This window comes from Pseudomonas sp. A-RE-19 (assembly GCF_019956555.1).
Lineage (GTDB): Bacteria > Pseudomonadota > Gammaproteobacteria > Pseudomonadales > Pseudomonadaceae > Aquipseudomonas.
The window spans coordinates 1-113666 of the sequence record NZ_JAHBDQ010000004.1 but is presented as its reverse complement, the minus strand read 5'-3'; the positions used below and the strand labels follow the sequence as shown (position 1 = coordinate 113666).

The window sequence follows — 113666 nt, the reverse complement described above, 5'->3', positions numbered from 1 at the left end:
GCGCATCGACGGGATAATGCAGAAGCTGCAGCTGTGGTTGCAGCCTTCGGAAATCTTCAGGTACGCGTAGTGGCGCGGGGTCAGCTTGATCCCTTGCGGCGGCACCAGATCGATCAGCGGGTTGTGATCCTGACGCGGCGGCACGACGTCGTGCACGGCGTTGACCACTTGCTCGTACTGCTGCGGGCCGGTGACGGCCAATACGCTTGGGTGCACGTTGCGGATATTGCCTTCTTCCACGCCCATGCAGCCGGTCACGATGACCTTGCCGTTTTCCTTGATGGCTTCGCCGATCACTTCCAGGGATTCAGCCTTGGCTGAGTCGATGAAGCCGCAGGTGTTGACCACCACGACGTCGGCGTCCTGATAGGTGGACACAACGTCATAGCCTTCCATGCGCAGTTGGGTAAGGATGCGCTCGGAGTCGACCAGTGCTTTGGGGCAACCCAGGGAAACGAAGCCAACTTTTGGATTGGCCGGCGCAGGAGTGGTGGACATGTCTAACCTCGGTGTTTTGGGACGCCTCCAGCCGAAGGCGGCAAGGCGACAGACGGGCGTTTGGAACGCCTCTGATCAAAAAGTGCGCAATTCTAGCGATGGGCGGCGCACTTGACCAGCTTTATGCAGGGAAATACGACGAGTGCTGCGCTATGCTTCGCGCCGTTACGCTTTACCGAATTTTTACAGTCAACAAATCGTCTGTAACCTTAAGTAAAACAGCGCATGCTGCACGGCAAAGCATAGTGCTTCTTATAAGAAGTCCGGGTCTGAGTAGTAGGAGTTTTGGATGGGGCAGGCAAGTAATCAGGCGGTCGCGAACGGGCATTCGGCGGCGAAGCCGATCAGTATGCTGGTGGCGGCGGCGGGGGTGGTTTACGGCGACATCGGCACCAGCCCGTTGTACACCATGAAAGAAGTGTTCTCCGGGCAATACGGCGTGCAAGTCAATCATGACGGTGTCCTCGGTATTCTGGCGTTGATTTTCTGGTCGCTGATCTGGGTGGTCTCGATCAAGTACGTATTGTTCATCCTGCGTGCCGACAACCAGGGCGAAGGCGGCATCATGTCGCTGACCGCGCTGGCTCGTCGGGCTGCGACGCCCTATCCAAAATTGCGTTCCATATTGGTGATTCTCGGGCTGATCGGTGCCTCGCTGTTTTATGGCGACAGCATGATTACCCCGGCGATTTCGGTTCTATCGGCAGTGGAAGGTCTGGAAGTCGCCTTCGATGGCCTTGAGCGCTGGGTTGTGCCCATGTCGTTGGTGATATTGGTGGCCCTGTTCCTGATCCAGAAACATGGCACCGACCGGATCGGCAAACTGTTCGGGCCGGTGATGGTGCTGTGGTTCGTGGTCCTTGGGGGCTTGGGCATTCAAGGCATTGCTCAGCACCCGGAAGTGCTCAACGCCTTGAACCCGGCCTGGGGTGTGCGCTTTTTCGTCGTTCACCCGGGCATGGGCGTGGCGATCCTCGGCGCCGTGGTGTTGGCCTTGACGGGCGCCGAAGCGTTGTACGCCGATATGGGCCATTTCGGCCGCAAGCCGATTGCCCGTGCCTGGTTCGCCTTGGTGCTGCCGGGTCTGGTACTCAATTACTTCGGTCAGGGGGCTTTGCTGCTGGAAAATCCAGAGGCGGCGCGCAACCCGTTTTACCTGCTGGCCCCGAGCTGGGCCCTGGTGCCACTGGTGGTGCTGTCGACCCTGGCCACGGTGATCGCTTCCCAAGCGGTGATCTCTGGCGCATTTTCGCTGACCCGCCAGGCCATCCAGCTGGGTTACATCCCGCGCATGCGTATTCAGCACACCTCCAGTGCCGAACAGGGGCAGATCTACATCGGGGCGGTGAACTGGGCGCTGATGGTCGGCGTGATCCTGCTGGTGCTGGGCTTTGAATCGTCGGGTGCCCTGGCGTCGGCTTATGGCGTGGCCGTGACCGGAACCATGTTGATCACCAGCATCCTGGTGTCGGCAGTGGCGTTGCTGTTGTGGAAATGGCCACCGCTACTGACCGTTCCGCTGCTGATCGGCTTCTTACTGGTGGACGGGCTGTACTTCGCCGCCAACGTGCCGAAGATCATCCAGGGCGGTGCGTTTCCGGTGCTGGCGGGGATTGTGTTGTTTGTCCTGATGACCACCTGGAAGCGCGGCAAGGAGTTGCTGGTCGGGCGCATCGATGAGGGCGGGTTGCCGCTGCCGGTCTTTATCGGCAGCATCCGAGTGCAACCGCCCCACCGGGTTCAGGGCACGGCGGTCTTCCTCACCGCCCGCGCGGACGCGGTGCCCCACGCCTTGTTGCACAATCTGCTGCATAACCAGGTGCTGCACGAGCAGGTGGTGCTGTTGACTGTGATGTACGAAGACATCCCGCGCGTACCTGCGCAGCGGCGCTTCGAGGTCGATTCCTATGGCGAGGGATTCTTCCGGGTGATCCTGCACTTTGGCTTCATCGATGAGCCTGACGTGCCCGAGGCCTTGAAACTGTGCCATCTCGATGAGCTGGATTTCTCTCCGATGCGTACCACTTACTTCCTCAGTCGCGAAACGATCGTCGCTTCCAAACTCGAAGGCATGGCCCGCTGGCGCGAGGCGTTGTTCGCCTTCATGTTGAAGAATGCCAACGGCAACCTGCGGTTCTTCAATTTGCCGCTGAACCGGGTGATTGAGCTGGGTACGCAAGTCGAGATGTAAGCCACATGAAAAAGCCCCCGTTGCCATGAAGGTTGCGGGGGCTTTTTTTTGTCCGATGACTTGAATCCACTGACAATCCCCTGTGGGAGCGAGCCTGCTCGCGATGAGGATCTGTCAGCCAACGCAGATGTTGAATGTAATGGCCTCATCGCGAGCAGGCTCGCTCCCACAAGGGATCTGCGGTGTTGGCATCTTTACTTGCGTTCAGGCAGCTCTTCTTCAGATTCGGTCTTTGTCCGAGCAGGTCGAGGTGTCAGCACCTTCACCACATCATCAATCACTGCCTTGGACATAACCGTCAAATAATGCGCGGCCCAGGCGTGACGGTCGGTGTCTTTTACGTAGGCTGCATCCTCGGTGAATGATTTGGCGAGGAACAGCAGGTCGGAGGCTTGTGACAATGCATCAACGATGGGGACGCCGGCGCGGACGTTGAATAAGGCCTGATCCGAGCAGTAGATGAGCGGGGTGAAGCCGAGGGTTTTTAGGTCTGAAATCGCGGATGAATCTGTTTTCGTCATTGTGTTACTCCAAGGTTCGAGGAGCCGACACTTTCGTTTCCAAGCGAATAGGTGGCGGCTGTACGCAGGTTGGAAAACCGGGAACCAAGGAACCGGCACGCCCAAAGGCGTCCCACGCACAGCCGCCAGAACTCAGGATTGCAGTCGTAAAAACGTCTGCAGTCTTGATCGGGCGCTGGTGCGCTTTGGTTCGACGGGTTTCCAAGCCCGATCACTGAATGGTCAGCGACGTCCTGAGAGTATCCCGTCGAAGAAAAGCCCAACAAGGCAGCAAAGTGCCCAAACGCGAGATTCGGAGTTTGCCTACAAGGTCTGCGGGCGTCATCCGATATTGCGACACCTTAAGTAAACAAAACTAAACGTGGCGTAAGCATTCACAAGACGTTCGGCTCATTTTTTGTAGGCATCTGGCAGGCTGTAGAAGGATCCGGACTGGCGATACGCGTATTGTTTGTCGAGTCGACGGGAAGGCGATTCAGGTTTTGATTGTCGCCGTCGGTGCACGACAGGACGAAGAGGTCTACGACGCAGCAGAGCGGCGTCTCTAAATAAAAAGTCCTCGTTGCCTTGTGGCAGCGGGGCTTCTTTGTAGCCATTTATCTGAGTGCAGCGCGGATCCTGTGGGAGCGGGCTTGCCCGCGATGACGGCGGCAGATCCGACATTGATGTGTCAGACATACCGCCATCGCGGGCAAGCCCGCTCCCACAGGGATCTGCGGTGCATGGTTAATTGCGTACCTATGAAAAAGCCCCCGTAACCATAAGGCTGCGGGGGCTTTTTGTTCGGCGCGGCTCAGCTCACTCCTGCGCCGCCGTCTCCTTCGCTTGACGTTTCTCGATGGCATCCACCAAACGCTGGGCCAGCGCCGGGTAGTTCTCGTCGAAGTGATGGCCGCCAGGCAGTTTCATCGCTTCGCCCACGGCGGTCTTGTCGGTGCAGCCGCTCTCGTCGACTTCTTCCTCACCGTAGATGCACACCACTTTTGCAGGCGGCAGCTTGGCCATTTCCGGGCCGGTGGCGGCTTCTTTGCCGGCGTTGCCGAGCCAGCCTTCGACTTCGATCTCGAAGCTGCCGGTGCGGGCGAAGGCCAGCAGGATGATTGCATCGATCCGCTGTTGTTCGGCTTCCGGCAGGCGGTTGTAGATGGCGGGCAGGACGTCCGCGCCGAATGAGTAACCGGTCAGGACGAAGCGCTTGGTGCCCCATTTCTGCCGGTAGTGCTGCATCAGTTCGGTCAGGTCCAGAGCGCTTTGTTCCGGGCTCTTGTGCTGCCAGTAGTAGCGCAGGGTGTCGATGCCGACCACCGGGTAGCCGATCTTGGCCATTTCGCCCGCCACGTCGCGGTCCAGGTCGCGCCAGCCGCCATCGCCGGAGAGGAACAGGGTGACGGTGTCCTTGGCCTGACCGGCCGGCACTTCGACCACCGGGATCTGCAAGCCGCCGGCGGCTTTATCGCCACCGACGAGGAGCTTGCGCAGTTCGTTGTTCAGCACTTGCGGCAGGTTGATGTCGTAGTCGCTGATGCTGGTTTCGGCATTGGGCTGGTCACGCACGAAGCCAGCGCTGGTGTCGTCCGGGTTGTCGTTCCAGGCCACCAGCCAGTGGCCGTGGGCGGCGCTTTTTGGTAGCAGGTGAGTGCAGCCATCGGGTTTTTCCATGGCCAGGTCAACTGAAATGGCCTGGGCCTTGTCGTCCTTCTGCTCGGCCAGCCAGCGCCATGCCAGCACGGCGCCAGGGCCGATGCCGCTGACCAGGGTCGCCGGGCCTTTGAGTTGATTGAGGCCTGCTTGCAGGGCAAGGCTTTGCTGAGTGCAGTCCTTGGGCAGGATCACCTGGACGATCTGCGCCGAGCCGCTGCGGCTCAGGGTCAGCAATTGTTTGTCGCTGAGCCTCTGGTCTTCATTGACCGCCACCAGCACCTGGGCGCGCGGCGTGGTGCCGGGGGTGACACGGGTCATCGCGGCGCCATCGGCCGGCGTCAGCAGTTCGAGGGTTGGTTCTGGCGCCGGGCGTTTGAGGTACCAGTAACCGCCACCAGCTATCAGGGCCAGCACTACCAGTGTGGCCAGTACGTACCGCAGGGAGCGTTGAATCATCAGCGTTTCACCAATCCAGTCAAGCCGCCCGCAATCAGGGCGGCAGTGTCGGCCAGGGCAACCAGCGGATCGAGTCCGGCGGGCACGGCCATATAACGGGGTTCCCAGTCGGGCTGGAATTTGTCTTTGAAGCGGCGCAAACCTTGGAAGTTGTACAGCTGCTCACCACGGCGGAACACCATCGAGCCCAAGCGCTGGGTCAGGGGCGCGCCGCGGCGGGGTTGCAACCCCGACAACGGCACCATGCCCAGGCTGAAGCGCGCGTATCCATGGTTTTTATAATGTTGAATCAGGCCGACCATCATGAACTCCATGGTCAACTTGGGAGCGTCGGGGTGTGCGCGCATCAGGTCGAGGCTGGCCAGATCATGGCCGTAGGTCTCGAGCAAGTTGGCGAACGCCACCGGGCGCCCTTCGAAACGAATCACCGCGACCCGGAAGTGCTTGAGGTAGTCATCACTGAAACGCCCGAGCGAGAAGCCTTTCTCGCGCACATTCTTGCCGGTCAGCCAGGCATCGGAAATCACCTTGAGCTCGTCCATCGGCGCTTGCCCCGGCTCATGGATCTCCAGCGACAGGCCGTCACGGGTGCCGCGATTCCAGGTGTAGCGCAGGTCCTTCATCTCTTTGCCTTTGGCCTCGAGATCGAAACGCTTGAGATCGACCCGGGCTTCTTCGCCGAGCTTGATCGCGCTCAGGCCGATGTCCATGTAGTACGGCAGGTTCTCGGCGCGCACTTGATAGAACACGGGGCGGGCGTGGTGGAGATCGCACAGGTCACGGAACTGCCAGATCATTTCCGCCCGTTGCTGGGTCGGGCCGATCGGGTCATACAGCGCCACCAGGCTGCGGCCACGGCGAGCGTACATCAGAAACGCCTCGTCGTTGGGGTGAAACAGTAGCGCCTTGTCACCGGTCAGGGCCAGACCTCCGTCGGGCTGCGACGAGGCCATGAGGATTTTTACCGCACGCTCCAGTTCATCGGGCGTTGGCAAGTGGATTATCGGACGCGCGGTACGCAGCAGCCAGGTCAGGGATACCACCATCAGCAGCACCGCGGCACCGAGCAACGAGCGCAAGCCTCGCGGGGCGTCGGCGTCGAGGGTGAACTGCCACCAGAGTTGATGGCTGTAGGGGACGTCCTGATAGGCAAACAGCAGCAACCAGATCGATGCGCCGAGGACACAGAGGCTGGCCACCAGATACAGCGGCGAAAACGGCACTTCGGTCAGGCGACTGGGGCGATAGAACGAACGCCGGAAAACCCCCAGCAGGCTTGCCGTCAGGGTCATCAGGCAAGCTTCTTCCCAGTCGAACCCTTTGAGCAGGGAGAGCACGGCACCGACCAGCAACAAAATGGTGGTCAGCATCCACGCGGCCGACAGACGTCGACGCAAGCCCTGAGCCAGTAGCAGGCAGAGCACGCCCACCAGGCTGGCGCCCAGGTGCGAGGCGTCGACCAAGCGATGCGGGATCAGAAAACCGATGTGTTCAAGGCGTGTATCGATCTCTGGCGTCACGCCGGAAAACAGCAGCACCACGCCGGACAGGAACACCAGCACCGCCAGAATCGGCGCGGCCAGGCCTGATGCGGCACGCAGGGATTGGCGTGTCTGAAACAGGCGCTGGCCTTCGTTGACCAGCAGCAATACGCAAGCCACCAGCAGCGGCAACACCACGTAGATCAGACGGTAGAGCAGCAGGGCGGCAGCCAGTGGCGCGGCGCCGAGCTTGTCGGCGAAGGCTGCCAGCAAAATCGCTTCGAATACCCCGACACCGCCCGGCACATGGCTGAGCACGCCAGCGGCCAGAGCCAATAGATAGACCAGCAGGAACGCACCGAAGGGCGGCGCTTCCGGCAGCAACAGATAGAGCACCGTCGCGGCGGCGGCCACGTCCAGGGCAGTGATGACCAGTTGCAGGAACGTCAGGCGACGACCTGGCAGGCGCAAGGTGCGGCGACCGACCTTGACCAGCAGATTGTCCGGGTAAGGCTGTTCCGGCAGGCGACGGCGATAGATACCGATGGCCAATACCGTGGCGAGCAGCAGCACGGCCACTGCAATCGCGCCCAGCAACGTTTCGGAGAAGCCCAGGGCCACGGAGGCGGCAGGCAGGTTGCTGAGCGTGGCGAGGGCGGCCAGGGGCGGCAGGGCGCAACCGAGCGAGAGGCTGGCAAACAGCGTCATGTGCGCGACTTCCGAAGCGCCCACACCATGACGTGCATATAAGCGGTAGCGAACCGAGCCGCCCGACAGCAGCGAAAGGCCGATGGCATTGCCGATGGCGAAGGCGGTAAAACCGCCCAGTGCCAGTATTCGCGGCGCCAGCGTCGCGCCGGCATAACGGCTGGCCGACCATTCATAACCCAGCAGAATGATGAAGCCGATGACGGTCGCGCCGAACGCGCCCAGCAAGGCCGGTTTAGGCACTTCCAGGATCGAGTCGTGCAGCGCGTACAGATCGAGTTCGCTCAGCAGATGACGACAGGCAATCAGCGCGATAGCGAACAACAGCAGAGTGACGGCCAGCCCGATGGGCTGACGGTATTTGCTGATTCGATCCAGCAAGCGCAGGCGCTCGGCTTTGATCGGTTGTGTCGCTGTGACGGTGTCTTGTGGATCAGACGAGTTGGCGCGCATCAATCACCTCTTGGATTGTGCGCGACAGGATGGGGGTATCCAGCCAAGTTACCAATCCCTGTAGAAAAAAATAATCACAAATATTAACGCGTCTCACCGGGTAGCGGTGATGGCACGTCACCAGTCATAGAGGGTTTTGCTCTGCGGTTCAGCCAGTCTGAACTCACAGTCTGGCGATCCCGAACGGCTCACTACACAGTGACAGATCATTGTTGCGAAAGGACTTTTTCAACAGATACAAAAAAGGCCACTCTTTCGAGTAGCCTTTTTTGATGTTTGGTTGCGGGAGCCGGATTTGAACCGACGACCTTCGGGTTATGAGCCCGACGAGCTACCAGACTGCTCCATCCCGCGTCTGTGTGGCGGCATTCTACAGGCGAACGCCGGAGTGTCAACCGTTAATCCAAGGATAGATCAAATAAGCGTGAATCAGCGGCGAACGGTCGCGGGGGAGACCTAAGTTTCGGAATCAGAACGATTTCTTATTTCTATGCCGTGAGGCATCGACCGCTGTTTTTTTATAAAACAGGCGCGCACAAAAAAGGCCACTCTTTCGAGTAGCCTTTTTTGATGTTTGGTTGCGGGAGCCGGATTTGAACCGACGACCTTCGGGTTATGAGCCCGACGAGCTACCAGACTGCTCCATCCCGCGTCTGTGTGTCGGCATTCTACAGAGGATCGCCGGGCTGTCAACCTTAAATCCTGAAAAACCTGTTCCTGTTCAAGTGCTTAGGTGCGTTAAGAGACGTGGTGGATGGCCTGAAACGCAGGCGGGGCAAGGCCTGCAGCTCTATCGGTAGAGCGGTTTCGATTGAGAAAACAAATTCCTGGTACATTTCCTACAACTGGAAAAGAACATTCAGAGTACTGGTGCTATATACAGGTGTCAGTGAGATACTGCCGCTACGATTCGCCAATACTTCGTTTCTTCGCCATGAATATCGCTTTTATATGACTCAGCGAAAAATCATCCACGTCGATTGTGACTGTTTCTACGCCGCCATCGAGATGCGTGACGATCCGCGCCTGGCCGGTAAGCCATTGGCGGTGGGCGGCTCGGCGGATCGGCGTGGAGTGATTGCCACCTGCAACTATGAGGCACGGGCGTATGGCGTACGTTCGGCCATGTCTTCCGGGCATGCCTTGAAGCTGTGCCCGGACCTGACCATCGTCAAGCCGCGCATGGATGCCTATAGAGAAGCGTCGAAGGAAATTCATACGATCTTTCGCGATTACACCGACCTGATTGAACCGCTTTCCCTGGATGAGGCCTACCTCGACGTGTCGGACAGCGCGCATTTTGGTGGCAGTGCCACGCGAATCGCCCAGGACATTCGCCGCCGGGTCTCCAATCAGTTGCACATCACGGTGTCGGCCGGCGTGGCGCCGAACAAGTTTCTCGCCAAGATCGCCAGTGACTGGAAAAAGCCTAACGGCTTGTTCGTGATCACGCCGGATCAAGTGGAGGATTTTGTCAGCGGTTTGCCGGTGAGCAAGCTGCACGGTGTAGGCAAAGTGACCGCCGATAAACTGGGCAAGCTCGGGATCGTCGATTGCTCGCAATTACGCGAGTGGAGCAAATTGGCGTTGGTGCGCGAATTCGGCAGCTTTGGCGAGCGACTCTGGAGTCTGGCCCGTGGGATCGATGAGCGGTTGGTGCACAACGACAGTCGTCGGCAATCGATCAGCGTCGAAAATACCTACGATGTGGACCTGCCGGATCTGGTGAGCTGTCTGGATAAATTGCCCGAGTTGCTGGAGTCCCTGAAAGGCCGCATGGCACGGATCGATAGCAGCTATCGACCGGGCAAGCCGTTCGTCAAAGTGAAATTCCATGATTTTACCCAGACGACTTTGGAGCAGGCCGGGGCAGGGCGGGATCTGGGGAGTTATCAGTTGTTGCTGACCCAGGCTTTCAATCGCGGCGGGAAACCGGTGCGGTTGTTGGGGGTTGGGGTGAGGCTGGAGGATTTGCGGGGCGGGTTTGAGCAGATGGAGTTGTTTGAGCGGTAGTTCAGCGTTGAATGTCCGGGCCTCTTCGCGGGCAAGCCTCGCTCCTACAGGGAACATGCCATATCTGTAGGAGCGAGGCTTGCCCGCGAAGCTTTTGACTTTAATTCGGTCCCGGATCCGCCACCAGTCGCCCGGCATCCTTGGTCAGTGACTTGAGGAATTCGGTTTGCAACTCAGGATCGTTGCGGGTCAGTTCGATCAGGCTCTGTTCCAGCTCGCTGGCCTCTTCTTCCAGACCCAATTCCGACAGACGTTTGACCCGGTGCACCCACTGGCTCACTTCGTCGTCTTCGAGGTCGTCGTAAATCAGCCCATGCGCTTCGAGTAGCTTGCCGCGCAAGTTGCTGCTGATTGCCAGGGATGAGTCGGTGTGCACATCGTCCTTGCTGTCCTCGACACTGATCTGCAGCTTACCCAGATGGTTGAGATCATTTTCGGCGAACGGGCTGTCCAGCAGGTTCAGGCGCAACACGCCGTTACGGTCGGTGCTCAGTTCGAAGGTGTTCTTGCCGGCCTTGACCTGCACCGGGCGCTCGCTCCACGGCAGGCTCGAGTATTCCGTGCGCTTGTCGCGCTGGACTTCGTCGATGCCCGCCAGGTTCTGTTGCGCCCGGCCATGGGATTGCACGTTCATGAACGGGTTGAGCCCGGCGAAACCGTAGCTGAGCCAGTCCTTCGTCACGCTGTCGGGCAGATTGCCGAGGGCGAACACGTTGACCACGTTCGCACCGACACCGGCCACCACCGCCACCGCGCCCAGCGGGATCTCATAGATCTCCCGCCAGGGTTGGTAAGGCGTATAGCGATCATAGTGACGCGTGACCTCGAACTCGGTGACTTCGAAGGTTTTCTGCTCGTGGATTTTCACCCGACGTTGCGGCAGCTCAAGCACCTTGGGCTCGCCGACATCGATCTGCAGGCTGTGATCGAGCAATTTGCGCTCGACCCGCTCCTCGTTCTCGCTGCGTTGTGACATGTGATTGGCACAGCCGCTGACCAGCAGGGTGCCGCACAGGGCGGCACCACCGAGGCCTAAGGTGTTTCGCTTGAACATGACGTCTCTATCTGGTGTCAGCGGCGGATACGGGCCTGGAGGAAGGACAGCACGTCAGCGACCGGCAGCGCTTGCGCCTCGGCCTCGGTGCGGCTCTTGTATTCCAGATTACCGTCGGCGAGGCCGCGGTCACTGACCACGATCCGGTGTGGAATGCCGATCAGCTCCATGTCCGCGAACTTGATGCCCGGGCTGGTTTTCTTGTCGCGGTCGTCCAGCAGTACTTCGAAACCGGCGGCGGTCAACTCTGCGTAGAGCTTGTCGGTGGCTTCGCGAACCTGTTCGGTTTCGTAGCGCAGCGGAACCAGAGCAACCTGGAACGGAGCCAGAGCGTCGCTCCAGATGATTCCGTTGTCGTCATTGTTCTGTTCGATGGCGGCAGCCACCACGCGGGATACGCCAATGCCGTAGCAGCCCATTTCCAGGGTGACCGGCTTGCCGTTCTCGCCCAGCACTTCGCACTTCATCGCTTTGCTGTACTTGTTGCCCAGCTGGAAGATGTGCCCGACTTCGATGCCGCGCTTGATTTCCAGGGTGCCTTTGCCGTCAGGGCTCGGGTCACCGGCCACGACGTTGCGCAGGTCGGCGACGGTTGGAACCGGCAGATCGCGCTCCCAGTTCACGCCGAAGTAGTGCTTGTCGTCGATGTTGGCACCGATGCCGAAGTCGCTCATCAGCTCGACGGAGCGGTCGATGATGATTGGCAGTGGCAGGTTCAACGGACCGAGGGAACCAGCGCCGGCGCCAATGGCGTCACGCAGTTCAGCTTCGGAAGCCATGACCAGCGGGCTGGCTACGCCAGGCTGGTTAGCGGCCTTGATTTCGTTCAGCTCGTGATCGCCACGGATGATCAGGGCAATCAGCTTGCCTTGCTCTTCGGCGTGCACCACCAGGGTCTTGATGGTCTTTTCGATCGGCAGGTTGAAGCCTTCGACTAGTTGCGCAATGGTCTTGGCGTTCGGCGTGTCAACCAGGCGCAGCGCTTCGGTCGGTGCGGCGCGAGAGGTTTCCCGCGGCACGGCTTCGGCTTTCTCGATGTTCGCGGCGTAGTCGGAACCGTTGCTGAAGACGATGTCGTCTTCGCCGGATTCGGCCAGCACGTGGAATTCGTGGGAGCCGGCACCACCGATCGAGCCGTTGTCGGCTTCGACAGCACGGAATTTCAGGCCCAGACGGGTGAACACATTGCAGTACGCCTGGTGCATGCGATCGTAGGTGACCTGCAGCGAAGGCTGATCAGCGTGGAACGAATAGGCGTCCTTCATGATGAATTCGCGGCCGCGCATCAAGCCGAAGCGTGGGCGAATTTCGTCACGGAATTTGGTCTGGATCTGATACAGGTTGATCGGCAGCTGTTTGTAGCTGCTCAATTCGTTACGCATCAGGTCGGTGATGACTTCTTCGTGAGTGGGACCTGCGCAGAAGTCACGACCATGGCGATCCTTGAAACGCAGCAATTCAGGGCCGTATTCTTCCCAGCGACCCGATTCCTGCCACAACTCAGCCGGTTGGGTGCTCGGCATCAACACTTCGAGAGAGCCGGCGGCGTTCATTTCTTCACGCACGATGGCTTCGACCTTGCGCATCACTCGCAAGCCCATGGGCAGCCAGGTGTACAGGCCCGAGGCGAGTTTGCGGATCATGCCGGCGCGCAGCATCAGCTGATGGCTGATGACGACCGCATCGGAAGGCGTTTCTTTCTGTGTGGCGAGCAAAAATTGACTGGTGCGCATGGTTGGCCGTTGTCGGTTGCTGATAACGAGAAATGACGGAGCATTGTACGGGCGAGATCCGCTGGCGTACAGGAGTGCGGCTGGCTGTGTGGCAGGCGGGCGAGAATCTGCTCGCCCTCTGCGATGCTTGCGGCTTGAAGAACCTACGATTCTTCCGTGACCGGGGTCTGAACCGGTTCCGGCGTCGGCGTCGGCCCTGCGCGGCGGTTTTCCTGAAACCAATGCAAGGCGATCAACAGCAAGGTCGGAACGCCCAGCAGGGCGGTGATCAGGAAGAAGTTGTGATAGCCGAATTTTTCCACCATGACCCCAGAGTAGCCGCCGATCAGGCGTGGCAGCAAGAGCATGATCGAGCTGAGCAGGGCGTATTGGGTGGCGGAGAACTTGAGGTTGGTCAGGCTCGACAGATAAGCAACGAACGCCGACGTCGCCAGGCCCGAGCTGAAGTTATCCAGCGAAATGGTGACGATCAGCATCTGCAGATTGGCGCCCATGTCTGTCAGCATCAGGAACAGCAGGTTAGTGCCGGCCGACGCAACGCCGCCAATGAACAGGATGGGCAGAATGCCGAAGCGCACGATCAGCAGTCCGCCCATGCCGGCGCCGACCAGCGTCATGATCAGGCCGAAAATCTTGCTGACGCTGGCAATCTGATCCTTGGTGAATCCCTGGTCGATGTAAAACACGTTCGCCATTACGCCCATGACCGTATCGGACATCCGATAGGTGGCGATCAGCCCGAGCAACAACAGGGCTTGCCAGCGGTAACGCAGAATGAAGTCGTTGACCGGTGTCAGCACCGGCGCCAGGCCACGGCGGCCCATGGTCGACAAGCACAGGGCGGTGAGCGTGGTATAGAGGATCGCCCGCAGGAAGGCGCGGTCTTCGAGCAGCAGGTCGAGCAGGCTCACGCCGTTGAACAGCACGCTGGCGAAGTCGGTGTAGTAGAACTGGGTGAACATGGCCGGCACCGAAACCAGCAGCACGATCAACACGAACACCGACGCCAATTGGTGCACGAAGCTGTAACGTCCGGCCTGAAGTTGCGTTCGCAGCGGCACTGGTGGTTCGCGCATGAAGATGGAGGTCAGCAGTGCCGGGACCATCAGCGCGCCGAACAGCAGATAAGTGCCGGCCCATGCCGAATGCTTGTAGTTGAAACCGGTGGAGCCGAAGCCTTCAGCGAAGAACAGGGCACCGGCGGTGGCCAACAGTGCTGCGACCCGATAGCCGGACATGTAGCTGGCCGCGAGCGCTGCTTGACGGCTGTCTTCAGCAATTTCCAGGCGATAGGCGTCGATTGCAATGTCTTGTGTTGCCGAGGCGAAAGCGACGACCACGGCTATGGCGATCAGCCAGGACAAGTGCTTTTGTGGGTCGCAGAAACCCATGCCGACCAGGCCGATGATCACCAGCGCCTGGGACAGCACCAGCCACGAGCGTCGTCGACCGAGCTTGCCCAGGAATGGCAGGCGCCATTGGTCGAGGAGCGGGGACCAGACCCATTTAAAGGCATAGGCCAAGCCGATCAGGCTTGCATAGCCGATGGTTTCGCGGGCAACACCGGCCTCGCGCAGCCACACTGAAAGCGTCGAAAACACCAGCATGTAGGGCAAGCCGGCGGCGAAACCAAGCAGCAACAGCACGAGCGTTGAGGGGCTGGCATAGGCGGCGAGCGCGGCGCGCCAGGTTTTACGGGGCATGGGCTGGAGTCTGCCTCAAGAATTACGGAAACAAAGCGCGCACTCTAACCGCTGTGCTCTACCGGGCGCCAGCCATGGCGCTGAATATCAACACGATTGTTCAGGACACTAACGCCTTCCGTGCGCAATCGGGCCCGTTGTTCATCCCCTGACGGGCTGCCCGCGGGCAGGCTGATCCGACCGCCGGCACCCAGCACGCGATGCCAGGGCAATTTGGTGTCACCGGGCAATTGGCTCAGCGTTCGCCCGACCCAGCGGGCAGCGCGACCCAGTCCAGCCAACTCTGCGAGCTGGCCATAACTCACGACTTTGCCCTCAGGCACTTGCGCCAGCGTCAGGTAGAGCGCCGTGCGTCGGATTTGCGCTGCGCTTTCGGTTTCAGCGGTTGAGTCGGTCACATCCCGGGCTTCCTGAAAAAATGCGCATTACCGTCTGTAGAGTAAATCCTGGATCGCCAATTGAGAAATGAACTCAATAGAAATAGTCGGGTCAGTGCTTGCTAGGGCTTTATTCCTACGGATAATGCCGACTTTTTTTCGCAAAGTTGAGCTTTTGATTCGCTTATGTTGTCCAGAACCTTGCTGTGTCTCGCTGTCGTCAGTGCTTCCACTCCCTTGCTCGCCGATACCGTCTGGTTGAAGAACGGTGACAAATTGAGTGGCAAAATCACGCTCTTCGACGGTGGCAAGCTGTTGATCCAGACGCAGTATGCCGGGGCGGTTCCGATTGACTGGAAAGAGGTCAAAACCCTGGAAAGCGATCAGCAAATGCTGGTCAAGCAGGATGCCTACACCGGCGAGAAGGCCAAGTCGCTGCACGCGGCAGAAGATGGCAAGGTCACCCTGGCCAACGGCGATGGCCCCAAGACTGTGGAGCTGGCCAGTATTCAGCAGATGCTCAAGCCCAAGCCGGTGGTCGAGGATTTGGTGTGGAAAGGTAATGTCGATATGGCACTGGATTATCGACGGGCCGAAAAAGATACCGATGATTATGACGTCGGCTTCAAAACCAGCGCGCGTCATGGTCGGTGGCGTCATACGGCGGAAGGTGAGTACAACCGCGAGTTCCAGGATGACGTCGTCACCACTGATAACTGGCGTGCCGAATATTCTCTGGACCGATTCCTCACCGAGAAGTGGTTCTGGCAAGGGCGTTTGAACTACAAGCGTGACAAGGTCGAAGAGCTCTCCCGTCAACGCACCATCGGCACCGGCCCCGGTTATCAATTCTGGGATAACGAGCTGGGCGCCTTCTCCCTGGGGTCGCTCCTGAATAACACGGATTACGAGTATTCCAATGGCCGTAAGGAAAACTTCTATTCCTTGGCAATGAAGTGGGATTACAACCGCTACCTGATCGGCAAGAAGGTCGAGTTCTTCACCAAGGGTGAGGTCGGAAAACCGTTGTCGGACGTGGCGGATTACGCTCTCGATGCCGAGGTCGGCCTGCGCTATAAAGTCACCGACTGGGCGTCGCTGAACCTGAAGGCCGAGAGAGACATCATCAGCGGTAGCGATGAGGCTGATCTGAGCAAGACCCGATACACCGCAGGGTTTGGCGTGGCCTGGTAACGCGCTGAAAGATCAAAAGATCGCAGCCTTCGGCAGCTCCTACCGGGTATACGTCAATCCTGTGCAGGAGCTGCCGAAGGCTGCGATCTTTTTTGGCCATGCGAAACACGCAGGCACAAAAAAGCCCCGCTTTTAAGGGCGGGGCTTTTTACTAAAGCAGTTACAAGTTAGATAACTTGAACTTCTTCAGCTTGCATGCCTTTCTGACCGCGGGTAGCGATGAAAGAGACCTGTTGGCCTTCTTTCAGGCTTTTGAAGCCGTCGGATTGGATAGCTTTGAAGTGAACGAACAGGTCGTCACCGGATTGTGGAGTGATGAAGCCGAAGCCTTTTTCATCGTTGAACCACTTAACGGTACCGGTTTGGCGATTAGACATGGTGTAACTCCTTGAACAAAGATAACTGCGACGCAGGAAGAACCCTGGCCGAGACTGAGTGCAAAGAGCAGGAAAAATTCTTGTAGATGGTTGGATCGAAATTCAACATATCGTGTAGAGATTCTCAGTGACACAAGCAGCACAGTGGCGCCACCTTAACCCTTTTTCCGGAACGTGCCAATGGTTCTTGCGAAGGTTTCTCTGTTTTCATGACCTACGGTGCATCGAATGGCGGTGAAGGCCCGGAATTTATGGGGATCGGCGAGAATTCTCTTCCGGACTTTGAACCCGAAGCGCCTGCCCGGTAAGATGCCGGACAGAATTTTTCCACCTCGCTATTCAGGACACCCCGCCATGAGCATCAAATCGGACAAGTGGATTCGCCGCATGGCGCAAGAGCACGGCATGATCGAGCCTTTCGTCGAGCGCCAGGTGCGCGGCAGCGACGATAGCCGTGTGATCTCCTACGGCGTGTCCAGCTACGGCTACGATGTGCGTTGCACCAATCACTTCAAGGTGTTTACCAACATCAATTCGGCGATCGTCGACCCGAAAAACTTCGATGCTGGCAGCTTCGTCGACATCCACAGCGACGTGTGCATCATTCCGCCGAACTCCTTCGCTCTGGCCAGCACCGTCGAATACTTCCGCATCCCGCGTAACGTATTGACCATTTGCCTGGGTAAAAGCACCTACGCGCGTTGCGGCATCATCGTCAACGTCACGCCGCTCGAGCCTGAGTGGGAAGGTCACGTGACCCTGGAGTTCTCCAACACCACCAATCTGCCGGCGAAAATCTACGCGAACGAAGGCGTGGCGCAGATGTTGTTCCTTGAGTCGGACGAAGAGTGCGAGGTCTCCTACAAGGATCGTGGCGGCAAGTACCAGGGCCAGCGTGGCGTGACCCTGCCGCGTACCTGAGTCAGCCGTCTGACAAACCGTTGGAATTCCTGAGCGGGCGTACACTCTATGGAATGTACTGCTCCGATTCGCGCAATGCGTATCGGGCCATCGCTCAGGAGTGCTTCATGAAGATCGATCCGCGAATAAGTGCCGAACTGGCAAGGCTTGAGCCCAATCAGGTTGGCATGCTGGCCTGGTCCTTGTTGGCACATCCGCCTGTCAGCATGGCGGGGGGCATCCCCCATCAGCCTGATCCCGACACCCCCAACGAAGATCCGACAGAACCCGGCGAACCCACGCTGCCGGATGAGCCGCCTCCCGCGCCTGTGGTCTGATACCCATAGGAGCTGCCGAAGGCTCTTAAAAAAAACAACGTCAAAAGATCGCAGGCTTCGCAAGCTCCTACGGTAATCCGTAGCAGTAGGCGAAACCTGTGATTTCTTACTTGAGGTTGCCGCTGAGAAACTGCTTCAACCGCTCACTCTTCGGATTGCCCAGCACATCTTCCGGCGCACCTTCTTCTTCCACCAGGCCCTGATGCAGAAACAGCACCTGGCTCGACACTTTGCGCGCAAAGCTCATTTCGTGGGTGACCATGATCATGGTCCGGCCTTCTTCGGCCAGGCCCTGGATCACTTTGAGCACTTCGCCCACCAGTTCCGGGTCCAGCGCGGAGGTCGGTTCGTCGAACAGCATGACTTCCGGTTCCATGGCCAGCGCGCGGGCAATGGCTACCCGTTGTTGCTGGCCGCCTGAAAGGAACGCCGGGTACTGGTCCGCCACGCGTGCCGCCAGGCCAACCTTGTCGAGGTAACGTCGGGCACGGTCTTCGGCCTCTTTCTTGCTGCAACCGAGCGCCCGGCGCGGCGCCATGGTGATGTTTTCCAGCACTGTCATGTGGCTCCACAGGTTGAAGTGCTGGAACACCATGGCCAGGCGGGTGCGGATCCGCTGCAGTTCATCTGCATCGGCGACGTGCATGCCGTGGCGATCCTTGACCATGCGGATCGTCTGGCCGTCCAGGCTCATGGCGCCGTCGTTGGGTTGTTCGAGAAAATTGATGCAGCGCAAGAAGGTACTTTTGCCCGAGCCGCTGGCGCCGATCAGACTGATGACGTCGCCGGTTTTGGCCTTGAGCGAAACGCCTTTGAGCACCTGATGATCGCCATAGCTTTTATGCAGGCCTTCGATGGTCAGTTTGTACATGGGGCATGCATCCTCAAGGCGAAAGTAGGTAGCCGCTGCGATAGGCTTCGGTGCCCGCGACGTGGGCGATCACCATGCCAGCAGTGGCCATGCGCCGCAGGGAGCGGGCGTACATCAGCCCGGCAGCGGTGCAATGAACAGGGGTGACGCGATCATTGATCGGGTCGATGACTTCGGCGATCAGTTGTCCGGCCTCCAGGTACTCACCAGGCAGGGCCGTGAACACCAGCAGTCCGCCCACAGGCGTTGCCACGGGTTCGACACCGGCCAGCGGTGTAGCCGGGTAGGGCAATTCGGGTAGTGGCGCCGGCTCACCGGCAATCGCGCCAAAATGAATCAGATAATCGATCAGCGCCTGGCAATCGAGGCTGGCCAGCGGGTGATTGACGTCGCCCTGGCCGCGTAATTCGACGGTGACCGAGAAACTGCCCAGCGGAATATCGAAGTGTTCGCCGAAGCGCTCCTTCAATTGCCACCAGAGCAGGGTGAAGCATTCGTCGAACGACTGGCCACCCGAATCGGTGGCCAGCAGGCTGGCTTCGGCACCGATGTACCGCGCCAGCGGCTCGACCTGAGGCCAGGCCTCGGGCGTGGTGTAGAGGTGCGCCACGGCTTCGAAATCGCAATGCAGGTCCAGCACCATGTCCGCATCGCAGGCCAGCCGTTGCAGGGTCAGGCGTTGGGATTGCAGTTGAGTGCCTGCGGTTTGCCGTGCCAAAGCCTTGCGCAGGCTGTCGCGGATCAATTCGAGGTTGCGTTGCGGATCGTCGCCGAGCCGGCCTTCGATCTCGTTGCCGACTTCTTCGCTCAAGTCGACGAACCAGCGATTGAAGTTCTGCCCGCTTTCCAGCTCGTAGCGGCCCAGTGGAACGTCCATCAACACTTGTTCCAGGCCGGCCGGGTTGGCCACGGGCACCAACACGATTTCACTGCGCAGCCGACCGGCGGCTTCCAGCTCCGCCAGACGTTGCTTGAGGTGCCAGGCCACCAACATGCCAGGCAGTTCGTCGGCATGCAGGGAGGACTGGATGTAAATCTTGCCTTTGGCCGATTCCGGGCCGAAGTGGAAGCTGTGAATCTGTCGCGCGGTCCCCGGCAGCGGGGCCAGCAGGTCATGAATCTGATGGCGCATTTACGAGTTGTCCTAGTGAGTCGGCCCGAGGAAGGCCAGCCATCGGCGTTCGGCAAGACGGAACAGGCCGACCAGCGCAAAGGTAACTGTCAGATAGATCAGCGCGGCGATGCCGAACGACTGAAAGGTCAGAAAGGTCGCAGAGTTGGCATCACGAGCGACTTTCAGGACATCCGGGATGGTCGCAGTGAACGCCACGGTGGTCGAGTGCAGCATCAGAATCACTTCGTTGCTGTAATAAGGCAACGAACGACGCAGGGCCGACGGCATGATGATGTAGGCATAGAGCTTCCAACCCGACAGACCGTAGGCCTTGGCCGCCTCGACTTCACCGTGCGCCATGCTGCGAATCGCCCCGGCGAAGATCTCCGTGGTGTAGGCGCAGGTGTTGAGGGCGAAGGCCAGGATGGTGCAGTTCATCGCATCGCGAAAGAACGCATCCAGTACCGGTTGGGCGCGCACGGCCGCCAGGCTGTAGATGCCGGTGTAGCAAATCAGCAACTGGATATACAGCGGCGTCCCGCGAAACAGATAGGTGTAGAACTGCACTGGCCAACGGACGTAGACCTTGGGCGAAACCCTGGCGATGGACAGCGGGATCGACACCAGAAAACCGATGAAGATCGACGCGCTGAGCAACCACATGGTCATGGCCAGGCCGGTAATGTGGTAACCGTCGGTATAAAGGAAGGGTTTCCAGTAATCCTGCAAGAGTTCGATCATCGTACGGCCTCCCGGGAGCCGGCGGCGTAGCGGCGTTCAAGCTTGCGCAGGACGACATTGGAGGCGCTGGTGATCAGCAGGTAAATCACCGCGGCCAACACCAGGAAGTAGAACAGTTGATAGGTGCTTTTGCCGGCGTCCTGAGCGGCTTTGACCAGGTCGGCGAGGCCGATGATGGACACCAGCGCAGTGGCCTTGAGCATCACCATCCAGTTATTGCCTATACCTGGCAGGGCAAAACGCATCATTTGCGGGAACACCACGATCCAGAAACGCTGGCCACGCTTGAGGCCATAAGCGGTTGCGGCTTCGACCTGACCCCGTGGCACGGCAAGGATCGCCCCGCGAAAGGTTTCGGTGAAGTACGCGCCATAGATAAAGCCCAGGGTAATGACCCCGGCGCTGAACGGGTTGATCTCGATGTATTCCCATTCCATGAAGTCGGTTAACGACGTCAGCCAGGTTTGCAGGCTGTAGAAAATCAACAGCATCAGCACCAGATCCGGCACGCCGCGAATCAGCGTGGTGTAGACCTGCGCCGGCACGCGCACCAGTTTGACTTTGGACAGTTTGGCACTGGCGCCCAGCAAGCCGAGCAAGACGGCTACCAAGAGCGACAACACCGATAATTTGATGGTCATCCAGGTGCCTTCCATCAACAACGGACCGAAGCCCTTGAGGCTGAAGGCGGAGAGCCCCAGATTTTGTAATAGGTTTTCGAACATAAATCAGCAACCTGATCGGATAAAAAAAACGCCCATCGCGAGATGGGCGCCGGGCATTACTTGCCGCTGTACAGATTCAGATCGCCAAAGTGTTTCTTCTGAATGGTGGCGTAGGTGCCATCGTCGTGTAACGCTTTGATACCTTTATCCAAAAGTGCCTTGAGCTCTTTGTTACCTTTCGAGATACCGACAGCCGTTTTGGCTGGCAGCAGAGGATCATCGACTGGCTTGCTGACTTCGTAATCAGCACCTTGTGGCGACTTCAAAAAGCCCAGTTCGGCTTGCAGCATGTCTTGAATGGAGGCATCCAGACGGCCGGAGGTCAGGTCAGCATAGACCTGGTCCTGGTTGGCGTAGGCCTGAGTAGTCACGCCGGCCTTGTCCAGCACCGCTTTGGCGTAGGCTTCCTGGATGGTGCCTTGCTCGTAGCCGACCTTTTTACCCTTCAAAGACGCGGTATCGGCGGTGATACCTGAACCCTTTTTGAAGACGAAGGACGTCGGGCCGGAGAACAGCTCGCTGGAGAAGTCGATGACTTTTTCGCGGGCCGGCGTGACGGTCATCGAAGAGATCACACCGTCGAATTTATTGGCCTTGAGGCCCGGAATCATGCCGTCGAAATCGCTTTCGACCCATTTGCACTTGACCTTCAGCTCGGCGCAGATCGCATTGCCCAGGTCGATGTCGAAGCCTACCAGGCTACCGTCGGCCGCTTTGGATTCGAACGGCGCATAGGAAGGGTCGACGCCGAAACGCAATTCTTTGTATTCCTTGGCCAGCGCGGAGCCGGCAGCCATGCACAACGCCAGTGCAGAAAGGGTTAGCAATGCTTTTTTCATTATTCAATCCCTAAGACCAATATGAGCGCTTGTGGCGCAGAAGTATTGTTACTGGAAAGCGTAAGACTTATTGAAAGTAGCAATTTCCGAACCAGAGTGCCGAACAAGCGTTTTAAAAGGTGATGCAAGATGCGGCAGAAAGGGAATTGTGCACGAAAACGGGCGTCATTAGATCATTGCACTTGAATGGTGCGCTTAAGCATCACAAAGATCGGGTCAGCCCAACAAATTCTGCAATGTCGCCAGGCTGTCAGCCTCTTCGACCGACTTGTCCTGCCGCCAGCGCAACATCCTCGGAAACCGCACCGCAACCCCGCTCTTGTGCCGTTTCGACAGGGCAATGCCTTCGAACCCCAGCTCGAACACCAGGCTTGGCTTCACGCTGCTTACCGGTCCGAATGTTTCCACCGTGGTCTTGCGCACAATACTGTCGACCTGGCGTATTTCTTCATCGGTCAGGCCGGAATAGGCCTTGGCGAAAGGCACCAGGGTTCGTTCGCTGGCATCGGGCGGGCCGTCCCAGACGGCGAATGTGTAATCGGTGTAGAGACTGGCCCGGCGACCATGGCCTAGTTGGGCATGGATCAGCACCGCATCGACACTGAACGGGTCGACTTTCCATTTCCACCACACGCCCATGCCCTTGGTCCGTCCGACACCATACAGCGCATCCCGGGCCTTGAGCATCATGCCTTCGACCCCCAGGCTGCGGGAGGCCTCCCGTTGGCGGGCGAGGTCGAACCAGTCTTCGCCGGTCAGCACGGGCGAGGCAAGTAACACCGGGTTTGCACTGGTGGCGACGATAAGGTCCAACTGAGCGCGGCGCGTGGCTTGAGTCCGGTTGCGCCAATCCTCACCCTGCCATTCCAGCAGGTCATACGCGAGGATGACCACGGGCACCTCATCGAGGATTTTCTTGCTCAGTGTTTTACGGCCGATCCGCTGTTGCAACAGGGCGAAAGGCTGCACCGCCGGCGACATCGGCGATTGCGGGTCAGAGGCATTCCCGGTGCCCGGGGGCATGGCTTTCCAGGCGACAATTTCACCGTCGATCACCGTGCCTTCGGGCAAGTCATGAACCAGGCTGTCCAGCTCGGGAAAATGTTCGGATACCAGCTCCTCGCCTCGCGACCAGATCCACAAGCGCCCATCGCGCTTGACCACTTGGGCGCGGATGCCGTCCCACTTCCATTCCACTTGCCAGTTGCTGGCCGGTCCGAGCAGGGGTTCGAAATGCTCGACCGGTTGCGCCAACGCATGGGCGAGAAAAAACGGGTAGGGCTGGCCGCCCCGTTGGGCATGCTCATGGGGTGATTCGGCGGCGATCAGCTTCAGGTAACTGGCGGCGCTCGGGTGGTTGGACAGATCGGTATAACCTACCAGGCGCTGGGCCACGCGTTTGCTGTCGAGCCCGGCCATGGCCGCCAGGGCGCGGGTGACCAGCAATCTGGAAACACCGACCCGGAAGCTGCCAGTGATCAATTTGATGCAGAGCATCAGGCTCTGGCGATCCAGTTGCGCCCACAGGGCAGGCAAGCGTTCGACGAGGACCGACGCAGGTGCATTGCGCAGCGGCAGCAGTTTGTCTTCAATCCACACGGCCAGCCCGTCGGTGGAGGTGTGGCGCATTTCGGGCAGCACCAACGAAATGGTTTCCGCCAGATCACCGACTGCCTGGTAACTTTCCTCGAACAGCCAGGGCGAGAGCCCGGAAAACGCTATCGCCATTTCCCGCAGCATGCGAACCGGCACCCATTGCCGAGGTCGTCCGCCGGACAGAAAATACACCGCCCAGGCGGCATCTTCGGGCGCGGCCTGGGTGAAGTAGTGCTGCATCGCCGCCAGTTTGGCGTTGCTTGAGGTGGTGGTATCGAGTTCGGCATACAAGTCGGCGAAGGCTTTCATGCCAGCACCTCAACGCTCTCCGGTTCGAGGGCTGTGTTGTCCTCATCGTCGCCGTATTCGGTGCTGAACCCCATGGCATCAAGACCCTGCTCGCGCAGATGACGCACCAACACCCCGACCGAGCCATGGGTGACCATCACCCGCTCGGCGCCGGTCTGTTCGATGGCCCAGAGCAGACCGGGCCAGTCGGCATGATCGGACAACACGAAGCCGCGATCCACGCCGCGCCGCCGCCGCGTACCGCGCAAACGCATCCAGCCGCTGGCGAAGCCATCGCTATAGTCGCCGAAACGCCGCACCCAAGGGCTGGCGCCAGCCGAAGGAGGGGCGAGGACCAGGGCCTTGCGCATCATCGGATCATGCTTTTTCACTTCGCCGGCATAGATCGTGGGCGGTAAATAAATACCGCTCTGGCGATAAACCTGATTGATCGGCTCAACCGCGCCATGCACCAGAATGGGGCCGAGGTTGGCATCGATGCCGTGGAGAATCCGTTGAGCCTTGCCCAAGGAATAGCAAAACAGCACGCTGGTTTTGTCGACGGCGGCATTGGCCTGCCACCACTGATTGATCTCGGCAAAGATCTGCGCCTGGGGTTGCCACCGGTAAATCGGCAGACCGAACGTCGATTCTGTGATGAATGCATGGCAGCGCACCGGTTCGAACGGCGTACAGGTGCCGTCGGGCTCGGTCTTGTAATCCCCCGAGGCGACCCAGACTTCCCCCCCGTATTCCAAACGCACCTGGGCCGAGCCGAGTACATGGCCCGCGGGGTGAAAACTCAGTTTTACGCCGTGGTGCAGCAACTGCTCGCCATAGGGCAGGGTTTGCAGGTTGATGCCCGGGCCCAGGCGTGCGCGCAGAATGCCTGCACCCGGTGCTGCTGCCAGATAGTGTTGATTGCCACGGCGAGCATGATCGCCGTGGACGTGGGTGATCACCGACCGTTCGACCGGCCGCCATGGGTCGATGTAGAAATCCCCGGGCGGGCAGTACAAACCTTCAGGGCGTGCGATAACAAGATCCATATTGTTACCAGAGTGAATTGGCCTGTTAGCTAGGAGATTAGCGCGAAGCGAGAAGTTCTATTTATTTTTCAAGGAAGGATGGAGGCGTTCATCAGGCCGCTTTCGCGAGCAGGCTCGCTCCCACATTTAATCGAGTTCCGTCAGAAAGAATGCAATCAAATGTGGGAGCGAGCCTGCTCGCGATAGCGATGGTGCATCCACATCAATGGGACCGGCAGAATGCCTTCTCGAGCAAGCCCGGTCCCACTCGAGGTTACTTGCCAGGCGTCAGCGTCAACCGCGTCTTGCCATATACCTTGTCAAAGTTCTGCGGCTGCATCGGCAGGCTCAGGTATTGCCCCTTGAGCCATGGATCGACGCTGTCGAGATAGTGCGGGCTGGCCGGGTTACCGGACTGGCCGGTACCGTTCTGACCCATCAGCGGTTCGGCCTGACCGAAATCGACGATAAAGCGCATGGCCGGTGCCAGCGTGGTGTTGAAGTCCTGACCCCAGCTGAACGCGGCGGTGTTGAGTGTGGTGTGGTCGCCACCGGCCGCCAGCGGACCGCGCACGGTCTGGCCGCTGGCGTTCTTCCACTCGTAGCGGTGCAGTTTGCCCCACTGCCAGGCTTTGTGATCGCCACCCAACTGGCTGTCACCCGCGCTGATCGCCGACGCCAGGCTACGGGCGAGAATCGCCGGTTTGTCTTCTTTCTGCGGGGTGCGCAAGTCATCCCAGAATGGGCTGTCCTCGCGGCCCAGCAGGTGATCGGCCTGCGCCGCGTAGGACAATTTGCCGTTGGCGATAAAGGCTTTCCATGCCGGGCTGCTTTCCGGACCCAGTTCGTCGAGGAAGATCTGTTGAGTGCTTTCCTGCAAAAACAGCTCATAAATTGCCGCGTCGGCGGAGGTCGGGCTGAGTTTGCCGTCGAAGGCCATCAAGCGCGTGTAGGCCTCGCGAGCTTTGCCGCGATCGGCCACCGGCAGCGCTTCGATGGCTTGCTTGAGTGGCTGGGACATGCCCGGGGCTTCAAACATTTTCTTCAGCTTGGCAGCGAAGGTGGTGGTCTGGTCGTATTGCATCGCGATCAGGCTGCGTGTGTCGTGTTTGCCCACGCCCGCCAGTTCGGCCATGCGTTCGCCACGCTCCGGCGCCGACCAGGAGTTGGACAGCTGCATGCCGTAGCCATGGGGAATGACCCGCTGGTTGGCAGTGCCGAGCCAGCCTTGAGCCGGGTCCTGGTCATACGGATGGAGCATCGGATCGGCGTAACCGTCCCAGTCGTAGCGACCTTCCCAGCCCGGCGACGGCAGCAAGCCTTCGCCTTCACGACGGTTCGGGTAACGCCCGGTCACTTGCCAGCCGATATTGCTGGCATCGGCAAACACCAGATTCAGGGCGATTGCGCGTATTTCACGGCTGGCGTCCGAGGCTTTCTCGACACTCTGCGCTCGGGACAGGTCGAAAAAGGCGTCCAGGGTTTTGTCGTCGGTGAAGTTCGGCGTTTGCAAGGCCAGGCCGAAACCGTTCGCCAGCGCGGTGCCTTGAGCACTGTTGAGCAGCGGCCCGTGACGGGTTTCGTACACGGCTTCGCGAATCGACCGCTGGCCTTTGACGAAGTAGGTTTCGTTACGCACGATCGCCGGCTGCCATTTGCCGTCCACTTCGTAGGAAAGGCCATTGCCCTGGCGTTTGATTTTTTCCAGGAACAGGTCCTGGTTGTCGCCCATGACCGTGGTCATGCTCCACGCCACTTTGCCGTTGAAACCACCGAGCACCATCGGTAACCCGGCAATGGTCACGCCGGAGGCCTGGTATTTCGGCGCGCGAATCTGCACGTAACTAAACAACGACGGTACGCCCAGCGGCCCATGGCTGTCGCTGGCCAACAGGCTTTTACCGCTGCGGCTGCGTTGCGGGGCGATCGCCCAGTTGTTCGAAGAGGTGGCGCCCAGCAAGTTCAGATCGGACAGTTGGCCCGTGGCCTTGCTGATTTCGCTCAGCCCCGGAATTTGCCCGTTGAGTTTGATGCCCTGGAGTTTTTCCGCTTCTGCAACCGGCAGTTTTTCGTCGGGAGCGGAAGGCGTCAGCCACGCGAGTTTGTCGGTACTGACCGTCTGAGCCAGCATCAGCGAGGAAATTTCTTCCGGCAGGTTCGCCGATTGACTGAAGTTCAGCAGGCAGAAAATCAGCGCCGAATCTTCCGGTTTCCAGTATTCCGGTTTGTATCCGGTGGCCGCGAGGTCCGCTGGCAGTTTGTCGCGGTAGCGGAACAGGTAGGCGTTGACCCCACGGGCATAGACTTCGAAGAAGCGCTTGAGGCGCGGCGAAGAGGCTTTGTACAGCTCACCCGCGCTTTTCTTCAGATTGACCGCACGCATATAGCGGTCGGCGTCGAGCAGGTCCGAACCGGACATTTCCGCCAGACGGCCCTCGGCCAGCAAGCGCAGAGTGACCATTTGCGTGATGCGGTCGCTGGCATGCACGTAGCCGAGGGTGAACAGCGCATCGTGGAAGCTGTTGCTCTCGATCAGCGGCATGCCCATGGCATTGCGTCGAACCGAAACGTTCTGCGCCAACCCCTTGAGCGGTTGCACGCCGGAGGTGGGTGGGAGGGTGTCCTGGGTGTTCCAGGTCTGACAACCGGTCAGGCTCAAAACACCGGCCACTGCTGCGGCAACGCCGAACCGGGGAAGAAAAAGTGTGAGGGCTGGCGAGGCCATGGCAAAGCTCCTGCGGGGGTAGTGGTGCCCCGCCTCGAAAGTCGCTGTTCAGTGTTGACGGCGTCTAATGTCGTCAGACTGCGTTGCCGCTCCTCGCCATAGCGGGCTATGACTCGTCGCGGCGCCTTGTCTGACAACATTAGCCACTCGTCAAAACTGAACGGACTTCCGAGGCGGGGCACAATAAAGGCGCTACGTTAGTGAGCAGGAGGTGGCCGCGCAAGCGGGGTACAGATCTTATTTCGGGATTTAATTGTTAAACCCAAAAGATCGCAGCCTTCGGCAGCTCCTGCAGGGGATCGGTGTACACCCGTAGGAGCTGCCGAAGGCTGCGATCTTTTGATCTTCCTCTATCAGGATTCAGGCGGATTGACCTTGGCCACCAGCGCATACGCCTTCACTGTCGCCGGGCGGTTCTGGGTCGATCATGAAGTACTCCAAATCAAGAGACATCGTCAGGTACGGACAGCGACCGTCTGCATCAGGTCATCCTGTTTGCGTTTGATGGCTTGCCAGCAGGAAGAGGTGATGCTCAAGTGCGGGGAATTCAATGACCTGAGCAAGAGAAAAGTCGGCATGGAGCTCAAGACAAATGCGGCGCTGATCATCATCGATCAACAAAAAGGCATCCTGCACCCCAAACTGGGTCGTCGAAACAACCCCCATGCCGAACAGCGCATGCTGGAGTTGCTGGGGCATTGGCGCCGAATCGGGAGGCCGGTGATTCATGTGCAGCACTTGTCCCGTTCAGCGGATTCGGTGTTCTGGCCGCAGCAATCGGGGGTGGAGTTTCAGGAACGGTTTCAGCCCTTGACCGGCGAGCAAGTGATTCAGAAACAAGTGCCGGATGCGTTTTGTGCGACGGGGCTGGAGGCGCGTTTGCGCGAGGCGGGGATCGATCAGTTGATCATCGTAGGCGTGGCGACCCACAACTCGGTGGAGTCCACGGCGCGAACGGCCGGGAACCTGGGGTTTGAAACCTGGGTTGCGCAGGATGCGTGCTTCACCTTCGACAAGGCCGATTTTTTCGGTAACGCCCGTTCAGCCGACGACGTGCATGCGATGTCGCTGGGTAATTTGCAGGGTGAGTATGCGACGGTTGTAGGCACAGCAGAAATATTGGCGGCTGGCTGAAAACCTGTGGGAGCGAGCCTGCTCGCGATAGCGGTCTAACTGCCAAATGGGTAGCGCATGTGCCGCCGTCATCGCGAGCAGGCTCGCTCCCACAGTTGATCGGCGGTGCTCACAATTTTGTGTGTTCACAAAAGATCTGTGGGAGCGGGCTTGCCCGCGATAGCGATTCAACAGGCGAAAAAGATATCCGCCCGAAGCCTCAAGCGCCGTGGCACTTCTTGAATTTCTTGCCGTTGCCGCAGGGGCAAGGATCGTTGCGGCCGACGTCTTTCAGGGCGTTGCGCACCGGTTCCTGGTGGGCGTGGCCGCAGTTCGGGCCGTGGACATGGCCATGGTCGTGATCATGGTGGTCGTGATGGTCATGATCGTGGTTGCAGTCAGGGCCATGGACATGGGGTTGCTGGGTCATTGGGGTCGCTCCGGAATTAAATCGGCGGCGATTATCACGCCATTACGCGCCAGGTGCACGTCGTGTGCGATGAATAAACCGGTTTCAAGTGTGCCTTCCAGGCGATAGGGAATGGGTTGGTCGGGTTTTTTCAGCAGTTTCACCAGATCCCGAACCTTGGGCCACAGGTTGGTGCGGATCGGCACTTTAAAATAGGCGCTGCGCTTGGGGCCGACCGTGAACCAGTGTTCGTGCTCACCTTCGGTCAGCAGTATGTCCCCGAGGTGAATGCGATATTCCAGGGCGCGCACCGTCAGATCCTGGTCATTGGGATTGTCGACGCGAAAATGCAGCAGGAACTTCTGCTCCAGCAGTTTGGCCCGGACCACCTCGACCTTGACCAGATGCACCTGCGGATCGGGCAGGTCGTCGCCGAACCACGACGCGCAGCCGCCGAGTCCCAGAAACAGGAGCAGGGTGAACAGCTGTAATGTGCGCCGTTGACGGGTCATGGTGAGGTATCTCCCTTGAGACCCAGTCTAGCCTTAAAAAGATCGGTGACCTCAGGCGGCTCCTACGCGCCTGTGGGCGCTGCCGAAGGCTGCGATCTTTTTGCGGTTGGTCAACTCAAGCGCCAAAGTAACTCGCGCAACACTTCTTGAACTTCTGCCCGCTGGCGCATGGGCACGCATCGTTGCGTCCGGCCTTGAGGGGCACTGTGGGGTCGATGAAATACCAGTGGCCGGCGTTCTGCACGAATGACGAACGTTCGCGGTGGCTGTGTTCGCCGGTGCTGTCGTGCCAGCGAGCGGTGAAGGTGACGAAGGCGTGCTCCGGCTGACCGCCGAAGACCTCGGCGCTCTCCACCTCAAGGCCCAGCCAGGTGCTTTGGGCGCTCCAGTCGCTGATTGACTGGCGATCCAGGCCGGTTTGTTGCGCGGGCAGGGTGGTCGCCACCAGATAATCGATCAACCCCAGCACATAGGCGCTGTAGCGCGAACGCATCAAGACTTCGGCGCTAGGGGCCGGATGGCCGGCATGGTAATGGCCGCAGCAGGCATCGAGCAGCGTGCCGCTGCCGCAAGGGCAAATGGATGTACTCATTGCGTTACCACCAATATTTCCCGAAGTTTTCCGGATTGGCCCAGAAGCGTGAATTGAGCCAGTCGGGTACCTGTTTGTAGTCAAGCAGATCATAAGTAAACAGCGTCAGCACTTGATCGTCGCGCTGGAAGCGTTCGCTGGCTTGCAGCGCCAGTGAAAAAAAGTCCGTCTCCTGCCAACCGCTGGCCGGCAAGTCGGCCAGTACCGCAATGCGGCTGGCATTGAGGTTGCGTATCCCGCCGAGCAGATTCAGGCCGTCGCGCTTGGGCAAGTGTTCCAGGCAATCGACCACCAGCGCCAAGTCAAACCGCTGCGCTGCCAGTTCGGCCGGCAGTGCTCCAGGCGCTGCAAAAGCGACGATGCTGTCCGGGTGCGCGAGTTTGAACGCCTCGAGCGCGGGGAATTCGCTGGCGCCAATCAGCAACAGACGCGTCGGAGCGTAACGATCAAGCAAAGCGGCCAGCGCTTGCTGGGGCGTACGCGAAGAAATACCTGCAATCATCGAAGATCCTCAATCAGAACGCCAAGACTAGCTTGTAGAGCGGGTTTAACCAAAAAGTGGCGATCTTCCCTGAACAGGGAGCAAAACAGCAATGGACTATTGCTGGCGGAGATTAAAAGTCCGGTCTTTACTCCCTAGAATCGGTTATTAGCCGATCCCTCAGGAGAAACTAGATGAGCATAGTCAGGACAGCATTACCCTTGGTTCTGCTAACCAGTGTGTTGACTGGTTGCGCAGGTTTGCAGAAAACCGACTGGCCGACCTGTGCGGCGGTCGGTGGTGTCGTCGGTGCGGGGCTCGGCGCGACCGAGAGTTCGGCATGGGCGGGGTATGGCGCGCTGCTGGTCGGCGGCACGGCAGCAGCCTACTGCTGGGTGCATGGCGATGGCGATGAAGACGGCGATGGTGTGCCGGACAGTCGCGACAAGTGCCCGCACACACCTAAAGGCGTGCGGGTCGATGCCGACGGCTGCCCTCCACCCGCGCCTGCGCCGGTGGTCGAAGAGACGGCGGTGGTCAAGGAAGAAGTCATCGTCATCCGCGATGTCCACTTCCAGTTCGACTCGGCCAAACTCACCCCTTCCGATAAAGAGGTACTCAATACCGTTGCCACGCGCTTGAAACAGGAATCCGCCAGCGCCAGGCTGACCGTCACCGGTCATACCGACAGCGTCGGCAGCGATAAATACAACCAGAAACTGTCGGATAGACGCGCCCATTCGGTGGTGGAATACCTCATCTCCCAAGGCGTGCCACGCAGCAGTTTCGTGTCTGTGACCGGTGCCGGTGAAAGCCAGCCGGTGGCTGATAACAAAACCGCTGACGGCCGTGCGTTGAACCGTCGCACGGAAATCAAAATCGATCGCTAGGCCCCGGACGTTTCGCGGCTTGTACAGTCGCGGATGCGGGTCTTTACTCCTGTGTGACCGGTATGGGCCGGTGACACAGGAGCATTCATAATGAGCGTTCTTACAAGGACCGTCTTGCCGGCTCTGCTGCTTGGCAGTCTGTTGACCGGTTGCGCGACTCACAGCGATGGCACTGCCCCCCTGAATCAGCGAACCTGGCCGATCTGTAGCGTTATTGGCGGACTGGTCGGCGGCGGTTTGGGCGCGATCGAAAGTGGCGGTTGGGCAGCGGGTGGAGCGGCGCTCGGTATCTTGACCGGTGGCTTGATCTGTTACGCCCAGGATGGTGATGAAGACCATGATGGCGTCTTCGATCGACGTGATCGCTGCCCCGATACGCCCGCCAATACGCCTGTCGAACATCACGGTTGCCCGCTGCCGCAATACCCGGTCAACGTGAAACCTGTTGAACCACCGGTCTCCGAAGTCATCACCCTGAACGGTAACGTGCTGTTCGCTTACAACCAATCGACCCTGACGCTCGAAGCGCGCAGTGAGCTGGATTCGCTGATGGCCAAGTTGCAGAGCACCGATGTGGTGAGCGTCAAAGTCGTCGGCCATACCGACAGCCAGGGTTCGGATGCCTATAACCAGAAACTGTCGGAACGGCGTGCCAGCAGCGTGGCGGCCTATCTGTTGAGCCAGGGGCTGGCGCCGGACAAACTCACCAGCGAAGGCCGAGGCGAAAGCCAGCCGGTGGCTGATAACGCCACGGAAGAAGGGCGGGCACAAAACCGTCGTGTGGAGTTGCATATCAATCGCTAAGCCCCGTCATAGAGCCGTCGGATAACGATTCAGGCTGATCCGGCGGCCAAGCCGCGACCTTCTGGAAGAATTTTCTGTTGCCCTCTGGCTTATCCGGCGTGGAAGCCGTTACTGTGCGCGCAAAGAATAATTCTCAACGGAGGAGCGTATGAAGGTGTTTTGGGGGCTGGGGAAGTTATTGACCCTGCTGTTCTGGCTGGTGGTGCTGGTCAATCTGCTCATGCCGTTTGTTCATCCGCTGCATTTGCTGGTCAATCTGGCGGGCAGCGTGCTGGCAGGGCTCCATCTTCTGGAGCTGGTTTTCTGCAACCGCAGCCTCAAAGGTCGAGCCCACCCTTGGCGCGATCGCCTGAAGATTGTCTTTTTCGGTGTTTTTCACCTGCAAACCATTCCGGCCCCGGCCGCTTCGAAGGCCTCCCATGCGTAAACTCTGTCTGCTCGCCGCATTCATCAGCCCATTGGCCTGCGCGCAGGTCGTGAGTGTCGAAACCAACTCGCTGATGCGCTTGCCCAACACCACCAGCTCCTTGCAACTGGAGCGGCTGGAGGTCGCCGATTACGGCACTTTGCTGATTCCCTCGAACGTGACCGAAGTGACGGTCGGTGAATTACACCTGGGGCGTGACGCCCGGATTGCCATTGTGCCGAGCGAACAGGCGCTGGCGTTGAAGGTCAGCCGTGCCGAGTTGGCTGAAGGTAGCCAGATCACCGCACGGGGCGCGCCGGGGACTTACCTCAAGGCTGCCCGTTCGGGGCGCAACCTGAATGTGCAGATCAAGGCGCTGAAGGCGCCGCAATTGTTGGTAGACGCTCGCGGTGGCGCAGGCGCTCCGGGCTTTGTCGGCCTCGACGGCGCCAACGGCCAGGCGCCGGGTTGCACCTGGGGCCAGGCAGGACGCGGCGCCGATGGCAGTGATGGCAGCGACGGCCAGCCCGGTGCGCCAGGGGCTCTGGTTCGTCTGGAGCTACCACGCGATTATCCGGCTGAGCAGATCAAGGTCGAGGTTGCGGGCGGGGAAGGTGGTGCGGCAGGGCCCGGTGGCAAACCAGGGGCGGGCGGCAAGGCCAAGGGTTGCTTCGTGTATAAAGCCGATGGCGGCAAGAGCGGCCGCCCCGGTGCCGACGGCCAGCCAGGGCCTGCGGGGGTGGCGGGGTCGGTGAGCATTCAGCGGTTGTAAGCAGCTTCTGAAATGTTTGTCGTCAGATAGATAGCTTTCGCGGGCAAGTCGGATCGCCGCACCGCTCGCTCCTACAGATTTTGCGTTGGTTTACAAACAACATGAATCCTGTAGGAGCGAGGCTTGCCCGCGAAGCTTTTAGAACATCGGCCGAGCCGCAGCAATCGCCACCAACACCAACCCGACTACCAGGTTAATCCCCACTAACCGGCGAATCTTACTCAGTACCGCCGCACCCGTCGGCCAATCCTGAGCCGCCACCGCCGTGCGCAGTTCCGGCAGCAGCAATGCCTGGATCCGGATAAACAGCGCGGTCATCACCACGTACAACCCCATCATCACCTGCACATACCGCGGCGCCGCTTCAAACCCGGCGAACTGCAGATGAATCATGCCCACGCCGCTGATCGGCAAAAGCACCACCGCGACCCAGACCCAGCGGAAAAAACCTTGAAACACTTCCACCCACAGCTTCAACCGGGCAGGGCCTTCCAGCGCCTTCATCGCCGCGGGACGCAGGACCATCCAGGCGAAAAACATGCCGCCGACCCACATCAGCGCGGCCAGGACATGCAGGGTATAAACGATGCCAAAAGGTGTCATTGGGGTACTCCGTTCTGCGCGGGATTAATTAGCGGGGTATGATAGCCGCCGAACCGAACCACTGAAAATTTATCCAGCATTTTTAGCGCCCGACAATCCATGATCAGCACCGAACTCAAAACCACGATCCAGGGCGCCTATTCGCGTTTTCTCGAAGCCAAGAGCCTCAAGCCGCGCTACGGCCAACGCCTGATGATCGCCGAAATTGCCAAAGTCCTCGGTGCCATCGACACCGACGATGAAGGCCGGCGCAGTGGCGACCCCGCGATTGTCGCGGTGGAAGCCGGCACCGGTACCGGTAAAACCGTGGCCTACAGCCTGGCGGCCATCCCCGCCGCGAAGGCCGCCGGCAAGCGTCTGGTGATCGCCACGGCCACCGTGGCCCTGCAAGAACAGATCGTCTACAAGGATTTGCCCGACCTGATGCGCAACAGCGGGCTGAACTTCAGCTTCGCCCTGGCCAAGGGGCGGGGGCGCTACATGTGCCTGTCCAAGCTCGACATGTTGCTCCAGGAAGGTCACGCGCAAACCGCCACCGCGCAGCTGTTCGAAGAAGAAGGCTTCAAGATCGAGGTCGACGAGGCCAGCCAGAAGCTGTTTACCAGCATGATCGAGAAGCTCGCCGGCAATAAATGGGACGGCGACCGCGACAGTTGGTCGACGGCGCTGGAAGACGCCGATTGGGCGCGCCTGACCACCGATCACAGCCAGTGCACCAACCGCCATTGCCCGAACTTCGGCCAGTGCGCCTTCTACAAGGCCCGCGAAGGCATGGGCAAGGTCGACGTGATCGTCACCAACCACGACATGGTCCTGGCCGACCTGGCCCTGGGCGGCGGCGCGGTACTGCCGGACCCGCGTGACACGATCTATGTGTTCGACGAAGGCCATCACCTGCCGGACAAAGCCATCGGCCACTTCGCGCATTACACACGCCTGCGTTCTACCGCCGACTGGCTGGAAACCACCGCCAAGAACCTCACCAAACTGTTGGCCCAGCACCCGCTTCCGGGCGATCTGGGCAAATTGATCGAGCAGGTGCCGGAGCTGGCCCGGGAGATCAAGTCCCAGCAGCAGTTCATGTTCAGCGCCTGCGAGCAAGCCGCGGACTTCAAACCCGGCGAAGACGTCGAAGGTCGCGAGCGGCCGCGGCACCGTTTCGTCGGCGGGGTGATTCCCGAGCACATGCGCGAAATGGGTATCGAGCTGAAGAAGGGCTTTGCCCGCCTGACCGACCTGTTCACCCGGCTCACCGAACTGCTCAAGGAAGGCATGGACGGCGAGGTCAACATCGGCATTGCGAGCAACCAGGCCGAAGAGTGGTATCCGCTGTTCGGCAGCCTGCTGTCCCGTTCTTCGGGCAACTGGGAGCTGTGGACCGCCTTCACCGTCGAAGACCCGGAAGACAACCCGCCCATGGCCCGTTGGCTGACCCTGGCCGAAAGCGGTTCGCTGTTCGACATCGAGGTCAATGCCAGCCCGATCCTGGCGGCGGACATGCTCCGACGCAATCTCTGGAACGTGGCCTACGGGGCGTTGGTGACATCGGCGACCCTGACCGCCCTCGGCACTTTCGACCGCTTCCGCATGCGTGCCGGCCTGCCTAAAACAGCCGTGACCGCCGTGGTCCCGAGCCCGTTCCATCATGCTGACGCTGGCGTGCTGCGGGTGCCGGACCTGAAAGCCGACCCGCGTGACGCGCCGGCTCACACGGCGGCGATCATCCGCGATCTGCCGCAACTGGTAGAAGGTTCTCGTGGCACCCTGGTGCTGTTCTCGTCGCGTAAGCAGATGCAGGACGTGTTCGACGGGCTGGACCGCGACTGGCGCAAGCAAGTGTTCATTCAAGGCAACCTGTCGAAGCAGGAAACCCTGAACAAGCATAAGGCGCGGGTCGATGGCGGGGATTCCAGCGTGCTGTTCGGCCTGGCGAGTTTCGCCGAAGGCGTGGATTTGCCCGGTGCTTACTGCGAACACGTGGTGATCGCCAAGATTCCGTTCTCGGTGCCCGACGATCCAGTCGAAGCCGCGCTGGCGGAGTGGATCGAGGCCCGTGGCGGCAATCCGTTCATGGAAATCTCCGTGCCCGACGCCTCGCTGAAACTGGTCCAGGCCTGCGGGCGCTTGCTGCGAACCGAAGAAGACCGCGGCACCATCACCTTGCTCGACCGCCGTCTGGTCACGCAACGCTACGGCAAAGCTATTCTCAATGCGTTGCCGCCATTCCGTCGTGAAATTTCCTGATACGCCGGTGGGCAAATAAGCCCGCCGCGTTGTCTACCTCACTGCCACCGCTTTTTCACTGGCCCATTGATGGTCGTTTGGGAGAACCACGTTCCTATGATTCGCCGTTCGTTGCCTGCCGTTTTTGCCTTGATGTTCGCAGCCCCTTTGCTGGCGGCCCCTGCCGGCCAGCAGACGCTGTTCAACTTTGTGCGTCCCGCCGACGTGGTTCAGGTGACGACCCAGGACGCCAGCCTGCCGCAATCCAACGCGGAGCAAACGGGCGAAGGCGAAGTACTGCGCCGCGTGACCTTCAACCCGGTCGCCCAGCCGACCTTGCGCCTGACACCGCAGATCGGTGCCTGGGACTGGTCGCAGTCGGGCGTCATGAGCCTGCGGATCCAGAGCGCGATGAACTGGGCCGTGACCCTGTACGTGAAAATCCAGAGCAACGACGGCAAAACCCTGGTCAGCCGTGTCGATCTGCCGGCCGGCCCTGCGCAAACCCTGCTGGTGCCACTGCAACCGAGTTCGCCTTTGAGCCAAGGCATGAAAGCGGGCCCGCCGATGCCGATGAACTTCGAGGGGCAGCGTGTATTGCTGGCCAGTAGCGCCGGGGAGCTGGATCGCAGCCAGGTGGTGTCGGTGACCTTGTCGATGGATCAGCCCAAAGTCGCCCAAAGCATCCTGCTTGAGCGCTTCGGCGTGCAGGACGGCGAGGCTGTCACCAAGGCCGCTTATGGCGGATTGGTGGACGCCTACGGTCAGTCGACCCGGACCAAATGGCCGGAGAAGGTCAGCAGCGACGAGCAACTGAAATCCGCCGCCGCCAAAGAACAGCAACAACTGAAAACCTGGCTGGCCGAGCGCGAGAAGCAGCCCCTGGACAAATTTGGCGGCTGGACCAAAGGCCCGGCGTTCAAGGCCAGCGGCTTTTTCCGCACCGAGAAGCGCGACGGTCGCTGGTACCTCGTGACCCCTGAAGGTCATCCGTTCTATTCCCTCGGCGTCAACACCGTGACCCCGAGTATCAACCAGACCTACGTTGCCGGTCGCGAGTGGATGTTCGAATCCCTGCCCAAGCCCGCCGAGCCCTTGGCCGCTTATTATGGCGAAGGCGACAACCGTGGCGGCAACGGCGCGGATCAGGGTCGAGGCTACAACGCCGGTCGCTGGTACGATTTTTATGGCGCCAACCTGCAGCGTCTGTATGGCGAACCTTGCGCACCGGGCAGCAACACCAAGGCAGGTGTCGCCGAAGCCGCCAAGGCCGATGCGGTCGAGGCGACGGCCGATAAGGCCGCCGAGCAATCAGTCGCTCCTGCGGCTACTGAGTCCGGGGCCGGTGTTGCCGAAGCGGCCAAGACCGGTGCCGTTGAAGCGTCAGTCGAAAAAGCGGCCGGGCAAACGGCCGCCGAACCCTGCAAAGTGGTTCTCGATGAACAGCGTTGGGCCAGTCACACCCTCGATCGCCTGCAAGCCTGGGGTTTTAACACCATCGGCAACTGGAGCGCACCGCAGTTGGGTAATGCCGACCGTGTGCCGTACACCTTGCCGCTGTCGATCGTCGGCGATTACGCCAGCATCAGCACCGGCACCGATTGGTGGGGCGGCATGCCTGACCCGTTCGATCCGCGTTTCGCCATGGCCACCGAGCGCGCCGTGGCCATCGCCGCCCGCGACCATCGCGACGATCCGTGGCTGATCGGTTACTTCGCCGACAATGAACTGGCCTGGGCCGGTCCCGGCGATGACCCGAAGGCCCGTTATGCGTTGGCTTACGGCACTTTGAAAATGACCACCGACGTGCCGGCCAAACGTGCATTCCTCAAACAGCTGCGCGACAAGTACCGCAACCAGGCGGGGCTGTCGAAAGCCTGGGGCATTGATCTGCCGGCCTGGGAGCTGATGGAAGACCCGGGCTTCGTGCCGCCGCAGCCGAGCGCCGAACACCCGGAAATCGAAGCCGACTTCAAATATTTCCAGAAGGTCTTCGCCGACACTTACTTCAAGACCATTTCCGATTCGCTCAAGTGGCACGCACCCAACCACCTGCTGCTGGGCGGCCGCTTTGCCATCAGTACCCCTGAAGCGGTCGAGTCCTGCGCCCAATACTGCGACGTGTTGAGCTTCAACATGTACACGCTGCAACCCCAGGACGGTTACGACTTCGCCACACTGCGCAGCCTGGACAAGCCGGTGCTGATCACCGAGTTCAACTTCGGTTCGGCGGATCGTGGCCCGTACTGGGGCGGCGTGACGCAACTGGCGAAAGAAGAAGATCGCGGCCCGGCCTACGCCAACTTCCTCAAGCAGGCGATGAGCGAACCGTCGATTGTCGGGGTGCACTGGTTCCAGTACCTCGATCAACCGGTAACCGGTCGTCTGCTGGACGGCGAGAACGGGCACTTCGGGCTGGTGGGCATTACCGATCTGCCGTTCCAGGGGTTCGTCGACAGTGTGCGCAAGAGCAATGGGCAGACCGTCGATCAACTCGGCAAAGAGATCGAGAAGGCCAGGGCCGAGGCCGAAAAAGCCAGCCACGATGCCGAGGGCGGCAGGAAAGGCGAGGCAGGCAAAGGCCCGGGGAAGGGCGCTGGCCATGCGGGTGGGCATTCCGCTAATGGCCATTAACCCCTGAAATCGCCAGGATCGCAGCCTTCGGCAGCTCCTACAGGGTGTACTCAACCTCACTGTAGGAGCTGCCGCAGGCTGCGATCTTTTGATCTTGATCTTGAATTGACCGCCCGGCCCGACCCTGTTCCCAAAACCCTCAAGGGCTGGAACAATGCGGGCCACTTTGTAGAGCGTTTATCCGGGAGAGTTGCGGGTGCAGATTCAGGGTCATTACGAGCTTAAGTTCGAAGCGGTGCGCGAAGCGTTCGCAGCGCTGTTCGACGATCCTCAGGAACGTGGCGCGGCGTTGTGCATCCGGATCGGCGGTGAAACCGTCCTCGACCTCTGGGCCGGTACCGCCGACAAGGACGGCCTTGAGGCCTGGCACAGCGACACCATCGCCAACCTGTTCTCCTGCACCAAAACCTTCACCGCGGTGACCGCGCTGCAATTGGTGGCCGAAGGCAAGCTGCAACTGGATGCCCCGGTCGCCCGCTACTGGCCCGAGTTCGCTGCCGCCGGCAAAGAATCCGTGACCCTGCGCCAATTGCTCTGCCATCAGGCCGGCCTGCCGGCTCTGCGCGAGTTGCTGCCCCCCGAAGCGCTTTACGACTGGCAGACCATGGTCGATGCGCTGGCCGCCGAAGCGCCGTGGTGGACGCCGGGTGAAGGTCACGGTTATGCGGCAATCACCTATGGCTGGCTGGTCGGTGAGTTGCTGCGTCGCGCCGATGGTCGTGGGCCGGGCGAATCCATTGTGGCGCGGGTCGCGAAGCCGTTGGGGCTGGATTTCCACGTTGGCCTCGCCGACAAAGAGTTCCATCGCGTGGCGCACATCGCCCGCAGCAAAGGCAACCTCGGCGATGCCGCGGCCCAGCGCTTGCTGCAAGTGACCATGCGCGAACCGACGGCCATGACCACGCGGGCCTTCACCAACCCGCCGTCTATCATGACCAGCACCAACAAACCGGAATGGCGGCGCATGCAGCAGCCGGCCGCCAACGGCCACGGCAATGCTCGCAGCCTGGCCGGTTTCTACGCCGATCTGCTCGACGGCAGCCTGCTGGAAAGCGAAATGCTCGATGAGCTGACCCGCGAACACAGCCTCGGCGAGGACAAGACTTTGCTGACCCGGACCCGCTTTGGCCTGGGTTGCATGCTCGATCAACCGGACGTACCCAACGCCACCTACGGCCTCGGCCCACGGGCGTTCGGGCATCCGGGCGCCGGCGGTTCCATCGGCTTTGCTGACCCGGAATACGATGTGGCCTTCGGCTTTGTGACCAATACTCTGGGGCCGTACGTCTTGATGGATCCACGGGCCCAAAAGCTTGTGCGAGTACTGGCCACTTGTCTGTAAATCACGCTTAAGGGGGCCAGGGCCGGAACCCGAAAGCTTTTGTGGTTTCAAAGCGCTGTTTATCCGGGGCAACCCGGTCTGATTCTCCATTACTACATTTTGTGGATATCCCATGTCTTCCAATAAAACCCTCGCCCTGGCCCTGTGCTTAGCCATCACCGGTTGCGCACAAACCCCACAAAATGACGCAGCTGGCGGCAGCAGCTGGTGGCCGTTCGGTTCTTCCGACAAGGTCGCGGCTAAAGAACCCGCCCCGGCCCCAGCGCCCCTGAAACCTGCTGCCACAGCCCCCGTCGCCAAGGCCGAAGCCGATGCCGGTGGCAAGTGGTGGTGGCCATTCGGCGGCAAGGAGCAGAGCACCGCCAAGGCCGTGCCGATGCCCGATCCGAAAGTCACCCAAGCCTGGCTCGACGACTACGAACCGCGCCTGCGTGAGGCGATCAAGGACAGTAACCTGAAACTTGAGCGCCGTGAAAACGTACTGGTCGTTACGGCACCGGTAGACGGCACATTCAACCCTGATCGTCCGGCCATGTTGCTGCCGGTGACCCTCGGTCCATTTACCCATGTCGCGAAAATTCTCGAAGCCGATCCAAAGACTGCGGTGCTGGTACTGGGTCACAGTGATACGTCGGGCGCCGCACCGGCCAACGTGAAACTGAGTCAGGAGCGCGCCCAAGCGGTGGCGGCGATCTTCCGCCTCAGCGGTCTGCAGCGTGATCGCCTGATGCTGCGTGGCATGGGCGGTGACGCACCGCGTGCCGCCAACGACAGTGCTGAAGGTCGTGCCTTGAACCGTCGCGTCGAGCTGCTGGTGACACCGGCAAATACCATGGTCGCGTTGCTGAGCAAGTACAACATGCCAGCTCCAGCGCCAGTGACAGCGGTCGCCGCGCAAGACGTCAAGCCAGTGGCCAAGCCTGTGACCCCGGCGCCAGCTGCCAAGAAAGCGGCTGTACCAGCGAAGAAAAAGGCACCGGCCAAGAAAGCGGCCGCCAAGGCTCCAGCCAAAAAAGCCATCGCGAAAAAGGCTGCGCCCGCTGCCGACACCAAGAAAATTGCTGTCAGCGATGACACAAAGAAGTGATTCGTTAACCAAAAGGAATGCGCCATGACCCGGCCCTTGGCAGATATGCGTCGCGATTACACCCGAGATGGCCTGACCGAGGCGCAAGCCCCGGCCGAGCCGTTCGCGCTGTTCCATCAGTGGTTTGCCGACGCGGTGAAAACCGAGCAGGTACCGGTGGAGGCGAATGCCATGACGCTGGCCACCGTCGATCAGGACGGTCGGCCGCACTGCCGCATTCTGCTGCTCAAGGGCCTGGACGAGCAGGGCTTCACCTTCTTCACCAACTACGAAAGCGACAAGGGTCAGCAATTGGCCGCCAATCCATTTGCGGCCATGACGTTCTTCTGGCCGGCCCTGGAGCGCCAGGTGCGCATCGAAGGCCGGGTGGTGAAGGTCACGCCTGAAGAGTCCGACGCCTACTATCAGGTTCGCCCTCTGGGCAGCCGTCTCGGTGCCTGGGCGTCGCCCCAGAGCCAGGTGATTGCTGATCGCGGCGAACTGGAAGCGCTGCTCAAAAACACGGAGCAACGATTCAGCGACACTCAGCCTCACTGCCCCGAGCACTGGGGCGGTTATCGTCTGCTACCCGAGCGCATCGAATTCTGGCAGGGCCGTCCGAGCCGTCTGCACGATCGCCTCAACTACCGCTTGCAGGGCGCTGACTGGGTTCGTGAGCGCCTGGCCCCTTAAACAGTCTACCGATCGGGATACCCTGCCGCAGCGGCCTCAAGCCACTGCGGCAGGTCCCGACGCTTGATCTTCTGCGCATGAGCGTTCGCCAGTTGCTGGAGCATAAAGGCTCTTTTCTGTTCGTCTTTACCCGCCAGTGACAACGCCAGGTCGCGGTCCATCCAGCGTTTGATCCGCACGTACAGCCACCAGTGGAAGTACAAGCCGGCGACGGTCGTGACAACAATGATGAAGTAATCCATGAAAATCCTTGGGGCAATGGCGCAGATTTTGTAATTTGACGTTACTGTGTGCAGAGTTCGAGAAAGCGCCTGTACTTGGCCTGAATGAAACCAATTTTATCCGGGCGATGCCGTGACAGGCGTCAAGCCGCGGAGTTTAATGGATACCTGTCCTATGGAGTTTGATGCTATGCGTAAGTCTGTTCTGCTGGTTGCTTCCTTTTCCACGATGGCGATGTTGCTCTCCGGTTGCCAATCGAGCCTGACCGGTGACTCCTACTCCCGTGACGAAGCGCGTCGTGTGCAGACGATTCGCATGGGTACCATCGAAGCCTTGCGTCCAGTGAAAATCGAAGGCACCAAAACCCCGATCGGCGGCGCCGCCGGTGCAGTCGTGGGTGGTGTTGGTGGTAGCGCTATCGGCGGCGGTCGCGGCAGCATCGTCGCAGCGGTCATCGGCGCCGTCGCTGGCGGCTTGGTAGGTTCGGCTGCCGAAGAAGGCCTGACCCGTACTCAAGGCGTTGAAATCACCGTGCGCGAAGACGATGGCAGCATGCGCGCCTACGTGCAGGAAGTTCAGCCAAACGAAGTGTTCCGCGTGGGTGAGCGGGTGCGGATCTCCACTGTGGGTGGGACGAGCCGCGTTTCGCACTAAGCGGGACTTAGGGTGAAAGAAAACCCCGATCAGGTGACTGGTCGGGGTTTTTGCTTTTGGGGATTGTTATGGATGGCGCGGGTACTGACAGACGTCGTATGCAAGTTGTTTTCGATAACTCGTTAGTCGTGTGATGTCAGAAATAATTCGAGATTCTTAGGCAGATCGAGTGAGCATGCTTTTTCTATATCGATGATTTGTTGTTCGGTAAGGCGATAGTCATGTAATGAGTCTTCGTCTTTCTCCCACCCCATAATCAGTTTGAGTTCGATGGTGGAAATAGGGATCTGCTTCTCAAATGAAGGAAAATCCTCGCCTTTCGGAACCCCCATAATTAAATGCTTCATGGCTCTACCTTCCTTGTTGGATCTGCTGGTTTGTTCTGAGTGCCAGTTTCATGGTTGAACTCGCCCAAGTGTTTTCCACGCTTGTTGTACTTTTCAACGGCTCCATGCTGGAAGTCCCACTCGTAAATCGTTCCGCTTCTATCCTTCCAGCGTGGGCGCAATCCGCCCCCACCTTTGATTGGGGTTTTTGGGCTAGCCCATTTAGCGTCTGGAAAAGCTGGCAGAGATGCAGGTTTTGGATGGTAGTTAAGCTGAGGCATGCTCAGCACGATGTAAACCGGCAACACCCCCGAATCCGCCGGAAACACAAGAATGAAATCCTTGTACTCCGGCGGATACACCGGGTTCACGATGATGCTGTCAGCCGCCTTCGTCGGCGGGTAAACCCAGATGTGCGGCGCTTGCGGTGCGGCTTCCAAAGCGGGGATGCCAAGGACGTTTGAACCGTCCTCGGCCGGTGTCCAGACCAGCTCGACGCCGTCCCCCAGATCAGCCACTTGCTGACTGCCGCGCAAGGTGAATTGCACGACATCGACCATCTCCCAGTCACGGTTTTTACCGGTATAGAAACCGTATCCCTTGAGACTGCCGTCAGCCTGTTGCTCTACCCGCAGTCGAACGCGGGTGCGGGCCTGTTTGAGGGCGCGCAGTTGGTCTTCGGTGTAGAGCGAGCTGTCGCCAAGGCTCGACGGTATGACCAGGGCCACCAAGCCTGCCAAGGTGGCCACAGCGGTGCTGGCGGCGACCGCGGGCAGTGCGGCGAACGCTGAGCCGGCCAAAGCAAAGCTGCCGAAACCTGCCGGAATCGCAGTGCCACTGATTTTCTTGAGCGGCACGACACCGCTTTCATCGGCCTCGCGAGCACCGAGCAGAACCAGCTCGCCGTAGTCTTTCAGGCTGTCGGTCGGAACAACACCGGAGGGATTCGTGTAGTCGATGATTGCGTCGGGCAGCTTGCAGGACTTGGCGAACACGCAACCCGCGCGGACGACGTCGTCCTTTTTCGCTGCGACTTGAAGGCTGTCTTCGAAGGCCTGCTGCCTGGCCAGCATGGCGTCGTAGGCATTTTGCCTGGCGTCCCGCTCGGCCAGTTCGGTGGCGGTCATGTAACGGTAGGTGACGTGATGCCCGTCGCCTGACGGTGGGTTTTTAACCCGGGGGATGTCCTTGTTGCCAGCCACTGATTGCCCTTTCGCTCGTCCATCGGCAACCCCGGAAAGAGGGGCTGCACGACGTTAACGAACGTGGCTAATCGTGGCTGTAGGACGAATCCTGAATGTCGCTAAGAGTGTTCTCTATCGTTCAGGAAGGCAGGGCGGTGTTCTTGCGACTCGCCGCCGCCGTCACCGCATAACCGATCAATGCCGCCAGTATCGAGCCGGTCAAAATCCCCATGCGGTCCATTCCGGCGTATTCACTGGTGCCGGGCTCGAAGGCCAGGGAGCCGACAAACAGGCTCATGGTGAAACCGATGCCGCAGAGGATCGCCACGCCCAGCACCTGACCCCAGTTGGCACCTTGGGGCAGGGTGGCGATGCCGATTTTTACCGCCAGCCAGGTCAGGCCGAACACGCCGACCGTCTTGCCCAGCAGCAGGCCGACGGCAATGCCCATCGGCACATGGTGGGTGAAGCTTTCGACGGTCACGCCGCTCAGGGACAGGCCGGCGTTGGCGAAGGCGAACAGCGGCAGGATGCCGTAGGCCACCCACGGATGCAGGGCATGTTCCAGGGTCAGCAGCGGCGAAGGCTCGGCGTTTTTCGTGCGCAGTGGAATGCAGAAGGCCAGGGTCACACCGGCCAGCGTGGCATGCACGCCGCTCTTGAGCACGCAGACCCAGAGGATCAGCCCGATGATCATGTACGGCCCAAGCTTCACCACGCCGAGTCGGTTCATCCCGATCAAGGCCGCGATGCAGGCCGCGGCCAGCGCCAGGGACAAGGTCGACAGTGCGCCGGAATAGAAGATCGCGATGATGATGATTGCGCCCAGGTCGTCGATGATCGCCAGGGTCATCAGGAACAGTTTCAGCGACACCGGTACGCGTTTACCCAGCAGGGCCAGTACGCCGAGGGCGAAGGCGATGTCGGTGGCTGTCGGGATGGCCCAGCCACCCAGGGCGGACGGGTTGTCGCGGTTGAGGAACCAGTAGATCAGCGCCGGCACCACCATGCCGCCAATCGCCGCCGCGCCGGGCAGGACGATCTGCGACGGTTTCGACAGCTGGCCGTCGAGGACTTCGCGTTTCACTTCCAGGCCGATCAGCAGGAAGAACAGGGCCATCAAACCGTCGTTGATCCACAGCAGCAGTGGCTTGGCGATTTTCAGCGCGCCGATCTGAGCCACCACGGGGGTGTCCAGCAGGCTGCTATAGAGCCACGACAGCGATGAGTTGTTGATGATCAGGGCGAGAGCGGCCGCGGCGATCAATAACAGACCGCTGGCAGCTTCCAACTGAAAGAAACGCGTGAACGTGCTACGCAGAGGCAAGGTCGCTCTCCATCGATGAATTCAAAAGGTGGCACACCCTAACCCGTACCGTTAGTTGTTAAAACAAAAGTTATATTCTTTTTTGTTATATGCCGTTACAACGCGGACGGTCAGCAAAGGCCTGAGCCTAGCAGTTGCCGGACGTATTGGACCTCAGCTGTATCTGTGCATGATGTAGGTTCTTTCCTAAGCTTGTGGGCTGAGCCTTGCGACAAGGCCGACTCTTTGCCTGATTCAACGAGAAAATCATCATGAGCGACAACCGACAGTGGGCCCGCGAAGCCATCCGGATCATTGAAGCCGACTTCCAGCGCAGCGCCGACACCCACCTGATCCCCTTGCCGCTGCCGGGGTTGCCGGGCATCGAGTTGTACTTCAAGGATGAGTCGAGCCATCCCACCGGCAGCCTGAAACATCGGCTGGCGCGCTCGTTGTTTCTCTACGCCCTGTGTAACGGCTGGCTCAAACCCGGTGCGCCGGTGATCGAAGCCTCCAGCGGTTCGACGGCGATTTCCGAGGCGTACTTCGCCCGGTTGCTGGGTTTGCCGTTCATTGCGGTGATGCCGGCAAGCACGTCCAAGGAAAAGATCGCGCAGATCGCTTTCTACGGTGGCAAGAGCCATCTGGTGGACGATCCGACGCAGATCTACGCCGAGTCGGAACGTCTGGCTCGCGAACATGACGGGCACTTCATCGACCAGTTCACCTACGCCGAGCGCGCCACCGACTGGCGGGCGAACAACAACATCGCCGAATCGATCTTCCAGCAGATGCGCTTCGAACAGCACCCGGAACCGAGCTGGCTGATTTCCAGCCCCGGCACCGGCGGCACCACTGCGACGCTCGGCCGTTACGTACGCTATCGCCAGCATTGCACCCGCGTGCTGTGCGCCGATGCCGAGCGTTCGGTGTTCTTCGATTATTACCAGAGCGGCGATGCCAGCCTGCGCCTGGATTGCGGTTCGCGGATTGAAGGCATTGGGCGGCCACGGGTGGAAGCGTCGTTCCTGCCCAAGGTGATCGATGCGATGGTCAAAGTGCCGGACGCGTTGTCGCTGGCGGCCATGCATTACCTGGCGCAGCATCTGGGACGGCGGGTTGGCGGATCGAGCGGGACCAACCTGATCGGCGCCTTGATGGCGGCCCAGCAGATGGTGGCGGCGGGAGAATCGGGGTCGATCGTGGCGATTCTGTGCGATGGCGGCGAGCGCTATGCCACCACCTATTACGATCAGGCCTGGCTCAAGGCCCAGGGGTATGAGTTGAGTGGGTTGATGGATGCCGTGGCGGCGAGTGTCGAGCGCGGCGAGCCGCTGCCGGCCAGCGTGTTGCGCGCCAATATCTGACATTCAACAGACGCTTAAACCACTGTGGGAGCGAGCCTGCTCGCGATAGCGGTAGATCAGTCAACATCTCTGTTGAATGTTAATCCGCTATCGCGAGCAGGCTCGCTCCCACAGGGTTTTGCGTTATTTCAGCAATTACGTATCAGGCTTCCAGTCCAAGAATGTCTCGGGCCACCGCTTCGGCAATCCGAATCCCGTCGACACCCGCCGACAGAATCCCACCCGCATAACCCGCGCCTTCACCGGCCGGGAACAGGCCTTTCACGTTCAGGCTCTGCATCGACTCGTTACGGGTAATCCGCAACGGCGATGACGTGCGCGTCTCGATCCCGGTCAATACAGCGTCATGCAGCGAGTAGCCACGAATCTGCTTCTCGAACGCCGGCAAGGCTTCGCGAATCGCTTCGATGGCGAACGCCGGCAAGGCCAGAGCCAAATCGCCCAAGGCAACCCCCGGCTTGTAGGACGGCTCGACGCTGCCCAATTCAGTGGAGGGCTTGCCTGCGATGAAGTCGCCGACCAATTGCGCTGGCGCTTCGTAGTTGCTGCCACCCAGCACAAAGGCGTGGGATTCCAGGCGCTCCTGCAACTCGATGCCGGCCAGCGGGCCGCCCGGGTAATCGACTTCCGGGGTAATGCCGACGACGATCCCGGAGTTGGCGTTGCGCTCGTTCCGCGAGTACTGGCTCATGCCGTTGGTGACCACGCGGTTCGGCTCGGAGGTCGCCGCCACCACGGTGCCGCCCGGGCACATGCAGAAGCTGTAGACCGAACGTCCGTTGCTGGCGTGGTGCACCAGTTTGTAGTCGGCAGCGCCGAGTTTCGGGTGCCCGGCGTATTTGCCCAGACGCGCGCGGTCGATCAGCGACTGCGGGTGCTCGATGCGGAAACCCACCGAGAACGGCTTGGCCTCCATGAACACGCCACGACCGTGGAGCATGCGGAAGGTGTCTCGGGCGCTGTGGCCGAGGGCCAGAATCACGTGTTTGGAATGGATCTGCTCGCCGCCATTGAGCTCGACGCCGACCAGCTGGCCGTCCTCGATCAAGACGTCAGTGACACGCTGCTGGAAGCGCACTTCGCCGCCCATGGCGCGAATCTGCTCACGCATGTTTTCCACTACACCGGTCAGACGGAACGTACCGATGTGCGGTTTGCTGACGTAGAGGATTTCTTCCGGCGCGCCAGCCTTGACGAACTCGTGCAAGACTTTGCGACCGATGAATTTCGGGTCTTTGATCTGGCTGTAGAGTTTGCCGTCGGAGAACGTTCCCGCGCCGCCTTCACCGAATTGCACGTTGGATTCGGGGTTGAGCACGCTTTTACGCCACAGGCCCCAGGTATCCTTGGTGCGCTGACGCACTTCGGTGCCGCGTTCGAGGATGATCGGCTTGAAGCCCATTTGCGCCAGCAGCAGCCCGGCGAAGATCCCGCAGGGGCCGAACCCGACCACGATCGGACGCTGGCTCAGGTCGGCGGGTGCCTGGCCGACCATTTTGTAGCTGACATCCGGCGCCACGTTGACGTTACGGTCATCGGCGAATGTGTGCAGCACCGACGCCTCATCGCGAACGTTGAGGTCGATGGTGTAGATGAAGCACAGTTCGGAGGACTTTTTACGCGCATCGTAGCTGCGCTTGAACAAGGTGAAATCGAGCAGGTCATCACTGGCGATGCCCAGGCGCTGCACGATGGCAGGGCGCAGGTCTTCATCGGGATGGTCGATCGGCAACTTGAGTTCGGTGATTCGTAACATGACGGGATCCGGTTCGCGGGGCGCACAACTGCGCCAAGGCGTTTGAAGCCCGCGATTATAAGCCTCAAAGGATGATTCCCGTGAGGCAAAAACGATCAGTCGTTACGCGATCCGCCAAAATACCCGCAGCCACGTTGCACCTGGCCGTCGATGCGCAGCTCGGCGCTCATGTGCTGCACGCTGCCGGTGCTGCTGTCGACGCAACGTTGCGGCGCGACCCAGAGCTCGATGCGCTGATTATTGGCTTCGGTGCTGAGGTTGAAGCGGCCATCGCCCAGTTGCTCTTCAACGTAGGGCAGGGCCAAGGGCGGCTGGCCGGCGCGGTCGATGACCATGCCCTTGCCGCTGACTTTGACGTTCCACTCAGGGCCATGGCCGGCGGCGCGCAGGATCAGCAATTTGAAGTTGGGATCGTCGCACGCCGTGCCCGAACGCTCGACGCGGTACAGCTGCTCCAGATCGAGCCGGCTGTCGGCACCACTGGCAACGATCCGACCGCGTACATCGGCAAACAACTTGCCCTGATCATCGGCCAGGGTCGCAGCCTCTTGCAGGATGCTGGTGCCGCCGGTGTCATTGACCACATAACTGCGCGGCTCATTGCACGGCTGAAACAACAGCTTGCCATCGGCCGCCGTCAACTGACCCTGCATGCGAGTCTGGCCCACATGGGAAGCGCTTTCCCGTGGACCATCGAGCAACTGGCAGGCGGCGAACAGCGGAAGCAGGGCAACAAGCACTAAGGAACGGGCAACACGCATCTTTGAGTCTCCTGACAAGTGTCGCCACGTTACTCAGCCTGACCGTTCATCACAACCCTGCAAAGCAAGATCAAAAGATCGCAGCCTGCGGCAGCTCCTACAGGGGGACGCCGAGCCTTTTGTAGGAGCTGGCGAAGCCTGCGATCTTTTGATTCTGGCGGTTTAGCCGACGCGGTAGGTCTGACCGGTCTGCAAGCCTTCGACGCTTTTGGCGTAGGCCAGCGCCACTTCGGCGGCGGGCACCGGTTTGAAACCTCGGAAGTACGGGGCATAGCTGCCCATGGCTTCGACCAGCACGTTCGGGCTGACCGAGTTGATGCGCAGACCGCGCGGCAGTTCGATCGCCGCTGCACGGACAAAGCTGTCCAGGGCACCGTTGACCAGAGAGGCCGAGCTGCCGGTACGGATCGGATCGTGGCTGAGGATGCCGGTGGTGAAGGTGAATGACGCACCGTCGTTGGCGAATTCCCGCCCGATCAGCAGCAGGTTGACCTGGCCCATCAGCTTGTCCCGCAAGCCGAGCTCGAAGTCTTGTTCGGTCATGGTGGCCAGCGGCACGAAGTTGACGCTGCCGGCGGCGCAGATCAGCGCATCGAAGTTGCCGGTTTGTTCGAACAGTTTGCGGATCGAGGCACTGTCACTGATGTCGACCTGAAAATCACCGCTCTTGCGGCCGATACGGATGATTTTGTGGCGCTGGGACAGTTCATGGTCAATGGCCGAACCGACGGTGCCGGAGGCGCCAATCAAAAGAATTTTCATCGTGCTGTACCTGAATGGGGTGGATTTAAATTCAAGTCTAGTGTGGTTTTTTTCATTGATAAGCGTGCTAATGGGCAACCTTTGGTTTTCAAATGGAAACAATCCATGAGCGAAATGGACGACCTGGCGGCGTTCGCGGTGTTGATCGAGGCGGGCAGTTTCACCTTGGCGGCGCAGCAACTGGGTTGCAGCAAAGGGCAACTCTCCAAGCGCATCAGCCTGCTGGAAACGCGGTTTTGCGTGGTGTTGCTGCAACGCACCACGCGCCGCTTGAGCCTGACGGCGGCGGGCGCGGCGCTGTTGCCGCAAGCCCAGGCGCTGGTGATTCAAGTCGAGCGAGCACGTCAGGCCCTGGCGCGGTTAAAAGACGACATGGCCGGCCCGGTGCGGATGACGGTTCCGGTTTCACTGGGGGAAACGTTTTTCGACGGTGCACTGCTGGAGTTTTCCCGGCAGTACCCCGAGGTGCAGATCGAGCTGGAGCTCAACAATAACTACCGTGACCTGTCCCGGGACGGGTTCGATCTGGCGATCCGCTCGGAAGTGGCCAACGACGAACGTCTGGTCGCCCGACCGCTGCTGGCCTGGCACGAAATGACCTGCGCCAGCCCTGCGTATCTTGAGCAATTCGGCGAACCACTGACGCCTCAGGCCCTGGCCGAGCACCGCTGCCTGCTCAACAGCCATTACAGCGGTCGCGAAGAATGGCTCTATCACCAACAGCACGAGTTACTGCGGGTGCGAGTGTCGGGACCGTTCGCCAGCAACCATTACAACCTGTTGAAGAAAGCCGCACTGACCGGTGCGGGTATTGCGCGTTTGCCGTCTTACCTGCTGCAAGAGGAATTGGCTGATGGGCGTTTGCGTTGGCTCCTGCGCGATTATCAGACCCGCAGCATGCCGATGTACCTGGTGCATCCGTATCAGGGCGGTTTGCCGAAGCGCACCCAAGTGCTGGCGGATTATTTGATCGGCTGGTTCAAGCGCAGTGGCGAGGCGTTGGATCGGCTTTAGCGATAACGTCTCACCACACAACCCCTGTGGGAGCGAGCCTGCTCGCGATGGCGGTGTGACATTCGGCATTGATGCTGATTGACACTCCGCCATCGCGAGCAGGCTCGCTCCCACATTGGTTCTTCATCGTCTGGAGTTCTGTGGTAGGGCTCAGCGGGCGTAACGCTTGGCAATCAGATGATCAATCGACAACTTGCCCGGCCCGGTCGCCATCAAATACAGCAACACCGCCGCCCAGGTGCCATGGGTTGGATAGGCATCGGGGTAGACGAACAGCTGAATAGTCAGCGTCATACCCAGCAGGGCCAACGCCGAAAAACGTGTGGCGAAGCCGATCAGGATCAGCACCGGAAAGAAGTGCTCGGCGAAGGCCGCCAGGTGCGCTGCCAGTTCCGGAGAGAGCAACGGCACGTGGTATTCACTCTGGAACAAGGGAATGGTCGAGTCCGCCAGCCTTGGCACGCCGAGTTGAAAGGTGCCGTCGATCAAGTCGATGGCCAGGCCTTCCACCTTGGTTTGCCCGGACTTCCAGAACACCGCGGCAATGGCAAAACGCGCGATAAACGCGATCAGGCTGTGGGGGATTTTTTCCAGCAGCGCGATGGCGCGGGCGATGGGGTTCTGATGGCGGTTCATGGCGATACCTTGTGGTGTAAATGGGTGATGACGTTGTGGCTGATCAGCAGCGCCAGGGTTTGGCTGAGGTCGAAGGCGGGGGCTGTCTCCAAGGCTTGGGTCAGGGATTGGCCGAGTCGCAGGTTCTGAATGAAGGTGCTGGCGCCGTGGTCGATGGCGAAGACTTCAACCTCCAGTCCGTTGCGCAACACCAGTGCGTTTTGCCCGTGATCGACGTCGATCCCGGCCAGCGTCGCGTCTTGTTGATGGGCCGCCCAAATTGCAACCACGGCGAAGGTTGAGGTCAGCAGATTCAGGGAAGGATGGAACCCGACCGTCAGCTCGCTCAGCGCCTGCGGGTCTGCCAGCGCGGCGGCGATCTGCTCATGACTCAAGGGCTGCGCATCGGCGGCGTGATAGGCCTGAACGCGCAACCGCTCCAGCCGCGCCACGTCGGCCAGATAAGGCACGCTGGCTACCGGTTCAAAGCTGTCGATGAACTCGGCGAAGTCCTTGCCGTAGTCGTTGATGAGTGGGCCTTGAGGCGGGTAACTCTGCACATACCACCCCGCCATCGCCCGGAAAAAATCATCACCGACTAACTGCAAAACCACTGGGTAGCTATCCGCCAATGCGTTGATCAGTGAGCTCTGCACATTGTTGCGATACACCGCGAAACGGCTGGCCGGATCGGCGCCGTTGGCACTGAACAAGCCGTCGGGGCAGGGCCGTTGCGGATCGAGCAGGGCGGCGGCAAACGCGGCTTGAGTGCTCATGATCGGCTCCCCGCGCAATACAGTAATTCATCAGCCTGACGGGCTTCGGCGTGCAGCACATTGAAGGTCGGTAACTGGTTGTCGCGCTCGATCAACGTGGCGATCGGGCCAACCCGTTCCAGCACCTGCCCATACAGTGCCCACACCGCGTTATCGATGGGCGCACCGTGATCGTCGATCAGCAGGCGATCGCCGAGGCTGTCGGTGTCTTCGGCAAACCCGGCCAGATGAATCTCGCCCACTGCGTGCAGCGGCAGCGCGTCGATGTAGGCCAGCGGAACTCTTTGATGATTGATGCAGGAGACGTAGACATTGTTGACGTCCAGTAGCAGGCCGCAGCCGGTGCGGCGAATGACTTCACCGATGAAGTCGGCCTCGTCCAGGGTCGAGCGCTGGAACGCCAGATACGTCGCCGGGTTCTCCAGCAGCATTGGACGTTTGAGGGTGCTCTGCACCTGATCGATGTGCTCGCAGACGCGGTTCAGCGTCGGCGCATCGTAGGCCAGGGGCAGCAGGTCGTTGAGAAACACCGGGCCATGGCTGGACCAGGCCAGGTGTTCGGAAAAGGACTGGGGTTGATAGCGTTCGATCAGTGCGGCAAGCCTTTGCAGGTGTTGACCATCCAGCGGGCCTTCGGCACCGATGGACAGGCCAACACCGTGCAACGACAGTGGATATTGCTCGCGGATCAACCCCAGAAAATGATGAAACGGGCCGCCGGCCACCATGTAGTTTTCGGCGTGGACTTCGAAGAAACCGATGTCCGGTTGTGCACCGAGCACTTCACGAAAGTGCTCGGTCTTGAGCCCCAGCCCGGAGCGGGGCGGGAGCCCGGAAGATAAAAAGTTCATGGTCGACACTCAGGCTGGGTTCTGATTACGACTTGGCTTTGTAGGCTTCCATCTGGCCGAAACCGGTTGGCGAAGTTTTGCTCATCGTGGTGGCGCAGGTACCTTTAGGCACCAGTTTGAAAGCATTTGGCTGGTAGTCGGTTTTTGCCGTGCCGGCGCAAGTGGTGCCAGCGCCGGCGGCGCAATCGTTGTGACCTTTCATGGCCACGCCGAAGCATTTTTCCATGTTGGCGTCAGCGGCATGGGCAGTGGAGACAGCGGCGATGCTCAGGGCAGAACCGAGGGCCAGAACCAGGGCGGTGGCGGACAGGGTGCGGGTGGTAGCAGTCATGATGTTTCTCCGAAATTGAGCTTGGGTTGGCAAGCGTTTGTGCTTGCTTACTGCTCTAGAGAAACCATCGCTCGATGCGTTACAGCCCCAACGAAAAAAACTCAAAAAAAATACACAGCCCCCCCGTAGGAGCTGCCGAAGGCTGCGATCTTTTGATCTTGATTTTCACCATGAGCGCCGAAGAGCAAGATCAAAAGATCGCAGCCTTCGGCAGCTCCTACGGGGGATCTTCATTGTTGTCAGGGGTGGGGCAGGCATAAAAAAAACGGCCCGAAGGCCGTTTTTTTGTTTACCGCAATCGCTTAACCACCGAGGTACGCTTCGCGCACTTTCGGGTCGGTCAACAGTGCTTCACCTGTCCCTGTCATCACCACACGGCCGTTTTCCAGCACGTAGGCACGGTCAGCGATTTTCAGTGCCTGGTTGGCGTTCTGTTCCACCAGAAACACCGTCACACCGTCCTTGCGCAGCTGTTCGATGATGTCGAAGATCTGCTGGATGATGATCGGTGCAAGGCCCAGCGATGGCTCGTCGAGCAGCAACAGCTTTGGTTTGCTCATCAGCGCACGACCGATGGCGAGCATTTGCTGTTCGCCGCCAGACATGGTGCCGCCGCGTTGGGCGAAGCGTTCTTTCAGGCGTGGGAAAAGTCCGAGGACCTTGTCCATCTGTTCCTGATAATCGCCCTTGTCGGTGAAGAAACCGCCCATGGCGAGGTTTTCTTCCACGGTCAGACGGGCAAACACCCGACGACCTTCCGGGACCACGGCGATGCTTTTACGCATGATCTGCGACGAGTCCTGGCCGACGAGCTCTTCACCCAGGTAGCGGATGCTGCCGCTGTGGGCTTGCGGCGAACCGCAGAGGGTCATCAGCAGGGTCGACTTGCCGGCACCGTTGGCGCCGATGAGCGTCACGATCTCGCCCTGGCGGACTTCGACGTTGACGCTGTGCAGCGCCTGGATCTTGCCGTAGAAGGTGGAAACGTTTTCGAACTGCAGCATTTACGCTTCCCCCAGGTAGGCTTTGATCACTTCAGGATTGTCGCGGATCTGTTCCGGCGTGCCGTTGGCCAGGGGGGTGCCCTGGTTGATCACGAAGATATGGTCGGAGATGCTCATGACCAGTTTCATGTCGTGTTCGATCAGCAGCACGGTCACATCATGCTCTTCACGCAGGGTGCCGATCAGTGACTTGAGGTCTTCGGTTTCCCGTGGGTTGAGGCCGGCGGCCGGTTCGTCGAGCATGAGGATCCGCGGGCGGGTCATCATGCAGCGAGCGATTTCCAGGCGACGTTGCTGACCGTAGGCCAGGGTGCCGGCCGGACGGTTGGCGAACTCCTTGAGGTTGACCTTTTCCAGCCAGTACTCGGCGTACTCCATGGCCTCGCGTTCGCTTCTGCGGAACGCCGGGGTCTTGAACAGGCCGGCCAGGAAGTTGGTGTTCAGGTGACGGTGTTGCGCGATCAGGAGGTTCTCGACCGCTGTCATTTCCTTGAACAGCCGCACGTTCTGGAAGGTGCGCACCACGCCTTTGAGGGCAATCTTGTGGCCCGGCAGGCCCTGGATCGGCTCGCCGTCCAGCACGATGCTGCCGGCGGTCGGCTGGTAGAAACCGGTCAGGCAGTTGAATACGGTGGTCTTGCCGGCGCCGTTGGGGCCGATCATCGATACCACTTGTTTCTCTTTGACGGTCAGGGCCACGCTGTTGACTGCCAACAGGCCGCCAAAGCGCATGCTCAGGTCAGTGACTTTCAGGATCTCACGGCTCATTTGCGCAGCTCCATGTGAGGGCGTTGCATCGGCAGCAGACCTTGAGGACGCCAGATCATCATCAGCACCATCAAGGCGCCGAACATCAACATGCGGTATTCACTGAACTCACGCATCATTTCCGGCAACAGGATCATCACCGTGGCGGCGAGTACGACGCCCAGTTGCGAGCCCATGCCGCCCAACACCACGATGGCGAGGATGGTCGCCGACTCGATAAAGGTGAAGGACTCCGGTGTCACCAACCCCTGGCGCGCGGCGAAGAAACTGCCGGCGAAACCGGCGAAGCAGGCACCGAGGGTGAAGGCCGACAGCTTGATGACCGTAGGGTTGAGGCCCAACGCACGGCAGGCGATTTCGTCTTCACGCAGCGCTTCCCAGGCACGACCCAGTGGCATGCGCAGCAAGCGGTTGATGACGAACAGCGCGAACAACGACAACAACACCGCGATCAGGTAAAGGAAGATCACCTTGTTGATCGAGTTGTATTCCAGGCCGAAGAACTCGTGGAAGGTCTGCAGACCTTCTGCGGCAGTTTTATCAAAGCTCAGCCCGAAAAGCGTGGGCTTGGGAATGTTACTGATGCCGTTCGGACCACCCGTGAGGCCGGTCAGGTTACGCAGGAACAGGCGGATGATTTCACCGAAGCCCAACGTCACGATCGCCAGGTAGTCACCGCGCAAGCGCAGTACCGGGAAGCCGAGCAGGAAGCCGAAGGTGGCCGACATCATCCCGGCGATTGGCAGGCAGATCCAGAAGCTCAGACCGTAGTAGTGCGACAGCAGCGCATAGCTGTAGGCGCCGACGGCATAGAAGCCGACGTAACCGAGGTCGAGCAGGCCGGCCAGGCCGACCACGATGTTCAGACCCAGGCCGAGCATCACGTAGATCAGCACCAGCGTGGCGATATCCACCGCACCGCGAGAGCCAAAGAACGGCCAGACCAGTGCACCAATGATCAACGCAATGATGATCCAGCGCTGAGTGCTCGGCAGGGTCAGGAAATTACTGGCCTTGGCCGGCATCACCGGCAGGTTGGGCGAGGATTTCCAGGCCGCGCTGATCTTCTGGTCGAACAGCACCCGCAGGAACATCAGCACCGAGCACACGGCGATGGTGATCAGGGTTGCGGTACTGGTGCCATGGACTTCGAGGTTGATACCGACGATGGTCAGTTTCAGACCCAGTACCGGGTAGGCAACCGCCCACACCAGCAAGGCGCTGAACAACGCCTGTTTAAGATTCCTAGTCATACTTTCTCAACCTCCGGACGGCCCAACAGGCCGGTTGGCCGGAACAACAACACCAGGACCAATAGACCGAACGCCACGACGTCCTTGTACTGGTCGCCGAAGATATCGGCACCAAAGGCTTCCGCCACCCCAAGCACCAGCCCGCCGAGCATCGCGCCGGGGATGCTGCCGATACCGCCCAGTACTGCGGCGGTGAAGGCCTTGAGGCCGACCAGGAAACCGGCGTTCGGGTTGATCACGCCGTATTGCATGCTCAGCAGCACGGCTGCGATGGCCGCCAGTGCCGCACCGATGACGAAGGTCAGGGCGATGATGTTGTTGGTGTTGATACCCAAGAGGTTGGCCATCTTGATGTCTTCGGCACAGGCGCGGCAGGCGCGACCCAGGCGAGAACGGGAGATGAACAGCGTCAGGCCGAGCATGGCGACCAGGGTCACCACGAACACCACGATTTGCATGTAGGAAATCAGCACTTCATGTGCGCCACCTGGCCCGATGGAGAAGCTGCCGGGGATCAGGTTGGAGATGGATTTGTCCTTGGAGTCTTGTGCCAGCAGAACCGTGTTCTGCAGGAAGATCGACATGCCGATGGCGGAAATCAGCGGAATCAGACGGTTGCTGCCGCGCAAGGGGCGGTAGGCGATCCGTTCGATGCTGTAACCGTAGGCACTGGTAACGACGATGGTCGCGATGAAAGCGGCGGTCATCAATAACGGGACACTCTCGAGTCCCAGCATGGCCAGCCCGGCGATGGCGATGAACGCCACGTAAGAGCCGATCATGTACACCTCGCCGTGGGCGAAGTTGATCATTCCAATGATGCCGTAAACCATCGTATAGCCGATGGCGATCAGGGCATACGTGCTGCCAATGGTCAGACCATTAACCAGCTGTTGGAAAAAGTGATAGATGTCAGGCATTACAGCGCTCCTAAAAACCTGATACGCATTTCACTGGTGGAGTCATTTTCCCGCTCGAGCCCCGTGGATCTGCATCCACTTCGAATTCGAGGTTTGCCAGCGAACCGCTGATGACGGTTTTGAGATTTTCAGGTGGGGAGACTGGCGGATCACGCCAGCGCGGCCCAATACGTTCGTAAAACAAAGCCCACGGCACGCCGTGGGCTTTATTGGCAGTCAGTTCGGCAACGCCTTACTGAGGCGAAACTTCAGTTTTAGGTTTGCCGAAGTGCCACTGGTAAACCACGAACTTGAAGTCTTTCAGGTCGCCCTTGGCGTCGAAGCTCAGGTCGCCAGTCGGAGTTTTGAAGGTGCCAGCGTGGATGGCAGCAGCCACCTTGGCAGTGTCTTCGCTCTTGGCGGCCTTGATGCCTTCGGCGATCACTTCCACAGCCGAGTAGGCCGGGAACACGAACGGACCGCTCGGGTCTTCTTTCTTGGCCTTGAACGCGTCAGCCAGGGCGATGTTGGCCGGATCCTGGTCGAAAGATTTCGGCAGGGTCACCAGCAGGCCTTCGGAAGCCTCCTTGGCGATCTGCGAAATGGAGTCGTTACCCACGCCTTCCGGACCCATGAACTTGGCTTTCAGGCCTTTTTCCTCGGATTGACGCAGGATCAGACCCAGCTCCGGGTGGTAGCCGCCGTAGTAGACGAAGTCGACGTTGGCTTGCTTGAGCTTGGCGATCATCGAGGAGAAGTCTTTGTCGCCGGCGTTGATACCTTCGAACACGGCAACCTTGACGCCTTTGCCCTCGAGGGTTTTCTTCACGGCAGTGGCGATGCCTTCACCGTATTGCTGTTTGTCGTGCAGCACCGCAACGATTTTCGGTTTTACGTGATCGGCGATGTAGTTACCGGCGGCAGGGCCCTGGGCGCTGTCCAGACCGATGGTGCGGAACACCATTTTGTAACCACGGGCGGTGATGTCCGGGCTGGTGGCAGCCGGGGTGATCATGATCACGCCTTCATCTTCGTAGATGTCGGACGCCGGTTGAGTGGAGCTGGAGCACAGGTGGCCGACAACGAATTTCACGCCATCGTTGACCACTTTGTTGGCGACGGCCACGGCTTGCTTAGGGTCGCACGCGTCGTCGTATTCCTTGGCTTCGAGCATCTTGCCGTCGACGCCGCCCTTCGCGTTGATCTGCTCGATGGCCATCTTGGCGCCACTGAACTGCATGTCGCCGTATTGGGCTACAGGGCCGGTTTTAGGGCCGGCAATACCGATCTTGATGGTGTCAGCGGCGAACGAATGGCTGGCAACCCCTGCCAGAACCATAGCGGCAAACAGTTTTGAAATCTGCTTAGTAGCCTTAGTCATAGTGCTCCACTCTTACTGTTGTAGTTTTTATAGTCCTGGCGCCGTAGCAGCAGAACCGGGTCAGATATCGTCGATATCCTCCGGAAAATGCCCCCGGCAACTGTACCGGTACAGTGTAGAGCGCCGATTGTTAGCCTGGGAAGCTGGCGCCAGGGGGCAAAACCTGAGGGTGTCGCTTTATTGAAAGAAAAAGACAGAATCGCGGCGGGATGTTAGCTGGCTAATACTTGATTCAGCAGCATTCCCTGGCTTTCCTGGGTTTTTCAATCGGTGACGCAATTGCATCCGGGTTTTTCTGGCGCAATAGCGACGTTATCATTCACGTCGATTTCTTTTGCGGACAGAAACCCATGACTCAAGAACCTAGCACCCTCTATGCCAAGCTGCTTGGTGAAACCGCATCTATTACCTGGAAAGAGTTGGAGCCGTTCTTCGCCAAGGGTGCCCTATTGTGGGTCGATCCAGGCCTGGATTTGATCGCTGCAGCAGAAGCAGTGGCCACCGATGAAGGCGAGAAAGTGGCTGCCTGGCTGGCCGCCGACAAGGTCGCCAAGCTGTCTGAAACGCGGGCGCTGGATCTTTTTGAACGGGATCCCGAGCTGTGGGCCGTTGTTGTTTCTCCATGGATTCTGATCCAGGAAAGGGCGACGAGCTGAGTGCTTGCACTTGATTGGTGCGCGTCGTTGCCGGTTAAAAGTGTGTAGGCGAGTAGCGTGATGGCATGTTGCCGTAGAGAAAGGCCACAGAAGGGTCTTGGCGAGGGTGACGTAAACGTAACGGGAACAGTTTATTGAGCAGCCGATTGGCTGCTTAATTGTTTCTGGATGTTGGGATTTGTGGTGACTCTTATGCCGCCATCGCGAGCAGGCTCGCTCCCACAATGTGATCGCATTCCTCCTGAAAGAACGCGGTCCCCTGTGGGAGCGAGCCTGCTCGCGATTGGACACGCCGCTAATTAAGCCGTCTTGCCGGTGTGGTTATTAAGCGAAATAACCTTGGTCTTGCCAATCCGGTGACGGTAGATCTCGCGCAGATACTTGATCGCCTTTTTCACGCAATCCCGGGACAGGCGGATGTCATTGATCGAGACGAACTTGTCCTTGTCGTTGATCAGCTCGCGGTACTTCTTCTCGTACATCGGTTTGATCGCGTACCAGTTGGTATCGAGGATCTTCGCCGGGTTTTCGAATTCGTTGAGCAGTTCGTCGATGCGGTCTTCGTCGAAGTCTTCATTGATGATGAAGTCCAGGATCGAGTTGTCCAGCGTCTCGTCAAAGCGGTACGGGTTCTTCGCAAAGCAGCGCTTGATGAAGGCGACGATCAGGGTCAGGAAGTCGTCCGACAGGCACGGGCTCTTGGCGATCAGAGTGGTCAGCGACAGGTTGGCCGAGGCGCCGATCACCAACGCATAACGCTTGAGCGTGGTGTTGGGGAACAGGCTGTTGAGGTGGGTCTTCAACCGGTTCAGGTCCATGTAGGACAGCTTGTAGTCTTTGGGCAAGGACACAATCGACACCACCGACGAGCAATTCTTGAAGAAGTGCAGGTCGTGCAACGCGGCCGCGTCATAGCCCGAATTCTTGTACTGCTCAAGCGAAGCGCGATAACGCTTGGACTCGATCGGCAACAAGCTGATGCCCTCGATAGCCTGGGTGACCTTGTTGAAATGCGGCAGGTCGATGGAGCGGAAGAACAGGTCGTCGATGTTCAGGCGCTGCGGCTCTTTCTCGAACACCTTGAACTTGTCGCTGCTCGGCGGCGGGGTTTCCGGCACCACGGACTCGGCGTAGGCGATTGCCACGGGGCCGGCCAGGCTCATGAACAGGTCGTTGGCGTCCAGACGAATGGTTTCGCCAATGTCGATGCCGGCGCGACGGAAATAGTTCTGGTCGTAGTCGGTGGTGACCGCCTGCGCCGTCAGAATGTTGAAGATCTGCTGTGAGATGTACTGGTTGGCGTGCTTTTCCATGGCATTGACATCAATGTTCTGGATGTTGCCGTCGTCGCTCTCTTCGGCATAACGCATGATGTCGTTGGAGATCAGCATCATCGCGTTCCATGGGCGGATACGACCCATGACGCTGGCTTCGCTGCTGTCTTCGTTGGCGAAGTTGTAGGAGAAGTCCCACTCTTCCGACAGGTACTTGCACAGCAGGCGTCCGGCGTTGATGTGCAGCGCCTCGGACATTTCGCTGCGGTGATCGGAAATGTTCGGCAGTACGCAAATGCCGCTGGTGAAGATCGGCTCGAAGACGAAGGAATGACCGCTTTTGCCGTCGTGCTCGTCCATCGGTTTGGTGTCGAACGTCTTGTTCATGTACGAGTGTTGCTGGGCCAGGCCGAATTCCGAGGCCATGCCAGAACCGGTACCGCCGCCGGCACTGAAGATCGAGAAATACAGGCGCGACTGGTTGGCCTTGATCCCGCAGCTGTCGATCAGGTACGAGTGAATCATTTTCCAGTCAGGGCTGGAGAACCGCTGGGTGTCCTTGTTCAGGATGATCTTGGCCAGGTACTGACCGAGGATCGGCGCGTTACCGGCACCACCGGCGTGGACTTCCGACAAGTCCATGATTTTCATTTTGCTGTAGTCGCGCAAAAAGCCGCTTTTTTCGCCCTTGCGCGAGAAGCGGATGCGGCCTGCGATGTCCTTGTCCAGGTCGCCGAGCATCACCAGCGGTTCGACCAGGAACACCGGTTTGCTGGCCTTGTTCGACCCCAGGCGCAGGTTGTTGCGAATCCACTGCGCCGGGCTGTAGCCCTTTTCGGCGTAGCGTTTGTCTGGCGACAGACGGTCTTCGTTGTTGAATTCGTTGAGGTAGAACTTGCGGGCGTTGTACACCAGCTCCGCCACGTCCAGCGCGATGTTCGAACCACAGCGGCCCAGGCCAATCAGGCACACCGACGGGAATTCCTGGTCGTTGTGCTGTTCATTGTCGCCTTCCAGATGGGGCGGGCGCGGGAACACCAGGTCGCGCAGGCCATCGAGGTTGTCGAGGATGCGGTCGGTATTGGTTTCGGTGAAGTACAGGTATTGCTGAGTCGCCAGCGCACGCGACGGGGTCAATGGCTTCGACGATGAGGGGCTGTTCGCCGCGGGGCTCAGGGTCAGGTCGGATACCGCGGTGGCCGGATTGTTTTTAGAAGTCATTGTGCGCCATATACCTGGACTGGTCGGCTCGGCGACAAGTGTCATCGAGTCATCACGGAATGGGATCTCGCGTCTTTTTGCAGCGCGAATGTGGCCCAAGCGTCAGGGCCTTGGCCTGAGCATCGCTCGGGGGAATCCTTTCCTTAACCATGATGAATCGGCCACTATTCGATGATCTTTAATCAAAGGGAGGCTAAATGATGGCAACGTTACCTGCGCTGGGGTTTGCCGGAATCGGCCTGATGGGCTTGCCGATGTGCCGACGCCTGATGGCGGCGGGGTATCCGCTGACGGTGTGGAACCGCAATCCGGCCAAGTGCGCAGCGCTGGTCGAGGCCGGCGCACGGCAAGTGGCAACACCGGCCGAGCTGTGCCGGCACGCCGACCTGGTGATGCTGTGTCTGGCCGATACCGCGGTGGTACGTGAGGTGGTGTTTGGCGCAGCGGGCGTTGCCGAAGGTGCGAAAAGCGGCCAGTTGCTGGTGGATTTTTCCAGCCTGGAACCCACGGCGACGCGGGAAATGGCGGCAGCACTGGCCAGTAAAACCGGTATGAGTTGGCTCGATGCGCCGGTGTCTGGCGGAGTGGTCGGTGCCGAGGCCGGCAGCCTGGCGATCATGGTGGGTGGCCAGGCGACAGACCTTGCGCGTGTGCGGCCGGTATTGTTGACCCTCGGTCAGCGCGTGACCCACATGGGCGCCGTCGGCGCGGGGCAGGTGACCAAAGCCTGCAATCAGATGATCGTCGCCTGCAATGCTTTGGTCATTGCCGAAGTGGTGGCCCTGGCTGAGCGTTCCGGGGTCGACGCCCGCCTGATCGCCGAGGCGCTGGCCGGTGGTTTCGCCGATTCAAAACCGTTGCAGATTCTCGCGCCGCAAATGGCCGAGAGTCGTTTCGAACCGGTGAAATGGCACGTACGGACACTGCTCAAGGACCTCGACAGCGCCGTGAAATTTTCCCGCGAGCAAGGCTCGGCCACGCCGATCAGCGGATTGGCCGCACAACTGATGCGCCTGCATGGGGGGCAGGGATTTCTGGAAAAGGATCCGTCGACGCTAGTGCAGCTATACCGCGAGCCAGACTTAACGGATTGACGGTATGCGTGTGCTTGCGCTGGTTGATTTCGGCCAGCACCGGACGCAATTCAGCCAGCGGCACTGGACGGCTGAGCAGGTAGCCCTGAACGAAGTCGCAGCCATGGCGTTCGAGAAATTCGTATTGCTCGAACGTTTCGACGCCCTCGGTGACGACCTGCAAATGCAGGGTGTGAGCCATGATGATAATGGCCTGGACGATTTCCATGTCCTGAGTCGCCTTGGGGATGTCCTGGATGAACGAGCGGTCGATCTTCAGCGTGTTCAATGGCAGACGCTTGAGGTAGGCCAGGGATGAATAGCCGGTGCCGAAATCGTCGATCGACAGCGAGACCCCGAGCGCACGAATCTGCCGCAATAACACCAGGGTGTTGGCGATGTTGCCCATCAGCGCATTCTCGGTCACTTCCAGTTCCAGCCGCTGTGGTGCCACCCCGCAAACGTGAAGCGCGTGTTCGATTTCATCGGCCAATTCTTCTCGCGCCAGGTTCAGGGGCGAGCAATTGACTGCGATTCTGAGGTCTTCGTAATCATGACCGGACAGCTCGCGCAAATCTTCGCAGGCCTTGCGCAGCACCCAATTGTCCAGTTCGGCGATCAAACCGTTGGCCTCGGCGATGGCGATGAAGCGATCCGGCGTCAGCAATCCGTGAACCGGGTGTTGCCAGCGAATCAGCGCTTCAAGTTTGCTGACCTGGCCGGTTTTCAGCTCATAGATGGGTTGGTAATACAGCATCAGCCCGGTGTCCTCGCGCAGGGCATGTCGCAGCTCTTCTTCGAGTTGCAACTCCAGGGTGGCGCGGGTTTTCAGGTTTGAACTGAAAAAATGCAGCCCGTTACGACCGCAGTCCTTGGACTGGTACAGCGCCAGATCGGCGTTCTTCAGCAGTTCTTCGCAGGTATTGCCGTCTTCCGGAAACAGGCTGATGCCGATGCTGGTGGTCATGACCATGCGCCGCCCGGACAATTCAATGGGCTCCTTCATTTTCAGCATGATGCGCTGGGCCATTTGCCGCGCTTCTTCGCGGTCATACAGGCTGATGAGGATGCAGAATTCGTCGCCGCCGAAACGCGCCACCACGTCTTCATGGCTGCGTACCGAGGCCTTGATGTGGCTGGCGATGACTTTGAGCAGTTCGTCGCCGGCGTCATGGCCGAGGCTGTCATTGATCCGCTTGAAATGGTCGATGTCGAGAAACATCACGGCCAGCATGCCGCCTTCGTTGGTTTTCTCGATGAGTTTCTCGGCGAAGAGCTGGTTGAAGCCTCGGCGGTTGATCAGGTTGGTCAAGGCGTCGTAGTGGGCCACCTGTTGCAGTGACATGCGTGCCTGATCCAGTTGACTGAGCAGGGCGTTGACCCGCTGCAGGTCGCGCTCTTTGTGTTGCAGCTTCTTGTCCGCCAAGGCCGCGCTGATACTGCTGCCGATGATCAGCAGCGTCATTACCGCTACCGTCAGCCCTAATTGCAGGTGATTGTTGTCGCTGGGCAGGGGCTCAAGGCTGCCAGCGGGCAGCATCAGGTTAAACGATGCCATGCCGGTGAAATGCATGCTCACGATGCCGCCCCCCAGCACCAGGCTGGCGGTGTATTTGAGCAGTTGATGAAATAGGCCGACGCCATCGCGTAGGTGACTGGATATCAACAGGGCAGCCAGGCTGGCGCCGATGGCGATCACGATGGACAGGACGAACAGGACGGGTTGGTAATAGGCCATCGCATTTGAGCGCAGGGCGGCCATGCCCACGTAGTGCATGGTCGCGATGCCCAGGCCGATCCACACCGCCGCCCGCAGGTATTGCAAGAAACTCAAATCAGGATGGCTGAGGGTATGCATGGCCAGCCACGAGGCGGTCAGGGCGAATAACAGCGAGAGCAAGGTGGTGGGCAGGTGGTAATGGATTTCGACCGGTGCCTGGAACGCCAGCATGCTGATGAAGTGCATGGCCCAGATACCGCCTGCCAGACACCCGGCACCGACCCAGCGCCAGAGTCGTTGGGAGGCGGGGTTTTCCACATGGCCGACCCGCTCGGTCATGTCCAGTGTGGCGAAACCGGCCACGCAGGCGACCAGATAGGCCAGCAACACCAGAAAAGGGTTATGGGTGCAATCGAGTATGACCTGCCCGCTCTCTGGCAGCCCGGTCATGAACCGCAAACCAAGCCTCTCCATAGCGTGCCCCGTCTCTGAGTCATCCTGGCCTGCGCCGTGCACGCTGGCGAATGGTTGCAGTATAGAGGTCTTGCGCAGAGCGCAAGGGGGGGTGGCACATTGATGTCCAACATTTTTGAAACTGGCTCAATGCGCTCGGCGCCAAGCCTTAAGCGATCTGCTCAAAAGGTATTTCGAATTCTGGTTGCAGGGCGGGCAGCCCGAACGCTGCCCGTGCCGCATCACAATCCACGTTCGCCTCGCCATTGGCCCAAGAGGCGTCGAACTCCCGACAGGTGCTGGAACGCTGATCGTAAATCGAGCACTGCACGGTGCTGCCCACTTCACCCACCAGGGCGACACAACGAACGGGTTTGCAGTCTGTGCCGAGCATAGCCACCCGGCTGGGGCTGATGGGCGCGACCAGTTCGTCAGGCACCGTCCCCCCGGCCGAGGTGCATTCACCCCAGAAAAAAGACACACGAAAATGAGAACAGCAGGCACCACAATTCAGACACGGACTGGCTTCGGACATGGGCAATGATCAAAGGAGGGATGGGGGCATGCTGGGCAGACAAGGCCGCTATTCTAGGCTTCGCCATGGCGTTGGGAAGGGGGGCGCGGAGGTATTTTTCCAGACGCCAACCGATGGCGAAAAACTGGGCTCCCTGACACCACCAATGCCACAGGTGATGCATGGCGCCATGAGCTGATATCAACCTTGCGAATAATGACAGACAGCCCTGACGGGCCTGACTAGATTGGAGGTTCCGGGGACAGTGAAAGCCCCCAACAACAATAAAAAGAGACGGACCCATGCAGAACTCGACCCAAGCGGCGAATGCCTGGCGCATTCTGTTCCTGCTGTTTCTGGCCAACCTGTTCAACTTTTTCGACCGTACCATCCCGGCCATCATCATCGAGCCGATCCGCATGGAGTGGCACCTCAGCGACTTTCAGCTGGGGATCATCGGGACCGCATTCACCATCGTTTACGCCATCGCCGGCCTGCCTCTGGGGCGCTTGGCCGATACCGGTTCGCGCAGCAAATTGATGGGCTGGGGCCTGGCGGCGTGGAGCGGTTTAACCGCGATCAACGGGCTGGTGGGCAGTTTCTGGAGTTTCCTGATCGTGCGCATGGGTATCGGCATCGGTGAAGCCAGTTATGCGCCGGCCGCCAACTCGCTGATCGGCGATTTGTTCCCGGCTCACCGTCGGGCGCGGGCCATGGGCATTTTCATGCTCGGGTTGCCGTTGGGCCTGCTGCTGGCTTTTTTCACCATTGGCGCGATGGTCAAGGCGTTCGACAGCTGGCGTGCGCCGTTCTTCATCGCGGCGGTGCCGGGGCTGATTCTGGCGGTCTTCATGTTCTTCATCAAAGAGCCCAAGCGCGGCGCGGCGGAGAGCGTGCAGGTGTCTCAGGAACGCGTGGACCGGCCGATCCGTCGAGTGCTGGCGGTGCCGACATTTCTATGGCTGGTGATGGCGGGATTGTGCTTCAACTTCGCCACCTATGCTTGCAACTCATTCCTGGTGCCGATGCTGCAGCGTTATTTCCTGATGCCGTTGCAAGATGCGGCGGTGGCAACCGGGGTGATCGTCGGGGTAACCGGGTTGTTCGGCCTGACGCTTGGCGGCTGGATCGCCGACAAGATTCATCAGCGGGTGGCCAATGGGCGGCTGCTGTTCGCAGCGTTCAGCCTGATCATTTCGACTCTGTGCACCGCCTGGGCGCTGCACGCCGGACGGATCGAGATCGGGGTGTTTGTCGCGGTGTTCAGCCTGGGCTGGTTGTTCGCCTACAACTTCTATACCTGCGTGTACACGGCGATTCAGGACGTGGTCGAACCGCGTTTGCGGGCGACGGCGATGGCGTTGTTCTTTGCCGGGTTGTATTTGCTGGGTGGGGGATTGGGACCGGTGGTGGTGGGCGCATTGTCGGATCACTTCGCGCACTCGGCCATGCTCTCGGCCGGCGCTGAGCAGATGACCGAAGCGTTCAAGGCTGTCGGCCTGCATGACGCGATGTACCTGATCCCGGTGGCGCTGTTTCTGACGATGGTGTTTCTGTTTATGGCGTCGCGGTGTTTTGTGCGCGATGCCAAGCGGATGAAGGAAGGGTTGGTGGCGGTGGTTGAGCCTGGAGGCATAGCGGCGCCCGCGGTTTAAGATCAAAAGATCGCAGCCTTCGGCAGCTCCTACCGGGGTTGCATGTATCCAACGAAATCGCGGTCGTACGCGGACAATGTAGGAGCTGCCGAAGGCTGCGATCTTGGCGTCCGTTGTTTCACTGCCAATCTTCAGAAAGCAAAAAGGCCCGCATCACTGCGGGCCTTCTTTTTTAGTGGTGAAGCAGAGGGACTTAACCCGCCACCAACACCCGAATCGCTTCCAGTCGCAGCGCGGCCTTGTCGAGCATGGCCAGGCCTTGCTCGCGTTGTTTGCGCAGGGCAACCAGTTCGCTGTCGCGCACGGTCGGGTTCACCGCTTGCAAGGCGGTCAGGCGTGCCAGCTCTTCGTCGGTATCCGCCGCCAGGCGACGTTGCGCCTCGGCCACGCGCTCGGCGTGACGCGGGGTGATTTTCTCTTCGCCGGCGTTGATCCGTGGCGTCAGCTGGTCGCGCTGGGCCTGGATGAACTTGTTGGCGCTGGCGCGAGGCACGCTTTCCAGTTGATCGTTCAGGGTTTCGAACGACACCCGGGTCGACAGGTCGTTGCCGTTGGCGTCGAGCAGGCAACGCAAGGCGGCCGGCGGCAGGTAGCGGCCCAGTTGCAGCGAACGCGGGGCAACCACTTCGCTGACGTAGAGCAGTTCCAGCAACACGGTGCCCGGTTTCAGCGCCTTGTTCTTGATCAGTGCCACGGCGGTGTTGCCCATCGAACCGGACAAGACCAGGTCCATGCCACCCTGAACCATCGGGTGTTCCCAGGTGATGAACTGCATGTCTTCGCGAGACAACGCCTGGTTGCGGTCGTAGGTGATGGTCACGCCTTCGTCGTCGCCCAGCGGGAAGCTGGCGTCGAGCATTTTTTCGCTTGGCTTGAGGATCAGCGCGTTTTCCGAGTGGTCTTCGCTGTCGATGCCGAACGCGTCGAACAGGGTTTCCATGTAGATCGGCAGGGCGAACTGATCGTCTTGTTCGAGGATGTCCTCGACCAGTGCATCACCTTCGCCGGCGCCGCCGGAGTTGAGCTCCAGCAAGCGGTCACGGCCGGTGTGCAGCTCGGCTTCCAGACGTTCACGCTCGGCGCGGGCCTCGTCGATCAGCGCTTGCCACTCGCCGTCATCGGCGTTTTCCAGCAGCGGCAGCAGGCGTGGGCCGAACTGATGCTGCAAGGCGTTGCCGGTCGGGCAGGTATTGAGGAACGCGTTCAGCGCTTCGTGGTACCACTGGAACAGCCGTTCTTGCGGGCTGGTTTCCAGGTACGGTACGTGCAGTTCGATGATGTGCTTCTGACCGATCCGGTCCAGACGACCGATGCGTTGCTCCAGCAGGTCCGGGTGCGACGGCAGATCGAACAGCACCAGATGGTGCGAGAACTGGAAGTTGCGACCTTCACTGCCGATTTCCGAGCAGATCAGCACCTGAGCGCCGAATTCTTCGTCGGCGAAATAGGCGGCGGCGCGGTCACGCTCGAGAATGTTCATGCCTTCGTGGAAGACCGTGGCCGGAATGCCGGAACGTACGCGCAGGGCATCTTCCAGGTCCATGGCGGTTTCGGCGTGGGCGCAGATCACCAGCACTTTGGTGCGCTTGAGCATTTTCAGGGTGTCGATCAGCCACTCGACACGCGGGTCGAATTTCCACCAACGCTCTTCTTCATTGGCGTCCGGCTGGGCCTGGAAGCTGACTTCCGGGTACAGCTCGGCGTGATCGCCCAATGGCAGTTCGAGGTATTCGGCCGGGCACGGCAGCGGGTACGGGTGCAGCTTGCGCTCCGGGAAACCCTGCACGGCGGCGCGGGTGTTACGGAACAGCACGCGGCCGGTGCCGTGGCGGTCCAGCAGTTCGCGCACCAGACGGGCGCTGGCTTCGGTGTCGCCATCGTTGACGGCGGTCAGCAGCGCTTCGCCTTCATTCCCGAGGAAACCGTGAATGGTCTTGTGTGCTTCAGGCGACAGGCGCCCTTTGTCCAGCAGCTCCTGAACGGCTTCGGCCACCGGGCGATAGTTTTCGCTCTCGGCGCGGAAGGCGTGCAGGTCATGGAAACGGTTCGGGTCGAGCAGGCGCAGACGGGCGAAGTGGCTGTCCTGACCGAGTTGTTCCGGGGTCGCGGTCAGCAGCAATACGCCGGGAATGACTTCGGCCAGTTGTTCCACCAGGGAGTATTCAGGGCTGACCTGATCTTCGTGCCACACCAGGTGGTGCGCTTCGTCGACCACCAGCAAATCCCAGCCGGCGGCGAACAGTGCGTCCTGGGCTTTTTCGTCGTCCACCAGCCATTCGAGCGCAACCAATGCAAGCTGGGTGTCTTCGAACGGGTTGGCGGCATCGCTTTCGATGAAGCGTTCTTCGTCGAACAGCGCGACTTGCAGGTTGAAGCGGCGGCGCATCTCTACCAGCCATTGGTGCTGGAGGTTTTCCGGCACCAGGATCAACACGCGGTTGGCGCGGCCCGAAAGCAGTTGGCGATGGATCACCAGACCGGCTTCGATGGTCTTGCCCAGGCCCACTTCGTCCGCCAGCAGAACGCGCGGTGCGATGCGGTCGGCCACTTCACGGGCAATGTGCAGTTGGTGCGCGATCGGTTGCGCCCGCACGCCGCCCAAGCCCCAAAGGGAGGACTGCAATTGGCGGCTGGTGTGTTCCAGGGTGTGATAACGCAGGGAGAACCAGGCCAGCGGATCGATCTGGCCGGCGAACAAACGGTCGCTGGCCAGACGGAACTGAATGAAGTTCGACAGTTGGGTTTCCGGCAGGGTGACCACTTCGTTCTGCGCGTTGAGGCCGTGGTAGACCAGCAGGCCGTCGACATCGTCGACTTCTTGTACGGTCAGTTTCCAGCCTTCGAAGTGAGTGATGCTGTCACCCGGCGAAAACCGCACGCGGGTGAGGGGCGCATTCCGTAGCGCGTACTGGCGAGTGTCGCCAGTGGCCGGATAGAGCACGGTCAACAAGCGGCCGTCCTGTGCCAGAACGGTGCCCAAACCCAGCTCGGCTTCGCTGTCACTGATCCAGCGTTGCCCCGGTTGATACTGCTGCGCCATGCTGCCTGACTCCCACCTTGAAAAAGCGGGCTATCTTAACGGAATGAGCCTTCAGGACCAAAGGATTACATGCGCGCGGTGATGGAGGATGCGAACTTTTCGGGAGATGAAGATCAAAAGATCGCAGGCTGCGCCAGCTCCTGCGCTGCCAGGCGGACCACAAGTTTGCGACCGATGGCTCAAGTCGCCATCCCCGCAGCCGACAGCCTGCTGACAGGAGACTAATAATATGCTGCCACCGATGCTCCCCTTGAGCGCCGTACCGATCACTTCACAGCAGGATCCGATCCGCCAGCGCCCGGATATTCCGCCTGTGGTGCCGGCGCAGGAAAGCTCCAGCGAAAGCACCATCGACCTGCAAAAGCGCGACCCGGAAGAGGCGGGCCTGCAGCTGCGCGAGGAACAGCGCCGCAAGCAGGAGCAGCAACGGCGTCGCCGTGAAGCCGATGAGGATCCTGAAGAACACCTGGCGATTCCGGGCAATGAGCTCAACGCTGACAACACTGTACCGGTAGCGCCGCTGATTGAAGGCGAGCCGCGTCAGGGGTTGTGGGTCGATATCGAGATATGAAGTGTCGGATCACTGGTCAGCGCCCGCGCCAGACCGCATTATTGACGCAATCCTGCCAAGCGATTGGGCAGTTGAATTTCATTTCATACGATGCACTGAACGCCATGAGCCAAGACGACAAGCTGATCGACCTCAACGCCGAACGCGCCAAGCGGGTTCATGACCTGAATGAAAAGCGCCTGAACGAAGTTCGTCAGGCATTCGAACAGGCGATGCCGTTGGGCAAAGTGAAGAAAAAGCCGAAGAACAAACCGAAAAAGCGTTGAAACACCCTGCATCAGTTGATGCAGGTCAGTTATTTCCCTTCCTTTACGCCCTGTCTCGGGCGGTATTGATCCCGGTCAATTTTCTCTCCTGCCTGATTGGTTAACTTAGCCCCATCGCAACAGGGCAAGTGCAGGAGGCTAATCATGTTTTTCGACAACGTGGTGATCGCCGGAGTGCTGACCGTCGGCCTCATGGTTCTGTTTTTTGCAGGGTTTGGATTTTTTATCTGGAAGGATGCGCATAAGCGTAGAAAGCCGTAGATCCTTCTGGATGTAATGAGCACGCAAGGCATTTTGGGCGACTTCGGTCGCCCTTTTTTTTGCCTGCCGTTTTCTATTGGAATAGATAGACCAACTGTGGGAGCGGGTGTGGCGAAAATTGCAATAAAAAAGGCGCGAACCTCACGGAACGCGCCTTTTTCAGTAGCGGTGTATCAGCTACCCAGTGCCTTGGATGCCAGCCAGAACAGGCCAGCCGACAGGGCCACGGTGGCTGGCAGGGTCAGGATCCAAGCCAGCAGGATGTTTCTGACGGTGCCGCCTTGCAGGCCGCTTTTGTTGGCGACCATGGTGCCGGCCACGCCTGAAGACAGGACGTGGGTAGTGGAGACGGGCAGGCTGAAGATGTTGGCCAGGCCGATCATGCACGCGGTGGTGATCTGCGCCGACATGCCTTGGGCGTAGGTCATGCCCTGCTTGCCGATTTTCTCGCCGATGGTCAGTACCACGCGTTTCCAGCCAACCATGGTACCCAGGCCCAGTGCCAGTGCGACCGCCAGAATCACCCAGAACGGGGCGTATTCGGTAGTCGTGGTCAGGTCCTTGCGCAGTTTGTCCAGGTCAGCCTTTTCACGGGCTGCGAGGCCAGGCAACTTGCTGACTTTCTTCGCCGTGTCGTCCAGGCAGAGCAGGTAACGACGCACTTCGATGCGGCTTTCCGACGGCAGCGAGTGGTAGTCGGCTACGCCCTTGAGGGTGTCCAGCAGGGCGGCGATGGTCGGTTCGGTCTGTTGCGGGTTGCAACGGAATTTTTCCGGCAGATCGCCTTCCACGCTTTTGCCCAAGGCCAGGAATTCACCCAGCGTATCGGCATTGCGCTTGTAGAACTGGCTCAGGTGCAGGGTCGCGTCGCGAGTCCGCTCGATCTGGTAAGTCGTGCTGCCCAGGTCGAGTACGAACTGCGCCGGCACGATACCGATCAGCACCAGCATGATCAGGCCGATACCTTTCTGGCCGTCATTGGAGCCGTGCACGAAGCTGACTGCCATCGCCGAAATCACCAGCACCAGACGGTTCCAGAACGGCGGGTGTTTCTTGTCGTCGATCTTGCGGCGCTGTTCCGGTGTCTTGTGCATCTTGGACAGCGGACGCCACCATTTAAGGCCGATCAGCACCAGGGCAGCGACCAGGAACCCGGCCATCGGCGAGAACACCAGGGACGCACCGATATCGATCGCCTTCTGCCAGTTAACGCCGTCGGCCAACGGAATATCGTTGATCAAGGCGTTGGCCAGACCGACACCGAGGATCGAACCGATCAGCGTGTGGGAGCTGGAGGCGGGGATACCGAAGTACCAGGTGCCCAGGTTCCAGGTGATGGCGGCGGCGAGCAACGAAAACACCATGGCCAGTCCGTGACCGGTATTCACATTGATCAGCAGTTCTACCGGCAGCAGGTGAACGATGGCATACGCCACGCCTACACCGCCCAGCAGCACGCCGAGGAAGTTGAACACACCGGAAAAGAACACCGCCAGATGAGGCGGCATGGCTTTGGTGTAGATAACAGTGGCAACCGCGTTAGCGGTGTCATGAAAGCCGTTGATGAACTCGAAGGCGAGGACAAAGGCCAGGGCGAGCAAGAGGCTCACAAGCACCCAAGCATCCAGTCCGCTGAATAAATCGATCATGAAGGTTTTCTGACCCGGTCATAAGGGGGCGCGATTATGCCAGAAAAGACTGCTAATCGATGCACTTGCTGCTCATCGGTTACATTCTTCAACGAATTTATTTGTGACCATCCCCTGAGGCGCAGTCTTTTTCAGGGTTTTACAAGTCATTGAATTCGTGTGGAAAGGCAGCAGCCACAAGGGTTTCTCCCGTTGAGTCGAGAGGCTTGAACGCTTGTGGGAAGTATCAGAGATGAGGGCCGGACAGGAACCATTTCATCTCATTCATAGATGAGATGTCCGCTGCCCGCTGGTGGCGGGCGCGAAAAGCAACATCGACACAACCCGCTTTTAACGGGTGCGGACGCAGTCTCTTGAAAAGATTCAGGCCGAGGTGGTCATGGCTCTTCGGCTTTGAGTTCCTTTTCCATCTTCTGCAGTTCCTGGGTGAAGGCCTGGTCCTGAACGGTGGCGCGTTTACGCCAGGGTTTGCGTTCGGGTTCGGGCTGAGCGGCGTAGGTGGTGACTTCCCCGCCGTAAACTTCCTTGTAACGTTGTTCCTGGCGCTCAAGTTCCGCGCGCAGTTCGTCTTTCGTCACAGTGCTACCTGATTGAGTTGAGATAAATTCTGGTGAAACGCGCTGCATCGATTTATCGACCACGCTCATCGAAGGGACAGTGCCTGACACGGCATCGTTCCCACGGCGCAATCAATACTTCCATGTTGCAGGCGGCCACGGCACCAGAGAAAAACAGCTGACGCAGCATCAGTCTCCTGTTTCAGCGAGCGCGTTGGCGGAGCATATGAAATGAGCGTCAGGCGCTTGCTGCGGACAGCGGCAATGGATATTGCGCTGCCGGCTGGCGGAATCGGGATGTAAAAAACCGGTCGCCATGAGATGCATTATAGCGGTCGATCCAAAGAACACTATCTCTTGTACGTTAAAAGTAGTTTCTGATACGTGATGGATTTGTTAATCGCAACTTTATCGGTAACTACAGTACGGGTGACGCCATTTGCAACGGTGACTTTCTGGCGTCATTAAGTCGAACAAATTAATACATCGACCCCTGTATGTCACTGACCGAAAGTAACAACCTTATGATAGGGAATGAGCTCATTGTAGGCGGCACCGATTGCGATTATCGGCCCAGCGTTCGATAATCGCCCATTCCTGGCAGGCGGTGGCTTGTGTGCCGGACCGGGAGCCGCTTGTAATAGTCGCTGATCCGTGTAGGAAACCTGATATGAACGATCAAATGCGCAATTCCTTCGCTTCAGTGGCGCCGCCGATCGTCGCCTCGCCAGCGAAGCGAATCCAGGCCCTGACCGGTGACCCGGATTTCATGACCTCCCTGGCCCGTGGTCTGGCTGTGGTGCAAGCATTCCAGGAACGCAAGCGGCACTTGACCATTGCGCAGATCAGCCACCGCACGGAAATTCCCCGCGCCGCCGTGCGACGTTGCCTGCACACCCTGATCAAGCTCGGCTACGCCACTACTGACGGACGCACCTATTCGCTGCTGCCCAAAGTATTGACCCTGGGCCATGCCTATTTGTCGTCGACGCCATTGGCGGTTTCTGCCCAGCCGTACCTGGACCGCATGAGCGAGCAACTGCACGAGGCCTGCAACATGGCCACGCTGGAAGGCGATGACATTTTGTATATCGCGCGGTCGGCCACCACCCAGCGGCTGATTTCCGTCGACCTCTCGGTGGGTGGACGGCTGCCGGCCTATTGCACGTCCATGGGCAGGATTCTTCTCGCCGCGCTGGACGACACGTCCCTGCGCGAATACCTCGATCATGCAGAACTGCAAGCCAAGACCAGTCGCACCTTGCATACCCCCGAGGCGTTGCTCGAATGCCTGCAAGAGGTACGGCAACAGGGCTGGTGCATCGTTGATCAGGAACTGGAGCAGGGCCTGCGTTCGATTGCCGTTCCGGTGTACGACGCTTCCGGGCAAGTGGTGGCGGCGTTAAACGTCAGCACCCACGCCGGCCGGGTTAGCCGTAGCGAACTGGAGCAACGTTTCCTGCCCGGTCTGCTAAGCGCCAGTCGTGACCTGAGCGCACAACTCTTTGCCTAAGCTGTTCGATAAACGCACAGAGTTGCGCTTATCGAATTGACGCTCTTTCCCTTGGCTCATTAATGTCGCGGCAGCGTCATCCGGCGCTGCTGGCCTTCAGTCAGTCGCCGGACGACGACCCCAATAATAATGAGAAGAGGCCTTCCCCATGCGCACGTTTCCCGACTGCCGCTGTTCCCACCGGTTCATTTGCCGAAACCGGATCGCCTGATCCCGACCTCCTTTTCTGGTAACAGCGTCAGCCCTGGCTGACACCTGTTCGACTGCGTTCTTTGCGTGGAATAAAAATAATGAACCAGCCTCAGTCTGCTGTAGGAAACTGCCTCGACGTGCAGTCCTTCATCAACGCTCAACCCATTTCGCGCTACCAATGGCGGGTAGTGATCCTGTGTTTCCTGATTGTCTTCCTTGATGGCCTCGACACCGCGGCCATGGGTTTTATTGCGCCGGCACTGTCCCAGGACTGGGGCATCGATCGCGCCAGTCTCGGCCCGGTGATGAGTGCGGCGCTGATTGGCATGGTCTTCGGCGCCTTGGGTTCCGGCCCATTGGCTGACCGCTTCGGGCGAAAAGTCGTACTGGTCGGCGCGGTGCTGTTATTCGGCGCCTTCAGCCTGGCGTCGGCCTACAGCACTAACGTCGATCAGTTGCTGGTACTGCGTTTTCTCACCGGCCTGGGCCTGGGTGCTGGCATGCCGAACGCCACCACGCTGCTGTCCGAATACACCCCGGAGCGCAAGAAATCCCTGCTGGTGACCAGCATGTTTTGCGGCTTCAACCTCGGCATGGCCGGTGGCGGGTTCATCTCGGCCAAACTGATCCCGGCCTTCGGCTGGCACAGTCTGTTGATGATCGGCGGAATTCTGCCGTTGATTCTCGGGGTCGTCTTGCTGCTCTGGTTGCCGGAGTCGGCCCGCTATCTGGTGGTGCGCAATCGCGGTACGGACAAAGTGCGCAAGACCCTGGCGCCGATCGACCCGGCGGTGGTGGCTCAGGCTTCGAGCTTCAGCGTGCCGGAACAGAAAACCGTGAAGGCGCGCAATGTGTTTGCGGTGATCTTCTCCGGCACTTACAGCACCGGCACGCTGTTGCTGTGGCTGACGTACTTCATGGGCCTGGTGATCGTTTACTTGCTGACCAGTTGGCTGCCGACGCTGATGCGTGACAGCGGCGCGAGCATGGAGCAGGCGGCGTTCATTGGTGCGCTGTTCCAGTTCGGTGGGGTGTTGAGCGCGGTGGGTGTGGGCTGGGCGATGGACCGGTTCAATCCGCACAAAGTCATCGGCATTTTCTACCTGCTGGCCGGGGTGTTTGCCTACGCGGTAGGGCAGAGCCTGGGCAACATCACATTGCTGGCGACCCTGGTGCTGGTGGCCGGGATGTGCGTCAACGGTGCGCAATCGGCGATGCCGTCCCTGGCGGCGCGGTTTTACCCGACTCAAGGGCGAGCGACCGGTGTGTCATGGATGCTCGGAATTGGCCGCTTCGGCGCGATCCTCGGTGCGTGGATGGGCGCAACGCTGCTGGGCCTGGGCTGGAACTTCGAACAGGTGCTGACGGCGCTGGTGATTCCGGCCGCCTTGGCAACCACGGCGGTGGTGATCAAGGGCATGGTCAGCCATGCGGATGCGACCTGAGGACAGGTTTCAGATTCTTCAGCGAGTTTGATGACCTCTTCGCGGGCAAGCCTCGCTCCTACAAGGATTGCGCATCAACCTGTGGGAGCGGACTTGCCCGCGAAGCTTTTCAGAATAGGTAGCGAGACAACAATATGTTCGATAAACGAACACTTAGTCGATTATCGGATTGTTTGGCATTTTTCAGGGGCTTAATCTTCAGTCATTCCGGCGCTGAACCTCGCGCCTTTTTCTACCACTGTCGGTTCATAACAAAACGGGAGCCTGCCCCATGGCTGAAATCCTTTCGCTGCATGACGCGGTGAAGCAGTTCGTCAACGACGGCGATACCGTCGCGCTCGAAGGCTTCACTCACCTGATTCCTACGGCGGCGGGTCACGAAATCATCCGTCAGGGCAAGAAAGATCTGACGCTGGTGCGGATGACGCCCGACTTGATCTACGACCAGTTGATCGGTGCCGGTTGTGCTCGCAAGCTGATTTTCTCCTGGGGCGGTAACCCAGGCGTTGGTTCGCTGCACCGTTTGCGTGACGCGGTTGAAAAGCAGTGGCCGCATGCGCTGGAAATCGAAGAACACAGCCACGCCGACCTGGCCAATGCCTACGTCGCGGGCGCTTCGGGCCTACCGTTCGCGGTGCTGCGTGCCTACGGCGGTTCCGACCTGCCGAAGGTCAACCCGCTGATCAAAACCGTCACCTGCCCGTTCACCGGCGAAGTGCTGGCGGCGGTGCCGTCGGTGCGCCCGGACATCACCGTGATTCACGCACAGAAAGCCGACCGCAAAGGCAACGTGCTGCTATGGGGCATTCTCGGTGTGCAGAAAGAAGCGGCGCTGGCCGCCAAGCGTTGCATCGTTACTGTTGAAGAAATCGTCGACGACCTCAATGCGCCGATGAACGCTTGCGTACTGCCGACCTGGGCCTTGACCGCTGTCTGCCATGTACCGGGTGGTGCGCATCCGTCCTACGCCCACGGTTACACCGAACGGGATAATCGTTTCTACCAGGCTTGGGACCCGATTGCCCGCGACCGTGAAACCTTCACCGCGTGGATCAACGAGTACATCCACGGTTGCGCTGACTTCAGCAAGTTCCAGGCCAAACTGGCCGCTGCTTCGGAGGCCAAGTAATGACTTACACCACCAATGAAATGATGACCGTCGCCGCCGCCCGCCGTCTGAAAAACGGTTCGGTGTGCTTCGTCGGCATCGGCCTACCGTCGAAAGCCGCCAACCTGGCGCGTCTGACTTCCTCGCCAGACGTCGTCCTGATCTACGAATCGGGTCCGATCGGTGCCAAGCCGAGCGTATTGCCGCTGTCGATCGGTGACGGTGAGCTGGCGGAAACCGCCGACACTGTCGTCCCGACCGGTGAGATTTTTCGCTACTGGTTGCAGGGCGGGCGCATCGATGTCGGTTTTCTCGGCGCCGCGCAAGTCGACCGCTTCGGCAACATCAACACCACGGTGGTGGGTGACTACCATCAGCCCAAGGTTCGCCTGCCGGGTGCCGGTGGCGCGCCGGAGATCGCCGGTTCCGCCAAAAGTGTGCTGATCATCCTCAAGCAGTCGGCGCGCTCCTTTGTCGACAAACTCGACTTCATCACCTCGGTCGGTCATGGCGAGGGCGGTGATTCACGCAAGCGTCTCGGCCTGCCGGGCGCCGGGCCTGTCGGCATTATTACCGACCTGTGCATCATGGAGCCCGAAGCGGGGACCCATGAATTCGTGGTCACCGCGCTGCACCCAGGCGTGACCCGCGAGCAAGTGATTGCCGCCACCGGTTGGGCGATTCGCTTCGCCGATCAAGTTGAAAACACCGCCGAGCCAACCGACGTCGAGCTGACCGCGCTGCGCGATCTGGAAGCCCGCACCGCCGCCGCACACGGCCAAGCACCCGGAGAAGCCTGATGCGTGACGTTTATATCTGCGACGCCATTCGCACCCCCATCGGCCGTTTCGGCGGCGGCCTGTCGGCGGTTCGCGCCGATGACCTGGCGGCCGTGCCGATCAAGGCGCTGATGATGCGCAACCCGTCGGTGGACTGGAACGCGGTGGACGAGGTGTTCCTCGGTTGCGCCAACCAGGCCGGCGAGGACAACCGCAACGTGGCACGCATGGCGTTGCTGCTGGCCGGCCTGCCGGAAACCATTCCGGGCGTTACCCTCAATCGTCTTTGCGCTTCGGGCATGGATGCGATCGGCACCGCGTTCCGGGCCATCGCCAGCGGCGAGATGGAGCTTGCGATTGCCGGCGGCGTCGAGTCCATGTCCCGCGCACCGTTTGTGATGGGCAAGGCGGATGCGGCGTTCTCGCGCAACATGAAACTGGAAGACACCACCATCGGCTGGCGTTTCATCAACCCATTGATGAAAGCCCAATACGGCGTCGATGCGATGCCGCAGACCGCCGATAACGTGGCCGACGACTACCGCGTGTCCCGCGCCGATCAGGATGCTTTCGCCCTGCGCAGTCAGCAACGTACAGCCGCCGCGCAGGCCGCAGGATTTTTCGCCGAAGAAATCGTCGAAGTGCGCATTGCCCACAAGAAGGGGGAAAGCGTCGTCACGCAGGACGAGCACCCTCGCGCTGACACGACACTGGAAACCCTGGCCAAACTCAAACCGGTCAACGGTCCGGATAAAACCGTCACCGCCGGCAATGCCTCCGGTGTGAACGACGGCGCGGCGGCGTTGATTCTGGCTTCCGGCGACGCCGTGAAGAAGCATGGCCTGACCGCCCGCGCTCGTGTGTTGGGGATGTCGAGTGCCGGTGTCGCACCGAGGGTGATGGGCATCGGCCCAGTACCCGCGGTGCGCAAACTGACCGAGCGCCTGGGCCTGGCGGTCAGCGATTTCGATGTGATCGAACTCAACGAAGCCTTCGCCAGCCAGGGTTTGGCCGTGCTGCGTGAACTGGGATTGGCGGATGACGCGGTCCAGGTCAACCCGAACGGTGGCGCCATTGCCTTGGGCCATCCGCTGGGCATGAGCGGTGCACGCTTGGTACTGACCGCGCTGCATCAACTGGAAAAGACCGGTGGCAAGAAAGGTCTGGCGACCATGTGCGTCGGTGTCGGCCAGGGGCTGGCCTTGGCGATCGAACGCGTCTGACGCGTAGCAGTGACTAATAAGAACTGAGGAATGCTTCATGACTGACAAGCCTGGTTACCGCCGCCCGCAAGAGGGCACCCAGCCGGAGTACCTGCACCCGGCCTATCAATCCACCAACCTTCGCTCGCCGTCCAAGCCGTTGGTGTTTTTGCCTCATTCGCTGTCGGAAATCACCGGGCCGACCATCGGCGCCGAGCGCATCCAGGAGCAGGACAATGACCTGACTGCCCAGCATTCGGGCGAGCCGTTGGGTGAACGGATCATCATCCACGGCCGTGTGCTGGATGAAAACGGTCTGCCGGTGCCGGGAATTCTGGTGGAGATCTGGCAGGCCAACGCCGCCGGTCGTTACAACCATGCGCGCGACCTGCACGATGCGCCGCTGGACCCGAACTTCACCGGCACCGGCCGCACCGTGACCGACGCCGATGGCTGGTATCAGTTCCAGACCATCAAGCCCGGCGCCTATCCGTGGGGTAACCATCACAACGCCTGGCGCCCGGCGCACATCCATTTCTCACTGTTCGGGCCGAGTATTCTGACGCGCCTGGTGACCCAGATGTATTTCCCGGGTGACCCGTTGCTGGCTTACGACCCGATCTACAACTGCGTGCCCGATACCAGCGCCAAAGAACGCCTGATCGCCAGTTTCGACCTGGAAAAAACCATTCCTTCCTACGCCCTCGGTTATCGCTGGGACATCGTCTTGCGCGGCCGCGATGCCACGCCGATGGAGAAATAAGATGACGCTGAACGCGACCACGTCCCACACCGTCGGGCCGTATTACCACATCGGCCTGACCTGGCTGAACCGCGAAGACCTGACCGTTGCACAAACCCTTGGCGAGCGCGTGGCGATCACCGGGCAAGTCGTCGATGGCAATGGCGACTTCGTCAACGACGCCATGCTGGAAGTCTGGCAGGCCAACGCCGCCGGCAAATACGATCATCCCGAAGACGATCAGGACAAACCCCTGGACCCGAACTTCGAAGGGTTTGGCCGGGTGCCGGTGGATGCGCAAGGGCGCTTCCGCTTTACCACGATCAAGCCGGGTACGGTGGAAGGCTTGAAGGGCTCGACCCAGGCGCCACACCTGGTGGTGCTGGTGTTTGCTCGTGGGTTGGTGAAGCACTTGCTGACGCGGATTTACTTTGATGGTGAACCGGCCAACGTCGCGGATCCGCTGTTGGAGTGCGTGCCTGCCGAACGCCGCGGCACCTTGCTGGCGAAGCAGGATGCTGCGGGTGTTTATCAGTGGAATGTGATTTTGCAGGGGACGGATGCCGAGACGGTGTTTTTTGATTATTGAGTGAGCGCCATAAAACCTGTGGGAGCGGGCTTGCTCGCGAAAGCGGTGTGTCAGGCGACATCAATGTTGACTGTGCCGCCGTCTTCGCGAGCAAGCCCGCTCCCACAGGGAATCGTGTCGCTAATGCATTTGCGGAACGGGGCTGTTGCTAAATGTGTCTAGACTCTCACGGTCCCCAAAAGAGTGAAGAACGATGACAACTCTCACAGCTCTCTACACCCGTGAAGAACGCAACAAAAGGATCTTTGCGATTGTCGGCGCCTCGTCCGGCAATCTGGTCGAATGGTTCGACTTTTACGTCTACGCCTTCTGCGCAATCTATTTTGCCCCGGCGTTTTTCCCGTCCGACAACCCCACGGTGCAGCTGGTGAACACGGCGGGCGTATTCGCTGCCGGGTTTCTGATGCGGCCCATCGGCGGCTGGATCTTCGGTCGATTGGCGGACAAACACGGGCGCAAGAATTCGATGATGATCTCGATTCTGATATTCTGATGATGTGCTTCGGGTCGTTGCTCATCGCCTGCCTGCCGACCTACAACAGCATCGGGGTCTGGGCGCCGATCATGCTGTTGTTCGCACGTTTGCTGCAGGGCTTGTCGGTGGGCGGCGAGTACGGCACCACCGCGACCTACATGAGCGAAGTCGCCCTCAAGGGCCAGCGTGGTTTCTTTGCTTCGTTCCAGTACGTGACGTTGATTGGGGGGCAGTTGCTGGCGGTGTCGCTGGTGGTGATCCTGCAACAGTTCCTCAGCGAGGATGAATTGCGTGCCTATGGCTGGCGAATTCCGTTCGTGGTCGGTGCGGCCGCGGCGTTGATTTCGTTGTTCCTGCGTCGTGCGCTCAAGGAAACCAGCAGCAAGGAAATGCGCGAAAACAAAGACGCCGGCAGCGTCCGTGCGCTGTTCCGCGATCATAAGGCCGCGTTCATCACCGTGCTGGGTTACACCGCCGGTGGCTCGCTGATTTTCTACACCTTCACCACGTACATGCAGAAGTACCTGGTGAATACCGCCGGCATGCACGCCAAAACCGCCAGCTACATCATGACCGGCGCGCTGTTCCTTTATATGTGCATGCAACCGTTCTTCGGCATGCTCGCCGACAAGATCGGCCGGCGCAATTCGATGCTCTGGTTCGGCGCCCTCGGGACGTTGTGCACCGTACCGATCCTGTTGAGCCTGAAAAGTGTCAGCAGTCCGTTCCTGGCCTTTGTGCTGATTACCCTGGCGCTGGCGATCGTGAGTTTCTACACCTCGATCAGCGGTCTGGTGAAAGCCGAAATGTTCCCGCCAGAGGTGCGCGCCTTGGGCGTCGGCCTGGCGTATGCGGTGGCCAATGCCATCTTCGGCGGTTCGGCGGAGTATGTGGCGCTGAGCCTTAAAGCCGGGGGCATGGAAAACTCGTTCTACTGGTACGTGACGGTGATGATGGCGATCGCGTTCCTGTTCAGTCTGCGTCTGCCGAAACAGGCGAAGTATTTGCAAAATGACCTTTGATCTTTACGCGGGGGCCTGACCGGCCCTCGCCTGCAAGGACTGTTTATGAACCAACGACCGGGCAATCAATTGTTCGATGCCTACTTCACGGCACGCGACATGCGTGAGGTGTTCTGCGATCAGGGCCGGGTTCAGGCCATGCTTGATTTCGAAGCCGCACTGGCCCGGGCCGAGGCGCGGGTTGGCCTGATTCCGCAGAGCGCCGTCGAGTCTATCGAACGCGCCTGCCTCGCCGAGCATTACGACTTTGCCGCCCTCGGCGAGGCGATTGCCACGGCGGGTAATTCGGCGATTCCCTTGGTCAAGGCGCTGGGCAAGCAGATCGCCAGGAACGATGCCGAAGCCGAGCGCTATGTGCATCTGGGCGCGACCAGCCAGGACGTGATGGACACCGGCCTGGTGCTGCAACTGCGCCGCGCGCTGGAACTGATCGAAGCTGATCTGGCGCAACTGGGGGAAACCCTCGCGACCCAGGCCTGGCGTTACATCGCCACGCCGCTGGCCGGGCGTACCTGGTTGCAGCACGCGACACCGGTCACCCTTGGCATGAAGGTCGCCGGTTGGCTGGGCGCGGTGACTCGCAGCCGTCAGCGTTTGCTGGAGCTCAAGCCGCGCCTGTTGGTGCTGCAATTCGGTGGCGCCTCCGGCACCCTCGCGGCCCTTGGCGAGCAGGCGATGCCGATTGCCGAAGCCTTGGCCGCAGAACTGCAACTGACCTTGCCGGAACAACCCTGGCACACCCAGCGTGATCGTCTGGTGGAATTCGGCGCGGTGTTGGGGTTGATCGCCGGCAGCCTTGGCAAACTCGGCCGCGACATCAGCCTGTTGATGCAAACCGAAGCCGGCGAAGTGTTCGAGCCGTCGGCGCCGGGCAAGGGCGGTTCCTCGACCATGCCGCACAAACGCAACCCGGTGGGCGCGGCAGTGCTGATCGGGGCGGCGACGCGGGTGCCGGGTTTGCTCTCGACCTTGTTCAGCGCGATGCCGCAGGAACACGAACGCAGCCTGGGCCTGTGGCATGCCGAATGGGAAACCCTGCCGGAGATCTGCTGTTTGGTGTCGGGTAGCCTGCAGCAAGCGCTGTTGGTGGTCGACGGACTGGAAGTGGATGCCGACCGAATGTCCCGCAACCTCGACCTGACCCAGGGCCTGGTGCTGGCCGAAGCCGTGAGCATCGTCCTGGCGCAACGGGTCGGTCGCGACACCGCGCACCATCTGCTGGAGCAATGCTGCAAGCGCGCAGTGGCCGAGCAACGCCATCTGCGCGCGGTACTCGGCGACGAGCCGCAGGTGACTGCCGAGCTGTCGGACGCTGAACTCGATCGTCTGCTGGACCCCGCCCATTACCTCGGTCAGGCCCATACCTGGGTCGAGCGAGCGGTGGCTGAACATTTTGCGTTGATTGCCTGAAGGAGACTGCTGTGGCTTTCGTACAACTCGCCGAGGGCGAACTGCATTACCAACTTGATGGGCCGGTCGATGCGCCGGTGCTGGTGTTGTCCAACTCGTTGGGCACCAACCTACACATGTGGGACGCGCAAATCCCGGCGTTCATCGAGCACTTTCGCGTGCTGCGTTTTGATACCCGTGGTCACGGCCAGTCGTTGGTGACGTCGGGGCCGTACAGCATCGAGCAACTCGGTCGCGACGTACTGGCGTTGCTGGATGCGTTGCACATCGAACGCGCGCATTTCTGTGGTCTGTCCATGGGCGGGTTGATTGGCCAGTGGCTGGGGATCAATGCCAGTCAGCGTTTGAACAAACTGATTGTGTGCAACACCGCGGCGAAAATCGGCGATCCATCAGTGTGGAATCCACGGATCGAAACCGTCCTGCGTGACGGTGCGGCGGCGATGGTTGCCCTGCGCGATGCATCGATTGCACGCTGGTTTACTCCAGACTTTTCCGAGGCCAATCCGGCAGTGGCGAAGCAGATTACCGACATGCTCGCGGCCACCTCGCCTGAAGGTTACGCGGCCAATTGCGCGGCGGTGCGCGATGCCGATTTCCGCGATCAGTTGTCCTCGATTCAGGTGCCGCTGCTGGTGATCGCTGGCACCGAAGACGCCGTGACGCCACCGTCTGGCGGACATTTCATTCAGGAACATGTGCGGGGCGCCGAGTACGCCGAGTTCTACGCCGCACACCTGTCCAACGTCCAGGCCGGCGCTGCGTTCAGCGAGCGGGTGCTGGCGTTTCTGTCGGCTCTTTGAGGGTTTTTTCGTGGATGAGAAACAACGTTACGACGAAGGGCTGAAAGTCCGCCGTGCAGTCCTCGGCGACGCCCATGTCGACCGCAGCCTGAACGCGCTGACCGAGTTCAACTCGGAGTTCCAGGAGATGATCACCCGCCACGCCTGGGGCGACATCTGGACCCGCCCGGGCCTGCCGCGCCACACCCGCAGCCTGATCACCATCGCCATGCTGATCGGCATGAACCGCAACGAAGAACTCAAACTGCACCTGCGCGCCGCCGCCAACAACGGCGTGACCCGCGGCGAGATCAAGGAAGTGATCATGCAGAGCGCAATCTACTGCGGCATCCCGGCGGCCAACGCGACGTTCCACCTGGCCGAGTCGGTGTGGGATGAGTTGGGGATTGAGTCGCGGGAGTGATCCGCGAAAGTTGTGTTGCCTGAGCTGACGCCTTCGCGGGCAAGCCTCGCTCCCACAGGTCTGCGGTGTGAACGCAAATGTTGTGTTCACCGAAGATCCCTGTGGGAGCCGGGCTTGCCCGCGATGGCGGCAGTCCGTTCAATATTGATGTGACTGAACGATTGCCATCGCGGGCAAGCCCGCTCCCACAGTTGTCCGGTGTGAACGCAAATGTTGTGTTCGCCAAAGATCCCTGTGGGAGCCGGGCTTGCCCGCGATGGCGGCAGTCCATTCAATATTGATGTGACTGAAAGATTGCCATCGCGAGCAGGCTCGCTCCCACAGGTCTGCGGTGTGAACGCAAAACTTGCGGTCACGCCGGACAACTGTGGGAGCGAGCCTGCTCGCGATGGCGGTAGTGGGGTTTACAGCAGGCTGATCGGATAGCTGACGATCAACCGGTTCTCGTCAAACTCGTTGTTACTGAAGTCGCGGCGGATGGTCGAGTTGCGCCATCTGACGTTGAAGTCTTTGAGCGCGCCGCTTTGTACGGTGTAGCCCAGTTCACTTTCGCGACCCCATTCCTTGCCGTCGCTGGTGGTTGCGGTGTGGACGTTGTCGCCGCTGATGTAGCGGTTCATCAGGGTCAGGCCCGGGACGCCAAGGGCGGCAAAGTTGTAGTCGTGGCGTAGTTGCCAGGATTTTTCCTTCGCGTTGTCATAGCTGGCGTTGTAGCTGTCGTTGGCCAGGGTGCCACCGCTGGTGCCGTTGACCCGCATCCAGGCGCTGTCGCCAGTGAGTTTTTGCAGGCCGACGTAGAAGGTGTTACCGCCGTATTTGGCCGAGAACAGGCCTGACCAGGTCTTGTTGTCCAGCTCGCCAGCCCGGGCGCTGCCGTCATCCTTGCCGTAAAAGAACCCCAGGTTTGCACCCAGCGTCCAGTCGCCCAGCGGTTGGGTGTGGATCAGGTTGACGTATTGCTGGCTGTAGATGTCCTTGAGTTCAGCATTCCACAGGCCGATCTGGGTGCGCTTGTCGTTGAAGGCATATTCGCCACCCTGGAAGTTGAAGCGGTCTGAGGTGAACGCGGCTTTGCCGGTCATCGACATGTCGCTCATGCTGCTGTCGTCGCGCGGGCTGTTGGCGCGGAACTGGCCGCCATAGAGCGTCAGACCATCGATTTCCTTCGAGGTGATCTGGCCGCCACGGAAGGTTTGCGGCAGCGAACGACCGTCGTCCGAACGCAGGATCGGCAGTACCGGCATCCATTCGCCAACCTTCACTTCGGTCTGGGACAGCTTGGCCTTGAACGCCACGTTGGTGCGACCGAAGTTATCCGCCGGGCGACCATCGTGATCCAGCGGCAACAACTGCGTACCGCCGGTACCTTTGCCGCCGTCGAGCTTGATCGAATACAAACCCAGCACGTCCATGCCAAACCCGACGGTGCCCTGGGTGAACCCGGACTTGGCGTCGAGAATGAAGCTTTGCGTCCACTCTTCAGCCTTGCCCTGCGCCTTGGTCGGGTTGGTGAAGTTACGGTTGATGTAGAAGTTACGCAGGTTCAGGTTGACCTTGGCGCCTTCGACAAAGCCCGACTCCTCCGCCATGGCGGGCAGGGCCGCGCCGGCCAGTGCGATGGCGATCAGGCTGGGAAAGAAATACTGCGTGTAGGAGGGAATCATGGGCTCGGGTCTCTCTAATTATCAGGGATGAAGCAGTACGCAGTCGCAACCAGAGGTCGCAGACAAAAAATCGGGTTTGGATAAACGAACGGAGCTCAGCCGGAGCGAGTAGGGCGCGTAGTCATGGTGTTGAACCTGTTGTTATTGGTTTTTGCAGGTGCGGGCAATGGTGCGAGGGATAGGCGGGGGGATTCAATCGGGCGGACGGGGTTTTGGGCGATTATCGAACGCTAATCGACGTCTACCTGCATCGATGGCATGAGGCATTCTTAATTAAATCCCATAGTTATCCAGCTCATTAATGGGGCGGGCAGGTAGGTGTTCTATAAATGACGCTTTATTGTTTGGGTTTGAGGTTGGATGGAAGTGTTTATTGCTTTGGTTGTAAGAGGTTTCCTACAGATCTTACAGTCAGTAAAGGTATATAGGTAATCGCCAGTTAAACTTAAGATTTGGTGTTGTCGCTTATCGTAAAAAGATTTAAAGCGCCTCCTCGATGTGGCTGGAAAAGAAAGGAGGTCTTGCTATATTCAAAGTCCTCAGGGCGGGCAAGGGAACATTTTATGCGCCGTCAGGAGTCCATGTTTGTCATGCCGAAATAACAAGGAGAAACACCATGCCCACAAGAGTGAATCAGGAGCGTCTTGCTTCGGTCGTAGGTCGCGCCCTTATCGATAAGGACTTCGCTGCAAAACTGCATGCAGATGCCGAGGCCGCTGCAAAAGGAATTGGTGTGCACTTAAGTGCTACTGAACTTACAGCCGTAAAAAATATTGATGCTACAAAACTGGTGAGTGCCGGTGCGGGTATTCGCGACAAACTGGGTAATGCTGCGATATTCGACCAACAACAGAATGTACAGGCACAAATGGATTAAAGGACGGCGATGCTGTTTGGCGTGCCACGGAAAGCCGGACGATTTCTGCGGTACGCCAAATGGCTCGATTCAACAGCAAGACACAACATGGTCGAACAGGGAGTAAATGACCCATGCCTGTCACCTTGGCACCCATGGACAACGCGGACTTCGTGACTTTCGCCGAAAGAGCCGTTGCCGAGTATGGCCAGGGCATGGTCGCCTCGGGTGAATGGGCTTCGGAGGAGGCATCGCAAAAGTCCAGGAACGTCTTCGAGCAGTTATTGCCGCAAGGTCTGCAGACTGAAAACAATCAACTCTGGGTGATCAAGGACGAAGACCGGCGCGTCGGTGAACTGTGGCTCGCTCAACGCCACGCGGGTACCCGGCCGATTGTCTTTATTCTGGATTTATACATTGAACCTGGCGAGCGCCGTCAGGGTTATGCCAGGCAATCAATGCTGGCCGCCGAGGCATGGGCACGCCAGACGGGGTGCGAGGAAGTGCGCTTGCATGTCTTTGGTCGCAACGATGCGGCTCGTCGTCTTTATGAACAACTCGGTTATGGCGTCGCCAGTCTGACGATGGCGAAGCCGTTGCTGCCAGCCTAAGGGAAGGTTTGAAAAATGGATATCGGGAACAGTGGGCAACGTGAGTTATCCGTCGACGATTTATTTCAGGGCACTACCTTTCTCCCGGATACGGAGCCTTCACGATTTGAAGTATTGCTGGAACGCGTCAGTCGAAATCGCTATACGATCTTTACTGTGCTGTATGCCGAACTTTTCAAACTATTCCCCGACTCACCGCACTTGGCGGTTTTTTTTGAGCAGGCCGTGAACCTTATCGTGCTCCCGCCTCAGGAACAGCACCCGATTATCAATGATCCGGTGTTTCAAGTGTGGCAGGGGATGACGTTTCGTTATACCAATCAGGTGTTGACCGAAAAGTCTGAAGATACGGCCATGTTGGAAAAAATGCTGATCGAGTTTCCCGATGTGCTGGCGCGCGTAAAGGCAAAGGATAAAATCCGGCCTGTTCATGATTGTCCGCCGCTGTATCGATTTGATGTCGATCCGCTGATCGCGATAGCGACTCCACCCAGTTATGAGTTTCCAAAAGATGAAGAAGCTCGCAAACAATTAGAGCGTAGTGGCCACCCCGTGCGCTTTTTTAGCGATATCGTGAATATTGCCCTGTTGCGAATGGAGCACACCTGGCCGGCCTGCCATGAGCGGTTTAAACAACTGGTCAAAGCTATTTGTTATTTGCCCGATGGTTTATTTCGAAGTTGTTCGGCTTCCCGTTACACCGGGGTCATCCTGTTGTCGAGTCGGGACAATTCGATACTCGATCTGGAAGAGTCCCTGGTGCATGAGGCCACTCATCAACTGCTCTACTACATTGTTGAAATGTGCCCGGTCGTCGCCGAAGGCGCCTCGCGAGAAGCGTCGTTCACCCTCCCGTGGTCAGGGCAGAAGCGTGACTTGTACGGTTATTTTCACGCGTTTTACGTGTATATCGCGTTGGTCAAATACCTGGAGCGGGTCCGCTCGCGCTCGTCCCATGAACTGCAGCAAGCGCAAAACCGTCTGGCGTTCATCATGCGGGGGTTGACCCGGGCCTTGCCGGATCTGGAAGCCAGTGGCGATTTCACCCCCCAGGGGCGCCAGCTTCTGGAAAACCTGGTCAAGGAAGTCAGAGCACTGGAGAGCAAGCACGCCGGCCTGTTGGCGAAGACGACGCCGGCGACGGTGACAGAACGCGTGCTGGGTGCGACGGCTTAAGCTCGGGAGACGATCATGGCGATGTTTGATGCTTCGCAATTTCCCGAGGCAGGGGTGGGGCTGGAGTACCACTTGCCACGACGCGGCTCTCGGGAGGACAGGTCGCAGGAGGGGCTTGATCCGACCGTCGAACGGATTCTCGCTGAGGGTTTGCCGCATTTCGATTATGTGGAGTTTCAGCCGACGCACTGCATTCTGGAGCCTCGTTTGCTTGAGGTCGGCGCTCGAGTACCGAGTTTGCTGCATTCATCCAGTTTGTCCCTGGGCAGCGTGGGTATCGCGATGGATCGCGAGTTCCTGCACATGACGCGGCGACTGTGCGACAAAACCCGCTCGCCATGGCTGGCCGAGCATATTTCCTGGTCGCGTTTCCACGGTGGCGACACTCAGCACTTCATTTTGCCGACCCTGGCCCAAGAGGTGGCTGACACGGTGGTGGCCAATGCCATTGAATTGCGCGAGCTCACGGCAACGCTGCTGGTGCTTGAAAACGCGCCGCGATTGTTTTCATTGGCGGGCGCACAGGAGCAGTCCGAAGGCGAGTTCATCTCCAGTGTGGTGGAGCGCAGCGGCTCGGGCTTTCTGCTGGATCTCGACAGCGCGATCACGACCGCCAGAACCCTGGGTTACGACCTGAACGACTATTTGCGTTCGTTGCCGCTGGACCGGTTGATTGAAATTCACACCGGCCATCCGCGGCGGGACTGGGACATCTTGCGTCATTTGTTTGCCTCATCGCCGGTGAAAGCGATCACCCTTGAGTGGGATATTTCCCGCAAAACAGATGACGCGGAACTGTTGACGTTGATCAAGGCCATCAAGTCCTTGAGACCCAAGGCCTTGTTCTGGCAAGGGCGCGATCAGCAGGTCGAGCAAGAGACGCCATCGGCGGGCGCGCAGACCCCATTGAAACTCAGGGAAAGCACCTGGCTCAGCATTGGCTCGGCGTCGTTTTTTATCCGGGATCGGCAGCAGAACTTGAGCCTGGAATTTTGCGTAACGTTTCTGCCGTTACTGCGCCACTTCCTGAGCCCGCAGACGCTGGAGAGTGCCTTGTTGCTACCGGGTGTTTTGCAGAGTTCTGCACAGGACGACAATCTGGCGTTCCTGAGGACGCTGGTCGGCCACGGTGTTTTACTGCCTGTCGCGAATCAATTGGACACGATCACCTCTGGTGAGGGTAAGCATCCGCTCGACCTTTGGACCCACTGGGACGCAGCGCTGGAGTTTTACCTGAGTACCCGGACCGGCTCGCATACGCCCTACATCAGCGTTGTCGAACTGGAAACGGAACTGGAGCAAAAGGCCTCGACGCAACGCCAACCGTCGACGTTCAAGGACTATTGGTCTCATCCGTTCATTGCCCTGGAAAACCCGCTGCAGACTTCCTGCGCGATCGCTCAGCCGACGTTGCTGGACACGCTGTGCAATCGCCGCACGTCGCGAACCTTCAGTGATCAACCGTTGAGTTCAGCGCAACTGTCCCTGTTGCTCTACTACACCTGGGGCGCGACGGCCATGGAGCAGAACCGCATGGGCGACTACTTTCTGAAGAAAACCTCGCCGGCCGGCGGTTCGCTGCAGGGCACCGAGGTGTATGCGGTGCTGATGAATGTGCAAGGTTTCGAGCGGGGTCTTTACCACTATTCGGTACGCCGTCATGGGCTTGAGCTGCTTTCCCTGGAAGATCCGCGAGCCTGGGTCAGCGAGGCCTGTGGCGGGCAGTCGTGGATCAAGGACGCGGCGGCGGTGTTCGTTTCCACGGCGCGGGTCGAGCGGATGGCCTGGAAATACGAATTCAGCCGCGCACTGCGGGTGTCGCTGATGGATACCGGGCATCTGAGCCAGACCTTTTCACTGCTGGCCACCGCTCTGGACCTGGGCTGTTTCACCACGGCGGCATTACGCGACGAAATGTTCGAAAACCGGTTAGGGCTCGATTATCTGGAGGAACCGGTGTTTCTGGTCAATGGGGTTGGCGGCTGAGACGAACACGCCCGCTTTTCCATGGCCAACAAAAAGCCCACCAATCGGTGGGCTTCGTGTTTACCGCGCTATCAGAACAACTTCATCTTTGGCGCTTCTTCTTTCAACGGCTCGTTCTTCGCCGTCTGTTCATTCCAGCCACCCCCCAGCGCCTTGTACAGATTGACCGCGCTGACCAGCTGCGCCAGACGGTCGGTGATCAGCGCTTGTTGGGCACTGAACAGCTGACGCTGGGCGTCGAGGAAGGTCAGGTTGCTGTCGACACCGATGCGGTAACGACGCTCGGCCAGCCGGTAGTAGTCCTGGTTGGCGCTGACGAAGTCACGCTGAGCTTGCAACTGCTCGGTGTAGGTCTGGCGTGCGGCCAGGCCATCGGCGACTTCCTGGAAGGCCGTTTGAATGGACTTCTCGTAGTTCGCCACGCCGATGTCTTTCTGGATTTTTGAGTAATCCAGGCTGGCGCGCAGGCTGCCGGCGTTGAAGATCGGCAGGTTGATCTGCGGCTGGAACAACCAGGTGCCCGAACCGCCCTTGAACAGACCGGAAAGGTCCGGGCTCAGGGAGCCGGCATTGGCGGTCAGGCTGATGCTCGGGAAGAACGCAGCCCGCGCCGCGCCGATGTTGGCGTTGGCAGCCTTGAGGTTGTACTCGGCCTGAAGGATGTCTGGACGACGTTGCAGCAAATCCGACGGCAGGCCGGCCGGCACTTCGCTCAGCAGGTCGTCCGACAGTGGCTTGGCCGCTTGCAGATTGGCCGGGATACCGGTGCCGAGCAGCAGCACCAGGCTGTTTTCATCCTGGGCAACCTGACGGGTGTATTTGGCCTGTTGCGCGCGGGCATTTTCCACCGAAGTGCGCGACTGGGCCAGATCCAGTGCCGAGGCTACACCCACTTCGTTGCTGCGCGAGGTGAGCTTGTAGCTCTCCTCGTAGGCACCGAGGGTTTCCTGAGTGAGCTTGAGCAATTCCTTGTCAGCCTGCCAGGTCAGGTAGGCATTGGCCACACTGGCCACCAGGCTGATCTGGGTACTGCGGCGTGCTTCTTCAGTGGCGAAGTATTTCTGCAGGGCTTCTTCGCTCAGGCTGCGAACCCGACCGAACAGGTCGAGTTCATAGGCACTGATGCCGACGGTGGCTGAGTAGGAGCTGGTGATGCCCGCTTCACCGGTTTGCGAGGCCCGCGCCGGAACCCGCTGACGGCTGCCGCTGCCGGTGGCCGAAACCGCCGGGTACAGATCGGCGCGCTGGATGCGGTATTGAGCCGCATAAGCGTCGATGTTCAGCGCCGCGACGCGCAGGTCACGGTTGTTCTCCAGCGCGGTCTGAATCATCTGTTGCAGCGCCGGGTCGTGGAAAAACTGCTTCCAGCCCTGTTCGGCGGCAGCCTGGTTGGGCGCCTGGGCCGGTGAATACGCCGGGCCTTGCGGGTATTGGCCCGCCACCGGTGCTTCAGGCTGCTGATAGTCGGGTATCAGCGAGCAGCCGCTCAGCACGAAGGCAGCGACTGCGATGGAGAGTAGCGACTTGCTCATTAGCCAGCCTCTTTAGAAGGTTCAATGGCGTCATCCTGATCGGCGATTTTGCGCTGACCCATGGACGACACGGTGACGAAGAACAACGGGACCCAGAAGATCGCCAGGATCGTGGCCGTGAGCATACCGCCAATTACCCCGGTACCGATCGCATGTTGGCTACCCGAACCCGCACCCGTGGAAATGGCCAGTGGCACCACACCGAGCACAAACGCGAGCGAGGTCATGATGATCGGTCGCAGACGCATCCGGCAGGCTTCGATCGCTGCCTCGCGCAGGCTACGTCCTTGCTCATGCAGCTCCTTGGCGAACTCGACGATCAGAATGGCGTTTTTCGCCGCCAGACCGATGGTGGTCAACAGCCCCACCTGGAAGTACACGTCGTTGGACAGGCCACGCAGGCTGGTCGCCATCAGCGCACCGATGATCCCCAGCGGCACCACCAGCATCACCGCGATCGGGATCGACCAGCTTTCATACAGCGCCGCCAGACACAGGAACACCATCAGTAGCGACAGGGCATACAACGCTGGCGCTTGCGAGCCGGACAGACGTTCCTCGTACGACAGGCCGGTCCAGGAAATACCGACACCGGCCGGCAGTTTCTTGGCCAGGGCTTCGACTTCGGCCATGGCTTCACCGGTGGAATAACCTGGCGCCGGGGCACCGAGGATTTCCATTGCTTCTACGCCGTTGTAACGGGCCAGTTTTGGCGATCCGTAGATCCACTCACCCTTGGCGAACGCGGAGAACGGAACCATGGTGCCGGCGCTGTTGCGCACGTACCACTTCTTCAGGTCTTCGGGGCTCATGCGAGCGCCAGGCAGGCCTTGTATGTAAACCTTCTTCACTCGACCGCGGTCGATGAAGTCGTTCACATAGCTACTGCCCAGGGCAATCGACAGGGTGTTGTTGATGTCGGTGAGGGTCACGCCCAGGGCGCTGGCCTTCTCATCATCGATTTCCAGCTGGTATTGCGGCTCGTCGTTCAGGCCGTTAGGACGCACTTGCGACAGGACCTTGCTTTGCGCCGCCATGCCGAGGAACTGGTTGCGTGCCGCCATCAGCTTTTCGTGACCAATACCGGCGCGGTCCTGAAGGAATACGTCGAAACCGGTGGCGTTACCCAGTTCCAGTACCGCCGGAGGCGCGAAGGCAAACACCATGGCGTCGCGGAAGGTAAAGAAGTGCTGTTGGGCACGGGCCGCCAGTTTGAACACGCTGTTGTCGGCGTTACGTTCGTCCCAGGGTTTGAGCATGATGAACGCCATACCCGAACTCTGGCCACGACCGGCGAAGTTGAAGCCGGTCACGGTAAATACCGAGGCCACCGCGTCGCCTTCGCCGCCTTCCTTGCTTGGACGCAGCAGAAATTCGCGCATTTCGTCCACGACCACTTGCGTGCGCTGGGAGCTGGAGCCGGCCGGTGTCTGCACCTGAGCAAACAGTACACCCTGGTCTTCTTCCGGCAGGAACGCCGTTGGAATACGGGTGAACAGCCAGATCATGCCGACCACGATGATCAGATACGCCAGCAGGTACGGAGCCTTGTGCGCGAGCATATTGCCCACGCCGCGCTCATAGCTTTTGACGCCACGGTCGAAGCTGCGGTTGAACCAGCCGAAGAAGCCACGTTTCGGTATGCCATGCTCGCCTTTCGGAATCGCTTTGAGCATGGTCGCGCAGAGTGCCGGGGTGAAGATCAACGCCACCATCACCGACAAGGCCATGGCCGAAACGATGGTGATCGAGAACTGCTTGTAGATCACACCGGTGGAGCCACTGAAGAACGCCATCGGTAGCAGTACCGCCGACAGCACCAGGGCGATACCGACCAGGGCTCCCTGGATCTGCCCCATGGATTTCTTGGTGGCTTCCTTGGGTGACAGGCCTTCTTCGCTCATGACCCGTTCGACGTTTTCCACCACGACGATGGCATCGTCCACCAACAAGCCAATGGCCAACACCATACCGAACATGGTCAGGGTGTTGATGCTGAAACCGAATGCCGCCAGGATCCCGAACGTACCCAGCAATACCACTGGCACGGTCATCGTGGTGATGACGGTGGCGCGGAAGTTTTGCAGGAACAGGAACATCACCAGGAACACCAGCACGATCGCTTCGACCAGGGTTTCAACCACACCCTTGATCGACTCGGTCACCACCGGGGTGGTGTCGTACGGGAACACCACTTCCATCCCTTCCGGGAAAAACGGTTTCAGGTCATCGATGGTTTTGCGCAGGGCTTTTGCGGTGTCGAGGGCGTTGGCACCGTTGGCCAGTTTTACCGCCAGACCGGAGGCCGGGGCGCCGTTGAACTGGGCACTGATCGAGTAGTTCTCACCACCCAGACCGACTTCCGCAACGTCGCCGACACGCACTTGCGAGCCGTCCTTGTTGACCTTCAGCAGGATCGACTTGAACTGTTCGGCGGTTTGCAGACGGGTCTTGCCGATGATCGTAGCGTTCAGTTGCTGGCCGGGCAGGGCAGGCAAGCCGCCGAGTTGACCGGACGATACCTGGACGTTCTGCGCCGCGATGGCGGTTTTCACGTCCACCGGAGTCAGGTTGTAGTTGTTCAACTTTGCCGGGTCGAGCCAGATCCGCATCGCGTACTGGGCACCGAAGACCTGGAAGTCACCGACACCGGCGGTGCGCGAGATCGGGTCCTGCATGTTCGACACGATGTAGTTGGACAGGTCGTCCTTGGTCATGCTGCCGTCACGCGATACCACACCGATGACCATCAGGAAGTTTTTCACCGACTTGGTCACGCGGATACCCTGTTGCTGCACTTCTTGCGGCAGCAGCGGGGTGGCGAGGTTCAGCTTGTTCTGGACCTGAACCTGCGCGGTATCGGAGCTGGTGCCCTGCTCGAAGGTCGCGGTAATGGTCATGTTGCCGTCGGAGTTACTTTCCGACGAGACATAACGCAGGTTGTCGATACCGTTGAGCTGTTGCTCGATCACTTGCACCACGGTGTCCTGCACGGTTTGTGCAGATGCGCCTGGGTAGGTCACCGAAATGGCAATGGCCGGAGGCGCAATGCTCGGGTATTGGTTGATCGGCAGTTTGAGGATCGATAGAGCCCCGACCAGCATGATCACCAGGGCAATTACCCAGGCGAAAATCGGACGGTCGATAAAAAATTTCGACATGGTTTACTCCCCTTTGCCGCCGACAGCTGTATTAGCTGCCTGTGCGGGGGCCGGGCTCTTTGTGCCAACGTTAGTTGCTTCAGTGGCCCTGACTTCAACGCCCGGTCTGACGAATTGCAGCCCTTCGGTGATCAGGCGATCGCCTGCCTTCAGACCGTCTTCAATCAGCCATTGGCTACCGACGGTGCGGCTGGCCTTGAGCTGACGCAGTTCGACCTTGTTGTCCGGACCGACGACCAGCGCGGTCGGAGAGCCTTTGAGGTCGCGGGTCACGCCTTGTTGCGGAGCCAGAATCGCCGCGCTGTTCACACCGGCTTGCAACTGAGCGTGAACGAACATGCCCGGCAGCAAGGTGTGATCAGGGTTCGCGAACACGGCACGCAGGGTCACGGAGCCGGTGGTCTGGTCAACCGAAACTTCGGAGAACTCGAGCTTGCCGTCCAGCTTGTACTGGCTGCCGTCTTCGAGAGTTAGCTTGACCGCGGCGGCATTATCACCAGCCTTTTGCAGGCGACCGCTTTCCAGTTCGCGGCGCAGCTCAAGCAGCTCCACCGAGGACTGGGTCACGTCGACGTAGATCGGGTCCAGTTGCTGGATGACCGCCATGGCGTCGGCCTGGCCACTGCTGACCAGCGCGCCTTCCGTCACCGAAGAACGGCCGATGCGACCGGAGATCGGTGCATACACCTTGGTGTAGCGCACGTTGATCTGGGCACTTTGCAGGGACGCTTCCGATTGCAGGCGGTTGGCCAGCGCCGTGTCGTATTCCTGACGGCTGACGGCTTGTTCGTCGACCAGTTGCTTGTAGCGGTCGGAAATCGACTTGGTTGAGCGCAAGTTGGCTTCGGCGCTTTTCAGGGTCGCGTCATAGACCGATGGATCGATCTGATAGAGCTGCTGGCCGGCCTTGACGTCGCCGCCTTCCTTGAACAGTCGTTTGAGAATGATGCCGTTGACCTGTGGGCGAACTTCCGCAATGCGGAACGCACTGGTGCGCCCCGGAAGTTCGGACGTCAGGGTGAAGGCTTGAGTTTGCAGGGTTACGACGCCGACCTGAGGGGGTGGTGCGGCAGGTGCCGCCTCTTCCTTTTTACATCCGCTGAGCAGCGATGCCAGGGCGACGGCAGTAACCAGAGCGGTAACAGCTGGCTTGAATTGCATGAAGATCCTCGGGTCAGGCGCGCAAATTGCGCACAAGAAATGTGGAAGGTTAAAAAATTTTTGCCGGGTGGATAAGTAGCTTGCTAAGGAATATACTTACATTCATGGTTGTTTGTAAAGGCTTTGGCGGCGTATCCACGCCATTACAAAAGTCGTTGAAAGGTTTGAATTGTAGGCCTGATGAGTCGCTCCAAAGCGCTCGCCCCACTTTTATTCAGCTGATATTCAGACATCGCTGAAGCACCCTGATTGAGGTTGTACCGCCATGGTTCGTCGTACCAAAGAGGAAGCTCAAGAAACCCGAAGCCAGATACTCGAAGCGGCAGAAAAAGCCTTTTACGAACGAGGCGTGGCGCGCACGACGCTGGCGGACATCGCTAACCTGGCCGGCGTGACTCGCGGGGCCATCTACTGGCATTTCAGTAACAAGGCGGATCTGGTGCAGGCCATGCTCGATACCTTGCATGAGCCGCTGGAAGAAATGGCCAAGGCCAGCGAAAGCGAAGCGGAGCTCGATCCGCTGGGCTGCATGCGCAAGTTGCTGATTCATTTGTTTCATCAAGTTGCCCTGGACCCGAAAACCCGACGCATCAACGAGATTCTGTTTCATAAGTGCGAATTCACCGATGAAATGTGCGATCTGCGCCAGCAGCGCCGAACGGTCAGTCTCGATTGCAATGTGCGAATCGCTCTGGCCCTGAGTAATGCGGTGAATCGGGGGCAGTTGCCGGAAAACCTCGACACTGCCCGCGCGGCCATCAGCCTGCATGCGTACATCGATGGCATCCTGTATCAGTGGCTGTTGGCCCCCGACAGTTTTCAACTGCACACCGAGGCCGAGCGTTGGGTCGATACAGGATTAGATATGCTGCGCTTGAGTCCCAGCCTGCGCAATTGAAACAAAATGCGTAATTGGAACCGTTTGTGTCAAATACTTGAAGCGGGCGAAGATCCCAGCTTCGTTCGCCTTTTTGCAATGGGATGCTTTTATATACGTAGGCTCGCCTGGTTGATAGATAGCGAGCTACGTATTTTGTAGGAATTTTGTGTCGAGTGTGTGAATGAGTGTGAATAACCCGGGCTACAAGGGTGCCGAGCAGCCGATCAAGGGCATCGCATTGATTTGCCTGGCGGTGTTGTTGTTTGCCAGCCACGACACCCTGTCCAAATACCTGTCCGGGTTCTACCCCATCGTCATGGTGGTCTGGGCACGTTACGTGGTGCACACGCTGTTGATGCTGGTGATTTTTGTGCCACGCAGTGGTTTTTCGGCGGTGGTGCGCACCAAGCGGCCCGGTTTGCAGTTTCTGCGTGCCCTGTGCCTGATCGGCACCAGCCTGTTCTTCACCACAGGTCTGCGTTACATCCCCTTGGCCGAGGCCACGGCTGTGAACTTCCTTGCACCTTTATTGGTCACTGCGCTGTCCGTGCCGTTGCTGCATGAGCGGGTGACGCGCAATCAGTGGCTGGCGGTGCTGGGTGGGTTTGTTGGCGCGCTGATCGTCGTGCGGCCTGGCGGGGCGCTGTTCACCCCGGCGATCTTGTTGCCACTGTGCTCGGCCTTGTGTTTTGGTTTCTATCAATTGCTCACCCGCCTGCTCAGCGGTATAGATAGCCCAACCACCAGCAACTTTCTGACCGGCATTCTCAACAGCCTGATCATGAGTGCGTTGTTGCCGTTCTTCTGGAGCACGCCGACGTTGCTGCACGGTCTGTTCATGATTGGCCTGGGCACCTGCGGCATGCTCGGTCACATGCTGCTGACCCAGGCCTTCCGTCACGCCGCGCCGGCAATGCTCGCACCGTTCAGTTACGGGCAGATTTTGTTTGCCGGAATGTACGGATACCTGGTTTTCGGCCACACACCGGACAGTTTCGGCGTGATCGGGATTGCGGTGATTTGCCTCAGCGGTCTCGCGGTCGCCTGGGGGCAGCGCAAACGCTGACAAGATCTGTAGGAGCTGCCGAAGGCTGCGATCTTTTGATCTTCCAATGAAAAGCCCCGGCTCTTTCGAGTCGGGGCTTTTGCGTTTCAATGGCGGACGTTTACAGCGCCGGGTAGTCGATGTAACCAACCGGGCCCTTGCCATAGAACAGTTCCGGACGAGGCTCGTTCAACGGCGCGTCAGCCTTCAAGCGCGCTGGCAGGTCCGGGTTGGCAATGAACGGCACACCGAAGGCGACCGCATCAGCCTTGCCGCTGGCCAGCCAGGCGTTGGCGCTGTCCTTGGTGAAACGTTCGTTGGCGATGTACGGGCCGCCGAAAGCTTCTTTGAGTTGTGGGCCGAGGCTGTCGGCACCTTCCTTCTCGCGGGAGCAGATGAAGGCGATGCCACGCTTGCCCAATTCGCGAGCGACGTAGGTGAAGGTTTCGGACAGGTTGTCGTCGCCCATGTCATGGGAATCGGCGCGCGGCGACAGGTGCACACCGACGCGGCCCGCGCCCCAGACTTCGATCGCAGCATCAGTCACTTCCAGCAACAGGCGCGCACGGTTTTCCAGGGAGCCGCCATAGTTGTCGGTGCGCTGGTTGGTGCTGCTTTGCAGGAACTGGTCGAGCAGGTAACCGTTGGCACCGTGGATTTCCACGCCGTCGAAACCGGCGGCCTTGGCGTTCTCGGCACCGACACGGTAAGCGTCGATGATGTCGGCGATTTCTGCGGTTTCCAGCGCGCGCGGGGTTGGGAAGTCGGCCAGTGGACGAACCAGGCTGACGTGGCCTTTAGGCTGGATGGCGCTCGGCGCGACCGGTGCTTCGCCGTTCAGGTAAGAGGGGTGGGAAACACGACCCACGTGCCACAGTTGCAGGAAGATTTTGCCGCCCGCGCCGTGGATCGCTTTGGTCACGTTGCTCCAGCCGCGCACCTGGTCGTTGGACCAGATGCCGGGAGTGTCCGGATAGCCGACGCCCATCGGCGTGACCGACGTGGCTTCGCTGAGGATCAGGCCGGCAGAGGCACGTTGTACGTAGTACTCGGCCATCAGCGCGTTCGGCACACGGCCTTCATCGGCGCGGCAGCGGGTCAGTGGCGCCATGATGATGCGGTTGGCCAACTCGAGGTCGCCCAGTTTGATTGGATCGAAAATAGTCGTCATTTAATACAACCCTCGTGAGGTATCAGTTGGTAGCAGGAGCCAGTTCGGGATTACCGCTCTGACGGAAAGTAATCAGGGTCACCAGCAGGGCGAGTGCTGCCAGTGCGGCGGCCGCGAGTGGCACGCGGGTCAGGCCTAGACCGTGGGCGATGACGCTGCCGCCGACCCAGGCACCGAGCGCGTTGCCCACGTTGAAAGCGCCGATGTTCAGGGTCGACACCAGGTTGGGTGCCGCCTTGCCGTAGGTCACAACGTTCACTTGCAGGGCGGGTACGGCGGCGAAGCACGCGGTGGCCCAGAGGAATAGGGTGATTTCGGTCGGAATCACTGCAATGCTGGTCCAGGTCAGCACGGTGGACACGACCGCCATGGTGATGAACACACCGATCAGCGTTGCAGCCAGGCTTTTGTCCGCCAGCTTGCCGCCGATGATGTTGCCGACCGTCAGGCCCAGACCGATGAGCATCAAGGTCCAGGTCACACCGCGTGGCGAGACACCGGTGACCTCGCCCAGCAGAGGCGCGACATAGGTGAACAAGGTGAAGACCGAGGCGGCGAACAGCGCCGTCATGCTCAACGACAGCCAGATGCCGGCGCCTTTGAGGGCGCGCAGTTCGGCGCGCATGTCGAGTTTTTCTTCATCGCGTTTGGCCGGCAGGAAGCGGATCAGGCCGATCAATGCGATCACACCGATCACCGTCACTGCCCAGAAGGTCGAACGCCAACCGGCTTCCTGACCGAGCGCGGTGCCCAGCGGCACGCCGAGAACGTTGGCCAGGGTCAGGCCGGTGAACATCAGGGCCACGGCCGACGCACGCTTATTGGCCGGCACCAGACCTGCCGCCACCACTGAACCGATGCCGAAGAAGGCGCCGTGACACAGGGCCGTGACCACGCGGGCAAACATCAGGACGTTGTAGTCGCCGGCCAGGGCGCAAAGCAGGTTGCCGATGATGAAGATGCCCATCAACGCTACCAATGCGGCTTTGCGCGGCAGTCTGGCGGTGGCCAGTGCCATGAACGGTGCACCGATGGCCACGCCCAGGGCGTAACCGGTCACCAGCCAGCCGGCGCCGGGGATCGACACACCAAGGTCGGCCGCCACCTCGGGCAACAGGCCCATGATGACGAACTCGGTGGTACCGATGGCGAAGGCGCTCAAGGCCAGAATGAGTAGCGAGAGGGGCATTGTCAGTTCCTTGTCGGAGCGCTGAGCTCCTTGACGATGGCCTTGAGGAACGCCTGAATCACGTCCTCGTTGCGTTTGAAAAAGTGCCATTGACCGGCTTTCTGGCTGCTGATCAGTCCCGCCCGTTGCAAGGTCGCCAAGTGAGCGGACACGGTCGACTGCGACAGGCCGCAGCGCTGATCGATCTGTCCGGCGCAAATGCCGTACTCGTGGTTGTGGATCTGTTCCGGGAACTGGACCTTGGGGTCTTTCAGCCAGATGAGAATGTCTCGGCGTACTGGGTGTGCCAGGGCTTTTATTATTTCGTCGAGGTCGATGGTCATGGTTTGGGCTCGTGATGAGTAAAACGCTATATCGCGATGAGGCGAACTTTAAATCGGTACTTCGCGATATACCAATATGAATTCGATCTGAAGACCGCATAAATCGGTATATCGGGTTATAACGATATGGATGGCGCAGTGCTAAGCTGCGCGCATGAACTATCTCGCACATCTGCACCTCGGTGGCCAGCGGCCCGGTCAAATGCTCGGCAGTCTGTATGGCGATTTCGTCAAAGGGCGGCTGCAAGGGCAGTTCGATCCGGAGATCGAAGCGGCTATCCAGTTGCATCGCAGCATTGACGTGTTTACCGATCGCCATCCTTTGGTGGATATCGCCTTGTCGCGGTTTTCCATCACGCGCAGGCGTTACGCCGGGATCGTGCTCGATGTGTTTTTCGATCATTGCCTGGCGCGGGACTGGACGTTTTACTCGGATCAGCCACTGGAGCAGTTCACGTCGGACGTGTACAGGGTGCTGTCCAGCGAGTCGCAATTGCCGGAGCGCCTGGCGAAGATTGCGCCGCACATGGTGGCCAATGACTGGTTGGGGGCTTATCAGGAGTTTGAGGTGCTGGAGCAGGTGCTGCGCGGGATTTCACGCAGGCTGACCCGGCCGGAGGAACTGGCCGGGGCGATGCGGGAATTGCGGGTGTTGTATGAACCGTTGAGCGAAGATTTTCGGTTGTTCTATCCACAGTTGCAGGACTTTGTCCAAAACTATCCAGCGACATAAAAACAATGTGGGAGCGAGCCTGCTCGCGATAGCGGTGTGACATTCAGCATCATCATTGAATGTTAAATCGCTATCGCGAGCAGGCTCGCTCCCACAGGGGGATGTGTGTTTAAGCCGCGATTGCGGGTCGCATTGGTGCTTGCTGCACTTCCGGAATCGCCCCGAACAACGCCTTCTGCACCGCCTGCTGCGCTTCGAACGCCAGCGCCGCACGTTCCCGGTCCTGGCACTCGATCGGTTTGAGCAGGTGAATCTCCACCTCACCCCGATCATTGGCGAACAAGCGCATCAGGTGCGAGAGCAAATCATCATCGCCAATGAACGGTGCCAGCGTATCGAGCTCGCCACCGCGCAGATAACGAATCGCCACCGGTTGCAGCGCCACTTCGGAATCGATCGCCGCAGACAGCAAACGACCATGAAACGTACGCAGCGAGCGACCATCGGTGGTGGTGCCTTCCGGGAACATCAGCAGCGGGTGTTCCTGTTCCAGGTGGCGGGTCATTTGTTTGCGGATCAACTGACTGTCGCCTGAACCACGGCGAATGAACAGGCTGCCGGCCTTGGCCGCTAACCAGCCCGCCACCGGCCAGGTGCGCACTTCGGCCTTGGACAGGAACGACAGCGGCGTGAGCATGCCGAGCAATGGAATATCGGTCCAGGACACATGATTGCTGACCCAGAGCATCGGTTGCCTGGGCAGCTCACCATGCACGGTCACGCGAAAGGGCAGGGCATTGCTCAGCCGCGCCATGAAAAACCGCGACCAGCGCTGGCGACGGACCATCGAGTGGGCAATCCCCAGTCGCTCGAACAAGCCGAACACACTGGCCATGCTCAATCCCAGCGTCACCACCAAAAGCACTCGCGCAATTCGCGCGTACACCCGTAAGCGGCTCATTACACAGCCGCCTTGAAGTGCTTGGCGTAACGCGGGCAGAGCTCGTCGCGCTTGAGCAAGATGAACACGTCGGCCACCTGGAAATCCTCGTCCCAGCACGGCTCGCCGCAGATTTTCGCGCCCAGACGCATATAGGCCTTGAGCAGCGGCGGCATTTCGGCGATGACGTTGGACGGAATATCCAGTGTCGGCAGTGGCTTTTTCGGCTCGGCCCGCAGGTGTTCGGTGCACAGGTAGCGTTCGCGCAGACGCTGCATGATCGCGTGGGCCTGAATGCCGCCGTCCTGCATCGGAATGCTCGCGCACCCCATCAAATAACTGTAACCGCCCTGGTTCAGCACCTCGGCCAGTTCACCCCAGAGCACGGCGATGGTGCCGCCGTTGCGGTAGGCCGGATCGACGCAGGTGCGACCGATTTCCAGGATCGGGCCTTTCAGATGGACCAGGCCATGCAGGCTGAATTCTTCTTCACTGTAGAACTTGCCCAGGCTGCTGGCCGCTGTGTGGTCGAGCAACCGGGTGGTCGCCACCAGGCGCCCGGTGTTCAAGTCACGCACGCCGATGTGGGCGCAGTGAACATCATAGTCATCCATGTCCAGACCCAACTCCGCGCCCTTCAGCTTGGCGTTGAATTCGCCGCTGAACACGTTGAAGCGCAAGGCCTGGGCTTCCTGCAACGCCTCGGCGCCCACCAGGCGTTCGGCTTGCAGGCGGCGTTCATTGCCGGTGTCGCTGATGCGGGCGATCTGAGTCATTGTGAGTCTCCGTACGGGCTGGCCACCCGTCTTGGGTTGCAGCCGATCGACTTTCTTTATGCAGCCGTGTTGTGCAAAGTCAGGCTATGTAGCCCCGGTGTCATCGCCATGAAGCTTTGGTGATGCTTATATGACAGCCCACAAGGAGCCTCTTATGCCCTGGCAAACCCTGTTGAAACGCCGCGATCGTCTGCCCGCCAACCTGGACCTGGGCGAAGGCTTTGCAGCCTTGTTGCAACAATTGGGCGCAGTGTCGCCGTTTGAATTGGCGGTGGTCGGTGGACGGCTGATGGCAACACCGGGGCTGGCGTTTCTGGTGGGTTATCAGGCGGCGTTGCGCATGCTCTGGCCGAGCGCGCCGCTGAGCCTCGGCGCGTTGTGCGCGACCGAACAGCGCAGTTTGCGGGTGGCGGACATGCAGACCCGCCTGAGCGATCTGCGCCTGAGCGGTCGCAAGGATTTCGTCACCGCTGGCGATGCCGCCGACTGGTTGCTGGTCGCCGCGCGCAGTGAAGAGCCCGGCGAAGTGCCGCGCTTGAGTCTGGCGGTGGTTTATCCCGATGAGCCGGGCGTGCGATTGGAAAAACTCGAGCCGATGCCGCTGATGCCGGACATCGGCCACGGTCGGTTGTTTCTCGACAACGCGCTGTGCGAATTGCTGGCGGGGGATGGCTGGGATGCTTACGTCAAACCATTCCGCACCCTGGAAGACATCTATGTGCTGAGCGCCATGGCCGCGTGGCTGTACGGCGTTGGCCAGGACAATGACTGGCCGCAAACCTTGCAACTGCGTTTGCTGGCGCTGCTGGCCGGATGCGCGGAAGTCAGCCGCCAGGCGCCGAACAATCCGGCGGGGCATGTGTTACTGGGCGGGTTGTTTGCGCAGTTCGACGGGCTCAAGGCTGAAGTGAATCAGGCCCTGACCGATGGCCCGCCGCAATGGGCGCAGATGTGGCAGCGCGATCAGGCCGTGATGGATTTGGCGGCAGGGGCGCGAGGGAAGCGGTTGGCCAAGGCGTTGGCGGTGTATTGACGGGCCTCATCGCGAGCAGGCTCGCTCCCACATTGGATTTGTGTCGTGCTGCAGATTTGTGCTCAGCACAGCCCTCCTGTGGGAGCGAGCCTGCTCGCGATAGCGATTGCATTGACGACGCAAATTCAAAAACTGTCATCAAGCTCGACTAGGCTCAGCAGGTTCATCCCTCCGAGCGCCCCCTATGTTCAAAGGCTTGTCCCTGATTGTCATGCTGCTGCTCAGCCTCACGGCCCAGGCCGAAAACTGGCCGGCCGAGCGATGGTCGCCCGGCCCGAAAGTCACCGGCCCAGCACTTCAAGCCTTGGAGAGCTACGCGTTCCCACCCCGTAACGACACCACTCGCGAGGGCATCCGCACCGACGCCTTGTTGGTCATCCGCGACGGTCAACTGATCTACGAACGCTACGCCGGCCCGACCACTGCTCAAACGCCGCACCTGACCTGGTCCATCAGCAAAAGCCTCATGGCCACAGTCCTCGGTGTGGCCTATGGCGAAGGCCTGTTCAAACGCCAGGATCCGGTGCAGAAGTTCTATCCAGCGCTGGAAAAACACCCCGCCATGACCATGGCCGACCTGCTGCACTGGGCCTCGGGCCTGGACTGGCAGGAAGACTATGAATACGCGCCGTTGAAGTCCTCGGTGGTGGCCATGCTCTACACCCGTGGTCACCGCGACATGGCGGCGTTCACCGCCGACCACGACGAATACGCCAGCCCCGGTCAGGCATTCCGCTACTCCAGCGGCGACAGCAATCTGCTGGCCGCCGCGCTGAAAAACATCGTCGGCCCGGCCCGTTATCCTGATTATCCGTGGACTGCGCTGTTCGAACCCTTGGGGATCCGCAGTGCGATTTGGGAAGCGGATGCCACGGGGACATTTGTCGCATCGTCCTATGCCTACCTCACCGCCCGGGACCTGGCACGCGTCGGCCTGCTGATGGCGCGCGACGGTCGTTGGCGTGAGCGGCAACTGCTGCCCAAGGATTGGGTCGACTTCAGCCGTGAGCCTTTCGCCCACTATCGAGCCAACCAGGATGAAGCCGTGCCCGGCGGACATTGGTGGCTCAATCGCGCGGTGGAGGGCGCGCCCCGACCCTGGCCCGACGCACCTGCCGACACCTTCGCCGCGTTGGGTCATTGGGGGCAGGCGATGTATGTGATTCCCAGCGAAAAACTGGTGATCGTGCGCTACGGCGATGACCGCGACGGGGGGTATCGGCACAACGAATTGCTCAAACTCGCACTGAAGGCATTTGCCCTGAAGGTGCAGCCATGAGTCGCCATAGTTTTATTCGCCGTCGGCCGTTCAGCACACTGTTGCTGGTGCTGCTGATCGCCTTGTTTGGCTGGGTCTGGCAGGAGCGTGTGGCGCTGTGGGCCTTCCCGGACATCATCAGCGCCTACACCGCCAAGGAATATTGCTCCTGCCGCTATGTGATGAACAACCCGGCCGAGTATTGCCAGGGCTATGTGAAGCAGTGGTTGCCCACCAGCGGCTTCGTCGATGACGCTGCGAATAAGCGCGTGACGGTTGCTGGAGTGGGGCGCAGCAATAGCGCTGTTTGGGTTGGCGAACGCCAAGGCTGTCGGTTGATGCCCTGAAAAGATCGCAGCCTTCGGCAGCTCCTGCATTGACCGCGTGCAACCATGAAGAAGCGGGTGGACCCAACCCCTGTAGGAGCTGCCGAAGGCTGCGATCTTTTGATCTTTGCAGTTTGCAATGTGCCCACGGCCAGTTAAGGTTCGCTCAGGTTTATCTGCCCATGAGTCTCTATGTTCAACCGCTTTGTCTGCAAAACCCTCGCCTTCCTGCTGCTGGCCGGCATCACCGTGTCGGCCCAGGCCAATTGGTATCTGGACGGCGAGTCTTCGCGGCTGTCATTCATCAGCACTAAAAACGCCAACATCTGCGAAGTGCAGCGCTTTCTGGTGCTGCACGGCAAGGTCGATCCCAACGGCCTGGCCGAGGTAGAAGTCGAGCTGGAGTCGGTCAACAGCGGCATCCCGCTGCGTGACGAACGCATGCGCAAGGAGCTGTTCGAGATCCAGACGTTCCCTGAGGCACTGATCACGACACAGATCGATCTGCGACCGATCAACGACCTGGCGCCGGGTGCGCAACTGGAGTTGCGCTTGCCGTTGACCGTCAACCTGCATGGCAAACAACACCAATACAACGCCGAACTGCTGGCGACCCGTCTCGATGACCGACGCTTTCAAGTGGTGACCCTCGAACCTTTGGTCATCAGCGCTGAAGACTTCGACCTGGCGCCGGGCCTGGAAAGCTTGCGCAAGGTTGCCGGTTTGTCGTCCATCAGTCTGTCGGTGCCGGTGAGTGCGGTGCTGATTTTCACGGCGCGCTGAGATGCGTGGCGCAATTTTCCCGTGGCGCGAAGGCAACCGCTTTGAACTGCTGATCGACGGTCCGCAGTTTTTTCCGCGAATGCTGGTGGCGATTGCCCGCGCCGAAGAACAGGTCGAACTGGAACTGTACCTGGTGGAGGCAGGGGCCTGCGCCGAGGCCATGGTTCAGGCGCTGGTCCAGGCGGCCGAGCGCGGTGTGCGGGTGCGCTGCCTGTTCGATGACTATGGCAGCCTGGCGTTCACCCTGACGTTGCGTCAGCGCCTGATGGCCGCCGGTGTCGAGTTGCGTTTTTACAATCGCCTGAGCTGGCGACGCTGGGTGGGCAACTTCTATCGCGACCACCGCAAGCTGTTGCTGGTGGATCAGACCTTGGCCGTAGTCGGTGGCACCGGGGTCACCGATGAGTTCTGGGCGCCGGGCGAAGACACCTGCGAATGGCACGAAGTGATGGTGGAAATCACCGGTCCCTTGGTTATCGACTGGCAATTGCTGTTCGATCGCCAATGGATCGCCAACCGCTATCGGCGTGCCTGGAAACCCGTTTCGCACTTCGGTTTACCGCGCCTGCCGCGAGTGCCGGCCATGGGCGAGGGCATGGGCCGGGTCGCCTATGCCGACGCCCGCCAGCACCGGGACATTCTGCAATCGTTGGTTCGCGCGCTGAACAGCGGCCAGCGGCGAATCTGGCTGGCCACGCCGTATTTCCTGCCCACCTGGAAAGTCCGCCGCTCACTGCGCCGGGCGGCGGCTCGTGGCGTCGATGTGCGTCTGCTGCTGACCGGGCCGCGCACCGATCACCCGTCGGTGCGTTACGCCGGGCATCGCTACTACCCGCGACTGCTCAGGGCAGGGGTGAAGATCTTCGAATACCAGCCGTGTTTCCTGCACCTGAAGATGGTGCTGATCGATGACTGGGTGAGCATCGGCTCGTGCAATTTCGATCACTGGAATCTGCGTTTCAATCTGGAAGCCAACCTCGAAGCACTGGACCTCGGACTGACCCGAGCGGTGGCGGCGAGTTTCGAGAATGACTTTGCCCTGAGCCAGGAAGTCAGCCTCGAAGCATGGAAGCGCCGACCGTTGTGGCGGCGAGTCAAGCAACGGATGTGGGGATGGGTGGATCGGTTGGTGGTGAATCTGCTGGATCGACGGGGATAGGTTTTTTCAAGATCAAAAGATCGCAGCCTGCGGCAGCTCCTACAGGGGATGGTGTACACACGTGATTTCACGGATGTACCCAATCTGTGTAGGAGCTGCCGCAGGCTGCGATCTTTTGCTTTTCAGCGGTCTTACAGCAACTCAAAACTCTGCTGCGTCACGTCCTCGGAGTCCAGGCCGATCTGCACGTTGAACTTGCCCGGTTCCGCGGCGTACTTGAGCTGGGCGTTGTAGAACTTCAGGTCATCCTCGGTGATGGTGAAGTGCACGGCTTTCTGTTCGCCGGCCTTGAGCATTACTTTCTGGAAGTTCTTCAGTTCCTTGATCGGGCGAATCATCGAGCCGGTCACGTCCTGGATGTACAACTGCACCACGGTTTCGCCGTCACGCTTGCCGGTGTTCTTCACCACGACGCTGGCGTCGAGCTTGCCGGTCTTGTTCAGTGTGGTCGACGACAGGGCCATGTCGGTCAGGCTGAACTGGGTGTAGCTCAGGCCGAAGCCGAACGGGAACAGCGGCCCGGTGGTGTCCTCGAAGTATTGCGAGGTGTAGTTGCCCGGTTTGCCCGGGGTGAACGGCCGGCCAATGGTCAGGTGGTTGTAGTAGGTTGGAATCTGCCCCACCGAACGCGGGATGGTGATCGGCAGTTTGCCCGACGGGTTGTAGTCGCCGAACAGCACGTCAGCGATGGCGTTGCCGCCTTCGGTGCCGGTGAACCAGGTTTCCAGAATCGCATCAGCCTGCTCTTTCTCTTCGAGAATCGACAGCGGACGGCCGTTCATCAACACCAGCACCAGCGGTTTGCCGGTAGCCTTCAAGGCCCTGATCAGCTCGCGCTGGTTGGCCGGAATGTTCAGGTCGGTGCGGCTCGACGATTCGTGGGACATGCCACGGGATTCGCCCACCGCTGCCACTACGACGTCGGCTTGTTGCGCGGCTTTCACCGCTTCATCGATCAACACGTTGTCCGGACGCGGATCATTCACCACTTCCGGCGCATCGAAGTTGAGGAAGTTCAGGTAATCGAGGATTTTCTTGTCGCTGGTGATGTTCGCGCCACGGGCGTAGATCAGCGTCGATTGCGCGCCGAGTGCGTGGGTCATGCCGTCGAACAGCGTGACCGATTGCGCGGGACGGCCAGCAGCGGCCCAACTGCCCATCATGTCGATCGGTGCCTTGGCCAGCGGACCGATCAGGGCGATTTTCGCGGTTTTCTTCAGCGGCAGGGTGTCGCCCTGGTTCTTCAGCAATACCTGGCCGCGACGTGCCACATCACGGGCCTCGGCGCGGTGCAGGCGGCTTTCGGCGTAGGTGTCGGCCGGGTCATCCTCGGCCTTGCCGATGCGCAGGTACGGGTCCTTGAACAGGCCCATGTCGTACTTGGCGGCGAGCACTTCGCGCACGGCGTTGTCGATGTCTTTCTGTTCGATCTCACCGGCCTTCAGCAACCCCGGCAGCTCTTTGCCGTAGAGGGTGTCGTTCATGCTCATGTCGATGCCGGCCTTGATCGCCAGCTTCGCGGCTTCGCGACCGTCAGCGGCGACGCCGTGCTTGATCAGCTCGAAAATTGCCCCGTGATCGCTGACCGCCAGGCCCTTGAAGCCCCATTCCTTGCGCAGCAGGTCGTTCATCAGCCAGGTGTTGGCGGTGGCCGGCACGCCATTGATCGAGTTCAGTGCAACCATTACCCCGCCAGCACCGGCGTCGATGGCGGCGCGGTATGGTGGTAGATAGTCCTGGTACATCTTGACCGGGCTCATGTCGACGATGTTGTAGTCGCGACCGCCCTCGACCGCGCCGTACAAGGCAAAATGCTTGACGCTGGCCATGATGCTGTCGGCCGCGTTCGCGCCTGAACCCTGGAAGGCCTTGACCATGACGCCGGCGATCCGCGAAACCAGGTAGGTGTCTTCGCCGAAGCCTTCGGACGTGCGGCCCCAGCGTGGGTCGCGGGAGATGTCGACCATCGGTGCGAAGGTGATGTCCAGGCTGTCAGCCGCTGCTTCCTGGGCGGCGATGCGCCCGGACCGGCCAATGGCATCCATGTCCCAGCTCGAAGCCAGGGCCAGGGGGATCGGGAAAATCGTCCGGTGGCCGTGGATCACGTCATAGGCGAAGAACATCGGGATCTTCAACCGGCTGCGCATGGCCGCGTCCTGCATCGGGCGGTTTTCCGAGCGGGTGATCGAGTTGAAGGTGCCGCCGATATTACCGGCCGCGATTTCCTTGCGGATCATCTCCCGAGGCATTTCCGGGCCGATACTGATCAGGCGTAACTGGCCGATCTTTTCATTGAGGGTCATTTGCTCCATCAGGTGGCTGATGAAGGCGTCCTTGTTCTCTATAGGTGCGGGCGTCGTGGCGGCCAATACGGTATGACTGGCCAGGCTGACGAACAGGCCCAGCAAACACAGCTTCTTCATGAATGGTTTTCTCAAAAGCCTAAACGGCAGTGAATACGCGCCGGTCAGCCAAAATTTTGGGAGCGACTATTGTTGTTTGGGCATTGTTCAGAAAAATGCAGCACACTTCTCAACTGTTTTGCGCAGGGCATCTTTTAGCCCATTGGCTCGATGCAATCCAGTAGCGGCGCCGATTATGCCCCAAGAGCCGGCTTCAGAGTTCGCAGGTTGTTTCATCAACGGAATGTGCAAGGGAGCGTCAATCAGATGAATGTACGACACCATTATCGATCGAGCCTGCAGGTTGCAGTCTTGATGATGCTGACCACTCTGTTGGCCGGCTGCGGCATCAACAATATCCCGACCCTTGACGAACAGGCCAAGGCTGCCTGGGGTCAGGTGCAGAACCAGTACCAGCGTCGCGCCGACCTGATTCCCAATCTGGTGGAAACCGTCAAGGGCTATGCCCAGCATGAACAGGAAACCCTGACCGCGGTGATCGAAGCCCGCGCCAAGGCGACGTCGATTCAGGTGGATGCCAGCACGCTGGACAATCCGGAAAAGCTCAAACAGTACGAGCAGGCGCAGAATCAGCTGACCGGCGCGCTGAGTCGGTTGATGGTGGTGTCCGAGCGTTATCCGGACCTCAAGGCCAACCAGAACTTCCTGGCGCTGCAATCGCAACTTGAAGGCACCGAGAACCGCATTGCCGTGGCGCGTCGCGACTTCATCCTCGCGGTGCAGAAGTACAACACCGAAATTCGCACGTTCCCCGGTCGCCTGTGGCATACCGTGATGTACAGCGATTTGCCGATCCGCGAAACGTTTGAGGCCACCAGCCCGGGTGCCGAGAAAGCGCCTGAAGTGAAGTTCAAGTAAGCGTCGGAATGGGTTCCAGGCGTCACCAAGGATGAGGTTGCCAATGCGCGTGTTGAAAGTGGGGCTGGTGTTGTTACTTTGGGTGTTTACCCTGACGGCCCAGGCTGAGTTGAAGTTCCCGGAACTGACCGGGCGGGTGGTGGACAACGCCCGGATGATCGAGCCTGCAGTGCGCGAGCAGCTGACGCAACAGCTCAATGCCCATGAAAAAGCCACCGGCGAGCAGTTGGTGGTGGTCACGTTGCCAAACTTGCAGGGCACCGACATCGCGGATTTCGGTTATCAGCTGGGACGCTACTGGGGCATCGGCCAGAAGGACAAGAACAACGGCGCGCTGCTGATCGTCGCGCGAGAGGAGCGTAAGCTGCGGATCGAAGTCGGTTATGGCCTGGAAGATCGCCTGACCGATGCGCAGAGTTCGGTGATCATCAATCAGGTAATCACTCCGGCGTTCAAGGCTGGCAACTTCAGCAAGGGCATCAGCGACGGGGTGGCGGCGATGCTGGTGGTGCTGGGGGGCAATCCGCTGGACGAGCCGTCGACGGTGTATGAGCCGCGTGGCAATCAGGAGAGCGATTTCGTTGCGCGGCATCCGGGGTTGTTCGTGTTCCTGATGATGCTGTTTGTCCTGACGATCTTCGTCGGCCAGATGTTCGGTATTCTGCCAAGCGGACGCGGGGGAGGCCGTGGCGGCTCGGGAGGCGGTTTCGGCGGTGGAGGTTTTGGCGGCGGCGGCTTCAGCGGTGGCGGGGGC

The 113666-nt window shown here is 59.8% G+C and carries 103 protein-coding genes, 2 tRNA genes and 1 pseudogene (1 of these 106 running past the window's edge); 50 read left to right on the top strand and 56 right to left on the bottom strand.

The features are described from left to right. Nucleotides 1-498: the start of a 30S ribosomal protein S12 methylthiotransferase RimO gene (gene rimO / locus KGB14_RS03430; protein ID WP_008072723.1), read on the bottom strand. Its footprint begins 840 nt before the window's first position; only the first 498 of its 1338 coding nucleotides appear in the window; the start codon lies at nt 496-498; its stop codon lies off the left edge, out of view. Between the two features lie 289 nt (nt 499-787). Here rimO and KGB14_RS03425 point away from each other — a divergent pair, with 289 nt between their 5' ends. Further along, a complete protein-coding gene (locus KGB14_RS03425; RefSeq protein ID WP_223484103.1) occupies nt 788-2689 on the top strand; it encodes a potassium transporter Kup in 1902 nt (633 codons plus the stop codon). Nucleotides 2690-2883: 194 nt separating this feature from the next. Here KGB14_RS03425 and KGB14_RS03420 read toward each other — a convergent pair whose 3' ends face one another. From KGB14_RS03420 to KGB14_RS03400, 5 genes are all read right to left on the bottom strand, one after another. Beyond that, the gene (locus KGB14_RS03420) at nt 2884-3210 is read right to left on the bottom strand and encodes a DUF3077 domain-containing protein (protein WP_223484102.1); all 327 of its coding nucleotides are present in this window, start codon (nt 3208-3210) and stop codon (nt 2884-2886) included. A 798-nt stretch (nt 3211-4008) separates the two neighbouring features. Continuing rightward, a complete protein-coding gene (locus KGB14_RS03415; protein ID WP_223484101.1) occupies nt 4009-5307 on the bottom strand; it encodes a virulence factor family protein in 1299 nt (432 codons plus the stop codon). Continuing rightward, on the bottom strand, nt 5307-7949 hold the full coding sequence (gene mprF, locus KGB14_RS03410) for a bifunctional lysylphosphatidylglycerol flippase/synthetase MprF (protein WP_223484100.1): 2643 nt from the start codon (nt 7947-7949) through the stop codon (nt 5307-5309). Before mprF ends, KGB14_RS03415 begins: the two co-directional genes overlap by 1 nt. A 277-nt stretch (nt 7950-8226) precedes the next feature. After that, nucleotides 8227-8303 (bottom strand) — tRNA-Met (locus KGB14_RS03405). A 221-nt stretch (nt 8304-8524) separates the two neighbouring features. After that, nucleotides 8525-8601 (bottom strand) — tRNA-Met (locus KGB14_RS03400). A 299-nt stretch (nt 8602-8900) separates the two neighbouring features. On the opposite strand from KGB14_RS03400, the gene dinB reads away from it, so the two are divergent. Further along, complete coding sequence (dinB, locus tag KGB14_RS03395) at nt 8901-9962, top strand: DNA polymerase IV (protein ID WP_223484099.1); 1062 nt, start codon at nt 8901-8903, stop codon at nt 9960-9962. Nucleotides 9963-10062: 100 nt separating this feature from the next. On the opposite strand, the gene KGB14_RS03390 is transcribed toward dinB, so the two are convergent. The 4 genes from KGB14_RS03390 to KGB14_RS03375 form a co-directional block, all read right to left on the bottom strand. Then, complete coding sequence (locus tag KGB14_RS03390; RefSeq protein WP_223484098.1) at nt 10063-11016, bottom strand: hypothetical protein; 954 nt, start codon at nt 11014-11016, stop codon at nt 10063-10065. A gap of 17 nt (nt 11017-11033) precedes the next feature. After that, on the bottom strand, nt 11034-12749 hold the full coding sequence (locus KGB14_RS03385; protein ID WP_223484097.1) for a proline--tRNA ligase: 1716 nt from the start codon (nt 12747-12749) through the stop codon (nt 11034-11036). Nucleotides 12750-12892: 143 nt separating this feature from the next. Then, the gene (locus KGB14_RS03380) at nt 12893-14452 is read right to left on the bottom strand and encodes an AmpG family muropeptide MFS transporter (RefSeq protein ID WP_223484096.1); all 1560 of its coding nucleotides are present in this window, start codon (nt 14450-14452) and stop codon (nt 12893-12895) included. A 44-nt stretch (nt 14453-14496) separates the two neighbouring features. Beyond that, nucleotides 14497-14850, bottom strand: a complete 354-nt coding sequence (locus tag KGB14_RS03375) for an MGMT family protein (RefSeq protein ID WP_223484095.1) — start codon at nt 14848-14850, stop codon at nt 14497-14499. Between the two features lie 165 nt (nt 14851-15015). On the opposite strand from KGB14_RS03375, the gene KGB14_RS03370 reads away from it, so the two are divergent. After that, nucleotides 15016-16023 (top strand): DUF481 domain-containing protein, encoded by a 1008-nt coding sequence (locus tag KGB14_RS03370; protein ID WP_223484094.1) that lies wholly within the window; start codon nt 15016-15018, stop codon nt 16021-16023. Nucleotides 16024-16190: 167 nt separating this feature from the next. Here KGB14_RS03370 and KGB14_RS03365 read toward each other — a convergent pair whose 3' ends face one another. Next, nucleotides 16191-16400 (bottom strand): cold-shock protein, encoded by a 210-nt coding sequence (locus tag KGB14_RS03365; protein ID WP_002554837.1) that lies wholly within the window; start codon nt 16398-16400, stop codon nt 16191-16193. Between the two features lie 354 nt (nt 16401-16754). On the opposite strand from KGB14_RS03365, the gene dcd reads away from it, so the two are divergent. Together dcd and KGB14_RS03355 are read left to right on the top strand one after the other, a co-directional pair. Further along, complete coding sequence (dcd, locus tag KGB14_RS03360; RefSeq protein ID WP_007904652.1) at nt 16755-17321, top strand: dCTP deaminase; 567 nt, start codon at nt 16755-16757, stop codon at nt 17319-17321. Between the two features lie 107 nt (nt 17322-17428). Further along, nucleotides 17429-17638, top strand: a complete 210-nt coding sequence (locus KGB14_RS03355; protein ID WP_223484093.1) for a hypothetical protein — start codon at nt 17429-17431, stop codon at nt 17636-17638. A 106-nt stretch (nt 17639-17744) separates the two neighbouring features. Here KGB14_RS03355 and KGB14_RS03350 read toward each other — a convergent pair whose 3' ends face one another. The 8 genes from KGB14_RS03350 to KGB14_RS03315 all read right to left on the bottom strand — a co-directional run bounded on the left by KGB14_RS03350 (nt 17745) and on the right by KGB14_RS03315 (nt 27565). Beyond that, the gene (locus tag KGB14_RS03350) at nt 17745-18509 is read right to left on the bottom strand and encodes an ABC transporter ATP-binding protein (RefSeq protein ID WP_223484092.1); all 765 of its coding nucleotides are present in this window, start codon (nt 18507-18509) and stop codon (nt 17745-17747) included. Nucleotides 18510-18522: 13 nt separating this feature from the next. Further along, on the bottom strand, nt 18523-19641 hold the full coding sequence (locus KGB14_RS03345) for a succinylglutamate desuccinylase/aspartoacylase family protein (RefSeq protein WP_223484091.1): 1119 nt from the start codon (nt 19639-19641) through the stop codon (nt 18523-18525). Between the two features lie 12 nt (nt 19642-19653). Further along, a complete protein-coding gene (locus KGB14_RS03340; protein ID WP_223484090.1) occupies nt 19654-20364 on the bottom strand; it encodes an ABC transporter permease in 711 nt (236 codons plus the stop codon). After that, a complete protein-coding gene (locus KGB14_RS03335; protein ID WP_223484089.1) occupies nt 20361-21089 on the bottom strand; it encodes an ABC transporter permease in 729 nt (242 codons plus the stop codon). Before KGB14_RS03335 ends, KGB14_RS03340 begins: the two co-directional genes overlap by 4 nt. A gap of 56 nt (nt 21090-21145) precedes the next feature. Then, on the bottom strand, nt 21146-21928 hold the full coding sequence (locus tag KGB14_RS03330) for a transporter substrate-binding domain-containing protein (protein WP_223484088.1): 783 nt from the start codon (nt 21926-21928) through the stop codon (nt 21146-21148). A 216-nt stretch (nt 21929-22144) separates the two neighbouring features. After that, nucleotides 22145-23833, bottom strand: a complete 1689-nt coding sequence (locus tag KGB14_RS03325) for an ATP-dependent DNA ligase (RefSeq protein ID WP_223484087.1) — start codon at nt 23831-23833, stop codon at nt 22145-22147. Then, nucleotides 23830-24861, bottom strand: a complete 1032-nt coding sequence (locus tag KGB14_RS03320; RefSeq protein ID WP_223484086.1) for a ligase-associated DNA damage response exonuclease — start codon at nt 24859-24861, stop codon at nt 23830-23832. The genes KGB14_RS03325 and KGB14_RS03320 overlap by 4 nt, the downstream gene beginning before the upstream one ends. A 253-nt stretch (nt 24862-25114) precedes the next feature. Beyond that, nucleotides 25115-27565 carry a penicillin acylase family protein gene (locus KGB14_RS03315; RefSeq protein ID WP_223484085.1) on the bottom strand — a complete coding sequence of 817 codons (2451 nt, stop codon included), beginning with the start codon at nt 27563-27565 and terminating at the stop codon, nt 25115-25117. A gap of 576 nt (nt 27566-28141) precedes the next feature. On the opposite strand from KGB14_RS03315, the gene KGB14_RS03310 reads away from it, so the two are divergent. Beyond that, the gene (locus tag KGB14_RS03310) at nt 28142-28699 is read left to right on the top strand and encodes a cysteine hydrolase family protein (protein WP_223484164.1); all 558 of its coding nucleotides are present in this window, start codon (nt 28142-28144) and stop codon (nt 28697-28699) included. A 199-nt stretch (nt 28700-28898) separates the two neighbouring features. Here the strand turns inward: KGB14_RS03310 and KGB14_RS03305 are convergent, their stop codons facing one another. The 4 genes from KGB14_RS03305 to KGB14_RS03290 form a co-directional block, all read right to left on the bottom strand. Beyond that, a complete protein-coding gene (locus KGB14_RS03305; protein ID WP_007906737.1) occupies nt 28899-29108 on the bottom strand; it encodes an SEC-C metal-binding domain-containing protein in 210 nt (69 codons plus the stop codon). Next, nucleotides 29105-29599 (bottom strand): LEA type 2 family protein, encoded by a 495-nt coding sequence (locus KGB14_RS03300; protein WP_223484084.1) that lies wholly within the window; start codon nt 29597-29599, stop codon nt 29105-29107. Before KGB14_RS03300 ends, KGB14_RS03305 begins: the two co-directional genes overlap by 4 nt. Before the next feature lie 115 nt (nt 29600-29714). Next, nucleotides 29715-30191 carry a YchJ family protein gene (locus KGB14_RS03295; RefSeq protein ID WP_223484083.1) on the bottom strand — a complete coding sequence of 159 codons (477 nt, stop codon included), beginning with the start codon at nt 30189-30191 and terminating at the stop codon, nt 29715-29717. A gap of 4 nt (nt 30192-30195) precedes the next feature. Continuing rightward, entirely contained in the window at nt 30196-30693 is a 498-nt protein-coding gene (locus KGB14_RS03290) for a DUF6231 family protein (protein ID WP_223484082.1), read from the bottom strand. 173 nt (nt 30694-30866) lie between these two features. Here KGB14_RS03290 and KGB14_RS03285 point away from each other — a divergent pair, with 173 nt between their 5' ends. The 4 genes from KGB14_RS03285 (at nt 30867) to KGB14_RS03270 (ending at nt 33544) form a co-directional block, all read left to right on the top strand. Next, complete coding sequence (locus KGB14_RS03285) at nt 30867-31562, top strand: OmpA family protein (RefSeq protein ID WP_223484081.1); 696 nt, start codon at nt 30867-30869, stop codon at nt 31560-31562. Between the two features lie 90 nt (nt 31563-31652). Next, nucleotides 31653-32366 (top strand): OmpA family protein, encoded by a 714-nt coding sequence (locus KGB14_RS03280; RefSeq protein WP_223484080.1) that lies wholly within the window; start codon nt 31653-31655, stop codon nt 32364-32366. Between the two features lie 148 nt (nt 32367-32514). Then, on the top strand, nt 32515-32793 hold the full coding sequence (locus tag KGB14_RS03275; RefSeq protein WP_223484079.1) for a DUF1145 domain-containing protein: 279 nt from the start codon (nt 32515-32517) through the stop codon (nt 32791-32793). Then, nucleotides 32786-33544 carry a collagen-like protein gene (locus tag KGB14_RS03270; protein ID WP_223484078.1) on the top strand — a complete coding sequence of 253 codons (759 nt, stop codon included), beginning with the start codon at nt 32786-32788 and terminating at the stop codon, nt 33542-33544. The genes KGB14_RS03275 and KGB14_RS03270 overlap by 8 nt, the downstream gene beginning before the upstream one ends. 138 nt (nt 33545-33682) lie before the next feature. On the opposite strand, the gene KGB14_RS03265 is transcribed toward KGB14_RS03270, so the two are convergent. After that, nucleotides 33683-34147, bottom strand: coding sequence for a CopD family protein (locus tag KGB14_RS03265; protein ID WP_223484077.1), 465 nt, complete (start codon nt 34145-34147; stop codon nt 33683-33685). A 99-nt stretch (nt 34148-34246) separates the two neighbouring features. Between KGB14_RS03265 and dinG the strand changes: the two genes are divergently transcribed. From dinG to pdxH, 5 genes are all read left to right on the top strand, one after another. Continuing rightward, on the top strand, nt 34247-36391 hold the full coding sequence (gene dinG / locus KGB14_RS03260; RefSeq protein WP_223484076.1) for an ATP-dependent DNA helicase DinG: 2145 nt from the start codon (nt 34247-34249) through the stop codon (nt 36389-36391). 96 nt (nt 36392-36487) lie between these two features. Beyond that, nucleotides 36488-39004 carry a beta-galactosidase gene (locus KGB14_RS03255; protein ID WP_223484075.1) on the top strand — a complete coding sequence of 839 codons (2517 nt, stop codon included), beginning with the start codon at nt 36488-36490 and terminating at the stop codon, nt 39002-39004. Between the two features lie 196 nt (nt 39005-39200). Continuing rightward, nucleotides 39201-40346, top strand: a complete 1146-nt coding sequence (locus KGB14_RS03250; protein WP_223484074.1) for a serine hydrolase domain-containing protein — start codon at nt 39201-39203, stop codon at nt 40344-40346. 112 nt (nt 40347-40458) lie between these two features. Further along, a complete protein-coding gene (locus KGB14_RS03245) occupies nt 40459-41433 on the top strand; it encodes an OmpA family protein (protein ID WP_223484073.1) in 975 nt (324 codons plus the stop codon). 24 nt (nt 41434-41457) lie between these two features. Then, nucleotides 41458-42105, top strand: coding sequence for a pyridoxamine 5'-phosphate oxidase (gene pdxH / locus KGB14_RS03240; protein ID WP_223484072.1), 648 nt, complete (start codon nt 41458-41460; stop codon nt 42103-42105). Between the two features lie 5 nt (nt 42106-42110). On the opposite strand, the gene KGB14_RS03235 is transcribed toward pdxH, so the two are convergent. Continuing rightward, on the bottom strand, nt 42111-42347 hold the full coding sequence (locus tag KGB14_RS03235; protein ID WP_223484071.1) for a hypothetical protein: 237 nt from the start codon (nt 42345-42347) through the stop codon (nt 42111-42113). Between the two features lie 169 nt (nt 42348-42516). Here KGB14_RS03235 and KGB14_RS03230 point away from each other — a divergent pair, with 169 nt between their 5' ends. Further along, nucleotides 42517-42981 (top strand): glycine zipper 2TM domain-containing protein, encoded by a 465-nt coding sequence (locus tag KGB14_RS03230; RefSeq protein ID WP_223484070.1) that lies wholly within the window; start codon nt 42517-42519, stop codon nt 42979-42981. Nucleotides 42982-43103: 122 nt separating this feature from the next. Here KGB14_RS03230 and KGB14_RS03225 read toward each other — a convergent pair whose 3' ends face one another. From KGB14_RS03225 to nhaA, 3 genes are all read right to left on the bottom strand, one after another. Beyond that, entirely contained in the window at nt 43104-43328 is a 225-nt protein-coding gene (locus KGB14_RS03225; protein ID WP_223484069.1) for a hypothetical protein, read from the bottom strand. Continuing rightward, nucleotides 43325-44509 (bottom strand): colicin E3/pyocin S6 family cytotoxin, encoded by a 1185-nt coding sequence (locus tag KGB14_RS03220; RefSeq protein WP_223484068.1) that lies wholly within the window; start codon nt 44507-44509, stop codon nt 43325-43327. Before KGB14_RS03220 ends, KGB14_RS03225 begins: the two co-directional genes overlap by 4 nt. A gap of 121 nt (nt 44510-44630) precedes the next feature. Next, a complete protein-coding gene (gene nhaA / locus KGB14_RS03215; protein ID WP_223484067.1) occupies nt 44631-45818 on the bottom strand; it encodes a Na+/H+ antiporter NhaA in 1188 nt (395 codons plus the stop codon). Nucleotides 45819-46066: 248 nt separating this feature from the next. Here nhaA and KGB14_RS03210 point away from each other — a divergent pair, with 248 nt between their 5' ends. Next, nucleotides 46067-47164, top strand: coding sequence for a PLP-dependent cysteine synthase family protein (locus KGB14_RS03210; protein ID WP_223484163.1), 1098 nt, complete (start codon nt 46067-46069; stop codon nt 47162-47164). A gap of 142 nt (nt 47165-47306) precedes the next feature. Here the strand turns inward: KGB14_RS03210 and KGB14_RS03205 are convergent, their stop codons facing one another. The 3 genes from KGB14_RS03205 to KGB14_RS03195 form a co-directional block, all read right to left on the bottom strand. Continuing rightward, complete coding sequence (locus tag KGB14_RS03205) at nt 47307-48920, bottom strand: NAD(P)/FAD-dependent oxidoreductase (protein ID WP_223484066.1); 1614 nt, start codon at nt 48918-48920, stop codon at nt 47307-47309. A gap of 95 nt (nt 48921-49015) precedes the next feature. Beyond that, nucleotides 49016-49681: a COG3650 family protein gene (locus tag KGB14_RS03200; protein ID WP_223484065.1), complete on the bottom strand. Its 666-nt coding sequence runs from the start codon at nt 49679-49681 to the stop codon at nt 49016-49018. Between the two features lie 162 nt (nt 49682-49843). Further along, a complete protein-coding gene (locus tag KGB14_RS03195) occupies nt 49844-50443 on the bottom strand; it encodes a short chain dehydrogenase (protein WP_223484064.1) in 600 nt (199 codons plus the stop codon). A 105-nt stretch (nt 50444-50548) separates the two neighbouring features. Here KGB14_RS03195 and KGB14_RS03190 point away from each other — a divergent pair, with 105 nt between their 5' ends. Beyond that, the gene (locus KGB14_RS03190; protein WP_223484063.1) at nt 50549-51457 is read left to right on the top strand and encodes a LysR family transcriptional regulator; all 909 of its coding nucleotides are present in this window, start codon (nt 50549-50551) and stop codon (nt 51455-51457) included. Between the two features lie 150 nt (nt 51458-51607). On the opposite strand, the gene KGB14_RS03185 is transcribed toward KGB14_RS03190, so the two are convergent. The 4 genes from KGB14_RS03185 to KGB14_RS03170 are packed head-to-tail and all read right to left on the bottom strand — an operon-like array spanning nt 51608 to nt 54030. After that, nucleotides 51608-52093 (bottom strand): DoxX family protein, encoded by a 486-nt coding sequence (locus KGB14_RS03185; protein ID WP_223484062.1) that lies wholly within the window; start codon nt 52091-52093, stop codon nt 51608-51610. Continuing rightward, nucleotides 52090-52848 (bottom strand): DUF2063 domain-containing protein, encoded by a 759-nt coding sequence (locus KGB14_RS03180; RefSeq protein ID WP_223484061.1) that lies wholly within the window; start codon nt 52846-52848, stop codon nt 52090-52092. The genes KGB14_RS03185 and KGB14_RS03180 overlap by 4 nt, the downstream gene beginning before the upstream one ends. Continuing rightward, the gene (locus KGB14_RS03175; RefSeq protein WP_223484060.1) at nt 52845-53699 is read right to left on the bottom strand and encodes a DUF692 domain-containing protein; all 855 of its coding nucleotides are present in this window, start codon (nt 53697-53699) and stop codon (nt 52845-52847) included. Before KGB14_RS03175 ends, KGB14_RS03180 begins: the two co-directional genes overlap by 4 nt. A gap of 25 nt (nt 53700-53724) precedes the next feature. Further along, nucleotides 53725-54030: a DUF2282 domain-containing protein gene (locus tag KGB14_RS03170; RefSeq protein WP_123360549.1), complete on the bottom strand. Its 306-nt coding sequence runs from the start codon at nt 54028-54030 to the stop codon at nt 53725-53727. A 74-nt stretch (nt 54031-54104) separates the two neighbouring features. Here KGB14_RS03170 and KGB14_RS03165 point away from each other — a divergent pair, with 74 nt between their 5' ends. Next, a complete protein-coding gene (locus KGB14_RS03165; RefSeq protein ID WP_223484059.1) occupies nt 54105-54290 on the top strand; it encodes a hypothetical protein in 186 nt (61 codons plus the stop codon). Nucleotides 54291-54332: 42 nt separating this feature from the next. On the opposite strand, the gene KGB14_RS03160 is transcribed toward KGB14_RS03165, so the two are convergent. The 5 genes from KGB14_RS03160 to KGB14_RS03140 all read right to left on the bottom strand — a co-directional run bounded on the left by KGB14_RS03160 (nt 54333) and on the right by KGB14_RS03140 (nt 59335). Beyond that, a complete protein-coding gene (locus KGB14_RS03160; protein WP_223484058.1) occupies nt 54333-55034 on the bottom strand; it encodes an ABC transporter ATP-binding protein in 702 nt (233 codons plus the stop codon). Continuing rightward, the gene (gene livG / locus KGB14_RS03155) at nt 55035-55802 is read right to left on the bottom strand and encodes a high-affinity branched-chain amino acid ABC transporter ATP-binding protein LivG (RefSeq protein ID WP_123360548.1); all 768 of its coding nucleotides are present in this window, start codon (nt 55800-55802) and stop codon (nt 55035-55037) included. Then, on the bottom strand, nt 55799-57055 hold the full coding sequence (locus tag KGB14_RS03150; protein WP_223484057.1) for a high-affinity branched-chain amino acid ABC transporter permease LivM: 1257 nt from the start codon (nt 57053-57055) through the stop codon (nt 55799-55801). The genes livG and KGB14_RS03150 overlap by 4 nt, the downstream gene beginning before the upstream one ends. Then, a complete protein-coding gene (gene livH / locus KGB14_RS03145) occupies nt 57052-57975 on the bottom strand; it encodes a high-affinity branched-chain amino acid ABC transporter permease LivH (RefSeq protein WP_223484056.1) in 924 nt (307 codons plus the stop codon). Before livH ends, KGB14_RS03150 begins: the two co-directional genes overlap by 4 nt. 232 nt (nt 57976-58207) lie before the next feature. Continuing rightward, on the bottom strand, nt 58208-59335 hold the full coding sequence (locus KGB14_RS03140) for a branched-chain amino acid ABC transporter substrate-binding protein (RefSeq protein WP_223484055.1): 1128 nt from the start codon (nt 59333-59335) through the stop codon (nt 58208-58210). A 350-nt stretch (nt 59336-59685) separates the two neighbouring features. Here KGB14_RS03140 and KGB14_RS03135 point away from each other — a divergent pair, with 350 nt between their 5' ends. After that, the gene (locus KGB14_RS03135) at nt 59686-59991 is read left to right on the top strand and encodes a DUF2288 domain-containing protein (protein ID WP_033059033.1); all 306 of its coding nucleotides are present in this window, start codon (nt 59686-59688) and stop codon (nt 59989-59991) included. 299 nt (nt 59992-60290) lie between these two features. On the opposite strand, the gene KGB14_RS03130 is transcribed toward KGB14_RS03135, so the two are convergent. After that, a complete protein-coding gene (locus tag KGB14_RS03130) occupies nt 60291-62486 on the bottom strand; it encodes a hypothetical protein (RefSeq protein WP_223484053.1) in 2196 nt (731 codons plus the stop codon). A 197-nt stretch (nt 62487-62683) separates the two neighbouring features. On the opposite strand from KGB14_RS03130, the gene KGB14_RS03125 reads away from it, so the two are divergent. Continuing rightward, nucleotides 62684-63580, top strand: a complete 897-nt coding sequence (locus tag KGB14_RS03125; protein WP_223484052.1) for an NAD(P)-dependent oxidoreductase — start codon at nt 62684-62686, stop codon at nt 63578-63580. Here the strand turns inward: KGB14_RS03125 and KGB14_RS03120 are convergent. Beyond that, nucleotides 63471-65753: a putative bifunctional diguanylate cyclase/phosphodiesterase gene (locus KGB14_RS03120; protein WP_223484051.1), complete on the bottom strand. Its 2283-nt coding sequence runs from the start codon at nt 65751-65753 to the stop codon at nt 63471-63473. The two genes, KGB14_RS03125 and KGB14_RS03120, sit on opposite strands and share 110 nt — an antisense overlap. 148 nt (nt 65754-65901) lie before the next feature. Then, the gene (locus KGB14_RS03115; RefSeq protein WP_223484050.1) at nt 65902-66267 is read right to left on the bottom strand and encodes a YkgJ family cysteine cluster protein; all 366 of its coding nucleotides are present in this window, start codon (nt 66265-66267) and stop codon (nt 65902-65904) included. Nucleotides 66268-66548: 281 nt separating this feature from the next. Here KGB14_RS03115 and KGB14_RS03110 point away from each other — a divergent pair, with 281 nt between their 5' ends. Then, nucleotides 66549-67901, top strand: a complete 1353-nt coding sequence (locus KGB14_RS03110) for a spinster family MFS transporter (protein WP_223484049.1) — start codon at nt 66549-66551, stop codon at nt 67899-67901. 193 nt (nt 67902-68094) lie between these two features. Here KGB14_RS03110 and rapA read toward each other — a convergent pair whose 3' ends face one another. Beyond that, a complete protein-coding gene (rapA, locus tag KGB14_RS03105) occupies nt 68095-70941 on the bottom strand; it encodes an RNA polymerase-associated protein RapA (protein ID WP_223484048.1) in 2847 nt (948 codons plus the stop codon). Nucleotides 70942-71170: 229 nt separating this feature from the next. Between rapA and KGB14_RS03100 the strand changes: the two genes are divergently transcribed. The 3 genes from KGB14_RS03100 to ccoM all read left to right on the top strand — a co-directional run bounded on the left by KGB14_RS03100 (nt 71171) and on the right by ccoM (nt 72039). After that, nucleotides 71171-71512 carry an aspartate-semialdehyde dehydrogenase gene (locus KGB14_RS03100; RefSeq protein ID WP_223484047.1) on the top strand — a complete coding sequence of 114 codons (342 nt, stop codon included), beginning with the start codon at nt 71171-71173 and terminating at the stop codon, nt 71510-71512. 71 nt (nt 71513-71583) lie between these two features. Then, nucleotides 71584-71778 carry a hypothetical protein gene (locus tag KGB14_RS03095; RefSeq protein WP_223484167.1) on the top strand — a complete coding sequence of 65 codons (195 nt, stop codon included), beginning with the start codon at nt 71584-71586 and terminating at the stop codon, nt 71776-71778. A 144-nt stretch (nt 71779-71922) separates the two neighbouring features. Beyond that, the gene (gene ccoM, locus KGB14_RS28520) at nt 71923-72039 is read left to right on the top strand and encodes a cytochrome c oxidase subunit CcoM (protein ID WP_317851008.1); all 117 of its coding nucleotides are present in this window, start codon (nt 71923-71925) and stop codon (nt 72037-72039) included. A 173-nt stretch (nt 72040-72212) separates the two neighbouring features. Here ccoM and KGB14_RS03090 read toward each other — a convergent pair whose 3' ends face one another. Both KGB14_RS03090 and KGB14_RS03085 read right to left on the bottom strand, forming a co-directional pair. Then, nucleotides 72213-73688 (bottom strand): inorganic phosphate transporter, encoded by a 1476-nt coding sequence (locus KGB14_RS03090; RefSeq protein ID WP_223484046.1) that lies wholly within the window; start codon nt 73686-73688, stop codon nt 72213-72215. A 377-nt stretch (nt 73689-74065) separates the two neighbouring features. Beyond that, on the bottom strand, nt 74066-74266 hold the full coding sequence (locus KGB14_RS03085; protein ID WP_007935837.1) for a hypothetical protein: 201 nt from the start codon (nt 74264-74266) through the stop codon (nt 74066-74068). Between the two features lie 649 nt (nt 74267-74915). Between KGB14_RS03085 and pcaR the strand changes: the two genes are divergently transcribed. The 11 genes and pseudogenes from pcaR (at nt 74916) to pcaC (ending at nt 85928) form a co-directional block, all read left to right on the top strand. Beyond that, nucleotides 74916-75758 carry a pca regulon transcriptional regulator PcaR gene (gene pcaR, locus KGB14_RS03080; protein WP_007903845.1) on the top strand — a complete coding sequence of 281 codons (843 nt, stop codon included), beginning with the start codon at nt 74916-74918 and terminating at the stop codon, nt 75756-75758. Between the two features lie 290 nt (nt 75759-76048). After that, the gene (locus tag KGB14_RS03075; RefSeq protein ID WP_223484045.1) at nt 76049-77395 is read left to right on the top strand and encodes an MFS transporter; all 1347 of its coding nucleotides are present in this window, start codon (nt 76049-76051) and stop codon (nt 77393-77395) included. Between the two features lie 271 nt (nt 77396-77666). Next, a complete protein-coding gene (locus KGB14_RS03070) occupies nt 77667-78524 on the top strand; it encodes a CoA transferase subunit A (protein WP_223484044.1) in 858 nt (285 codons plus the stop codon). Further along, nucleotides 78524-79303, top strand: a complete 780-nt coding sequence (locus KGB14_RS03065; protein ID WP_223484043.1) for a CoA-transferase subunit beta — start codon at nt 78524-78526, stop codon at nt 79301-79303. The genes KGB14_RS03070 and KGB14_RS03065 overlap by 1 nt, the downstream gene beginning before the upstream one ends. Further along, nucleotides 79300-80505 carry a 3-oxoadipyl-CoA thiolase gene (gene pcaF / locus KGB14_RS03060; RefSeq protein ID WP_223484162.1) on the top strand — a complete coding sequence of 402 codons (1206 nt, stop codon included), beginning with the start codon at nt 79300-79302 and terminating at the stop codon, nt 80503-80505. Before KGB14_RS03065 ends, pcaF begins: the two co-directional genes overlap by 4 nt. A gap of 37 nt (nt 80506-80542) precedes the next feature. Continuing rightward, a complete protein-coding gene (gene pcaH, locus KGB14_RS03055) occupies nt 80543-81247 on the top strand; it encodes a protocatechuate 3,4-dioxygenase subunit beta (protein ID WP_223484042.1) in 705 nt (234 codons plus the stop codon). Nucleotide 81248: 1 nt separating this feature from the next. Beyond that, on the top strand, nt 81249-81815 hold the full coding sequence (pcaG, locus tag KGB14_RS03050) for a protocatechuate 3,4-dioxygenase subunit alpha (RefSeq protein WP_223484041.1): 567 nt from the start codon (nt 81249-81251) through the stop codon (nt 81813-81815). A gap of 193 nt (nt 81816-82008) precedes the next feature. Then, nucleotides 82009-83312: pseudogene (locus KGB14_RS03045) on the top strand (MFS family transporter). Between the two features lie 45 nt (nt 83313-83357). Continuing rightward, nucleotides 83358-84722 (top strand): 3-carboxy-cis,cis-muconate cycloisomerase, encoded by a 1365-nt coding sequence (locus KGB14_RS03040; RefSeq protein ID WP_223484040.1) that lies wholly within the window; start codon nt 83358-83360, stop codon nt 84720-84722. 11 nt (nt 84723-84733) lie between these two features. After that, entirely contained in the window at nt 84734-85525 is a 792-nt protein-coding gene (gene pcaD, locus KGB14_RS03035) for a 3-oxoadipate enol-lactonase (RefSeq protein ID WP_223484039.1), read from the top strand. Between the two features lie 10 nt (nt 85526-85535). Beyond that, nucleotides 85536-85928 carry a 4-carboxymuconolactone decarboxylase gene (pcaC, locus tag KGB14_RS03030; RefSeq protein ID WP_223484038.1) on the top strand — a complete coding sequence of 131 codons (393 nt, stop codon included), beginning with the start codon at nt 85536-85538 and terminating at the stop codon, nt 85926-85928. Nucleotides 85929-86332: 404 nt separating this feature from the next. Here the strand turns inward: pcaC and KGB14_RS03025 are convergent, their stop codons facing one another. Further along, the gene (locus KGB14_RS03025; RefSeq protein ID WP_223484037.1) at nt 86333-87592 is read right to left on the bottom strand and encodes an OprD family porin; all 1260 of its coding nucleotides are present in this window, start codon (nt 87590-87592) and stop codon (nt 86333-86335) included. Between the two features lie 616 nt (nt 87593-88208). Between KGB14_RS03025 and KGB14_RS03020 the strand changes: the two genes are divergently transcribed. The 4 genes from KGB14_RS03020 to KGB14_RS03005 all read left to right on the top strand — a co-directional run bounded on the left by KGB14_RS03020 (nt 88209) and on the right by KGB14_RS03005 (nt 92221). Continuing rightward, nucleotides 88209-88469, top strand: coding sequence for an Os1348 family RiPP precursor (locus KGB14_RS03020; protein ID WP_223484161.1), 261 nt, complete (start codon nt 88209-88211; stop codon nt 88467-88469). A 113-nt stretch (nt 88470-88582) separates the two neighbouring features. Continuing rightward, entirely contained in the window at nt 88583-89059 is a 477-nt protein-coding gene (locus KGB14_RS03015) for a GNAT family N-acetyltransferase (protein WP_223484036.1), read from the top strand. 15 nt (nt 89060-89074) lie between these two features. Further along, nucleotides 89075-90235, top strand: coding sequence for an aKG-HExxH-type peptide beta-hydroxylase (locus KGB14_RS03010; RefSeq protein WP_223484035.1), 1161 nt, complete (start codon nt 89075-89077; stop codon nt 90233-90235). 15 nt (nt 90236-90250) lie between these two features. Further along, complete coding sequence (locus KGB14_RS03005) at nt 90251-92221, top strand: DUF692 family multinuclear iron-containing protein (protein ID WP_223484034.1); 1971 nt, start codon at nt 90251-90253, stop codon at nt 92219-92221. Nucleotides 92222-92292: 71 nt separating this feature from the next. Here KGB14_RS03005 and emhC read toward each other — a convergent pair whose 3' ends face one another. From emhC to emhA, 3 genes are read right to left on the bottom strand one after another with little or no spacing between them, the layout of a single operon-like run. Beyond that, on the bottom strand, nt 92293-93753 hold the full coding sequence (gene emhC, locus KGB14_RS03000) for an efflux RND transporter outer membrane subunit EmhC (RefSeq protein WP_223484033.1): 1461 nt from the start codon (nt 93751-93753) through the stop codon (nt 92293-92295). Beyond that, on the bottom strand, nt 93753-96914 hold the full coding sequence (emhB, locus tag KGB14_RS02995; protein WP_223484032.1) for an efflux RND transporter permease subunit EmhB: 3162 nt from the start codon (nt 96912-96914) through the stop codon (nt 93753-93755). The genes emhC and emhB overlap by 1 nt, the downstream gene beginning before the upstream one ends. A 3-nt stretch (nt 96915-96917) precedes the next feature. Further along, on the bottom strand, nt 96918-98075 hold the full coding sequence (emhA, locus tag KGB14_RS02990) for an efflux RND transporter periplasmic adaptor subunit EmhA (RefSeq protein ID WP_223484031.1): 1158 nt from the start codon (nt 98073-98075) through the stop codon (nt 96918-96920). Between the two features lie 265 nt (nt 98076-98340). Between emhA and emhR the strand changes: the two genes are divergently transcribed. After that, entirely contained in the window at nt 98341-98973 is a 633-nt protein-coding gene (gene emhR, locus KGB14_RS02985) for an efflux system transcriptional repressor EmhR (protein ID WP_223484030.1), read from the top strand. A 163-nt stretch (nt 98974-99136) separates the two neighbouring features. Continuing rightward, on the top strand, nt 99137-100021 hold the full coding sequence (locus KGB14_RS02980; protein ID WP_223484029.1) for a DMT family transporter: 885 nt from the start codon (nt 99137-99139) through the stop codon (nt 100019-100021). Between the two features lie 100 nt (nt 100022-100121). Here KGB14_RS02980 and KGB14_RS02975 read toward each other — a convergent pair whose 3' ends face one another. From KGB14_RS02975 to KGB14_RS02965, 3 genes are read right to left on the bottom strand one after another with little or no spacing between them, the layout of a single operon-like run. Continuing rightward, nucleotides 100122-101171 carry an alkene reductase gene (locus KGB14_RS02975; RefSeq protein WP_223484028.1) on the bottom strand — a complete coding sequence of 350 codons (1050 nt, stop codon included), beginning with the start codon at nt 101169-101171 and terminating at the stop codon, nt 100122-100124. A gap of 22 nt (nt 101172-101193) precedes the next feature. Further along, a complete protein-coding gene (locus KGB14_RS02970) occupies nt 101194-102360 on the bottom strand; it encodes an MFS transporter (protein WP_223484027.1) in 1167 nt (388 codons plus the stop codon). 2 nt (nt 102361-102362) lie between these two features. Next, complete coding sequence (locus KGB14_RS02965; protein WP_223484026.1) at nt 102363-102683, bottom strand: ArsR/SmtB family transcription factor; 321 nt, start codon at nt 102681-102683, stop codon at nt 102363-102365. Between the two features lie 154 nt (nt 102684-102837). Between KGB14_RS02965 and KGB14_RS02960 the strand changes: the two genes are divergently transcribed. After that, nucleotides 102838-103416: an ACP phosphodiesterase gene (locus tag KGB14_RS02960; protein ID WP_223484025.1), complete on the top strand. Its 579-nt coding sequence runs from the start codon at nt 102838-102840 to the stop codon at nt 103414-103416. Between the two features lie 109 nt (nt 103417-103525). Here KGB14_RS02960 and KGB14_RS02955 read toward each other — a convergent pair whose 3' ends face one another. After that, nucleotides 103526-104317 carry a lysophospholipid acyltransferase family protein gene (locus KGB14_RS02955; protein WP_223484024.1) on the bottom strand — a complete coding sequence of 264 codons (792 nt, stop codon included), beginning with the start codon at nt 104315-104317 and terminating at the stop codon, nt 103526-103528. Continuing rightward, nucleotides 104317-105072 carry an L-ornithine N(alpha)-acyltransferase gene (gene olsB, locus KGB14_RS02950; RefSeq protein WP_007903792.1) on the bottom strand — a complete coding sequence of 252 codons (756 nt, stop codon included), beginning with the start codon at nt 105070-105072 and terminating at the stop codon, nt 104317-104319. Before olsB ends, KGB14_RS02955 begins: the two co-directional genes overlap by 1 nt. 154 nt (nt 105073-105226) lie before the next feature. Here olsB and KGB14_RS02945 point away from each other — a divergent pair, with 154 nt between their 5' ends. The 5 genes from KGB14_RS02945 (at nt 105227) to KGB14_RS02925 (ending at nt 109631) form a co-directional block, all read left to right on the top strand. Continuing rightward, nucleotides 105227-106105 carry an acyl-CoA dehydrogenase family protein gene (locus KGB14_RS02945; RefSeq protein ID WP_223484023.1) on the top strand — a complete coding sequence of 293 codons (879 nt, stop codon included), beginning with the start codon at nt 105227-105229 and terminating at the stop codon, nt 106103-106105. Nucleotides 106106-106289: 184 nt separating this feature from the next. Next, nucleotides 106290-107384, top strand: a complete 1095-nt coding sequence (locus KGB14_RS02940) for a serine hydrolase domain-containing protein (RefSeq protein ID WP_223484022.1) — start codon at nt 106290-106292, stop codon at nt 107382-107384. Next, nucleotides 107381-107710, top strand: a complete 330-nt coding sequence (locus tag KGB14_RS02935) for an amidase (RefSeq protein ID WP_223484021.1) — start codon at nt 107381-107383, stop codon at nt 107708-107710. Before KGB14_RS02940 ends, KGB14_RS02935 begins: the two co-directional genes overlap by 4 nt. A 171-nt stretch (nt 107711-107881) precedes the next feature. After that, complete coding sequence (locus tag KGB14_RS02930; RefSeq protein WP_223484020.1) at nt 107882-108472, top strand: YceI family protein; 591 nt, start codon at nt 107882-107884, stop codon at nt 108470-108472. A 1-nt stretch (nt 108473) separates the two neighbouring features. Then, complete coding sequence (locus KGB14_RS02925) at nt 108474-109631, top strand: phospholipase D-like domain-containing protein (protein WP_223484019.1); 1158 nt, start codon at nt 108474-108476, stop codon at nt 109629-109631. A 131-nt stretch (nt 109632-109762) separates the two neighbouring features. Here KGB14_RS02925 and bglX read toward each other — a convergent pair whose 3' ends face one another. Then, nucleotides 109763-112054, bottom strand: coding sequence for a beta-glucosidase BglX (bglX, locus tag KGB14_RS02920; RefSeq protein WP_223484018.1), 2292 nt, complete (start codon nt 112052-112054; stop codon nt 109763-109765). Between the two features lie 246 nt (nt 112055-112300). Between bglX and KGB14_RS02915 the strand changes: the two genes are divergently transcribed. Beyond that, nucleotides 112301-112912, top strand: a complete 612-nt coding sequence (locus KGB14_RS02915; RefSeq protein ID WP_223484017.1) for a LemA family protein — start codon at nt 112301-112303, stop codon at nt 112910-112912. A gap of 43 nt (nt 112913-112955) precedes the next feature. Further along, nucleotides 112956-113666, top strand: a 711-nt coding sequence (locus KGB14_RS02910) for a TPM domain-containing protein (protein WP_223484016.1), incomplete at its 3' end; no start/stop codon positions are given.

What these genes read in the sequence shown, in the direction of transcription:
- KGB14_RS03425 (WP_223484103.1), top strand. Translation starts at nt 788, where the DNA reads ATGGGGCAGGCAAGTAATCAGGCGGTCGCGAACGGGCATTCGGCGGCG.
- KGB14_RS03420 (WP_223484102.1), bottom strand. Translation starts at nt 3,210, where the DNA reads ATGACGAAAACAGATTCATCCGCGATTTCAGACCTAAAAACCCTCGGC.
- KGB14_RS03415 (WP_223484101.1), bottom strand. Translation starts at nt 5,307, where the DNA reads ATGATTCAACGCTCCCTGCGGTACGTACTGGCCACACTGGTAGTGCTG.
- mprF (WP_223484100.1), bottom strand. Translation starts at nt 7,949, where the DNA reads ATGCGCGCCAACTCGTCTGATCCACAAGACACCGTCACAGCGACACAA.
- dinB (WP_223484099.1), top strand. Translation starts at nt 8,901, where the DNA reads ATGACTCAGCGAAAAATCATCCACGTCGATTGTGACTGTTTCTACGCC.
- KGB14_RS03390 (WP_223484098.1), bottom strand. Translation starts at nt 11,016, where the DNA reads ATGTTCAAGCGAAACACCTTAGGCCTCGGTGGTGCCGCCCTGTGCGGC.
- KGB14_RS03385 (WP_223484097.1), bottom strand. Translation starts at nt 12,749, where the DNA reads ATGCGCACCAGTCAATTTTTGCTCGCCACACAGAAAGAAACGCCTTCC.
- KGB14_RS03380 (WP_223484096.1), bottom strand. Translation starts at nt 14,452, where the DNA reads ATGCCCCGTAAAACCTGGCGCGCCGCGCTCGCCGCCTATGCCAGCCCC.
- KGB14_RS03370 (WP_223484094.1), top strand. Translation starts at nt 15,016, where the DNA reads ATGTTGTCCAGAACCTTGCTGTGTCTCGCTGTCGTCAGTGCTTCCACT.
- KGB14_RS03365 (WP_002554837.1), bottom strand. Translation starts at nt 16,400, where the DNA reads ATGTCTAATCGCCAAACCGGTACCGTTAAGTGGTTCAACGATGAAAAA.
- dcd (WP_007904652.1), top strand. Translation starts at nt 16,755, where the DNA reads ATGAGCATCAAATCGGACAAGTGGATTCGCCGCATGGCGCAAGAGCAC.
- KGB14_RS03355 (WP_223484093.1), top strand. Translation starts at nt 17,429, where the DNA reads ATGAAGATCGATCCGCGAATAAGTGCCGAACTGGCAAGGCTTGAGCCC.
- KGB14_RS03350 (WP_223484092.1), bottom strand. Translation starts at nt 18,509, where the DNA reads ATGTACAAACTGACCATCGAAGGCCTGCATAAAAGCTATGGCGATCAT.
- KGB14_RS03345 (WP_223484091.1), bottom strand. Translation starts at nt 19,641, where the DNA reads ATGCGCCATCAGATTCATGACCTGCTGGCCCCGCTGCCGGGGACCGCG.
- KGB14_RS03340 (WP_223484090.1), bottom strand. Translation starts at nt 20,364, where the DNA reads ATGATCGAACTCTTGCAGGATTACTGGAAACCCTTCCTTTATACCGAC.
- KGB14_RS03335 (WP_223484089.1), bottom strand. Translation starts at nt 21,089, where the DNA reads ATGTTCGAAAACCTATTACAAAATCTGGGGCTCTCCGCCTTCAGCCTC.
- KGB14_RS03330 (WP_223484088.1), bottom strand. Translation starts at nt 21,928, where the DNA reads ATGAAAAAAGCATTGCTAACCCTTTCTGCACTGGCGTTGTGCATGGCT.
- KGB14_RS03325 (WP_223484087.1), bottom strand. Translation starts at nt 23,833, where the DNA reads ATGAAAGCCTTCGCCGACTTGTATGCCGAACTCGATACCACCACCTCA.
- KGB14_RS03320 (WP_223484086.1), bottom strand. Translation starts at nt 24,861, where the DNA reads ATGGATCTTGTTATCGCACGCCCTGAAGGTTTGTACTGCCCGCCCGGG.
- KGB14_RS03315 (WP_223484085.1), bottom strand. Translation starts at nt 27,565, where the DNA reads ATGGCCTCGCCAGCCCTCACACTTTTTCTTCCCCGGTTCGGCGTTGCC.
- KGB14_RS03310 (WP_223484164.1), top strand. Translation starts at nt 28,142, where the DNA reads ATGGAGCTCAAGACAAATGCGGCGCTGATCATCATCGATCAACAAAAA.
- KGB14_RS03305 (WP_007906737.1), bottom strand. Translation starts at nt 29,108, where the DNA reads ATGACCCAGCAACCCCATGTCCATGGCCCTGACTGCAACCACGATCAT.
- KGB14_RS03300 (WP_223484084.1), bottom strand. Translation starts at nt 29,599, where the DNA reads ATGACCCGTCAACGGCGCACATTACAGCTGTTCACCCTGCTCCTGTTT.
- KGB14_RS03295 (WP_223484083.1), bottom strand. Translation starts at nt 30,191, where the DNA reads ATGAGTACATCCATTTGCCCTTGCGGCAGCGGCACGCTGCTCGATGCC.
- KGB14_RS03290 (WP_223484082.1), bottom strand. Translation starts at nt 30,693, where the DNA reads ATGATTGCAGGTATTTCTTCGCGTACGCCCCAGCAAGCGCTGGCCGCT.
- KGB14_RS03285 (WP_223484081.1), top strand. Translation starts at nt 30,867, where the DNA reads ATGAGCATAGTCAGGACAGCATTACCCTTGGTTCTGCTAACCAGTGTG.
- KGB14_RS03280 (WP_223484080.1), top strand. Translation starts at nt 31,653, where the DNA reads ATGAGCGTTCTTACAAGGACCGTCTTGCCGGCTCTGCTGCTTGGCAGT.
- KGB14_RS03275 (WP_223484079.1), top strand. Translation starts at nt 32,515, where the DNA reads ATGAAGGTGTTTTGGGGGCTGGGGAAGTTATTGACCCTGCTGTTCTGG.
- KGB14_RS03270 (WP_223484078.1), top strand. Translation starts at nt 32,786, where the DNA reads ATGCGTAAACTCTGTCTGCTCGCCGCATTCATCAGCCCATTGGCCTGC.
- KGB14_RS03265 (WP_223484077.1), bottom strand. Translation starts at nt 34,147, where the DNA reads ATGACACCTTTTGGCATCGTTTATACCCTGCATGTCCTGGCCGCGCTG.
- dinG (WP_223484076.1), top strand. Translation starts at nt 34,247, where the DNA reads ATGATCAGCACCGAACTCAAAACCACGATCCAGGGCGCCTATTCGCGT.
- KGB14_RS03255 (WP_223484075.1), top strand. Translation starts at nt 36,488, where the DNA reads ATGATTCGCCGTTCGTTGCCTGCCGTTTTTGCCTTGATGTTCGCAGCC.
- KGB14_RS03245 (WP_223484073.1), top strand. Translation starts at nt 40,459, where the DNA reads ATGTCTTCCAATAAAACCCTCGCCCTGGCCCTGTGCTTAGCCATCACC.
- pdxH (WP_223484072.1), top strand. Translation starts at nt 41,458, where the DNA reads ATGACCCGGCCCTTGGCAGATATGCGTCGCGATTACACCCGAGATGGC.
- KGB14_RS03235 (WP_223484071.1), bottom strand. Translation starts at nt 42,347, where the DNA reads ATGGATTACTTCATCATTGTTGTCACGACCGTCGCCGGCTTGTACTTC.
- KGB14_RS03230 (WP_223484070.1), top strand. Translation starts at nt 42,517, where the DNA reads ATGCGTAAGTCTGTTCTGCTGGTTGCTTCCTTTTCCACGATGGCGATG.
- KGB14_RS03225 (WP_223484069.1), bottom strand. Translation starts at nt 43,328, where the DNA reads ATGAAGCATTTAATTATGGGGGTTCCGAAAGGCGAGGATTTTCCTTCA.
- KGB14_RS03205 (WP_223484066.1), bottom strand. Translation starts at nt 48,920, where the DNA reads ATGTTACGAATCACCGAACTCAAGTTGCCGATCGACCATCCCGATGAA.
- KGB14_RS03200 (WP_223484065.1), bottom strand. Translation starts at nt 49,681, where the DNA reads ATGCGTGTTGCCCGTTCCTTAGTGCTTGTTGCCCTGCTTCCGCTGTTC.
- KGB14_RS03195 (WP_223484064.1), bottom strand. Translation starts at nt 50,443, where the DNA reads ATGAAAATTCTTTTGATTGGCGCCTCCGGCACCGTCGGTTCGGCCATT.
- KGB14_RS03190 (WP_223484063.1), top strand. Translation starts at nt 50,549, where the DNA reads ATGAGCGAAATGGACGACCTGGCGGCGTTCGCGGTGTTGATCGAGGCG.
- KGB14_RS03185 (WP_223484062.1), bottom strand. Translation starts at nt 52,093, where the DNA reads ATGAACCGCCATCAGAACCCCATCGCCCGCGCCATCGCGCTGCTGGAA.
- KGB14_RS03180 (WP_223484061.1), bottom strand. Translation starts at nt 52,848, where the DNA reads ATGAGCACTCAAGCCGCGTTTGCCGCCGCCCTGCTCGATCCGCAACGG.
- KGB14_RS03175 (WP_223484060.1), bottom strand. Translation starts at nt 53,699, where the DNA reads ATGAACTTTTTATCTTCCGGGCTCCCGCCCCGCTCCGGGCTGGGGCTC.
- KGB14_RS03170 (WP_123360549.1), bottom strand. Translation starts at nt 54,030, where the DNA reads ATGACTGCTACCACCCGCACCCTGTCCGCCACCGCCCTGGTTCTGGCC.
- KGB14_RS03165 (WP_223484059.1), top strand. Translation starts at nt 54,105, where the DNA reads ATGCGTTACAGCCCCAACGAAAAAAACTCAAAAAAAATACACAGCCCC.
- KGB14_RS03160 (WP_223484058.1), bottom strand. Translation starts at nt 55,034, where the DNA reads ATGCTGCAGTTCGAAAACGTTTCCACCTTCTACGGCAAGATCCAGGCG.
- livG (WP_123360548.1), bottom strand. Translation starts at nt 55,802, where the DNA reads ATGAGCCGTGAGATCCTGAAAGTCACTGACCTGAGCATGCGCTTTGGC.
- KGB14_RS03150 (WP_223484057.1), bottom strand. Translation starts at nt 57,055, where the DNA reads ATGACTAGGAATCTTAAACAGGCGTTGTTCAGCGCCTTGCTGGTGTGG.
- livH (WP_223484056.1), bottom strand. Translation starts at nt 57,975, where the DNA reads ATGCCTGACATCTATCACTTTTTCCAACAGCTGGTTAATGGTCTGACC.
- KGB14_RS03140 (WP_223484055.1), bottom strand. Translation starts at nt 59,335, where the DNA reads ATGACTAAGGCTACTAAGCAGATTTCAAAACTGTTTGCCGCTATGGTT.
- KGB14_RS03135 (WP_033059033.1), top strand. Translation starts at nt 59,686, where the DNA reads ATGACTCAAGAACCTAGCACCCTCTATGCCAAGCTGCTTGGTGAAACC.
- KGB14_RS03130 (WP_223484053.1), bottom strand. Translation starts at nt 62,486, where the DNA reads ATGACTTCTAAAAACAATCCGGCCACCGCGGTATCCGACCTGACCCTG.
- KGB14_RS03125 (WP_223484052.1), top strand. Translation starts at nt 62,684, where the DNA reads ATGATGGCAACGTTACCTGCGCTGGGGTTTGCCGGAATCGGCCTGATG.
- KGB14_RS03120 (WP_223484051.1), bottom strand. Translation starts at nt 65,753, where the DNA reads ATGGAGAGGCTTGGTTTGCGGTTCATGACCGGGCTGCCAGAGAGCGGG.
- KGB14_RS03115 (WP_223484050.1), bottom strand. Translation starts at nt 66,267, where the DNA reads ATGTCCGAAGCCAGTCCGTGTCTGAATTGTGGTGCCTGCTGTTCTCAT.
- KGB14_RS03110 (WP_223484049.1), top strand. Translation starts at nt 66,549, where the DNA reads ATGCAGAACTCGACCCAAGCGGCGAATGCCTGGCGCATTCTGTTCCTG.
- rapA (WP_223484048.1), bottom strand. Translation starts at nt 70,941, where the DNA reads ATGGCGCAGCAGTATCAACCGGGGCAACGCTGGATCAGTGACAGCGAA.
- KGB14_RS03100 (WP_223484047.1), top strand. Translation starts at nt 71,171, where the DNA reads ATGCTGCCACCGATGCTCCCCTTGAGCGCCGTACCGATCACTTCACAG.
- ccoM (WP_317851008.1), top strand. Translation starts at nt 71,923, where the DNA reads ATGTTTTTCGACAACGTGGTGATCGCCGGAGTGCTGACCGTCGGCCTC.
- KGB14_RS03090 (WP_223484046.1), bottom strand. Translation starts at nt 73,688, where the DNA reads ATGATCGATTTATTCAGCGGACTGGATGCTTGGGTGCTTGTGAGCCTC.
- pcaR (WP_007903845.1), top strand. Translation starts at nt 74,916, where the DNA reads ATGAACGATCAAATGCGCAATTCCTTCGCTTCAGTGGCGCCGCCGATC.
- KGB14_RS03075 (WP_223484045.1), top strand. Translation starts at nt 76,049, where the DNA reads ATGAACCAGCCTCAGTCTGCTGTAGGAAACTGCCTCGACGTGCAGTCC.
- KGB14_RS03070 (WP_223484044.1), top strand. Translation starts at nt 77,667, where the DNA reads ATGGCTGAAATCCTTTCGCTGCATGACGCGGTGAAGCAGTTCGTCAAC.
- KGB14_RS03065 (WP_223484043.1), top strand. Translation starts at nt 78,524, where the DNA reads ATGACTTACACCACCAATGAAATGATGACCGTCGCCGCCGCCCGCCGT.
- pcaH (WP_223484042.1), top strand. Translation starts at nt 80,543, where the DNA reads ATGACTGACAAGCCTGGTTACCGCCGCCCGCAAGAGGGCACCCAGCCG.
- pcaG (WP_223484041.1), top strand. Translation starts at nt 81,249, where the DNA reads ATGACGCTGAACGCGACCACGTCCCACACCGTCGGGCCGTATTACCAC.
- KGB14_RS03040 (WP_223484040.1), top strand. Translation starts at nt 83,358, where the DNA reads ATGAACCAACGACCGGGCAATCAATTGTTCGATGCCTACTTCACGGCA.
- KGB14_RS03025 (WP_223484037.1), bottom strand. Translation starts at nt 87,592, where the DNA reads ATGATTCCCTCCTACACGCAGTATTTCTTTCCCAGCCTGATCGCCATC.
- KGB14_RS03020 (WP_223484161.1), top strand. Translation starts at nt 88,209, where the DNA reads ATGCCCACAAGAGTGAATCAGGAGCGTCTTGCTTCGGTCGTAGGTCGC.
- KGB14_RS03015 (WP_223484036.1), top strand. Translation starts at nt 88,583, where the DNA reads ATGCCTGTCACCTTGGCACCCATGGACAACGCGGACTTCGTGACTTTC.
- KGB14_RS03010 (WP_223484035.1), top strand. Translation starts at nt 89,075, where the DNA reads ATGGATATCGGGAACAGTGGGCAACGTGAGTTATCCGTCGACGATTTA.
- KGB14_RS03005 (WP_223484034.1), top strand. Translation starts at nt 90,251, where the DNA reads ATGGCGATGTTTGATGCTTCGCAATTTCCCGAGGCAGGGGTGGGGCTG.
- emhC (WP_223484033.1), bottom strand. Translation starts at nt 93,753, where the DNA reads ATGAGCAAGTCGCTACTCTCCATCGCAGTCGCTGCCTTCGTGCTGAGC.
- emhB (WP_223484032.1), bottom strand. Translation starts at nt 96,914, where the DNA reads ATGTCGAAATTTTTTATCGACCGTCCGATTTTCGCCTGGGTAATTGCC.
- emhA (WP_223484031.1), bottom strand. Translation starts at nt 98,075, where the DNA reads ATGCAATTCAAGCCAGCTGTTACCGCTCTGGTTACTGCCGTCGCCCTG.
- emhR (WP_223484030.1), top strand. Translation starts at nt 98,341, where the DNA reads ATGGTTCGTCGTACCAAAGAGGAAGCTCAAGAAACCCGAAGCCAGATA.
- KGB14_RS02980 (WP_223484029.1), top strand. Translation starts at nt 99,137, where the DNA reads ATGAGTGTGAATAACCCGGGCTACAAGGGTGCCGAGCAGCCGATCAAG.
- KGB14_RS02975 (WP_223484028.1), bottom strand. Translation starts at nt 101,171, where the DNA reads ATGACGACTATTTTCGATCCAATCAAACTGGGCGACCTCGAGTTGGCC.
- KGB14_RS02970 (WP_223484027.1), bottom strand. Translation starts at nt 102,360, where the DNA reads ATGCCCCTCTCGCTACTCATTCTGGCCTTGAGCGCCTTCGCCATCGGT.
- KGB14_RS02965 (WP_223484026.1), bottom strand. Translation starts at nt 102,683, where the DNA reads ATGACCATCGACCTCGACGAAATAATAAAAGCCCTGGCACACCCAGTA.
- KGB14_RS02960 (WP_223484025.1), top strand. Translation starts at nt 102,838, where the DNA reads ATGAACTATCTCGCACATCTGCACCTCGGTGGCCAGCGGCCCGGTCAA.
- KGB14_RS02955 (WP_223484024.1), bottom strand. Translation starts at nt 104,317, where the DNA reads ATGAGCCGCTTACGGGTGTACGCGCGAATTGCGCGAGTGCTTTTGGTG.
- olsB (WP_007903792.1), bottom strand. Translation starts at nt 105,072, where the DNA reads ATGACTCAGATCGCCCGCATCAGCGACACCGGCAATGAACGCCGCCTG.
- KGB14_RS02945 (WP_223484023.1), top strand. Translation starts at nt 105,227, where the DNA reads ATGCCCTGGCAAACCCTGTTGAAACGCCGCGATCGTCTGCCCGCCAAC.
- KGB14_RS02940 (WP_223484022.1), top strand. Translation starts at nt 106,290, where the DNA reads ATGTTCAAAGGCTTGTCCCTGATTGTCATGCTGCTGCTCAGCCTCACG.
- KGB14_RS02935 (WP_223484021.1), top strand. Translation starts at nt 107,381, where the DNA reads ATGAGTCGCCATAGTTTTATTCGCCGTCGGCCGTTCAGCACACTGTTG.
- KGB14_RS02930 (WP_223484020.1), top strand. Translation starts at nt 107,882, where the DNA reads ATGTTCAACCGCTTTGTCTGCAAAACCCTCGCCTTCCTGCTGCTGGCC.
- KGB14_RS02925 (WP_223484019.1), top strand. Translation starts at nt 108,474, where the DNA reads ATGCGTGGCGCAATTTTCCCGTGGCGCGAAGGCAACCGCTTTGAACTG.
- bglX (WP_223484018.1), bottom strand. Translation starts at nt 112,054, where the DNA reads ATGAAGAAGCTGTGTTTGCTGGGCCTGTTCGTCAGCCTGGCCAGTCAT.
- KGB14_RS02915 (WP_223484017.1), top strand. Translation starts at nt 112,301, where the DNA reads ATGAATGTACGACACCATTATCGATCGAGCCTGCAGGTTGCAGTCTTG.